This window comes from Streptococcus hillyeri (assembly GCF_003686955.1).
Classification (GTDB): domain Bacteria; phylum Bacillota; class Bacilli; order Lactobacillales; family Streptococcaceae; genus Streptococcus; species Streptococcus hillyeri.
Map to the genome: position 1 here is coordinate 115,344 of NZ_RCVM01000001.1, position 115,343 is coordinate 230,686.

A 115,343-nucleotide genomic window follows, 5' to 3' on the forward strand; every position below is an offset into this window, starting at 1 on the left:
CATCAGTTGAGAAGAGCTGGTCAATGCGCTCTCCGTCTTTTAAAATCTTAGTAGTCATACTTAACATTATAGCAAAAATTTGGTAAAATATACCATTAGATGACGTAAAGGAAAGGACAATCATACATGTTTTACGCTTACCTTCGTGGGCTAGTCATGTTTTTGCTTTGGGTAGCAAATGGCAATGCACACTTTCATAATACCGAAAAAATCCTAAGTGAAGATGAGAATTATATCTTAGTGGCACCCCATCGCACTTTTTGGGACCCTGTTTATATGGCTTTTGCGGCGAGACCTAAGAAATTTATTTTTATGGCTAAAAAAGAACTGTTCAGTAATCGGATGTTTGGCTGGTGGATTCGTATGTGCGGTGCTTTTCCGATTGACCGTGATAATCCTGGGCAAGAAGCTTTGCGCTATCCAATCAACACCTTGAAAAAAGGTGATAGAAGTCTGGTCATGTTTCCAAGTGGAAGTCGTCATTCTTCAGATGTTAAAGGCGGTGTCGCTGTGATTGCTAAAATGGCTAAGGTCAAAATCATGCCAGCTGCTTATCAAGGACCTCTGAAATTTGGTGACTTTCTAAAAGGTGAGCGCGTGGATATGAACTTTGGTAATGCCATTGATATTTCAGATATCAAAAAGATGAATGATGAAGGGATTGCAGAAGTTGCGAATCGTATTCAGTCTGAATTTGACCGCTTAGACGCTGAAAATGCTAGCTATTCTAATGGTAAGCGCGTGAACCCATTAACTTACCTCATCCGTATCCCAGCAGGCGTCATTGCTTTTGTGCTGGTTCTTCTAACCGTTATCTTTAGCTATCTCGCTAGCTTTGTTTACAAACCTTGGGAGAAAAAGAACTAAGCTACACTCAGTGAGTATCTCTTTCAAAATATAAAGGAAAATCTTCTAGTTTTAGGAGATTTTTTTATTTATTTTCGAATAATAAGGTAAGGAGGCTGTTATGCGAGACAAAAGTGTCAGTGTCATTGTTGGTTTGTTGCTGCTGGTCATTCTATCTTATCTAATAATCGCGCAGTTGGGGACGATGGTGTTGCTACCTTCTCTGACTCCAAATGTGGTATTAACTTAGGAGGGATTATGGAAACAATCATTGAAAAGGTAAGAGAACACGCTATTCTCTCTGGTGTGGGTGGAGGCTTGCTCATTTTGGTGTGTATCATTGGGTTTCTGATGTTGAAACCAAAGGAGGAAGCGCCAGCCTTTCCAGTCGTAGAAGAAGTCACACAAGTGGTCACAGAAAAGGAAGAGGAGAGTAGCTCTGCCTTTTCTCAGGAAAGTGAAAAAATCCTTGTCGATGTCAAAGGTGCTGTCGTATCTGAAGGAGTCTATGAATTGTCGCTGGGAGACCGTGTGCGTGATGCGATTGAACTGGCAGGTGGTCTGTCTCCTCAAGCTGATAAGCAGTCGGTCAATTTTGCGCAGAAACTAACTGATGAAGCTGTTGTTTATGTGGCCAAGATTGGCGAAGTTGAACACTCAGCACCTGCAGTTGCTGGGGACCCACAGGCAGCGTCTGGCAAAGTCAATATCAATAAAGCGACCGCGGCAGAATTAACAACTGTCTCTGGTATTGGTGAAAAGAGGGCTCAAGATATTATCGCTTATCGTGAAGAGCACGGGAAATTTTCTAGTCTTGATGACTTGACCAATGTTTCTGGTATTGGTGCTAAGACTCTTGAAAAGCTGAAATCGGAGCTGACCATTGATTAGGCGCCTCCCTCTTCCAGCTATCTATCTCGCCTTTCTACTGGTGTGGCTTTATTTTGCTATCGTCTCTGGTGAAAAGCTGGCGCTGTTGGGTTTGGTATGCTTATTGGTATGTTGCTTTCGGTTTTATCCTTTGAAAAAAGTGGGGCAGTTGCTCCTTATCCTAACTCTCTTTGCTTCATATATCAGTTATCAAGAATGGCTACAGACTATAAAAGCCGATAGCGCTCCGCAGACGATTCAGAGGATACAGGTACTTCCAGATACCATTTCTGTAAATGGCGATAAGCTGTCTTTTAGAGGTCATTGGGATAATCAGACCTACCAAGCCTTTTACAAACTGACTTCTGAAAAGGAGCAGCGCTTTTTCAAAACATTAACTCAGAGTGTCGTTTTGGATATAGAGGCTGAATTGACAGAACCAGAGGGACAACGAAATTTCAAAGGATTTGACTACTCGACTTATTTAAAAAGTCAGGGAATTTATCGCTTAGTACAGATTGATACGATTAAAACAGTTCATAAGGCGAAGCGGTTAAGTTTGTTTGAAATCATCAGGGGATGGCGACGAAAGGCTCTGGTGCATATCTATGACCATTTTCCGTCCCCAATGAAACATTACATGACTGGTCTTCTTTTTGGACATCTTAGTAAGGAATTTGAGGAAATGAGTGATCTCTATAGCAGTCTTGGGATTATTCATCTTTTTGCCTTATCTGGTATGCAAGTCGGCTTTTTTGCGGGCGCTTTTCGTTATCTCTTTTTATGGCTGGGACTACGAAAGGACTGGGTTGATTGGCTGACGGTTCCTTTTTCGCTAGTCTATGCAGGCATGACAGGTTTTTCAGTTTCTGTTATTCGTAGCCTAATTCAGCTTAATCTATCTAGCTTAGGATTTAGAGGGCTTGACAATTTTGCGGCTACCGTTATGGTGATGTTTCTCATCATGCCAAATTTTTTATTGACCACAGGTGGTGTTCTAAGTTTCGCCTATTCTTTTATTCTAGCCATGACAGATTTTAAGGAAATGAAGCACCCGCGCTTAGCTGAGATGCTGACCATTAATCTTGGCATTTTACCGCTATTGATGTGGTATTTTGCCAGTTTTCAACCTCTCGCCATCTTGCTGACAGCGGTAGTTTCGATTGCTTTTGATAGCTTGATTTTACCCTTGCTGAGCCTAATATTCATCTGCTCGCCCTTGGTTAGGATTGACTTTGTTAATTTTCTCTTTGTATTTTTGGAAAAAGGGCTGACGCTGATTGGACAGTTTTTTAACAGACCAGTTATTTTTGGCAGTCCTAGTTTAATTGTCTTAGTGCTCGTCTTAGTCTGTCTAGGCTTGCTGTACGATGGTCTCCGTTGTAAGAAATGGGCTATAGGACTGAGTCTCATGGTAGCTCTGCTATTTATCATCACCAAACACCCTATTGAAAATGAAGTGACGGTTGTTGATATTGGTCAGGGGGACAGTATTTTTCTACGCGATATGACTGGGAAGACTTTGCTGATTGATGTTGGTGGCAAGGCTGATTTTGCGCCTAAGGAGGCTTGGAGAAAGGGAAAAAGTGATGCCAATGCGGAGCGGACCCTAATTCCATATTTGAAAAGCCGTGGGGTTCATCAGATTGATCAGCTTTTATTGACCCATACCGACACAGACCATATTGGAGATATGGAAGTAGTTGCTAAAGCTTTTTCTATTGGAGAAATTATTGTCAGTCAGGGGAGTTTGACTGTTCCTAGTTTTGTGGAGAGACTGAAAGCCTTACATGTTCCTGTTAAGGCGATGGCTGCTGGTGATAAAATTTCCATCATGGGAAGTCAGCTACAAGTGCTTTACCCAGCTACCGTTGGAAATGGTGAAAATAATGATTCCTTGGTCTTGTATGGAAAACTCTTGGACAAACGATTTTTATTTACAGGAGACCTTGAAGAGGGGGAGCTAGACTTGATTAAAAGGTACCCAAACTTACCTGTTGATATTTTAAAAGCAGGGCACCATGGCTCAAAAGGATCATCCTATCCTGAATTTTTAAACCACATTGGAGCGGAAGTAGCGCTTGTCTCTGCTGGTAAAAATAACCGGTACAAATACCCTCATCAAGAAACCTTAGAACGATTTAAAAAAGAAAATATGACAGTCTATCGCACAGACCAACAAGGTGCCATCCGTTTCCACGGTTGGCAGAAGTGGCAAGTCGAGACAGTGAGGTGAGAAAATGCCCCCCAAAAGCATGACATCAGACCCGATGTTGTGCTTTTTTCTGTTTAGTGAAATTATCCAGTGGATCGTTTCAGCCTGCATTTAGAAATCAAAAGGAGAAGTAATTCGCTTGATAAGAATAGATTTTTGGGAGAACTACTGAGAAAGAAACTCAAGTAATTTTGTTACAGAATGTAGACAAGACTATTTCGTTCAATAGGAATAATCCTCGAGGCTCTGCAGATTTTTTTATTAAGTTCCTATTTTTACGAGCGATAGCGAGCAAAAAAAGATACTTCCGCGTGATAAAAGTGTCAGAAATCGCTAAAATTCAATATTTCTGACACTCGGAATATTTGAGACTAATTGAACACGCCTACAATGCTATGAATTTAGACTCACTTTCCTAGATACTTACGGCATCTTCGTCAAGCTCCCTAAAATTTTTTGCATTGCTTAACAGCTTTGTATCTTAAATTAGGATCAAATATTAGTCATGTTCAAATAGTCCAGTGGACTATTTGAGGTTGGAAATAAAATAGGCTACAGCCTGTGTCAAATACCCGTAGGAAGTCTGCTTGTGTCTGTTAAAACTGTCCAGTGGACAGTTTTAAGTTTGATCTTAGAAATTAGAAAGCGAGAAAAGATACAAAGGAAAGTATCAAAAAAACTTTTTCTTCAATCTAGAACAAAACGTCATTTTTGTTAAGTATTACGCGATACAACTCCAGTGATTTTGTTAGAATTGTTTAAATAATAATAGGATTGACAATATTCTGAAAATTAATTAATATGTTAGATATTAATGAGAAAAGGAGTGTTGGATGATAGAAAAATTATAAGTGATAGGGAGAAGTACATTAGGCTTTGTTTTTGATATCATTGTCAAAATTGAAGGCAGTGTTACTAGGAGAGTTCGTTCCACTCTTAAAAAAGGACGACATCAATTATTAAGGAGAAACGATGGAAAAGAGAAAACGAAAAAGAGAAGGCTTACTCCTGCTATCGTCAGCTGTGCTATTGGCTTGGACCTTGTCCAGTCAATCTGTTTATGCTTCCGAGTTTGTTCAGCCTCAGGTTGAACACACAAGTGTTGGAGTAGCAGAAGTAACAACAGTTGAGATTGGTCAACCTATTCTAGAGGAGACAAGCAGAGCAAGTGAAGATAGCCCAGCTATTTCAGGGGAGACGCTTTCTACAGAAGCAAGTATCTCAGTGGCTACCGAGGAAAAAGTAGCAGCTAGTGAACCAGTAGCTGAAGACAAGACTGACATGGATACCACAGAAACGGTTACAGACACGGTGGTGTCATTGTCGGTAGAACAACCCTTGTCAAAGGAGAGCAATGCTATTGTCAATACGCAACCTCTTTGGGATTCTAATATTAAGGGTCAGGGAATGGTTGTTGCGGTCATTGACACTGGCTTAGATGTGGACCATGATGTCTTACACATCAGTGATATGACCAAGGCGAAGTATCAGAAACCAGAAGATATTGAACGTGCCAAACAGGAAGCAGGTATTGGTTACGGGAAATGGTACAGTGATAAAGTTGTCTTTGGTTACAACTATGCAGATTCAAATGATATCTTAAAACAAAAAGATGTCGAGTCTCACGGCATGCACGTGGCTGGTATTGCAGTTGGAAATCCTACCAAATCTCATAGTAGTGGGGATTACATTTACGGTGTTGCACCAGAAGCACAGCTAATGTTCATGCGCGTGTTTTCTGATAAAACAGGTGGTGGTACTAGTCCCTTCTTATATGCGCGTGCTATTGAAGATGCCATCAAACTTGGTGCCGATACCATTAACCTGAGCCTAGGTTCTGCTAATGGTATCTTAAACGATACGGCAAAAACGATTGAAGCTGCTATCAAAAAAGCAAACGAAGCTGGGATTACCGTTGTTATCGCAGGAGGAAATGACACGGCATTTGGTGAGGGACATGCCAATCCAGACGCTGATAAACCTGACTATGGTCTAGTTGGTGACCCTTCTGCTGCTAGAGATAGTCTCTCAGTGGCTTCATATAATAACACTCATGTCACCAATGAAGTGCTAACGATTAATGGGGCAGAGACGACAGAGGTAGTATTTTCACGCCCTAACCTCGAAACGCCAGCATTTGATGCCACGAAACATTACAACTATGTCTTTGTTGGAAAAGGCACAGAGAACGATTTTGCAACTTCAGGTGATGTAACTGGAAAAATTGTTGTCATTGAGCGTGGTGATATTACATTTGGTGCTAAAGTTGAAAATGCTCAACGCCATCAAGCAGCAGGTGTCATTATTTTCAATAATACAGATGGTGACGCTCATTCCGTCCGCATGACACTGACTGAGGAAGCGACCAAAATTCCATCCCTATTTATTGATCGTAAATCAGGACAATTATTGGTTTCCAATGCAGCTGATGGCAAGTATACCATTACAGTAGATGGGAAATATCGTCTAGAAAGCAATCCCAAAGCTAATCGCATGTCAGATTTCTCAAGTTGGGGACTAACAGCGGATGGTGAATTAAAACCGGATATCACAGCTCCAGGTGGCGATATTTTTTCTTCCATTAATGATAATAAATATGGCACGATGGGCGGAACAAGTATGGCAGCCCCTCATGTTGCAGGCTTGTCTGTTTTAGTGAAGCAAGTATTGGCAGAGCGTTTCCCTAACATCAAAGGAAAAGAGTTGTCTACTCTCATTAAGCACCTATTAATGAGTACAGCTGTTCCTCATATCAATGATGAGACGAAAGCGCACACTTCTCCACGCCAACAAGGTGCAGGGATTGCCAATGTTTCAAAAGCAGCGCATTCAGATTTTTACCTTACAGGCGATGAAGGCTTGAGCAGCATTTCTTTGGGAAATGTTGGTGAAACCTTTACTTTCAATGTTACCATCCATAATTTGTCTGACCAAGAAAAGGTTGTCAAATATGTTACCGATGTTAATACTGATCAAGTGGAGAACGGTAAGGTAACCCTTAAACCTCGAAAATTGGCTGAATTTGCAGGTGAAACCATCACTGTTTCGGCTAAAGGGAGTGTGACAGTTCCTATTTCAGTGAACACAGCTCAGTTTACCAAAGAATTGACTGAGTTAATGACCAATGGTTACTATCTTGAAGGATTTGTCCGCTTTTTGAATACGGAAGATGATGGCGAATTGGTCAGTCTTCCTTATGTCGGCTTTAAAGGAAAATTCCAAGATTTAGCCATTATTGAAAAGCCTGTTTATGATTATAAACCAGGTGAAAACCCATTCTACACTGATTTGACTAAGGTTACATCTTATACACAGGAAGAGGATTCTCATTACACAGCAGTCTTAATCGGTGAAAAAGAATTTAACCATTTGACCAATTCTTACACAGACACCTTAGGTTTAACAGCTGGTGCCTTTAAAGATGAGAACGGGAACTATGTCATTCGTCGTGATGCTGATGGAAATCCTATTATTGCCATTTCACCAAATGGTGACGGTAACCGAGATGCTCTTGCTTTCCGTGGAACCTTTTTAAGAAATTATAAAGAGCTCCGCATTGCCATTTACAAAGCCGAAGATACAGCATTTGAAACGCCATTGTGGATTAGTGATAAGGCGTCAGGCGATAAAAACTACTATAGTAGCAACCCATCTAATCCTAAGTCAACACTTATTGATACCAGTGAGTGGGCCGGTAGAGATTCAGAAGGGAAATTGTTACCTGATGGTAAATACAAATATGTGGTTGAACACTATTCTGTTGTACCGGGGGCACAAAAACAACGCCTAGTATTTGATGTGGTCTTGGATACCTCAACACCAGTTGTTGTGACTGGTGTTTATGATGAAGCAACACGTCGCTTTAAACCTCGTGCAACTAAGGAAGAGGGAGTGGGTGTTTATCGTGAACAAATGTATTATGTGTTAGATAAATTTTATATTGGAGATGAAGCCTTTGATGATTCATTCTTCATCACAGATCCAACTCGTAAAGAATACATCAAGAAAAATGCTGACGGAACTTACACGATACCAGAAAAAGATTTATATGATAGACCAATTTCTGATGAAAACATTTGGTTTATGGTAGAAGATTTTGCTGGAAATACCATGCGTACAAACCTTGCAGAATTTAAAATGATTGGTAATACTTCTGGCGTGGTTAACGTTAGACTGATGGATAATAAACTGAATATGTCCCTAGACATGCTAGGCTACCGTTACAGCATTAAAGATGAAGCTGGAAATGTTGTGACAGATAGCACATCTGTCGGAAGAAATCTACACATTTTACCATTTGGAACCTATACAGTTGAACTCATTTTATTTGATGAAGAATATGCTAAATTATTGGATAATGAAACGGTCAAAACGATTGTGGTTGATGAAAACCATACCGAACTTGCTGTTGATTTTGCCACTAAATTAGTGTTGTACAGTACTTTAACTGTTGACTTTGATACAGAATTACCAGCTGGTGTGCAGGTTTATGCTATTGATTCAAATGGCAACCGTACGGTGCTAACCAAAGGACGCTACATCACGGATGTTTTTGAAAAACGTCTGGTGTACAATGAAAAATACACCATTGTTGTCGAAACGCCTAAAGGCTACTTTGTCGCTGGAGAAGATATGACCGCAGATATGGTAGAAAATCATGTGGTGAAAGTCTTGTCGCTTTGGGCTAAAGGGGATATTGAGCAGGATGGTAAAGCTCTAGAATTAGAAACTAAGCCAGAAATCGATCTTACAGCAGACCCTGACCAAGATGGCTTCACAACTGAGGAAGAATTGAAAGGTCAAAGCGATCCATTTGATGGGACTTCGGTACCAGAAGTGAGTGAAACAGGTGCCGGAGTCACAGCTGATGCCAAACCCGAAATCGATCTTACAGCAGACCCTGACCAAGATGGCTTCACAACTGAGGAAGAATTGAAAGGTCAAAGCGATCCATTTGATGGGACTTCGGTACCAGAAGTGAGTGAAACAGGTGCCGGAGTCACAGCTGACGCCAAACCCGAAATTGACCTTGCATCAGACACCGACCAAGATGGTTTCACAACCGAGGAAGAATTAAAAGGTCAAAGCGATCCATTTGATACGACTTCAGTGCCATTTATTTGGGAGACAGGAACAGGGGTTACGGCTTCTGAGAAACCAATCATTAGTTTTGAAACTGAGAAAAAAGGTCACCTAGAATATCAGCCATTATCAGTGTCAAATACAAAAGATGAGGCGCCTGCTGATGTCGAAACAGTGTCACATACCCCAATGAGTGAGAAATCTTTAAATCAATTTTCTAAATCATTGACTAAAGAAGCGTTACCAAAAACAGGTCAAACCGACTCATTCTTGACAATCTTATGTGGAACAATGGTTATCATCTCAGCTATGGTAGTTATTAAACTTAAGTCAAAAAATGACTAATCTTTAGAAAATATCATCATTTAAAAAACGAGTAAATCCAATAAGGACTACTCGTTTTTTTTTTATTTAAATGAGTATTAATATAAATAACTATAGCAGGGTCAATAACTAACATGATATTGGAAAAATGACAGTCAAAATGTATAAAATAATCAGTCCTACCTCAAATTCTTTTGTGCGTTTGTCTGGTAAAAATAATTATGCTATTGATTTGTTTGTTCGCTTTTTGTATAATGTAACCGTATTAACTATTTGGAGGAAATAAAATGTTCGGAAAAAGAGCGATTCGAGATAATGCCCAACGCTTTTCGATTAAAAAGTACAGCATTGGTGTTGTCTCTGTCCTTTTAGGATTAGCTTTCCTAGGCGGAACAGTTGTTCAAGCAGAGGAGTCAGCCAATTTAGGAAGCCAGCTTGTACAGCCTAGTGATAACACCTCTCTACAAGGTTTGGAAGAAGCTCAACCTGTTTCTGTGGTGCCAGATTCTAATGCGGTATCAGATAGTATTTCTACAGAGGTAGCTCCAGAAACGCTCACTACCCCAGCCCCTGTTGCAGAAGCAGAAGTTAGTCAATCATCAGTTGTTAGCGTAGAAGACTATCAAAAAATGACAGCTAACAAGCAAGAGGTTACTGTCGAGGGCTATATTACAGGGTCTTTAAAATTAGGAAATGCCTATGGCAGTGAGTACTCCAACCTAGCTCTTGGTGCAACCAAAGACGCAGCAGCTAAAGATACGATTCCTGTTCAATTAGTCGGTAAGTCAGATGTTAGAAAAGCCTATAATGTCAAGGATAACCCTCAGTACATCGGTAAGAAGGCAAGAGTAACAGGAATTTCAGAAAACTATTTTAATAAAATTGGTATAAAATCTACGAGCAAGATTGAAATTATTGAAGATGATAGTATTTCTGAGGAAACAAAACCTGTTGAAACCCCAGCACCACTAGAACCAGCGAGTCCAGACCTTACCCCAATTGCTCATTTGAGAACATCTGAACAGGGGAAAGAATATAGCTTTGCAGGAAAAGTTATCAGTCCTATCAATGCTTGGGGCGGTCAAGGCTTTTACGTTCAAGATAAGTCTGGCGCAGGCATTTATGTTTATCCGAAAAAAGACTTATCCTTAAAACAAGGTGATGTTGTTGAACTAAGCGGAAAATTATCGCAATACGGCAGCGAGTTACAAGTTGTTGACATCACAGCAAGTAAAAAAATTGCAGACGACATTAACACGCCACTGACTACCTTAACCATTCCCACATTGAGTGCTGACAAACAGTCTACGCTAGTCAAATTAGAGAATGTCAAAGTTGGAACGATTTCAAGTGATTCCTTTGATAATGCGACTTTTGATGTCACTGATAAGGATGGTAATGTTGTGTCTATCCGTCTTGACAGTCGTTCTGGCATTACAGCAACTACTCTAAAAGAAAAAATCACTACCAATGATGAGATTAATGTCACAGGCATTTTATCTAGTTTTAAAGAAGCTAATCAAGTAAAACCTTTCTCTCTTGGACATTTTGAAATTGTGAAAAAAGCAGAAGCAATTCCAGCTGTTGAAGCAAGAGTTTCTGATATTCAGGGGGAAGGCCATGTCTCTCCACTGGTAGGCAAAGCAGTCACTGTTAAAGATGTCGTTGTTACCTATGTTGAAAAAGATAATAAATTCTATGTGCAGGATTTAGTCTCTGATGATAACGTGAAAACTTCTGATGCTATCGCTGTCTTTTTGCCAAAACACAAGGTCAAAGTTGGTGATAAATTGGAAATTACTGGTGAAGTTGAAGAATATTTAGGAGACGGCTATTCAGATAAATCCGAAACAGACCTTACCGTTACTCAAATCAAAGCTAAAAAAGCAACAGTTGTAGGGACAGCAGAAGTGCCAAAATCAGTTGTTTTGGGAGTAGATCGTGTGGCTCCGACAAAGGTCATTGATGACGATGCCTTCAAAGACTTTGATCCAGAAAATGATGCCCTTGATTTCTGGGAATCGCTAGAAGGACAGTTGGTTACAGTCAAAGGAGCAAGAGTCTTAGGCCCACAAAGATATGGTGAAATCTATGTCGTACCAGGAAATGACACCACTAAGAAAAATAATTCTGGTGGTATCACCTTGCAAAGTGATAGCTATAATCCACAAAAAATTGCCCTTCTGACTACCAATCGAAAATTTGTTGCTAAGGCAGGAGATTACTTCGGTAAAGACATTACAGGATCAATTTCTTACTCGTACACTAACTATAAATTATTAGTTGATAATAAGGCCTTGGATTCTCATCAAGATGGCGGATTGAAACCTGAAGTTAGTCGCATTGTTAAAGACCCTGAAAAATTAATGATTGCTTCTTACAATATTGAAAACTTCTCTGCCAATAAAAAAGGCACCAAAGATGAAAAAGTAGCAAGGATTGCAAAATCGTTTGTCTCTGACTTGCATTCACCAGACATTATTACTTTAATTGAAGTTCAAGATAATAACGGAGAAACCAATGACGGTACGACAGATGCGACGAAATCTGCACAACGTTTGATTGATGCCATTGCGGCTTTAGGCGGCCCAGCTTACAAGTACATTGACTTTGCACCTGAAAATAATGCCGATGGTGGGGCACCTGGTGGTAACATTAGAACAGGGTTCTTGTACAATTCTGAAAGAGTTAAATTATCTGATAAACCAGTAGCCCAGCCAAATGAATCAGCAACTTGGGAAAATGGGGAGCTGAAATACAGTGTCGCAAGACTCAACCCAACAAGTCCTGTATGGGAAGGCACACGAAAAGTTCCAGTAGCTGAATTTGAATTTAATGGTGAAAAAGTTGTTCTGCTAGGGCTTCACTTAAATTCTAAACGTGGTGATATGGGCGTCTTTGGCAAGATTCAACCACCACAGTTCAAGTCAGAAGCCAAACGTCATCAGATGGCAGAAGACATTAAAGCATTTGTCGAAACTGGGTTTTCTCAAAATGAACGAGCGAATATCGTTATCCTAGGTGATTATAACGATTATGAGTTCACTAAGACTCTGTCTATCATTGAATCAGCAGGACTAAGAAATCTCGTCAAAAATCATGAAGAATCAGATAGATATTCTTACTTCCATCAAGGAAATAATCAAACTTTGGACCAAGCTATGATTTCAGGCCACCTAGCTGATAATTATGAGTTTGATATGGTTCATGTGAATGCTGCCTTTATGGAAGAACATGGCAGAGCTTCGGATCATGACCCATTATTGCTACAAATTGACATCAGAAAAGTCAATGAAGTGCCAAAAGATTTTCCAACAGTGGATAAGAAACCTGAATTGACATTGCCATTATCTTTGACACCTAAAAACGAGAAAGCTAATACTCCTCGTACGCAAACAGAGGTGAAACCATCACCAGTTACGAAAGAAGGGCAACAAACAGCAAGTGGAGCGAAACAAGATATCTTTAACGATTCAAAAGCAGAAAGCCTACCAGCGACATCAGATTCTGACACTCAATTGATAACAGTCATGGGTGGAGGACTTATCTTGTTGAGCAGTCTTGCAATTGCAAGCCATAAACGTAAAGAATACTAAGCAGTTTCTAAGAAACACTATTTGTGTATCTGATGGTAGCATAACTAAAGAGACCAAATTCTAAATCAAGAATAAGGTCTCTTTTTTATGTTTGTGAGAGATTAATTGTTTAGATCTGTCAACATTTGAGTTGTGGCTTTGGACTTTTATTGGTCTGCACCTGCTTTTTCCAATAGAAAATGAGGAATAAAAAGACTTGCTATGATACTAGCCAAACCAAACCAAGTGATAATAGCCATGATCCACGTTCCAGGAGAAAAAATAAATTGCCCAAAGAGGATAGCCAAAACACCACCCCAAAACGTTAGAGCGTGCATAGTATTATCTTTAATAATAACGATATCACTATTTGAGACAGAAATTCTAGATTTTTTACTGCCACGAACGGTGAGCAAACTTTCAGAAGTAGGAAGACTCAAGTCAACCTCCTCATTTTCCATAATACGAGCAACAGTTTTCCCATTCAGTTTCAGGTAAATAGGAGCAAAGGCGCGAATATACTTCGTACGACGTTTAATGGTAATAGACATGATAAACCTTTCGAGATTACTTTTCCTTATTATAGCGTGAAACGAAAAGGAGGGCAAGGAAGAGGGTGACGTCGTGAGGAGGCATGAGAAATTTAGTGCGTAAATTTTTAGAAGAATTCTTCATTGTATACTTTGCGGAGTACGCTATTTTTGCTTTTTATATGTTACAATGAGGGATAACGAAACAGGAAGTACTTAACAGGATAATAGATGATTATTTGCTTTGTACGAGGTGACTGATGAACACACATTTAAAGAAATATTTAGAAATCTATGAAAAATTTCCTTTAAATGCTTATTTTTCCAAAGAGCAAAGGAAAGTTCGTCACAAGATGATGACTAGTTGGGAAAAGGAAGCAGTAGACGAGTATCCAAGTTTAGACGAGCTGATGGATTTTGTGACTCAGTATAAAAACAACATTCACATTACGCCACAGTTTTTTCAAAAATTTCAATCTGTGTGGAGAGAAGATTTTAACCATGGCTATCAGTTTTCTGAATTTTTATTGGAAATGGATTTAGAGGAATTGATATGGAAATTTGACCTTTCATCTATGCATTTGGCAAATCAAGTCTTAAAACGTCATCAAAATCATGTCAAAGCCTTAAAACTTAAATTAAAATTGTTAGTCCGTTACCACGATTTTTGCTTACACGAACTTCCTTGGGGAGTATTAGCAGAAGGAAATAGAGAAGAAGAATTAAACTCAGTAACAGAGATGGAAGAAACGGCTAAGAAACTCAATTTTCAAGCTAAAAACTTTGAAATATTATGCCATAATTGTAAACGGTATTATCCACTCTGGTTTGAATATTTAGAAGAAAAAACTAAATGTGGCTTTAAAGAGTTTTTAGAGCTAAAAGGTGTAGATACCGAGAGTATTTATCTACCTTACATAATGATTTAGAAATGTTAACCTTTGGGATGAATAGTAGGAATAAAAAGTGATTTTTATCCGCAAATGTTTCTTTTTCGAGAGCTTGCCTGAGGTGCGCTTTTTTAACTTTTTATATGTTATAATGGAAGTTAGAAAGCGGATGCGAAATTGGCATTCCTAGAATAGAAATTGGTGATATTGTATGATTAAATTGATAGCAACAGATTTAGACGGTACTTTTTTGACGAAGCAGCATACTTATGATAAGGCTTTATTTGCAAGGGTTTTAGATAAGTGTGAAGAGCAGGGAATATTATTTACGGTGGCTAGCGGTCGTCCGATGCTGAGTGTGCAAAGGTTATTTGCAGATGTTTTGGATAGGATTGCGATTATTGCTGAGAACGGTGGTGTTGTTTCCTACAAGGGTAAAGTGATTTCAGAGCACCTGATGACTTCCGAACAGTACCTGTCTATGGCTGGTCAGCTAGAAGTCCTTGATGACTGTAAGGGCTACTTATTATCAGGGCGTGTAGGGGCATATGCGCCACTAACAATTGATGATGTTTATTTTAATCATGTTTCCAATTATTATGAAAACACTCAGAAAGTACACTTAGCTGAGGTGACAGACGATATTTATAAGCTAACGGCTCAATTTTCGGATGAGTTTATTGCGGAACATAGCAGAGCTTTAACGGAGGCTAATCCTGGTTTGGCGGCTGTTGTCACAGGATTTGGTGGGATGGATATTATCTTAGAAGGCATTACAAAAGCTACTGGACTGTCAGCCTTATGTGAGCGTTTAGAATATACCCCTTCTGATGTGATTGCATTTGGAGATAATTTTAACGACGCAGAGATGTTGTCGTTTGCAGGCACAGCTATTGCTACCGCCAATGCGCGTGAAGGGATTAAAGAAATGGCTGATCAAGTAATTGGTTCTTGTGAAGATGGAGCCGTATTGACTTATTTAGAAGGAATGTTAAAAAATGACTGAGATTAAATTACTAGCCTTAGATATGGATGGCACCCTTTTTACAACTGAAAAAACCATCACTGAGGAAAATAAACAAGCTTTGAAAAAGGCACAAGAAATGGGGGTCCAGGTTGTGATTACCACAGGTCGTCCTTTAAAAGCGATTTCTTATGTTTTAGATGAGCTGAATCTTAACAATGCAGAAAATTATAGCATCACCTTTAATGGTGGACTCGTTCAGCGTAATAATGGAGAGATTTTGGATGCCAGTGCTCTATCTTTTGATGAGTTAGACATCATCTATTCAACTTTGGAACCCCTCAGTTTACCGATGGATGTCATTAGTGATGGGACAGTATATAGCATTCCTAGTCATGGAGTGCATTCCCAATATTATCAGGCAAATCCGATGCTTACCTTTGTGGAGTTGGACACGCTTAATGACTTACCAAGAGATATTAGTTATAATAAAGTAGTCGTTGTGACAGAGGCTGACTTTTTAGATACTCAGATTCCTAAAATTCCTTCAGAGTTGCATAAGGCTTTTGAGATTTTTAAATCACGTGAGATTATTCTTGAAATTATGCCTAAAGGTATTCATAAAGCAGTTGGGCTTGAGATTTTGACAAAGCATTTAGGGTTAAAGGCGGAGCAGGTGATGGCAGTGGGGGATGAAGAAAACGATGTCACCATGCTAAAATGGGCTGGTTTAGGCGTTGCTATGGCGAATGGCTCTGCTATTGCTAAAGAAAGTGCTAAGGCGGTCACAACGAAAACGAATGACCAATCAGGAGTCGCTGAAGCGGTCGAAAAATATATCGTGAATGGAGAATGACATGGGCTTATTTGATAAGTTATTTGGAAACAAAGAAGAAAAAGCTGTCGAGGAAGTGGCAGAGGTAGCGAGTGAAGAAGTTGTCAATGCTGATAATGACCAGCAAGATGAATTAGTAATTGAGGAAACATCAGAAGAAGTCTCTGAAGAAAACATTGAAGTATCAGCTGAGCAAACGCAAGCCGTTGATAATGCCTTTTCATCAGTCATGGCAGATTATTACGCCAAAAAAGCCGCTGCCAAAGCCGCAGCTGAAAAGGGTGAAGAAATTCATTTTGAAGCTATAGAAACGAGACAAGTAGAGCGTGAACCAGAGCCAGTTATAGAAGTTCCAGCTGTTGAAACAACAGAGGAAAAATATAATCGCAGTTTAGAGAAAACACGTACTGGTTTTGGTGCTCGTCTCAATGCCTTTTTGGCAAATTTCCGTCGTGTGGATGAAGACTTTTTTGAAGAATTAGAAGAATTATTGATTTTATCCGATGTTGGGGTTAGCGTTGCAACAAACCTAACTGAGGAGCTCCGCTATGAAGCGAAGTTAGAAAAAGCTAAGAAACCAGAAGAACTCCGTCGTGTCATCATCGAAAAATTGGTGGATATTTACGAAAAAGACGGTAACTTTAACGAGAAAATCAATTTCCAAGATGGTTTGACAGTCATGCTCTTTGTTGGGGTTAATGGCGTCGGCAAGACAACTTCTATTGGTAAACTTGCCCATAAATATAAGTCCGAAGGAAAAAAGGTGATGCTTGTAGCAGCCGATACCTTCCGTGCAGGTGCCGTTGCCCAGCTTGTTGAGTGGGGTCGCCGTGTGGATGTCCCAGTTGTCGTTGGTCCAGAAAAAGCTGATCCTGCCTCAGTTGTTTTTGACGGTATGGAAAAAGCTGTCGCAGAAGGAGTAGATGTCCTCTTGATTGACACTGCTGGTCGCCTACAAAACAAAGATAACCTCATGGCAGAGCTTGAAAAAATTGGTCGTATCATTAAACGTGTTATCCCAGAAGCGCCACATGAAACCCTATTGGCTCTAGATGCTTCAACTGGTCAAAACGCCCTTAGCCAGGCCAAGGAATTTTCAAAAATCACACCATTGACAGGACTTGTCTTAACTAAAATTGACGGAACTGCAAAAGGTGGTGTTGTTCTTGCCATCCGTGAAGAATTAGACATTCCAGTGAAACTCATCGGCTTTGGTGAGAAAATTGATGACATCGGACAATTCAACTCAGAAGACTTTATGACAGGACTTCTAGCAGAAATTCTATAAGAACTAGAAAAAGATTGCTTCGGCAGTCTTTTTTGGCTAAAACAATGAATTTTATAGGAAACAAGAGCTTTGTAACAACTGAAAACATTTACATAAAGATTAGAACAGTCATTTTTTAAAAATTGTGATACAATAGTTAGGTTAAAAATAAGAGTAAGAGGATTTTATGACAAACTTAAGAAATGATATCCGTAACGTAGCCATTATTGCCCACGTTGACCACGGAAAAACAACCCTCGTAGATGAGCTTTTGAAGCAATCACAAACACTTGATGAGCGTAAAGAGCTTGAAGAGCGTGCGATGGACTCAAACGATATTGAGAAAGAGCGCGGTATTACAATCCTTGCCAAAAACACAGCCGTTGCTTATAACGATACTCGTATCAATATCATGGATACCCCAGGACACGCGGACTTCGGTGGTGAAGTTGAACGTATCATGAAAATGGTTGATGGTGTTGTCCTTGTTGTTGACGCTTACGAAGGAACAATGCCACAGACTCGTTTTGTGTTGAAAAAAGCCCTTGAGCAAAACTTGACACCAATCGTTGTTGTTAACAAAATTGATAAACCATCAGCTCGTCCAGCAGAAGTTGTTGATGAAGTGTTGGAACTTTTCATCGAGCTTGGTGCGGATGATGATCAGCTTGAATTCCCAGTAGTGTATGCGTCAGCGATTAATGGAACATCATCACTTTCAGATAACCCAGCTGATCAAGAAAAAACAATGGCACCAATCTTTGATACTATTATTGAGCACATTCCAGCGCCAGTTGACAATTCAGATGAGCCACTTCAATTCCAAGTTTCCCTTCTTGACTACAATGAGTTCGTAGGACGTATCGGTATTGGACGTGTCTTCCGTGGAACGGTCAAAGTTGGTGACCAAGTTACCCTTTCAAAACTTGACGGGACAACTAAAAACTTCCGTGTGACAAAACTTTTCGGTTTCTTTGGTCTTGAGCGTAAAGAAATTCAAGAAGCTAAAGCTGGTGATTTGATTGCTGTTTCTGGTATGGAAGATATCTTCGTTGGAGAAACTGTAACACCAACAGATGCAATCGAGCCACTTCCAGTTCTTCGTATTGATGAACCAACGCTTCAAATGACTTTCTTGGCAAATAACTCACCATTTGCAGGTCGTGAAGGTAAGCACGTGACATCACGTAAAGTTGAAGAGCGTCTCATGGCTGAGCTTCAAACAGACGTTTCTCTCCGTGTTGAAAACACAGAGTCACCAGATAAATGGATCGTATCAGGTCGTGGTGAGCTTCACTTGTCAATTCTTATCGAAACAATGCGTCGTGAAGGCTACGAGCTTCAAGTATCAAAACCAGAAGTTATCATCAAAGAGATTGATGGCGTGAAATGTGAACCATTTGAGCGTGTTCAAATCGATACACCAGAAGAATACCAAGGTTCAATCATCCAGGCCCTTTCAGAGCGTAAAGGTGATATGCTTGATATGCAAATGGTTGGTAATGGACAAACTCGTCTTATCTTCTTGATCCCAGCGCGTGGTTTGATTGGATTCTCGACAGAGTTCTTGTCAATGACACGTGGTTATGGTATCATGAACCACACCTTTGACCAGTACCTTCCATACATTGATGCTGAAATCGGTGGACGTCACCGCGGAGCTTTGGTTTCAATTGACCAAGGTAAAGCAACGACTTACTCAATCATGCGTATCGAAGAACGTGGTACAATCTTTGTCAACCCAGGTACAGAAGTATATGAGGGAATGATCATCGGTGAGAATGCCCGTGAAAATGACTTGACTGTTAACATCACAACTGCAAAACAAATGACTAACGTTCGTTCAGCAACAAAAGACCAAACAGCAGTGATTAAAACACCACGTATCTTGACACTTGAAGAATCTATCGAGTTTCTTGACTACGATGAGTACATGGAAGTAACCCCTGAGTCAATTCGTCTTCGTAAACAAATTCTTAATAAAAACGAACGCGAAAAAGCCAATAAAAAGAAAAAACAAGCTGAATAGTAGCTCTCAGAGTTATAGGTACCAGCTAGAAAGGAATGACAACGAGTTTTCAAGAGCGTCAGTTGTAGCGCTATTAAAGGGGAATGATGGTGATTATTGCTAGGCAGAGATAACTCGTTTAACCTTTGTTATGTTTTATCTGATTATTGCGATATTAATTGTACTTTATTACTTTTTCCGAGCACCTAAAACCATTAAAAATACGCTGAGTATTATCTTAGTCGTTGGTTTAATCGCTCTGTTGCTAGTTTTAGCAAGCATGACCTTTATGAAAATTCTACAATCCCCACCAGAACTTTTCATAGGAATTGGCATGCTAGTGCTAGCCCATCGAACCTTAAAGGATATTAATAATCTTTCAGAAAAATAAAGGCTTTTGTAACTTAGTAGGAGTTCTTACGACAATTATAGAGCCATAAAAAGGCGCTCTTCCGAAAGGATGGGCGCTTTTTAAAATCTCAAGATGATATTAAAAAAAGCCGTGCAGAAATAGCACGACTTGGCGTAATCTAAAAACTTATACTCATTCAAAATCAAAATTAGATTTTTATAGCCTTTATTTTGATGGGTTAGTGAAAGTAAGGGGGTAAACCGTTTCTTTCACCACAGTGGACAGTTCCCATAATATCTACTTTGTCATCTTGGACACTGTAGCCGTATAAGTAGAAAGCGATAATTCTCAACTCTCCTAGTAGCTAAAGCTATAAATCCACAGTTTTGTTGGAGTGCCAGCCGCATGAGAAGACTTTAGAGAAAAGAAAATATTTTTGTATCCATCTAATTTTGATTTTTATAGAGTATTATTTGATAAACATGGCATCACCGAATGAGAAGAAGCGGTACTTTTCATCAACAGCATGTTTATAGGCTTCTAGGACAAATTCTCGTCCTGCGAAGGCAGAAACTAGCATGACAAGTGTTGATTTTGGAAGGTGGAAGTTTGTTGAGAAGGCATCAACAACTTTAAAGTCATAACCTGGTTTAATAAAGATTTTTGTCCATCCTGAATCCGCTTGGACTTTCCCATCGAATTTTTGTCCGATGGTTTCAAGTGTTCGAATGGAAGTGGTTCCAACAGCAACGATACGACCGCCAGCAGCTTTCACTTGATTGATAGTGTCGGCTGCTTCTTGACTGAGGCTATAAAATTCAGAGTGCATGTCATGTTCATCGACATTGTCGACCGAAACTGGTCGGAAGGTTCCTAGCCCAACATGAAGTGTAAGGTAGACTAATTTAACGCCTTTGGCTTGTATTTTTTCTAAAAGCTCGGTTGTAAAGTGGAGACCAGCAGTCGGTGCAGCAGCGGAGCCATTTTCCTTAGCGTAAACCGTCTGGTAACGGTCACGGTCATCTAATTTTTCATGGATATAGGGTGGCAGTGGCATTTCACCTAGACTTTCAAGGATTTCAAGAAAAATCCCTTCATAATGGAATTCAACAATACGCCCACCGTGCTCAAGTTCTTCAACGATAGTAGCGGTCAAACGGCCATCACCAAAACTAATTTTTGCACCCGTTTTAAGGCGTTTAGCAGGTTTAGCTAAAACTTCCCACTGGTCACCTTGGGTGTTTTTAAGTAGTAAAAGTTCCACTTGACCATGAGTATCTGGCTTTTCACCGTATAGGCGAGCTGGGAGGACACGTGTGTTGTTCATCACGAGAGCATCACCAGGGTTAAGTTGGTCAATGATGTGGTCAAAATGACTATCGACCATTGTTTTTTGTTCTCGGTCTAAAACCAAAAGACGAGAACTATCACGTTTTTCAAGAGGTGTCTGAGCAATCAATTCCTCTGGTAAGTAAAAATCAAAATCATTAGTGTTCATAAATTCTCCAATATCAATTCAAAAGATGCCTTTCTATTATACCACGTTGCTAAAAATAATGAAAAGAACTTCTTTGGGTTGACAGTTATAGGTTAATATATTAAAATAAAAACAAGAGTAATTGGTATATACCAAAAAGGGGGAAACAATGGATATTTTTATCGTTAAAACTCAAGAAGAAGGCGGAGCACTTGCTTTTGACTTATTAAAGAAAGCAGTTGATGAAGGCGCAAAGACCTTAGGACTTGCGACGGGCTCAACTCCTTTGGCATTTTATAAGCAAATCAGAGAATCTGACCTTGATTTTTCAGAGATGACCTCAATCAATTTGGATGAATATGTTGGGCTTGATGCTCAAAGTAAGCAGTCCTATCATTATTTTATGGTGGAGGAACTCTTTAATCATAAACCCTTCAAGGCACACCATGTTCCTAACGGGATGGCAACAGACTTGGAGGAGGCGACTAAAGATTACGATCGTTTGATTGAAGAGCATCCTATTGATTTTCAAATTTTAGGAATTGGGCGTAATGGTCACATCGGTTTCAATGAACCAGGCACTGCTTTTACCATCAAGACTCATGTCGTAGATCTTGATGCTTCCACCATTGAAGCTAATGCTCGCTTTTTTGAAGATGAAAGCCAAGTGCCTCGCCAAGCGATTTCAATGGGGATTGCCTCTATTATGTCTGCCAAAAAAATTGTGTTGATGGCCTATGGTTCTGAAAAAGCTGACGCTATTTACAAAATGGTTCACGGGACTGTTACGGAGGACGTACCAGCTAGTGTTCTCCAAAATCATGACAATGTTGTTCTCATTATTGACGAAGCAGCAGCAGAAAAACTAGGTTAGAACTGTTTCGAAAATAATATGGCAAAATGCTTAGGGACAAAGGTCTGATTCCTAAGCGTTTTAATTTATAGACAAATAAAAAACTAGCTTCTTGTGAAACTAGCGTTTGAGTAAATCAATTAGAAAATAGAAAATCGCTGTAAGGATGCTTCCCATCACCATAGCGATAGGAAATGCGAGAAGAGGAGTAACGCTGGCTGTCAGCAACGTCAAGCAAGAGAATACAGTACAGATGGTAAAAGAAACGATTCGTCCGAAGAAGACTAAGTCCTTGAACTTCGTTGCATTTGGATTAATAGCATCGTATGTTTTGAATTTTGGCTCAGTTTTTTTACTGATTGAGACGACCTTATCAGATTGGTCCTGATGCTTTAATGGTGCAGCCATTGTGACTCCTTTCTATTGTGATACTCTTTTGTGCAAATGACAGTAATATTATCATACCATAAAATAGTATCATACTTTGTTACAAAAAGGTTACAAGTGTGACAAGTGTTCATTTGTAGCGGTTTTGTTGAGATAATATGTCCTTTTTAGCTGGGTGACAAGGGCTAAAAACCGTTTTAGTGTTTTGTATAAAAATTCCTAGGCAAATGACTTGTTTTTTGCTAGAATATTATGGTATGGAAAAAATTATTATTACTGCTACGGCAGAGAGTTTAGAGCAGGCCCAAGCTCTTTTGGAGCTAGGTGTTGACCGGATTTATATCGGAGAGATGGCTTATGGCCTTCGTTTGCCAAAAAATCTCTCTTTGGCTGAAATGCGAAAGATTGCGCAGCTTGTCCATGAGAAAGGAAAAGAGCTAACTGTCGCGGTGAATGCTTTAATGCACCAAGCGATGATGGATGCTCTTCCTGAGTACCTAGATTTTCTTGAGGAAATTGGAGCCGACTATATTACTGTTGGTGATGCGGGCGTCTTTTACATTTGTAAACGTGATAATCGTCCGTTTAAAACGATTTATGACGCTTCAACCATGGTGACGTCAAGCCGTCAAATCAATTTCTGGGGCAAAACAGCTGGCGCTTCTGAGGCGGTTCTGGCACGTGAAATTCCAGCAGCAGAGCTTTTTGTGATGGGAGAAAAATTAGAAATTCCAGGAGAAGTTCTCGTTTACGGTGCTAGCATTATCCACCATTCGAAGCGACCGCTTTTGCATAATTACTATAATTTCATCAAGACTGAGGAACGTGTGACTAAGGAGCGTGATTTATTTTTAGCAGAGCCTGGGGATGCGGATTCCCACTACTCAGTCTATGAAGATAATCATGGAACGCATATCTTTGCCAATAATGACCTTGATATGATGACGAAGCTCTTAGAACTTCACGAACATGGTTTTAATCATTGGAAGTTAGATGGTGTTTATTGTCCAGGTGACAATTTTGTTAACATCGCTGAGTACTTTGTCAAAGCGCGTGATTTGATTGCTGCGGGAGAGTTTTCTCAGGATCAAGCCTATGTTTTTGATGAAGCCATTCGTAAATTACACCCTGCGAACCGTGGTCTTAGCACAGGTTTCTATGACTACGAACCGGATCGTGTCAAATAAGATACAATACCATATTCCGAGAGTGAGTTTTTCTATTTCAGGGCTCGGAATGGTCTCTTACTACTCATCACTTTTATCTTGTAAATAGAAGGAAATGTAAACTATGTCAAATGTAAAACGTCGTCCAGAGGTTCTAGCACCTGCTGGGACATTGGAAAAATTGAAAGTCGCTGTTGATTACGGTGCAGATGCTGTTTTTGTTGGGGGACAAGCCTACGGACTACGTAGTCGTGCAGGAAATTTCTCAATGGAAGAAATGCGTGAAGGAATTGACTACGCCCATGCACGCGGTGCCAAGGTCTATGTTGCTGCTAACATGGTAACGCATGAGGGAAATGAAGAAGGAGCGGGAGCTTGGTTCCGTGAGCTTCGCGACATGGGACTTGACGCTGTTATCGTTTCAGACCCAGCTCTTATTGAAATCTGTGCAACTGAATCACCTGGTCTTGAAATCCACTTGTCAACTCAAGCCTCTGCAACCAATGTGGAGACCTTCCATTTTTGGAAAGAATACGGCTTGACACGTGTGGTGTTGGCGCGTGAAGTTTCTATGGAAGAATTGGCAGAAATTCGTCGTCGTACTGACCTTGAAATTGAAGCCTTTGTGCATGGTGCCATGTGTATTTCATACTCAGGTCGTTGTACGCTTTCAAACCACATGTCTGACCGTGATGCCAACCGTGGTGGCTGTTCACAATCTTGCCGCTGGAAATACGACCTTTACGATATGCCATTTGGTAGAGAGCGCAAGAGTATCCAAGGAGAAGTACCAGAAGCCTTTTCAATGTCAGCGGTTGATATGTCAATGATTGACCACATTCCAGATATGATTGAAAACGGTGTTGACAGTCTGAAAATTGAAGGGCGTATGAAATCTATTCACTATGTGTCAACGGTTGCTAACTGTTATAAAGCTGCTGTGGATGCTTATATGGAAAGCCCAGAGAAATTTGAAGCAATCAAACAAGACCTTGTTGACGAAATGTGGAAGGTTGCCCAACGTGAGTTGGCGACAGGTTTCTACTACGGTACTCCTAGCGAAAATGAGCAATTGTTTGGTGCTCGCCGTAAAATTCCACAATATAAATTTGTTGGAGAAGTTGTTGCCTTTAACGAAAGCAATATGACAGCAACGATTCGTCAACGTAACGTTATCATGGAAGGTGACCGTGTTGAGTTTTATGGACCAGGTTTCCGTCATTTTGAATGCTTTATCGAAGATTTGCATGATGATAAAGGAAACAAGATTGACCGTGCGCCAAATCCAATGGAATTGTTGACGATTACAGTTCCGCAAGCTGTTAAACCAGGTGATATGATTCGAGCCTGCAAAGAAGGTCTTATTAACCTTTACCAAGAAGATGGGACTTCAAAGACAGTACGTGCTTAAAAATGCGTTTTAAGATATAAAAAAACTGGCTGAGGAATCAGTCAGTTTTATGCTGTGCTTTGGTAATGTTTTTGGGAACTAGGGTTAGCTTTTGAAGGTCTTCCATTGCAATGATGGTAGAAACCTTGTTAGCTCCATTTTTCAAAATGAGTTTGTCATTGATAGGATCATATTTGCTAACATGACCTGTAAAGCTTTTATCTTGGTAAATGGCATGAAGCGCTAGCTTTTCTTTTTGGGCTTTAACAATGATATGTGCCAGCTGATTTTTTCTAAGATTGATATTGGAAGGTTTGGGACTTGGTTCGATAAATTCTTTGACTTGAAACAAGATTTTTTTGACAATATTTTCCATAGCATTTTCCTCGAAATCTTGATACAATTATTATATCAGAAAATAGTAAAAAAATTTTTAAAAAAGGTTAATTATTTTTTGGCATTACGAATAGTAATGTAGGAAGAGATGAGTTATCTTATTTCCCAAATAACAATTGAAAGGAAGGTTTGGTTCTCGTTGAACCAAACTAGGATGATGTTTTTTATGAAAATGTTGTCCCATGGTATTAAAAATGGCAGATTTTACGTTTGAAATCGAAGAAAAACTTTTGGTGCTTTCAACAGCTGAAAATGGTTGGACAAAAGAGCTTAATCGCGTTAGCTTTAATGGTGCTGAAGCTAAGTGGGATCTCCGTTCTTGGAGCCCTGACCACACGAAGATGGGGAAAGGCATTACGCTAACAAATGAAGAGTTTAAAACCATTTTGGATGCTTTCAGAAGATAAGTTCTGAAATAATAGCAGAGCAGTATCAAAAAATCGTAGCGATAGACTTTATACTCAACCAAAATCAAAAACGAGCAGTCCAATGGTGGATTTGCTCGTTTTCTTTTTAGGATGGCAATGTCAAATTGGTATTTTGAAAATGATGTTACCAATCTTTTATTTCTTAGTTGGAATTGAAATTTCGATGAGACGTGGTGTATGGATGGTATTGATTTGATCCATACGGCAAATGTCCTGGTCGATTTTTCGACGCATGAAAAAGTCTCTGATTTGTTCAATTTCTTTATCTTGTATAGCACGATGCTTATTGGTGATAAGAAGTTCGTAGTGGCGAGGTGCCTGAGTAAAAATCACATCGGTATTTCCTGCCGAATAGACCTCTACTAAGGTCGCATCGGTATTACGAAGTTGGTTAACAACCAGTTCTGCATGGCTATTTGTTGTGTTAATCAATCTCATAAGCAACCTCCTGATGGCTCTATTATAGCACTATTTTTCTTAAAATAGTGTTTTTTTGTGTCTTTTTTGCCATTCTTGAACGCCCCATTTGTGGCTACCGCGTTTGAGTTTTTCGATGGCTTCGTCAATTGGGAACCAAGAAAGGTGATTAAAGTCTTCCAAGGGTTTTCCAGCGACTTCAAAATGGGTCACTTCGTAGATATAAGCTGGATTGTAGTAGTGGGTGTCGCGGTGGCGTGAGTAAAAATACTCATCTGCTTGTCCGTAGTATTCTCCCACTTCAGCTGTAAATCCAAGTTCTTCAATCAATTCACGTTCAAGGGCAGTCAAATGATTTTCTCCTTCTTCAATTTCTCCACCTGGAAGGAACCAAGCGCCATTTGGTGCCTGAACAAGGATAATATTGTCATGGGTATTATCTGGGATAACAGCATAAACTCCGTAGCGGTTTTGATAGGTAACACCGTCAATCTTGTTGCCAAATGTTGGATTTGTCATGGTAAATCTCCTAGTTTTTCAATTATTATACTAAAAAGATTTTAGGTTGTCATAAGGAAAAGTCTAAAAAATTGTCATATAGATTCTGTATGTGAAATATGCTATAATGAATGATATTTTTTAGGAGGAGTCGGTTTATGGGCGCAATTGTCAATGCCATCTGTATCGTTGTAGGGGCAGGTTTAGGTTTAGTGATTCAAAAGGGATTATCCCAACGTTTTCATGATATTTTGATGAAGGGAATGAGCCTTTGTGTTGTCGTTATCGGAATTCAAGGAGCTATTGAGGCAAGTAATACCATGTTGCTTATTTTAGCATTGTTGTTCGGTGCCCTACTTGGTGAGGCGCTCAACATTGAAAAAGCCATGGAAGACCTCTCTTATAAATTGGAGAAAACGCTGGTAAAAAATCCGAAAGAGTCTCAGTTTGCGCAAGGATTTCTGTCTGCGATTATGATTTTCTGCGTGGGAGCTATGGCGATCGTGGGAAGCCTCCAAAGTGGCTTACTTGGTGATCACAGCATGCTCTACAGCAAGGGGATCATCGACGGGATTATTGCTGTTCTACTCGCTTCTACCAACGGTGTAGGTGTCCTCTTTTCAGCAATAGCGGTGCTGCTATACGAGGTTACTATGACCTTATTAGCAGGCGTTTTAGGAACTTACTTGAGTGAGGACGTTATCTCTGCTATGTCATCTACAGGTTCTGTTCTCCTCATTGCGCTAGGATTTAATATGCTAGACATCACCAAGTTCAAAGTGATGAACTATATTCCTGCGGTCTTTTTACCCATCCTCCTCTTACCAATCCTTAAGTGGTTAGGGTTATTCTAACTATCATTGAAAAGTTGAGTTTGCTCAGCTTTTTCTTTTTGTCCAATGCCTGACAAATGTCATATCATGTCATGACAAAATGGGCTAAAAAGCTCTGCTATTTTTCAGTAGAATAACAGTATCAAAAGAAAGGACTATTACAATGAAAAGAAAAATGTGTTTTGCTCTTGTGATGATGATTTTAGGAACATTGGTTGAATATTATACTCACTTTTTTACGGATTATGCGAGTGTGTTTTACGGTATGATTGGAATAACGTGGGGATTATTTGGGGGCTTAGGTATCCTAGATAGAGATAGTGGGAGAAAACATCATGATTAAGAGGATAACAGTCAGACAACTCTGTCAAGTGATGAAGTGCAATCTGATTTTAGGACTCATCATCCTTACAATCGCTGGCGCTCTCATCAGTCTGATGGTTAAGGCATCTGGAGTACGTCCTTCGCAACCTCTGATCTGGGGAATGGGAACGATTTGGTTTTTACTATTTTTACGCTATGGTTTAGGGTCTATGATTGTTAGTCACGAAAAGAAAGGAAGTGATCAGGTATGACCAAGGTTATTGAAGTGAGCAATCTTAGTAAGACGATTAAAGGCAAGTCTGTTTTGACAGATCTTCGTTTTACGCTTTATCAGGGAGACTGTGTGGCTCTGATTGGCCCAAATGGTGCTGGGAAAACAACGCTCATGTCTTGTTTGTTGGGGGATTATCGGACAAAGGCTGGTCAGGTGACGGTATTAGGTTTAGCTCCAACGGATAACATATTGAAAGAAAAGATTGCTGTTCTCTTTCAGGACAATGTTATCGAAAGTGATTTGAAAGTTAAAGAAATCCTTGCCTTTCAACGGGCGATTTATCCAAATCCCTTATCTGAGGAAGCTATTGATGATTTACTTGGTTTTAGTCCTGCTCAAAAAGAACAGTTTGCGGATAAATTGTCTGGCGGGCAAAGACGCCTGCTGTCTTTTGTCAAAATCTTAATTGGGCAACCAGACATCATTATTTTGGATGAGCCGACAGCTGGTATGGATACTAGCACTCGTAAACGTTTCTGGGAAATTGTTGGAGAGTTGAAAAAGGCTGGCAAGACTATCCTCTATTCGTCCCATTATATTGAAGAAGTGGAGCATACCGCTGAGCGGATTTTATTGTTGAATCAAGGAAAATTGATTCGTGACACGACTCCTTATGACTTGCAGCGGGAGGATCAGGAAAAATGCTTTAGTTTTCCTGAGAGCTATTTAGCTAGCCTGACGGATTGTCCTTTTTACGATGTTGCTATCAAAGCAGGGCGTGCAACCGTGATGACCAAGGCACCGGAGCAGGTTTTACAAGCCTTATTGAAGGGCAACTGCCCTGTTTCTGCCATTGAAATGACGAATAGAAGTTTACTAACAACCTTATTTATGAAAGCAGGTAATGACGATGACACGATTGACAGCTTTGCTTAAACGGGAGTGGCTTTTAGCCATCCGCTCTTGGAAGTCTCTGATATTGACCCTGGGAATGCCTGTTGGCTTCTTCCTTCTTTTTTCGGCAACCAATGATGTTTCAGACTTGCCGGTGGCTGTTCAAAATCAGATTTTTAAACAGGTCTTAATGATGATGACCATTTCATCTGTTTTAAGCCTTGTGTTTTACAATCTCCCCTATTTACTCCAAGAAGATCGGATGAGAAATCGGCTGAAAGCTATTTTGCACACGCCTGTGACCTATTGGGAATATTATCTGGTGAAAACCTTGCGACTGCTTTTTTTTCTTTGGGATTTCAATTAGTGTGGTATTTACTGTAGGTTATGTGGTGAAGGATATTCAGATGTCGCTGGTTGAATGGGTGATGTCTATTGTGCTTATCTTACTGGGGACATTTTTAATGTTGCCGCTAGGTATTCTACTAGGGCAAATCAAGTCCAGTGAAACCTTGTCCCTCTTTTCAAATCTTTGCTACATGGGGTTGGCTATTTTAGGTGGTTTATGGTATCCGATGGAATCATTTCCAGCTTGGTTACAAAAAGTGACGAAACTGACCCCAACCCACCATTTTCTTAATCTCTTAGTGTCTTATTACGATAAAGACTTTTCTTGGCGCTCACTTGCAATTCTTACTGGTTATGGGATAATACTGTTAGGAATAATCGCCTTGATTAAGAAGAGACAGGATGTGTATTAGATGTTTTACCCTTTTCAGAAAAATTTTCTTCCGTACTATGTCGGATTAGTTTTTGTTAGCTTTCCTCTCTTGGGCTTGAAATATTTTGGCTATCCCATGTGGACGTCACCGTTGACGTTTTTATTTGTTGTGGCGTATATGGGACTCGTTCATCTAAAGCCGAGACATCGCTTCTTAGAAGAAGTCTTCTGGCATTACCTTTTGTTTTATATTGTCCTGATGTCCTCTGTTGTTAACGGCAACATGATGTGGTTCTTTTTCTTTCCTTCTAATCTTTTGGTTTGGCGGTTTGAAAAAGGCTGGCGCTCCTATCGTGGGTATTCCTTATTAGTTGCTATTTTGATAATGATTGGAGTTTTCATCACCTATTCTCCAACCATGACGGATAAGGTGGCAATTGTTTTAGTCACCCTCTTTATTTTAGGAATGACAACGTTTCAAATGCAGACCAGAGAGGAAGAAGCGTTAAAAGACCTTCTTTATCGTCAGAGCCAAGAAAACCAAGTTCTGGTTGCGGAAAATGAACGCAATCGCATTGGCCGTGATTTGCATGACACCTTGGGTCACACCTTTGCCATGATGAGCCTGAAAACGGAGCTGGCGCTCAAACAATTGGATAAGGACAATATAGAAGCTGTGCGAAAAGAATTGGAAGAGATCAATCAAATTAGCCGCACAAGTATGCAGGAGGTGAGAACCCTTATCAATCATCTCAAATACCGTAGTTTGGAAGAAGAATTGCTCGCTTTACAAGAATTACTAACCATGTCTCATATTGAGGTTAGCCTGGATAATCAATTAGAAGGGGAAGTTCTTCTCCCTATGGTGTCATCCAGTTTAGTCATGATTTTAAGAGAATTGGTGACCAATATTATCAAACATGCTGAGGCTAGCCAGTGCCAGATTTGTTTAAAGCGTGACAACGGAATTGTAGTGCTGGTTTCTGACAATGGCAAAGGTTTTTCAAGTCTAACGGGAACAGAATTACACTCTGTCAGGGAACGTTTAACCTTAGTCTCTGGGGAGATGGAGATTGTCTCACCCAAAGCGCCTACCTTGATTCACATTCGTTTAGAAGAAGGAGTTAACGCATGAGAATACTATTAGCTGAAGACCAATCCATGCTCCGAGATGCGCTGTGCCAACTGTTACTTATGGAAGAAGATGTTGAGGCTGTTTTACCAGCTAAAGATGGAGCAGAAGCGCTAGCCATGTTACAAAAAGAAACTGTCGATGTGGCTATCCTTGATGTGGAGATGCCTGTGAAGTCTGGGCTTGATGTCCTTGAGTGGATTAAAGCTAATAGCGCTACCAAGGTCATTATCGTGACGACCTTTAAACGGGCGGGCTATTTCCAACGAGCAGTGAAAGCGGGTGTGGATGCTTATGTTCTAAAGGAGCGCTCCATTTCAGAGTTGATGGCAACCATTCATAAGGTGCTTGCGGGTGGGAAGGAATATTCGCCTGAACTTATGGAGACGATCGTTCAAGAAGAACAGCTGCTTAGTGCGCGTGAACGTGACGTCCTCAAACTGCTGGCCAAAGGCTTGTCAAACAAAGAAATCGCTAGCCAGCTTTATCTCTCTGACGGTACGGTGAGAAACTATGTCACATCACTAATGACAAAACTCGGTGCCAATAACCGCACAGAAGCCGTCCTCATCGCAACGGAGAAGAATTGGCTGTGACTGTTTAGATACGATAAAAACCCGACTAAGGTCAGCTCTGGTTTAGAAGAGCTGAACTTTGGTCGGGTTTTTGTGTATGAGAAAATAGAGGAATTTGTATTAAAGTGACAGTTGATACAGTAATTAGCGATAGTAGGGAGTGTTGTTGAGATTTTAAATATGTGATGGCGATGAAACGTTGGTAACGATAAAATAATGATTTCTTAGTATATGGTTTTTCATTTTATAAACATTTAGTGTTTTTATTAGTATTATCTTCGACTAGCACTTATTCTAATACGATGTGTCTTAGGAAATGAAACAGAATATACAGAATTCAATTCCTTTGTAGAAAAAAGCAACAATCGAACATTGTTAAGTTATCAGCTGAATCTTACTGAACATCTTGTGCCAGTTTTTAGTGTTTTTATAATAAGTAATTTTGAGAGTATTTTCTTCTTTAGGTGTTTTTTTCCAAAAAATGAAAATCCATTGTAAAAAGAAAACGTTTTAGTTATGATTGAAACAAACCTAGGTAAAAACATTAGGAGGTACTCATTTTGAGTAACAATAGAGAAACTGCAAAGCAGATTATTCAAATCATTGGTGAAGAAAATATTACATTTATGACACATTGTGCAACTCGTCTGAGATTAAATGTTACCAATGAAAGTACAGTTGACTTAAATGCTCTTGATCAAGTTGAAGGAGTCATTAAAGCACAAGTAAAAAATGGACAACTTCAAGTTATTATTGGAGCAAAAGTAGCTCAAGTTTTCGAAGAAGCTTCAAAACTAGTGAAACTTTCAGATGATCAAATTGAAAGTACTGAGGTCAAGAAAAATATCATTTCTCAACTTATTGAAGTTATTTCAGGATGTTTTGGACCAGTTATACCAGTTCTCATTGGCTGTGGTATGGTAAAATCTGTGGCAGCTATTTTAACGACATTTAAATTAGTAGAACCGACCAGTGGAACTTACCAAGTTATTGCCCTAATCGGGGATTTATTATTCTATTTCTTCCCATTCTTTTTGGCAGTGAGTGCGGCTAAGAAATTTAAAACTCATGAATTTTTAGCAATTGCTCTAGCGGGTGCATTGATGTATCCCACAATTCAAAATGGTGCGTTAAATGCTGCAGAGAGTGGCATTACAAGTCTATCATTTCTTGGTTTACCAGTGCTCTTTGTAAACTATAAGTCAACTATCATTCCTATTATTTTAAGTGTTTGGATGATGTCTTATGTGCACAAGTGGGTCAATAAAATTATTCCAGATACTTTTAAAGTTTTATTTGTTCCAATGATTGTACTATTTATCATGGTACCACTGGAGTTGATAGCAATTGGTCCTTTTGGTAGCTATATTGGTCAAGGAGTTGCTAAAGTAGTTAGCTACCTCTACACTACTAATGGTGTCATTGGAGCATTCCTATTTGGTACTTTCCGTCCATTACTAATTATTTTTGGTATGCATTATGCCATTACTCCAATCAACGCCCAATTGATTGCTGAATATGGATACTCTGTTATTTCTCCAGCTAATTTGACAGGTAACCTAGCTCAAGCTGGTGCGACATTGGCAACATTCTTACTACTTAAGAAAAAGACAGAAAAAACGGAAGCGTTGACAGCTGGTGCAACAGCACTCTTTGGTGTTACTGAGCCAGCTATGTTTGGATTTAACTTGAAATATAAAAAACCAATGATCTGTGCAATGGTTGCTGGTGGTATTGGTGCCGCCTACATTAACTTTTGGGGCGGTGGAGCGACTGCAGTTATTTTACCTGGTCTCCTAGCTCTGCCTACTTATATTGCTGATAACTACATTCATATTATTATTGGTATCTCAATCAGTATTGCGACAGCATTCATTGGTACACTTGTTTTAGGAATTGGTGAAAAAGAAGCGACTAAAGAAGATGTTATTGAAATCCATACAGATAAACTTGACGTTCTTCCATTTGCAAAAGGTTCAGTCCTTCCATTGGAAAAAGTGAATGATGCTGTTTTCTCAACTGGTGTCATGGGGAATGGATTTGCTATTGAACCCTCAGAAGGTAAAGTAGTTGCCCCATTTAATGGCAAGGTATCAATGGTATTTGAAACCAAACATGCTATCGGGATTCGTTCTGATAATGGTGTCGAAGTGCTGATTCATATTGGATTAGATACAGTTAATTTGAAAGGTAAGCACTTCAACGTTTATATTCAAGAAGGTGATACTATTGAAAAAGGACAATTATTAGTTGAACTTGATCTTGAAAAACTGAAAGAACTTGGTTACGATACGATTATTCCATTTATTGTAACAAATGGTGCTGAGTTCTCTAAAGTTACACCAAATATTAGTAATGAAATGGTTACAATTGATTTGGTATAAAAGGAGCAGTTATGACATTTCCTAAAAATTTTCTTTGGGGAGGTGCAGTAGCGGCAAATCAGGCAGAGGGCGCTTATTTAGAAAATAAACGCTCTCTATCTGTTATGGATGTAGTGCCTCTCGGAAATCAAAGATGTGCAATCAAGCAAGGATTTATAGATTATCGAACAGTTGATACTGAATCAGCGTACTACCCAAGTAGAACTGGAATCAAATTTTATGAGAAGTACGAAGATGATATTAAGTTATTGGCTGAGTTAGGTATTAAATGCTTTAGAATGAGTATTTCATGGACTCGACTATTTCCAACTGGCATTGAAGCTTCTCCAAATCAAGAAGGTTTAGACTTTTATAGGAAAGTATTCGAGTTATGTCAATCGTATCACATAGAGCCATTAGTAACTATTAGTCATTTTGATATCCCACTTTATTTGGTCGATAACCTTGGTGGTTGGAGAAATCGAGAAATGATTGCTCATTATACAAAATATGCCAGGGTACTATTTGAAACTTATAAAGACTTAGTTCAGTATTGGATAACCTTTAATGAAGTCAACGTCATTCTCCATAATTCCTTCTCTGGAGGTGGGCTAGAATTGATGGGGAAGGAAAATATTTCTCAAATTCGCTATCAAGCTGCACACAACCAATTACTAGCAAGTAGTGAAGCTATAAGAATAGCTCATGAGATAAATCCTAATAATAAAGTTGGCTGTATGCTAGCTGCTGGTGATTATTATCCCTATTCATGTCATCCACAAGATGTGATGATGGCACTTGATAAAAATAGAGAAAGCTATTTCTTTATTGATATCCAATGCCGCGGTAAATATCCTAATTATGCCAAACGAAAATTTGAAGAATTAGGAGTTAAACTCGACATCCACGAAAATGATGCTAAAATTTTGTCAGATAATACTGCGGACTTCGTAGCATTAAGCTACTATACCTCTCGTTGTATTTCACATAATAAACAAGATGAAACAGCTTCTAATTTAATGACATCAGTGAGAAACCCATATATCAAAAGTAGTGATTGGGGATGGCAAATTGATCCTCTTGGTTTACGGATTACCCTGAATACGCTCTATGATCGTTATCAAAAGCCACTATTCATTGTTGAAAATGGATTAGGTGCTAAAGATGCATTAGTTGATGGTTTTGTGCAAGATGATTATAGGATTGATTATTTATCCCAACATATCGACATGGTTGAAGAAGCTATCAAAGACGGTGTTGAAATAATAGGCTATCTCGTATGGGGAGTCATTGATTTAGTTGCTGCATCGACTGGTGAGATGGACAAACGTTACGGTCTGATTTATGTAGATGCAAATAATAAGGGAGAAGGTTCTTTTAAACGATACAAGAAAGCTTCTTTTGAATGGTATAAGAATTTAATCAGTCAAAAATAACTTTTTCCAGAATTTGGAAAAAGCTTCTAAAGTCAAATGTAAAATGATACACTAAAGAAAAAATGAAAGTAGGTAAAGTATGGTAAAAGTAGCAGTATTAGTTGCTCCTGGATTTGAAGAAGGAGAGACATTAACGATTGCAGATATTGTTCGTCGTGCAAATATTGAATGTGATCTAGTTGGAACAGAAGAAAACGTAACTGGTGCACATGATATTACTTTGAAGTGTGACAAAGTGATTGATGATACGCTTTCATCAGAGTATGATATGGTTGTGTTACCGGGAGGAAGACCAGGGGCTGATAACCTTAGAGATAATGAGTTGGTTATTAAAGCAGTTCGAGAAATGGATGAAAATGGTAAATGGGTGGCTGCAATGTGTGCGGCACCGATTGCTCTTGAAAAAGCCGGTATTTTAGAAGGTCGCGACTTTACAGGATACATCGGTTATGGAGAAGTTATCAAAACTGGTAACTTTAAAGAAGATATTGTTGTTGTTGATCGAAACCTTGTAACGAGTCGAGGTCCAGCGACTGCCTATGCGTTTGCCTATGCACTTGTTGATGTACTTGGTGGTGATTCGATTGCAGTTAAAAAACGCATGGTTTATACAAATTCATTTGACGTAGAGGAGGATAAAATTTATGGCTAAAGTAGCAGTATTGATGGCAGAAGGTTATGAAGAAGGGGAAACTCTTACCATTGTTGATATTTTGCGTCGAGCAGAAATTGAAACAGCTACTTTCTCTTTTGGGGAAGAATTTGTAAAAGGAATGCACAACATGTACATTAAAGCTGATAAAGTTTTCAGTGAAGAGGTCTATGATTATGATGTTGTTGTATTACCTGGTGGAAGACCAGGTGGTGCAAATTTATTGGCAAATTCTGATGTTATCAAATTGGTTCAGAAGTTCAATGAAACAGAAGGTAAGTATATTGCCGCCATGTGTTCGGGAACAGTTGTCCTTTCAGAAGCTAAGGTTATTGACGGTAAAAATGTAACAGGCTATACTGGATATGAAGAAAAATTAATTGGTGGGAATTTTAAACACGATGTTGTTGTATTCGACCAAAATATTATCACTAGTCAAGGACCAGCTACTCCATATCCATTCGCTTATAAAATAGTGGAAGTACTTGGTAAAGATACTTCAACTATGAGAGAACGTATGCTATATCATTTTGCTGGTGGTCGTTAGAAAAGGAATAAAATGATTTACGGAAAAATACCTGTTGTATTTTTAGGATTACTAGCTAGCGAGAAGAGTGGTTCCACAAATAGTATTATTGCTTCTTACATACTGGACAACTTAGATGATATGAAGAATATTGGCATTCAACAATTTGCTGAAGAATGTAATGTGTCTAGCTCATCTATTTCTCGTTTTTGTAGAGATATAGGACTAGATAGTTTTTCAGAATTAAAAATGCTCTTGACCCAAGCAAATTTAAAAAAAGGTCCGGAAGCGAGTAATGGAGATTTTGCTGAGAGAAAACGTGCTTATACTGGACAAACAATTGATGGTATTCAGCAGGTTTCAGATTCTCTTTCTGAAAATCTCATCAATGAATTAGTTCGAGATATCTATGACTATAAGGAGGTTGCTGCATTTGGTTTAATGAAAGCAGAAACTGCTGCGGTGATTTTGCAAAGTGACTTACTTATGTATGGAAAAAAGATATTTACTAATATATCATTTAAAGAGCAGATTGATTATTTACTAGAAGCAGATGAAAATAAATTAGTGATATTATTCTCATTTACTGGTTCATTTTTTGATTACACATCGCTTAAACCATTTTTAAAGAAGGCAAGGCATCCTAAAATTTGGATGATAACTGGTGGAAATGTTTGTGCTCCAACTTTTGTGCATAAGTGCATTAGGTTTTCTTCAAAGCAAACTCATTTTGAACATCCCAGTCAGCTTGATTTTGTAGCGACTATCATTGCTCAAGAGTATAATCATCAACTTAACAGATAGTTGTTTTAAATAAAACGAACCCCTAGTAGTCTCAATTGAGATTATTAGGGGTTCGTTTTTAGCCATATTTAGTCTTCAATCACTGTTTCAGCGACTTCAACTTTTTTACCAGATTTAATGATAATATTACCATTTGAACTCATTACAGCTTTGAATTCTTTTTCAGTTGGGTTTTCGAGATAGAAGTCTGTGATGGCATCTTCGATGTGATCTTGAATGGTGCGACGCAGCGGACGTGCCCCCATCTTAGGATCGTAGCCAAGGTCAACCAGTTTTTCTTTGACCTTATCTGTTACAGAAAGGCTGAGACCGTTGTGGCTGAGGCGTTCATTGACACTATCAAGCATGAGGTCAACGATAGAAAGGAGGTTTTCTTTGCTGAGGGCAGAGAATTCGATGATACCGTCAAAGCGATTCATGAATTCTGGGCTGAAGAAGTCTCCAAGTTGTCCAAGAACGGAATTGGTACGGCCTTCTCGAGCAGCACCAAAGCCAACAGAAGCTTCGACTTTACCAGTACCAGCATTTGAGGTCATGATGATAATGGTATCCTTGAAGCTCACCGTACGTCCTTGACCATCTGTGAGGCGACCATCATCAAGGACTTGTAAGAACATGTGCATGACATCTGGGTGAGCTTTTTCAACTTCGTCAAGAAGGATAAGTGAATAAGGGTTACGGCGCACTTTTTCAGTGAGTTGTCCAGCTTCTTCATAACCGACATATCCTGGAGGGGCTCCTACGAGTTTCGCAACGGCATGTTTTTCCATGTATTCAGACATATCAAAGCGAATCATGCTGTCTGCAGAGCCAAAGAGCTCAATTGCTAATTGCTTAGAAAGTTCTGTTTTACCAACCCCAGTTGGTCCGACAAAGAGGAAGCTACCGATTGGACGGTTTGGTGAACCGAGACCAACACGGTTACGGCGAATGGCTTTGGCAATCTTATCAACGGCATCGTCTTGACCGATAACGTGTGATTTCAAATCACTAGCAAGATTGATGAGCTGGCTTTGTTCTTTCTCCTTCAAATCACCGACAGGGATATTGGTTTTTTGCTCAATAATAGCCTCAATGTGTTTTTCAGTGATGACTGGCATATCTTGGTCGGTAATGGTTTGCTGCTGCATTTCTTTGTATTTAGCAATTTGATCACGGAAGTAGGCTGCTTTTTCAAAGTCTTCATCGCGTGTTGCTTGAGCTTTGAGGTTTTCAGCTTCCACAAGACGTTTGTCAATATCTTTAGGATCAACAAAGTTGAGGGTTAAATTCATTTTTGAACCAGCTTCGTCCAAGAGGTCAATTGCCTTATCAGGCAAGAAGCGGTCTTGAATGTAGCGGTTTGATAATTCAGCTGCAGCAACGATAGCATCATCGGTATATTTGACGTGATGGTAGTCCTGATATTTTGGTTGGATACCACGCAAGATGGTGATGGTTTCTTCAACAGAAGGTTCGTCAACTTTGACAGGTTGCATACGGCGTTCAAGTGCAGCATCTTTTTCGATGATACGGTACTCGTTGAGTGTAGTAGCACCAACCATTTGCAATTCCCCGCGAGCAAGGGCTGGTTTCAAGATGTTGCCAGCGTCCATATTGCCATCACCAGCAGAACCAGCACCAACGATTTCATGAATTTCATCGATGAAGAGAATGACATCCTTACGACTGCGGATTTCCTCCATCAATTTTTGCATGCGTTCTTCAAATTGCCCACGGATACCAGTCCCTTGAACGAGGCTAACGACATCAAGGCGAATCACTTGTTTACCTTGAAGTTTTTGTGGCACGTTACCGTCCACGATTTTCTGAGCAAGGCCTTCGACAACGGCTGTTTTACCGACCCCTGGCTCACCGATAAGGACAGGGTTGTTTTTGGTACGACGGTTTAGAATTTCGATCACACGGACAATTTCTTCGTCACGTCCAATAACAGGATCAATGTCTCCGTTTCGTGCAATGTCAGTCACATTCACACCGAATTCCTCAAGAAGGCCTTTTGGCTGCTGAGGCGCTTGTTGGCGTGCACCTTGAGGGCGATTAGGATTCCCACCGCCATTACCTGCTCCGCCATTGCCACCAAAACGTCCAGATTGAGTTTTTGGCGCATTTGGCAAATCAGGATTGAAGGCGCGGAAGTTATTGAGGTCACCAAAGAAATCTTCTAAGAAGGGATTTAGTGAACCTCCGTGTAGGAACATATCAGGTTCCCCAGAACCAGATTTCATGATTTGATAACAATGTTGGCAGAGGTCAACCTTTTTTTGTTGGCCATTAACATTAGTATAGAGATGAATGCTAGATTCATTAAGGTTACAATTTTGACATAGCATAATGAAGTACCAAGTTGAATAGTTTTAGAATCAACTATTCACTTTCCTTTCGTTTGGAAATAAGGAACCAAACTTTGATTAAAGGTCAAATTTGGTCAATGTTTATGATTTCATTATAGCACTCTAAACAAACAATGCAAGTAAAAAGTACGAAAAATTAGCAGTCTTTGATAGAGAGTGCTAAAACTATTATTTTTCCGTTTGAAGCTACTCTGATTCCTTTAGAAAGATCAACAAATTATTACATTTTCTATGAAATTCATTATCTTTTCTTGTTTATTTGTCCGTGTTTATGATAAAATAAGAGAGACGATAAATAGAAATAGGAGTTATTATATATTATGGAATCACATTTGGTAAGAATTATTAATCGCCTTGAAATGATGGCGGCTGATGGAGGCACTTTGAAGCGTAATTTTGAGCGTGACGGTGTCGTTGTAGCAGAAGTATCATTTGCTAACGATCCTGAAAATGGTCCAGTTTTCACATTACGTGATGTTGCGGCGCGTGAGTCTTATACGTTTGATAGCATTGACTTGATTGCGATGGAAATCTACGATTTACTGTACTAATTAACGACGAAACTCTCCTGAATGGGGAGTTTTTTGGTATTGATATCTCAAAAGTATTTTTGTGATGGGAAGGATTAGTATTATCTTGAACTTAGAAATGGGAGAGCGAAGAAAGTCAAGATTATGAAAAATTGGCTTCTGTCCACTCTCAGCCCTATCTTAGAAACTATAGCTAGGCGCGGCAAACAGAAAAGAAGTCCTGTAGAGAATGTTAACGGTGCCTTTAACAGCTCTTTTTCTAACCTCAAAAACTCTTCTAGGATTTTTTGAGCACCTCATATCCTCTCAGGTTAAGTGTTGAAAAACAAGAGCTATGACTAGCCCCAAATGATTTGATAGTATTCTTAATTTTTGCATAATATAGAAATATTTATTAATTTAAGCGAAATTAAATGTAAAATTAAGGTAAAATTTATTGAATTAATATTCAATTTTTGATAAACTATAAAATGTTCATTTTCTAGAATGATTTAGAAAGTAATTTAGGTTTAAAGAAAGGAAATAACGTTTTCGTAGAAGATAGTGCAGATGTTTAGTGATTAAACCTTGTCACTGTTTTCTGGGAAAACGTGGTATGTGTATGGATTTTTCATTTTTGGCTAAATATTGGTCTTATTTTAATTATGGGGCTGTTGTCACAATTATTATTTCAGCCTGTGTGGTTTTCTTTGGGTCGATCATCGGTGTGTTGATTGCTCTTGCGAAGCGTAGCAACATCAAGGTCTTGGATTGGATTGTGTCTTTCTATGTCTGGATTTTCCGTGGGACGCCGATGGTGGTTCAGATTTCCCTTGCTTTTGCCGTGATGCATTTTGGCAACCTGCCAATCATCCCCTTCGGCGTTTTAGACATGGATTTGTCCCGCTTGGTTCCAGGTATCTTGGTCATTTCACTCAATAGCGGAGCTTATATCTCTGAGTCCATCAGGGCAGGGATTGAGTCTGTTTCAAAAGGTCAGCTTGAGGCAGCTTACTCGCTGGGCATCAAACCTTTAAATGCCTATCGTTATGTCATTATGCCACAGGCTCTTAAAAATATCTTACCAGCGCTCGGAAATGAATTTATTACGATCATCAAGGATAGTTCACTCTTGCAAACGATTGGTGTCATGGAGCTTTGGAACGGTGCACAGTCTGTTGAAACAGCGACCTATTTACCATTTGAACCAAAATTATTTGCTGCCTTTTATTATTTGATTTTGACAACAATCTTGTCAGCAATTCTTAAAAAATATGAAAACTCTTTGAATGGAGGAAAGTAACGTGACAGAAAGTATTATTTCGATTAGAGACTTGCATAAATACTTTGGCAAAAATGAGGTCTTAAAAGGCATTGACCTTGATATTGAGCAAGGAGAAGTTGTTGTGATTATTGGACCTTCTGGTTCAGGGAAATCAACCTTTTTGCGCACCATGAATTTACTTGAAGTACCGACCAAAGGGGCGGTAACCTTTGAAGGTGTTGACATTACAGATAAGAAAAATGATATTTTCAAAATGCGTGAAAAAATGGGAATGGTTTTCCAACAATTTAACCTCTTTCCAAATATGACCGTTCTTGAGAACATCATTTTGTCCCCAGTTAAGACAAAAAAAATCAGTAAAGATGTGGCTGAGCAAAAGGCCTACGACCTTCTTGATAAAGTTGGGCTCCGTGATAAGGCTGACGCGATGCCAGCTAGTCTTTCTGGTGGTCAACAGCAACGTATTGCTATTGCACGTGGTTTGGCAATGGATCCAGATGTTTTATTATTTGATGAACCGACCTCTGCGCTTGATCCTGAAATGGTTGGTGAAGTGCTGACAGTTATGCAGGACTTGGCAAAATCAGGGATGACAATGGTTATCGTCACTCATGAAATGGGCTTTGCCCGTGAAGTTGCAGATCGTGTCATTTTCATGGATGGTGGTGTTATTGTAGAACAAGGAAGTCCTGAAGACATTTTTGGAAATCCTCAAGAGGCTCGTACTAAAGATTTTTTGAGCAAGGTATTGTAAGATTATTTATGTGATGACTATATGGCTTCAAGCTAGATTTCTTAGAGCAAAACTAAGAAATTACTAACTATAAGCCATTAAGACAAAGGGCTGAGTTGCAGACAGCTCAAAAGGTCCAAGTGAACTTTTGAGAATCTAGAAATGGGGAAAGCAGACTTTCTCTCAAAAAGTATGGCAAGCTGAAAGTGACGATGTATTACAGTTGATACAATTGACAATACATTGGTGAGTAACGATTTTACGCCCTATTATAAAAACCTCGCAAATCGCGAGGTTTTTTGGTATTAATTTTTTGTTTTCTTCTTATCTATTAAGAATAGGGAGAAGAGGGAGAGGACAGATATGATGGAAATGAATGTGCCAGTTGTCAGCCCCTGTGCTTTAAAGATAAGTTTAATTTTGTGCTCTCCTTGTGTGATTGGGAAGGAAAGGAGACTTCCCCAAGCTTCGGTTGTCTTGACTTCTTTACCATCAACAGTGACTGTCCAGCCCGGATTGTACGGAATGCTGGTCATCATCAATGTACTATCGTCTGTAATGGTGACTGAACCATCAATTTGAGTATTGGTCATTTTATCAACAGTCATACTCTGTGCTAGACGATTTGTCATCACTTGTTGGATAGCCTCGGTATCTGCTCTAACCAAGGAATAATTGGTTAGGTTAATTTCATCTTCAGATGACGTTGAAATCTCAAAAGTGATTTGTTTACCGGCTTCTTGGTGGGCAATTTGCCAGAGTTGAACTTGGTCAAACATTTGAGTGTAGTTGTACCATTGTCCATTGAGCATGATGTTCATTTTGCCCATTGATTTACGAAGAGAGTAAGGCGCTTGGAAGTAATAGGTCCAATTTGTCTGTGGCACAAAGGCAAATGAGATTTTTCCAGGTTTATTTTTATCCAAGCGGCGATAAATCTTTTGCCCATTACTGCTGTCAAGTTCAAGGTTGTCTAGCTTAATGTCATTGAAAGCGGCATGAACAAAGAAATCATAATCTTGCCCTGACATTGATTTGAGGATAATATTTTGATTTGAGACAGGATTGTTAGTCCCAAATTTGATATTATGTGTCACGTCATTTGTTCCGTAAGCTAGGCTAATCACATTCGGATTTTCATAGTACAGGAAGGTATCGTCTTCCTTGATAAGGTTGTAATAGCTTGCAATGTCTTTACGGGCAGATGTTTTACTAAAGAAATGTGATTTAGGATGTTGTTGAACATCTTCATTGGTGTAAGGTTTTCTGGCGACATGGTAGCGAACACCGAAGATGGTGTCAGTCAGAATTGTCCCATTGGTATAGAAAGTTGAAGCATTTCCTCCCATATCGCCCATAGAAGCCATCAAATTGATGGTAGAGCGTTCAAGGCTGGAAGAAAAATTGCTGAGACTGTTGTAGGAACCAAGAACTGGATCGTTTTTTGAGTAGAAAAAGTCTGTTCCAATGCGATAAAAGGGTTGATCTGACAATTCTTCAACGGTATTTCCCAAAGTATCCAATTTAACAGCTAAATCGCTAAACTTATAGGCGTCGGTATAGCCAATTCTTGATTGAGAAATATAGGCGTTTAGTCCAAGCTCAAAAATAGTGATACTAGCTAAGACGAGGCGGCCGATACTTTTGGGTTTATAGGTGTAAAATAGCAGAGCTGACAACCAGGTTAAACCAGTTAAGGTGACTTGTGTCAGTAAATAACCTTGTCTGATAAGGAAGAAACTCCCTACTGTAAATCCAGCACCAAATAAGATGTGAAGAGATTTTTGCCAGAAGTGTGCTTTGCTATTGAACCAATAAGCACAAGAAATAAGGAGAAAGAGTAAGCTAAAGAGTGCTAGCACTGTAAGTGTATTTTTTCCAACCCAGTCGGTCAGAGCAGGTAGTTGCTTATCCTCAAGAAAGGAGAAATCGTGTGTAGCAACATAATAGAGGCTAGCGCTGGCTAGTCCCGCACCAATCAAGGTATCATACCATTTTACTCTGTGACTATTTTTAAGAACCTGATAAGCCAGCAAGACCATGAAAAATGAGAAAATCCAAGAAAAACGATAGAAGAATCCCGCAGGATTTTGCCCCATGTGCCAGATTTTACTGGTAAATTCATGAACAAATGACAGGAAGAAGATGGTTGTGATAAAGCTAAAACCAATTTTCCGTGTCCAATGCACCTGAGCATAACGGAAGAAATAGATGAATCCGAGGAGTGCTAGAGCCCCAACATAAATATTTGGCAAATTAGGTCCAGCTGGCCAAGACTCATTGTCAAAGGCGCCGATGGTTAGTTTGGCTAGAATATCAAGTGGGTTGATTTGTAGCTTCCATTCAAAGAGCATGGGAGCATTGTAAGCTCCTTTACTGCGTAAGAGATTTAGGATAATCGGATAAAGGGTGACAAAGGTTGATGTCGCTGCAAGGACAGAGTAACCAACAACTTTGAAGAGAGGAAAGAAAAACTGCTTTGCTTTTTCTTTGATAGTACCCTGCTCTGCCCATTTTGGTAACATATAAGCAATAGCATAAAGTGCGACAAAAAGGCAAATCATGTAGCCCATATAAAATTGCAAAAGCATTGTAAGAGCAAGGGTTATTGCATATTTAAAGGGTTTGCCACCATCTAACGTTTCTTCCAAATATAGAATAACCAGTGGAAGCATAATCATAGCATCATAAAAGATGGGATTCATCTGATAGGAGACTAGCATACCAGAGAGAGCATAAGAAGCTGCCATGAGAGGCACCAACCAGGTCTGCCCCTGAAGTGCTTGATAGCGTTTGATAAGCAAGTGACTAAAGGTTAGTCCCATGAAGCCGTAGCGTAAGGCAATGGTAATAACGACTGCCCATTTGAATTGACTGAGTGGTAGTAAAATGTAAAAGATGTTAAAGGGACTCATTAGGTAATAACCTAAAACCCCAATCATTTCACCACCAATGGATTTTTCAAAAGAATAGAGAAAGGCAGACCAGTCACCTGTGAGAACCGTTTCTTTAAGATAAGCATAAAATCCGATATATTGCTGACCAAAATCAACAGCCATCAGGCTTTTATTGCCAAAGGGAAAGGCGCCGTTGGCTGCCCAAACAAGGAGCATGATAAGGATGGGCAGACTGAAACTTGCTAGGTAGGTCAGTCCTTTTTGATGTTTGTTTAGGAATTCATTCATTTATCCTTGTCCCTCCTGATTTGCTCTGTCAATATTTGATTTGTTAACGATATAATGAGGACGGCGCTTGACTTCATAATAAATTTTACCAATGTATTCCCCTAAAATTCCGATGGAAATGAGCTGGACACCGCCAAAAAGAATAATGGCTGCAATGGTGGTAAAATAACCACTCACACTAGATTCAGGGTGCAACAGTTGTTTAGCTAATTCCCAAAAAAGGTAGATAAGGGCAAGGCTGGTGGAAGCAGCACCGAGTTGGACACAGAAGCGCAAGGGTTTATCATTAAAGGAGATAATACCCTGCATGGCATAATTGAGCGATTTTCTAAAGCCAAATTTACTTTTACCAGCTTCTCGAACATGATTTGGGTAAGGGATGACTTTTTCTTTGAAGCCAATCCATTCGTAAAGTCCCTTATTAAAGCGATTATATTCAGGGAGTGAGGTAAAGATGTCAACTGCTTTACGGCTGAGTAAGCGAAACTCTGATTTTCCATCCTGTAGTTTGACATCCATGAGATGGTTGGAGAGGCTATAAAAGGCGCGTGCAAATAAAGTTGAGGCAAAGGCCTCTCCAGAACGGTCACGTTGGCCACTGACAATATCATAGCCTTCGTCATAAGCTTTGACAAACTCTGGGATGAGACTAGGTGGGTGCTGGAGGTCACCATCCATGACAAGTACTGCATCACCTGTTGCATAGCGAAAACCAGCTAAAATACCGCCTTCGCGCCCAAAATTACGGCTAAAGCTAACATAGCGAACATGTGTATCCTGCTCCGCCATTTTTTCCATCAATAAAAGCGTCGTATCTGTCGAACCATCATCAATGTAGAGAAGTTCATAGTCTGTGATTTGATGTGGTATCATACCATCTAGAACTTTTTTGACTTCAGAATGAGTCTTTTCAATCATTTTTTCTTCATTTAGAAAGGTAATAAGTACGGTTAATTTCAAAAGTAGAGCTTCCTTTCACGTGTATCACTATTATTTTATCATAAATACATTCTAAACCCTTAAATGAACTGTTTTCCGAACATAATGATATAATGAAGAGAAGGGAGTTTATCATGATAAAACCGATTATTACAGATACTTTTTTTCTTGCGCAGCCATCTTTAGAAGCAACAAAGGATGATTTGCCGTTAGGACAAGATTTGCGCGATACCCTTGCTTTTCACCGTGAGGCTTGTGTGGGCATGGCAGCAAACATGATTGGCGTTAAAAAGCGTGCCATTATTATCAGTATGGGCTTTGTGGACTTGGTGATGTTTAATCCTGTGCTTTTGGAAAAAGCTGGCGCTTATAAGACAGAGGAGTCCTGCTTATCCTTAACTGGCAGCCGCCAGACAACGCGTTACAAAGAGATCACCATTAGCTACCGCGATGAAAAATGGATGGCGAAAACGCTGACGTTGAGAGACTTACCAGCCCAAATTGTACAGCACGAATTAGACCATTTAGAAGGTGTTGTGATTTAACAGCTTGTAATGGAGGAACATGGGGTAAATGAGTATATAGAAAAACTAGTTTCCATGAAGAAACAGGGGAAGAAGAGTTAAAGACACAGGATAATAAGTTGATGTGTTTTTTAATTTTATAGGCAATTGTCAAGTAAAGTCAATTAGTTTTTATTTAGTATTTTTGTTAGCACTTCTCCTAATGTGGTGTGGGGCGCTCAAAAGGTCTGGGAGACCTTTTGAGGTGGGAAATGAAGCTGACGAAGTCAGTGTCAGAACCTCCCCTCCAACGGAGTTCCATTCCTTCTTGGCAAGCCTAGGTCTCATTCGCTCCCAGGTTTCTAAGCTCAGGCTGAAACTGTCCACTGGACAATTTCACCCCCACACACTAAAACTTATTAGTTTTAGTGTGATCACCACTGCGGAAAGTGCTAGTTGTGGCGACTTCGTCGCTCGTAATGATTGCAGAAAATACTAGCAATAAAATATTATAAAACAACCATATATTGAAGAGGAATTCATTGTGACTGAGACATTTTATCTTAAACGAGTTTACTATTTTAAAGCTAAAACACTATACCACCAGAAAGTCGATATAGAAAAAATGATACAATAATACTAATATTGAGTGAAATAAATTAGAATTTAGCTAAATATGAGAGATGATTTAAGATGATAAGTTTAGAATTGATGTCCAAAGAAAATAGTATTGATATCTATTTTTTTGAAAAAGAGAATCAAAAGTATTTTGAGCAGAATTTGCTTCCTAGACCGATTAATTATTTTGATTTATTGAGTTTTAAAGAAATGACAAATGAATTGTTGGTGGAACAAGATAATCACGAAGTTTATATGCACCTTATAAGAGATTTTCAAGGTGTTATTGTTGGAAGAATCAATTTAATTGTTGATGGTAATGATAAAAAAACAGCTGAACTTAGATATAGAATTGGAGAACATTATACTAATTTAGGTTATGCAAGTGAAGCAGTTAAAATTGTTTTAGATAGAGCATTCAATAGTTATGGTTTAAATAAAATTATTGCTGGAACAGCAATAGATAATATTGCCTCTAAGAGAGTGCTTGAGAAGAATGGGTTTATATTTAGTAAAATTATAGAAAATGATTTGCAAATTAATAATAAATGGATTCATACAGAAGTATTTGAGATAACGAATTTGTAGCGTATTACTATGTTGAGGCATGGGACTTATTCTATTGTGAAAAATCATCAAAAATTTGATGAGAACCCTATCTAATGAAGTGTCCGAATCGTAAGAATGGGATTTTTTTGTTATAATAAGTCAGTATCAAATTAGAAAGATTGAGGTATTAGTGATTGTCTCAAGCAACATATATTAACGTTATTGGAGCAGGTCTTGCTGGCTCAGAAGCTGCTTATCAAATTGCCAAGCGTGGTATTCCTGTCAAGCTCTATGAAATGCGTGGGGTCAAACCAACGCCACAACATAAAACAACAAACTTTGCAGAATTGGTCTGCTCAAACTCTTTCCGTGGGGATAGTTTAACCAATGCGGTTGGGCTCTTGAAAGAAGAAATACGTCGCTTAGATTCAATCATCATGCGTAATGGTGAAGAGCACCGTGTTCCAGCTGGTGGTGCGATGGCGGTGGATCGTGAGGGCTATGCTGAAGCTGTTACAGCGGAAATTGAAAATAACCCTCTGATTGAAGTCATTCGTGGAGAGATTACAGAAATTCCTAATGATGCCATCACAGTCATTGCGACAGGTCCGTTGACTTCAGATGCCCTAGCTGAAAAAATCCATGAATTAAATGGTGGTGATGGTTTCTATTTTTACGATGCCGCAGCACCAATTATTGATAAAGCAACGATTGACATGACAAAGGTTTACCTTAAGTCACGTTATGATAAAGGCGAAGCAGCTTACCTTAACTGTCCGATGACCAAGGAAGAATTTATGGCCTTTCATGAGGCTTTGGTTAATGCAGAAGAAGCTCCGCTTAATTCCTTTGAAAAAGAAAAATACTTTGAAGGTTGTATGCCAATCGAAGTGATGGCTAAACGTGGGATTAAAACCATGCTTTATGGGCCTATGAAACCAGTTGGTTTGGAATACCCAGAAGATTATGAAGGCCCTCGTGACGGTGACTTTAAAACGCCGTACGCAGTCGTTCAACTCCGTCAGGACAATGCAGCCGGTAGCCTTTATAATATCGTTGGTTTCCAAACTCATCTTAAGTGGGGAGAACAAAAACGTGTTTTCCAAATGATTCCAGGTCTTGAAAATGCAGAATTTGTTCGTTATGGTGTCATGCACCGCAACTCTTATATGGATTCGCCAAATCTTTTGACACAAACCTTCCAATCACGCACCAACCCGAATCTCTTCTTTGCGGGGCAAATGACAGGTGTAGAGGGCTATGTGGAGTCAGCAGCTTCTGGCTTAGTCGCTGGAATCAATGCTGCGCGTTTGTTCAAAGGTGAAGAAGAAGTCGTTTTCCCACGCACAACTGCTATCGGAAGTTTGCCATATTATGTGACGCACACAGAGAGCAAACATTTCCAACCGATGAACGTTAACTTTGGTATCATCAAAGAACTTGAAGGACCACGTATTCGTGATAAGAAAGAACGTTACGAAGCGATTGCTGAGCGTGCTTTAGCAGATTTGGAAAGTTATTTGGCTGCATTATAGGATAAGAAAACTCGAGTTGATAAGTCAGCTCGTTTTTTTGTTACCTAATATTTTTATTAAAGCTAACAGGGTAATTTCTAAATAAGATAGAAATAAATAGAGAGTGCCAATACAAAATAAGAACAATAATGGTAATATTAAAAACTCTTAAAATGATTTTAGATGAATATTTTTTGTTCATTTAGGTACTTTTTGAACAATCAGTTTTCCATTATGAAAAGTGCTAGAAGATTGCTGTGATTATTTAAAAATGGAATAATGACAAGACTTTTTGAAATTTCTTTTTCGTTTACCTTCCCATAGTTATGGTTATAAAAATAACAAATATAAGTTTTAAAAGATGTTTTATTCTTAAAATACAAAAAAATATACAATAAATAAACTTTTGTGAATTTACAGAAAAGTGTTGATTTTTCAAAAAATATTTGTTTTAATAATGTGTATGACGGGTTTGTCAATAAAAAATCATTTAGGAGTAGTAGATTTATGGAAAAAAGACAACGTTTTTCACTACGGAAATATAAAATTGGTGCGGTATCTGTTCTTTTAGGTGCAGTTTTTTTGTTTTCTGGTGTAAGTGCGGCAGCAGATACGCAAGGAGCCTCTGCTGAAACAACCAGTGTACCAGCAGTAGTTACTGAGTCATCTGAGGATTCTCTTGTTAGTATTACGGAAGTTTCAAATACTCCAGTTAGAGATGAGGCTACTCAGGATGTAGCAATTGAAGCTCCAGTAGTTTCCACCAATGAAGAGACAGATATAGTTGTTGCGGACACAGCTCCAAGCGCTCCAGTAAAACCTTCAGTGGCAGACCAAGAAGTAGAAAGTGTATCTAAAACAGTTTCAAACCAGCCAGAAACACCAAAAGAGATAGACTCATCAGAGTTGGATGCCAAGGCGGTTTCAGAAAGTGTGAGGAAAATTGGTGAGGAGACACCACAAAATAATGACAGTAATACCATTATTACAGTGCCAAAAGTCTGGGATACAGGTTATAAAGGTGAGGGAATGGTTGTTGCAATCATTGACTCAGGGCTTGATGTCGATCATGATGTCCTTCGGATTACTGACCCAACTAAGGCTAAATACCAATCTAAAGAACAATTAGAAGCAGCTAAAAAAGCAGCAGGTATTGATTATGGTCAATGGTATAATGATAAGGTTATTTTTGGTTATAACTACGTTGATGTCAATACGGTTTTGAAAGAAAAAACAAAGGATTCGCATGGGATGCATGTGACAGGTATTGCAGCGGGTAACCCAAGCAAACAAGATAATGGTGAATTTATCTATGGAGTCGCACCTGAGGCACAGGTCATGTTTATGCGCGTCTTTTCTGACTTACATTCACAGACAGGACCAGCTCTTTATGTTAAAGCAATCAATGATGCGGTTGCTTTAGGGGCAGACAGTATTAACCTTAGTCTTGGAGCGCCAAATGGATCTATGGCGGATACTGAAGAAAGTCTTATCGCAGCTATTGAACGTGCTCGCCAAGCAGGTATCTCAGTTGTTATAGCAGCTGGAAATGATGGGGCATTTGGTTCAGGACATGCCAATCCGCTGGCTACCAATCCAGATTATGGTTTAGTTGATAACCCATCAACGGCCAAACATGCGATATCAGTAGCTTCTTATAATAACACAACCCTTATGAATAAAGTGGTTAGTATCATTGGTCTTGAAAATGATGAGAAACTTAACCATGGGCTGTCTACTTATACAAAACCAGATCTTGGTCCTATTGATTTTGAACAAGGGAAAGCTTACGACTACGCTTATATTGGTTTAGGAACAAAAGAAGAGTTATCAGGTGAATTTGCCAATGTAGATTTGAATGGAAAATTGGCTCTGATCAAACGCGGTTCTATTACGTTTACAGAAAAAATTGCTAATGCTCAGGCCCGTGGAGCGATTGGTGTGGTTGTGTTTAACCATACAGCTGGTGAGAATAATTTAAACATGTCTTTGGAGGCAGAAGGAAAAGGCATACCATCTATTTTCATTCCATTTGAGTTTGGTGAAGCGCTTCGTTCTAATCAATATAAAATTCAATTTAACAATGCTAAAGATAAATCGGATAATCCACAAGCTGAATTGATGTCAGACTTTACAAGTTGGGGCTTGTCAGCTGATGGTGAATTAAAACCAGATTTATCAGCACCAGGTGGCTCTATCTATTCTTCTGTTAATGATGGCGATTATGATATGATGAGCGGTACCAGCATGGCTACCCCTCATGTGGCAGGAGCAGTAACTCTTGTTAAACAGTATTTGCTTAAAACTTATCCAGATAAATCACCGTCTGAAATTGAAGCCCTTGTTAAACATCTTATGATGAGTACGGCTAAAGCACATTTGAATGAAGAAACAAATGCCTACACCTCACCACGCCAACAAGGAGCAGGGATTTTGGACACTGCTGCTGCTATTTCAACAGGCTTGTACTTGACTGGAAGTGATAACTATGGAAGTATTTCACTAGGAAATGTTGGAGATGTTGTAGACTTCAAGGTAACACTTCATAATATTACTAATGAGGATAAGACGCTCCGCTATGTTACTAACGTCAATACAGATACTGTGAAAGAGGGACATATTACCTTACTTCCTAGAGAACTAGAAACCCTTGTAGGTGAGACGGTAACGGTTAAAGCAAATTCTTCAACGACGGTAAACGTTGCAATTGATGCGACTGCTTATCGTGAGGAACTTTTAAAAGAAATGCCAAATGGTTATTATTTGGAAGGATTTGTTCGTTTCCTTGATGTTGCTGATAGTGGAGAAGTGGTCAGCATTCCCTATGTTGGTTTTAGAGGAGAATTCCAAAATCTTGATGTCGTCGAAACACCGATTTATGATTTAGTTGTTGATGGAAAAGGTGGCTTTTACTTCGTTGCGGATAGCGACAAAGTTGTTCCGACAGATGAAAATTATACTTCGCTTGTTACTGGGGAAACAGAACATATTTATGCGACATCTGAAACCAGTGATATGGTAATCAAGGCCTTAGGAACTTTCAAGGATGATAATGGTAAGTTTGTCCTTACGCTAGATACTAATGGCAAACCTCACTTGGCTATTTCGCCAAATAAAGATGGCAATCAAGAATCTCTTGCCTTTAAAGGTGTATTTCTACGAAACTACAATGATTTAGTAGCAAATGTGTATGCTGCTGATGATACAGAACGTTTGACTCCATTATGGACAAGTGAGGCTGTCTCTGGTAATAAAAACTTCTTTAGCGGTAATCCTAAACACCCTAAATCAAGCATTGTTTACTCTTCTGAATGGGATGGTACAGACAATTCAGGGGCAGACTTAGCTGATGGACGTTATGTTTATGTTTTAACTTATACGTCAGCAGTCGTAGGTGCTGAACCGCAAACCATGAGTTTTGATGTGATTGTTGACCGTCAAAAACCTGTTGTTACAACAGCAAAATATGATGAAGCCAATAAGACGTTTACGCCACGTGCAGCAGTAGATGCTGGAGAATCAGGTGTTTTCCGTGATAGGGTATTCTACCTTAAAACAGATGAACATGGTTTGAAAAACTGGATTGATGTCTCAGAAACTGGGAAAGTTACCATTGGTGATAATAAGGTTTATGTCGCTAAAAATGCAGATGGTTCCTTTACATTACCACTTGATCAAGCCGATATTGCAGATTTCTATTATACCGTTGAAGATTATGCAGGAAATGTGAGCTGGGCTAAAGTTCAAGATTTAATCAAAGTGGGGAATGATAGTGGTATTGTCACTGTGAACATTCTTGACAAGGATACTAACTCTGAAGCCTATGTAAACTTTTCATACTCAGTCAAAGATGCTAACGGAAAAACAGTTGCTGATATTGCTCGTTATGGTGATAATGCTAATAAACTGATTTTACCATTCGGTACTTACACATTTGATTTGTTCCTTTATGATAAAGATTGGTCTACATTGGCAGGTGAAACAACAGTTACTGTTAATATCTCAGAAGAGAAAAGCTTGGCTGATGTGAATTTCTATGTCAATAGCCTATCAAAATCTCAAGTTTTGATTGATATTGATAAAGCATTGCCAGATGGAACAACTGTAACCTTAATCAATGGAGCAGGTGGACGAACAGAATTGCCAAATGCTAAGTATTCACCTACTGATTACGGACGTCTTGTGACGACAGGTGAATACGATATTGAGATTGCTCTTCCTGAGGGCTATGAGTTCTTGGAGGAATTGAAAGTAACAGTCGTAGATGGTGTGAGAACTGTTAAAACATTAACTCTAATCAATAAAAATCCATTAAAAGAAGCGGTAGACTCACAAGGAGATGTTTCAAAATTGCCGGTTTACTACAATGCAAGTTTAGAAACGATTCAATCTTATGAGGCAGCATTGGCTAAGGCACAAGAAGCTTTAGAAGGAAAACTTCCTCAATCAGATATTGATGCAATTCAAGAGGAGCTTGTGAAAGCTCGAGCAGCCCTTGATGGTAAAGAGACTGATTTTGCAACACTTCAATCAGAAGTAGAGCAACAAACGACAGTAGAAGCAACAGTCGCCTACAGTAATGGTAGTGAAGAAACTCAATCAGCCTACGCTGCAGCTGTTCGTGCAGCACAATTAGTCTTGGCAAATCCAAAAGCTAGCCAAAAAGAAGTAGACGAAGCACTTGCAGCTCTAGTATCAGCGAAAAACGAATTGGATGGTAAAGAGACTGATAAAGTTGCGCTTAGAAATCGTATTTCAAAAGCTACTGTCTTACAAAAAACATCAGCGAAATATCAAAATGCAAATGATAAGGTCAAAGCAGATTATGACACAGCCTTAGCAACAGCAGAGCTTATAATGGCAGATGAGAGTGCGACACAAGCAGAAGTTGATGCAGCTCTTGAAGCCTTAATAGCTTCTGAAGTAGCCCTTGATGGTGTAGAATCAGCACCAACGACTATTGTAGCTTCAGGTACAATAACGACAGGTATTTCAGATGTTAAACCATTAGCACCACCGACCCCTCTGGTAATAGGAAGTGAAAAATCTGCTGTACCAGAAGTCGTTTCAGCAACTGTGACACGAAAGGATACCTCTCAAAAACCAATTGTCGTAGCAGTAGCAGAGAAATCACTCCCTGCTACTGGTGAAAATGATTCAAACCTCTACCTTCTCTTTGCAAGCTTAAACCTAATGTTAGGATTTGTTTTATTGGCTAAGAAAGAGAAAGAATAGATTAAAGTATTAATGTTTTTCAACGTTAATGCAATCTTCAAATAAAAAAAGCTTAAAATCACAGCTTTGTAAGCCTGTTGATTTTAAGCTTTTTATTGTGTCATAATGTTTAATAGAGTGATAGGGAAGGCATTCAAACCTTGCTTCCTTCGCTAGCGAATATTATTACTGGTCAGGATTTCGAGATCTTTTGTGATAATAAGACCTTCGATACCAGGGGTGTGATTGATGATTTGGAGAGTGGTGGCAGTTGGAAGTCCAAAAAGTCTAGTTGTCCAAATTTCACAATCTAAGGATGATTTGGCAACGATGGTAAGGCTTGCCATGTCAGTTTCGATAGGGTAACCTGTTTTTCGATCAAAAATGTGATGGTAATGCTTGTCTCCAATTGTCAGAACACGCTCATAGACACCAGATGTCACGACCGAAGCGTTTTGAATCGGAAGGATAGTGGCCTGATTTCCTCTTGGCTTATCAGGGTGCTGGATGCCGACATACCATAAGTGATTGTCACGGTTCGGATTTGGTCCGTGGACAAGTAGGTTGCCTCCTAGGTTGACCATAGCAGAGCTGGCACCTGCTTTTACCAGATAATCCATAACTTTATCTGCGATATAACCTTTAGCTAGGGCACCAAGGTCGATTTTCATGCCCTTTTTGGCAAGAAAGACGGTCTGTTTTTCGGGATTGAGAATGATTTGTTTAGGGTCTGTTAAAGCTAATTTGTCAGAAATATCTGACGCTGAAGGCAATTTAGCATCAGAAAAACCAATTCGCCAAGTTTGCACGAGTGGTCCGATAGCGATGTTCAGATTACTTTGGTCTGCGCAGCTATGTTTTTTACCGATAGCAATCAGTTCAAACAGTTCTGGGTGAACTGAGACAGGCTCAATGCCAGCTTTGCTATTGACCAGAGAAAGCTCGGAAGTGACATCGTTGGCGGAAAAACGGTTGTTGTAGAGGTGAAGCAAGTTCTCAGCTTCGTCGAGGAGATGGCTACTATTTGGGGCGACAACAAGAAGGTCGATGGTTGTGCCCATGAGTTTGAGTTGACGAGTATTTTGCATAGTAAAACCTGAAAAAACTAAGCAAATGTGCTTAGTTTTTCTTTTTCATCTCTCCGTGCGGGTAGTAAGTGCCCTCAGGCATGTCGTTAATAAAGACATGAATAGCTTCCTTAGGAGCTTTAGCGATACGAGAAACGACCTCAGTCACTTCGCGGGCCAATTCAATTTTTTGCTCTTCTGTACGACCTTCAAATAAATCAATTTTTACAAATGGCATAATATTCTCCTTGTGTTTTTTCTTGCTATTATTTTATCACAAAATTAAAGATCCTGCTTCACTTAGATGAAATTGAAGTAGGATTTAACTGTCTTTATCGTTAACAAAACAAATGACTTCATTTGGAGTGCATGCCAAAATGGTACAGAGTTTTTCCAAAGTCAATAGAGTAATATTTTTGTTCTTTTTAAGGCTATCTAGTGTTTTATTATCAATGCCTGATTTGAGAAGTTTGTATTGGGAAATCCCTTTCTTCTCCATTGTCTTCCAGAGTGGTTCAAAACTTATAATGGCTATCAACTCCTTTGAATACAATTATAAGTTTAAAAATTTGTTTATCATATTGTGTATATATCCACAATGTGATATAGTAATGTTAATAATTAAGAATGGAGACGACCAAAATGGCAATATTTAAAGGTAAAACAGTAAATGAAGCTACTGAACAAGCGTTAAAAGAATTACAAGTTGATAAACAGAATGTTGATATCAATGTACTTCAGGAACCTAGTAAAGGAATATTTGGTGTTTTTGAGAAAGAGGCTGAAATTGAAGTAATCGTTTTAAGCGATGATGAAATTATGAGACGGGCTAAGAAGAAAAAAAGAGAGAAATTATTGTATATTGCTGGTTGTTCAGGCTTAGCTCTAATAACTATTCTAGGAATATTTTTTGCTCCACAAAATGATGAGTCAACAGAAACTGATATTAAAACGCCAGCAAGTTCTAAAGATTTAGTGGGCGAAAACTATAAAACAGTTGTAAGTAAATTAGAAGCTGCAGGATTTTCAAACGTAAAAACTCAAAAGTTAGATGATTTGATTGTTGGGTTGCTTACCAAAGATGGAGAAGTAGAGACGGTATTGATTGGTAGTGATGATGACTTTGCTAAAGGTGAACGTTTTGATAAAGATATTAAAATTATTGTAAGTTACCATACGTTTGCCGAAAAAGAAACAACAACTGTAACGAGCTCGGAGATGGTAACTCAAACACCAAGAACGACTGAAATCGTAGAGCAAACTAAGAAAGACCAGGTACTGACTTTAGAAAATAATGCAGAATTTGCAGCTATTTTAAATTCGGATAATGGGGAATTAGCAAAACAATTTTCTGAAAAATATATGGGATTAATGGTAGAATTTGATGGTCATATTATGAATATCATGCCTCATGACAACTATAAAACAAGGTACGATATTTTGATTTTTGGTGGAGATTACAGTGGTACTGATTCGACCAGCTATCATGGTGTAAATTTACAATTTTTTGATGTGGCAACGGTCGCTGAGGCGTTTGATAGTCTTGATGGCTTGTCAGTTGGTCAAAATTTGCACATTAAGGCAAGAGTGATAGAATATAATGAAGTTTCAGGGGTGTTAAGATTAGAACCAGTGCTAGTTACTGCACGGTAAAGTCACTATCGTTATTCCAAGAAAATAAAACCTCAAACAGCTTAATGTTTCTTATTTTAAGTTGTTTTTATCCAGTAAATAATTGCTTTTACCTTTACATTATTTTATACTGAATACAATAATTAAAATGGAGTTTGCCTATGAAACGCTTTATTTGTGCTCTTTTTATTGCGGTATTTTCTTTTGCATCAGTTATTTATCTTTTTTCAGAAAGTGTTTGGTCAGGTCCTATCTTATTGACAATATCATTTTTTGCTATTATTTACAGCTTAGTGGGTCTGTCTAAACGTAGTAAAGTTTTTAAAGAGGTCATATCATTTTTTGTTGAACTCTTACTTTCTTGGCCATAATCTTATCGTAATAACAAGCTTTTTCGGCTTGTTTTTTCTATTTGGATTGTTGTGTCCTCGTCTCTCTGTGATATAATACTCCTATGACTAAACTAATTGTAATTGCTGGGCCGACAGCAGTTGGAAAGACGGCTCTTGGGATTAAACTGGCGCAAAACTTTAATGGAGAGATTATTTCAGGCGATAGCCAGCAGGTTTATCGTGACCTTAATATTGGTACGGCTAAGGCTAGTTTGGAGGAGCAAGCTGCTGCTGTTCACCATTTGATTGATGTTCGTGATGTGACAGAGACTTACTCGGCCTTTGATTTTGTGGCGGAGGCTAGGGCTGCGATTGAGGATATTTCTAGCCGTGGCAAACTCCCTATCATTGTTGGCGGTACAGGTCTTTATCTTCAAAGCCTTCTTGAGGGCTATCATTTGGGCGGAGAGGTTGACCAAGAGGCCGTTCTGGCTTATCGTACGGAGCTTGATGCTTTTTCTGATGAGGTTTTATTTGGGAAAATAGCAAAGCTGGGGCTTGAGATTCCTCAGTTAAACCGCAGGCGTGCTATTCGTGCGCTTGAATTAGCACGATTTACAGATCACCTCGAAAACCAAGAAACAGACTATGATGCCCTGCTTTTATGCCTAACAGATGACAGACAAGTCCTCTATGACCGTATCAATGGGCGTGTGGATAAGATGGTAGAGCAAGGGCTTTTGGATGAGGCTAGGTGGCTCTATGATAATTATCCGAATGCTCAAGCTGCGCGTGGTATTGGGTATAAGGAGCTTTTTCCCTATTTTGCAGATGAGCAATCACTGGACGAAGCGGTTGACAAGCTCAAGCAAAACACACGTCGCTTTGCGAAACGTCAGTTGACCTGGTTCAGAAACCGTATGGAGATGACCTTTTGTGAAGTTGGATCTAGTGATTTTGAGGCGAAGGTTAAGCAGCAGATTTCTGAATTTTTAAAAGGGGAAAAATGAGGTTGATGAAAAAAGTTTTGCTGATGTTGTTTGTACTGAGCATTTTGGGATATGCTGGCTTTTCATATTATCTAGCAAGCTCGATTGTTACACCCAAGGTATTGACTTTGTCTGAGGAACGTCAATGGATTGAGGAATACGATTTAGTCGGTGATTTTGATGCTTACAATAAGGAAGAGTTTACTGTTACAAGCTTCACGCTCAACTCATCAAATCAGATAATCTAACTTCTAGCAAATATGTGATTATCACACACGGCTTTCGTTCCAATCGAAATGGAGCTATCAAGTATGTGGATAGTTACCACAAGTTAGGCTACCATGTGATTATTTATGATGTGCGTGGTCATGGTGAAAACCAACCAACGCCAGTTAGTCTTGGTAGATTAGAATCAGAAGATTTGCTTGCTTTGATACACTACACCTATCAAACCTTTGGTGAGACGATTAGTCTGGGGTTGCATGGTGAATCTATGGGGAGTGCGATTTCCTTATCTGTTCTTGATAAACACCCTAAGTTAGATTTTGTAGTAGCGGACTGTGGGTTTACGAATTTATATGACCTGATAGAAGGAGCTTATGGGGATAATCACCTTGGTTTTCTCGTTTATGGTGTGAATGCTGTCACAAAATGGGGATTTGGGATTAACATGAAAGAGACCAGTCCGATTGAGGCGATAAAAACGAATCAGGTGCCCATCTTATTTATCCATGGTGAAAAAGATAATTTTATCAAACCGGAAAATAGTCAAAAACTTTTCGAAGCGAATGCTTCCAAGGATCAACTGGTCATTGTTCCAAAGGCAGAGCATGCTAGTTCACGAGAAATTTTAGGAAAAGAAGCCTACACAAAACTCATCGAAAATTTCATTAATGGCTTGAAATGAAAACGTCATTTTCATTAGGAAAGGGTGGTTACTTTGACCGCCTTTTTATCTTTTTTATGGTAAAATAGTAGCAATGGTCATTTTGAAGTTAATACTCATCCAAAATCAAAATTAGCATTTTAGAGCCTCTAATACTTTTGATGGACTACCGAACGAAGTGAGGCTAAAATGTTTCTTTCGCTATAGTGGTATTCTTAGCAGTGAAATTGTCCAGTGGATGGTTTCAGCCTGAGCTTAGAAATTAAAAAGCGAGGGGAATTGGCTCGATATGAACGGCTTTTTGGGAGAACTACAGAAATTGAGAATCAATTTCGTAGTAGTTCCCCCGCAAGGATGATTAGGGTGGACACTGTCGAGTAGTCGACAAGTACATCCAATCATCTACTACGAAAAGTAGGCTCAAATCTAGCAATGAAACTCCGTAGGAGGTTTTGACACTGACTTCGTCAGTTATATTTCCCACCTCCAAAGGTCTCCCAGACCTTTGGAGCGTCCGCACTTTTAAGAAAGAAACAAAAAGTAATTTTTGATTTTTGTTAAGTATAAAATGACAAAAAGTCTGAATAAGATTAGAAGCTGAGTGATCATTTTTCTTGAAAAGGAGAAGTGTATCAGGTATTAATTTAGGAGGTCTGCCATGATTGAGACAAAAAAAGAGCAGGAGCGTGTCATTTTAGTAGGTGTTGAATTGCAGGACACGCCACATTTTGACATGTCAATGGCAGAGCTAGCTAGTCTTGCTAAGACGGCTGGTGCCGAAGTGGTGTCCAGTTACACCCAAAAAAGAGAACGTTATGACAGTAAGTCCTTTGTTGGTTCAGGAAAATTGGCTGAAATTAAAGACATTGTCGAAGCCGATGAAATTGACACTGTGATTGTCAACAATCGTTTAACGCCTCGGCAAAACGCCAATTTGGAGACAGAACTCGGTGTCAAAGTCATTGACCGTATGCAGTTGATTTTAGATATTTTTGCCATGCGTGCAAGAAGTCACGAGGGCCAGGTGAGAGTCAACTAGAATTGAACCGTCGTTCCATTAGAAATCAGATTTCGGATATTGAACGTCAATTAAAAATTGTTGAGAAAAATCGCCAGACCATACGCGACAAACGAAGCCAGTCTGAGGTCTTTAAAATTGGTCTTATCGGCTATACCAATGCAGGGAAATCAACGATTATGAATGTCTTAACAGATAATCGTCAGTACGAAGCCGATGAATTGTTTGCGACTTTGGATGCGACAACCAAGCAGATTTATCTTCAAAATCAATTTCAGGCAACCTTGACGGATACTGTTGGGTTTATTCAAGACTTGCCGACGGAATTGGTAGCAGCTTTTAAGTCAACTTTGGAAGAAAGTCGCCATGTGGATTTACTCCTTCATGTGATTGATGCGTCAGATCCAGATCACGAAGAACATGAAAAGGTTGTTTTGGATCTCCTCAAGGATTTGGACATGCTAGATATTCCGCGTTTAGCCATTTACAATAAAATGGACAAGGCTGAAAATTTAACAGCAACAGCCTTCCCAAATGTTCGTATTTCTGCACGTGAAGAAGGGGCAAGAGAAAGTTTACGCCGTCTCATTATTGACGAGATTCGTGATGTTTTTGAACCCTTTAACATCAAAGTTAGCCAAGATAAGCTTTATAAACTTTATGAGCTTAATCGCCTTGCTTTGTTAGACCGCTATGATTTTGATGAACCGATTGAGGAAATCACAGGTCATATTGCGAGCCATAATCGTTGGAAGTTAGAAGAATTTTATGATTGATTATATATCACTTGCCCTCACTTATGGGGGCTTTACCGTGTTGGATAAGGTTTATTTGGAAAATAAGCTGGCGCAACTATCAGAAGATGATAAATTAACTTTTATTACGCCACCACCTAGTGTTATCAACGCTTATTTTGCAGAGCTTTATCAAAAAGAAAGTCCAGAAGCAGCCACAAATTATTTTTTCAAGATGAGCCAGGAACTTAAACTGTACCAGGCAAATCCCTCTTTTTTAGAAGAAAAACCCTTTGTCAGATTAAATTTATCAGGCAAATCTTATGGGTTTGCCTATGAAAGTGATGAGGAAATCGCTCTTGTTTTTTCAGAACAAGATGAGCCAGTGAGCTCTGCTATTTTGTTTGAATTAGCACAGATTTTTCCACATTATAAGATTTACCTACAAGATAGCCTGATTAAGATGGCTAAAATGGCATTTTCAAATGAGGAATTAGAAGATTTAACCCCTGAAACGGCACTGCTAAGCCAAGTCACAAGACTTTCAGGAGACGTCATCAAAGTCCAATCTTTCAACCAAGAAGAATGTGCAGAGCTTGCGTCAGCTTTTGAGGGAGAAAAATACTACCACTACCAACAAAGAGAATTTGTCATCTACATTGCTGAAAAGTAAATTAGCAAGCCATCCTAGGGATAAAATATGAGAACCTGACGTGACAGATACTTAGATGAACTGAAAAAGAATAGAATGTATGAGAAAAGAGTGTGAGCAAACTTCAAATCGTTACATGACATGATGTCCCGATGCTTAGCTCTATAACTCGTTATTCCGTTTAAAATGTCTATAGAAGTTTTTGAAAGTAAGAGAGATTTTCTAATTTTAACGAGCGATAGCGAGTAAATCAACGATACTTCCGCCGTGATGAAAGTGTCAGAAATGACTCGAAGTAATATTTCTGGCACTCGGAATATTTGAGACCTAATTGAACACGCCTACAATGCTATGAATTTAGACTCACTTTCCTAGATGCTTACGGCATCTTCGTCAAGCTCCATAAAATTCTTTGCATTGCTTAACAGCTTTGTATCTTAAATTAGGCTCAAATATTAGTCATGCTCAAATAGTCCAGTGGGCTATTTGAGGTTGGAAATAAAGTAGGCTACAGCCTGTGTCAAATACCCGTAGGAAGTCTGCTTGTGTCCGACATCACTTAAGGAAGTGAGAGTGGGACAGAAGTCATGATTTCGAAGAAATTGACTTCGTCGTCCCACCTCCGCACAGTTGATTAGGATGGCCGCTAACGATTGCGTAGCAAGGGTTTAGGACCTCCAATCAACCACTGCGTCAATCTGTTATTACCATTAAAAATAGAAGGTTGAAATATTTATGTCCCAACCTCAAGAGTGAAAACAGAATAACGACAATAAAAGAATGAAAAGAAAGGATGTCGTAGGTTTGCCCTACGATTAGTATGATAAGATGGAATTACAGTTCTTAGGAACAGGGGCAGGTCAGCCTGCAAAACAGCGTAATGTGTCAAGTTTAGTGTTGAAATTATTGGATGAGATTAACGAAATTTGGATGTTTGACTGTGGTGAAGGGACTCAGCGCCAGATTTTGGAAACAACGATTAAGCCTCGTAAGGTTAAGAAAATTTTTATCACGCATTTGCATGGAGACCATGTTTTGGGGTTGCCAGGATTCCTTGCCAGCCGTGCTTTTCAAGCTAGTGAAGAGCAGACGGATTTGGATATTTATGGTCCGCTAGGTATTCGTCAATTTGTCTTGACCAGTCTCAAAGTAACAGGGTCACGTCTGCCTTACCGTATTAATTTTTACGAATTTGATCGACAGAATTTGGGTAAAATACTGGAAACAGACAAGTTTATTGTTTATGCTGATCAGTTAGATCATAGCATTTTTTGTATGGGTTATCGTGTCATGCAGAAAGATTTGGAAGGAACTCTTGATGCGGAAGCTCTAAAAGCGGCAGGTGTTCCTTTTGGTCCCCTTTTTGGTAAAGTTAAAAATGGTGAAGATATTACCTTAGAAGACGGAACAAAAATCATTGCAAAGGATTATATTTCAGAGCCTAAAAAAGGGAAAATCATCACTATTTTAGGAGATACAAGACAAACGGATGCCAGTGTCCGTCTCGCACTTGGAGCAGATGTTTTGGTGCATGAATCCACTTATGGAAAAGGGGATGAGAAAATTGCTCGAAGCCATGGGCATTCAACCAACATGCAAGCAGCAGAGGTGGCAAAAGCAGCGTCAGCCAAACGTCTTTTACTCAACCATGTTTCGGCACGTTTTCTTGGCCGTGATTGTAGGCAGATGGAGCGCGATGCGTCAGCCATTTTCAAAAATGTCCATGTTGTGAAAGATTTTGAGGAGATTGAGATTTGAGAATTATTGTGATTACGGGGGCTTCTGGGGGAATAGCAGAGCAGTTAATCAAGCAAGTACCGCAAGAGGATATGATTCTTCTCATCGGTCGGAGTGAGGAGCGCCTAGCAGAGCTTTACAAGAACCGCCAAAACAAACGTTGTATCGGTCTTGATATTACGGATGATAGTGCTGTTGAGCGCTTGATTTCTAAGATTTATCAAGAATTTGGTCGGATTGATATTCTCATCAATAATGCTGGTTATGCGACTTACAAGGATTTTGAACAGTTTTCGATGACTGAAATCCGTGACATGTTTGATGTCAATACCTTTGCTAGTATGAATTTTTGCCGTCTCGTTGGTGGTAAGATGAAGGAAGCTAAATCAGGTCACATTATCAACATTGTCTCTATGTCAGGTTATATGGCTACGGGGCAATCGTCTATCTATTCAGCGAGCAAATTTGCCATGATTGGCTATTCAGATACCCTTCGTTTAGAATTGGCTCCTTATGGTGTATTTGTCACGACTGTTAATCCAGGTCCTGTTGCGACAAAATTCTTTGACCAAGCAGACCCAAGCGGTGCTTATCTTGATAGTGTCAAAGCTTTTACCTTGCAGCCTGAGGTGGTTGCGACTAAGATTGTTAACATTCTAGGAAAGAAAAAGCGTCAGTTGAACATGCCGCTTGCCTTAAATGCCGCTCATAAAGCCTACACGCTGTTTCCAACTATTGCTGATTTTTTAGCAGGGACCGTGTTTAATTTGAAAGGAAAGTAAGATGCGTAAAAATGTAACGGTGGGACTCTTAGTAGCGTCCGTTGGCTTAACAGCCTTGTTGTCTATTGCCAATATCCAATCTGTGACAGTCAATTATTTATTTGGAACGTTTAAGTTGCCTTTGATTTTACTGATTTTGCTTTCAGTTGGTTTAGGAATGTTCATTCAATTTCTGCTCGGCTTTTTCAAAAACATGAGCTTACGCCAAGAAATTAAAAATCTGAAGCTAAATCACAAAGGGCAAGAAGAAACAGTTTTGGAAGCAAGAAAAGAATCTGATGAAAAATAGGATTACTATGGATATTTTATTACACGAAATTAGAGTTTTTGAAAATTATGATGTAAAATTGGCAGAAGAAGGTCATATTGTTATTGATACTAAGGTAGTAGATGGTTCTCTAAACTATTATGGTAATGCTCATGGTGGTTATCTATTTACGCTCTGTGACCAAATTTCTGGTTTGGTTTCTCGCTCACTTGGTGTCAATGCGGTGACACTACAGTCAAATATTAATTACTTGCGAGCAGGTCATCTTGGAGATACTTTAACAGTAGAAGGACGTTGTGTGCACAATGGTCGTACCACAAAAATAGTTGACACTGTGATTACCAATGAAAAGGGAGACGTTATCACTAAAGCAAGTTTTACCATGTTTGTCACAGGAAAACCAGCAGGTGATGCGTAATGTTATGGATAATCCTGTTAAAATAAATCTACAAAAAAAGTATGAAAAGCTTACAGATAAACAGAGGTGTCTATTGGAGTTTTATGGTGATTTACCCAAAGAAGAAAAATACTTCATTCCAATTAAACGAAGACGCCAACCAAATGTGCAAGTAGGCGATATTTTTGCAGTATAACTGCCAGATAAGAAATTTTGCTATGGTAAAGTTATTGCTCCAGCCGCCAAATTACCTCGGATTCAGGAAGGATTTTTTTCTGTCATGATGAGTAATATTGTGACAAACACACTAGATGAAGTAACATTTGAACTGAATGAATCAAGTATTTTATTACCTCCATGGATTGTAAACGAAACATTTTGGCGGAATGGTACATTTTTTACCATTAGTCGAAAACCTCTAACAAACAAAGAAAAGGACCTCAAGATTGGTTATGTCGTATTTGATGCGAAAAAGCACTTGAGAGGTGAAAGAGGTTGGGACTTATATGATATCAATGGTAATTTAATTGAGAAAGCGGATTATTATACTTTTTCTGGTTATACAACAATACATGGCATGGAATTTGATTTATATCGTGAAAAGATATGTGGAACTATATAAAAAGTAGGAAAGGGTTGTTCGATAAGCAGAAACTTATTTGAATGAGTGATTTTGGTAATACGCCAAAGTCTTTTATAACTTAAACTATGATTACATCAAAATACGATTGGAAAATAAATGAACAAGTGCCTGATGAGGGCTTTTTAAAAGTTGCTAAGAAAGCTGGTCTGACGAAAACAGCTGCTGGTATTGCTTTTGAGCGAGGTATTGATAATGAGGAGAAGTTATCTGATTTTTTAGGAGCTGACCTGTCACATTTGCATGACCCTTACCTGCTTAATGACATGGAGAAGGCGGTGGAGCGGATTCGGTCTGCGATTGAAACTGGTGAACAAATTCTCATCTATGGTGACTATGATGCTGACGGCATGACCAGCGCAAGCATTGTCAAAGAAACTCTAGAGATGATGGGAGCAGAAGTTCAAGTCTATCTGCCGAACCGCTTTACCGATGGTTACGGTCCAAATCTTAGTGTTTACAAGTATTTTATCGAGCAACAAGGGATTTCTCTAATTGTGACGGTAGATAATGGCGTAGCGGGACACGAGGCGATTGCTTATGCACAAGGTCAGGGAGTTGACGTTATCGTTACCGATCACCACAGCATGCCAGCAGAGCTTCCAGAAGCCTTTGCTATTGTTCATCCTGAACATCCAGAAGCAGATTATCCTTTTAAACATTTAGCAGGTTGTGGTGTGGCTTTCAAATTAGCTACGGCGCTTCTTGAGAGTATTCCCACAGAGTTATTAGATTTAGTTGCCATTGGGACGATTGCTGATATGGTCAGTCTGACCGATGAAAATCGTATCATGGTTAAGGTGGGACTTGCTATGATGAAACAAACGGAACGTATTGGTCTTTTAGAATTATTGAAAGTCTCTGATGTTGACCTTGAGACGATAAATGAAGATACAGTTGGTTTTACCATTGCACCGCAGTTAAACGCTCTGGGGCGTCTAGATGATCCAAATCCAGCGATTGACTTGTTGACAGGATTTGATGATGAAGAAGCGCAAGCCATTGCCCTCATGATTAAAGACAAAAATGAGGAACGTAAAGCGTTAGTTCAACGGATTTTTGATGAGGCAGTTACCATGATTGATCCTGAAAAGCCTGTTCAAGTGCTGGCTAAGGAAGGTTGGCACCCAGGTGTACTGGGAATTGTTGCAGGTCGGATTTTGGAACAAATCAGTCAGACTGTTGTAGTTCTCAATATTGAAAATGGTTCAGCCAAAGGTTCAGCCCGCAGCCTTGAAAGTCTGGATATTTTTGTAGCGCTTGATGACCATCGTGATATCTTTACAGCTTTTGGTGGCCATAGCGGAGCTGCTGGAATGACTCTTCCTGAGGAAAATCTTGAGAGACTGTCCGAAATTCTTTGTAACTATGTGGTTGACAATCAGATAGACACTTCTGTCAAAAATAATTTAACGGTTGATGAAGAACTTGATTTGTCTGATTTAAGTCTAGAAACCCTTAAATCATTGGACAAACTAGCCCCATTTGGAATGGACAATAAAAAGCCTGTTTTTTGGCTCAAAGATTTCAAGGTCACTCAGGCTCGTACCATGGGACAAAATAATGCCCATCTCAAGTTAAAAGTCAGTCAAAATGGCGCTGATTATGATGTGGTCGCCTTTCACCAAGGAGCCCTTGTTCAAGAATTTCAGCAAGCGCAGGATTTAGAACTTGCGGTGACTCTATCTGTCAACGTTTGGAACGGTGCAACGACCTTACAACTGATGTTAGTCGATGCGCGTGTTAATGGGATTCAGCTCTTTGACATTCGTGCTAAGTCGGCTCAGTTGCCAGCTGGTGTTCCTGATATTTTTTCTGTTGAAAATAGCAGAGCAGTTGTAGTGACTGACCTCCCAAACGCAGAAGAGCTAAAACGTGTTTTTGAGCATAAAGACTTTGAAGCCATTTATTTTAAAAATACCATTAAAGAACCTTATTACCTGACAGGATTTGGAACGCGAGAGCAATACGCTAAGCTCTACAAAACGATTTACCAGTTTCCTGAATTTGATGTGCGTTACAAGCTCAAGGAGCTCAGCCATTTCCTAAAAATCGAAAGCATTTTACTGGTCAAAATGATTCAAATCTTTGATGAGTTAGGCTTTGTCACAATTACAGATGGTGTGATGACGGTCAATAAAGATGCGCAAAAACGTGAGATTGCTGACAGTCAGATTTACCAAGAATTAAAAGCAACGGTGAAATACCAAGAACTCATGGCACTTGGAACTCCGCAGGAAATTTACGACTGGCTAAAATCAGAAAACTAATTCTAAGCAATCATTAAAAGCACGACATCCGGTCGTGTTTTTTGATATAATAATGGTAAATCAACGATGTGAGGGGAACATGAAAAACGTATTAAAATCAGATAACTGGATTACTTTCTTTTTCCTAGTGTTATACGGTGGTGGAGTTGTGGTAAATGTTAAGAGCAGTAATTTACTAATGGCAAGCCTCTGGGCAGTCTTATTTTTAATCAATCTTGGAATGCTCTTGTACCGTATTTATGGGAAGAAGGATAAGAATAATGGCAGATGAGCGTGTCCAACAGCTGAGTGCGCGTTTCCCAAAAGATGTGTCAGAACATTACCAACAAATGATTCCAGCCTATCAGAAAGGGTATGCTGACTATGTCTTTCAAACGGATCAGGAAGCTACACAAAATCGGCGGATTAAACAACTGACGAAAAACTTTCGTAGCTATGCGACAAAACCGTATCACTACCTCCAACCGTTATCATCAGAGGATGCCTTACAAATTGCTACAAACTGGCAATTATCTTCAGAGATGCAAGCAAGTCTGCTCAACCCCAAACCCAATCAATCTTCTTTTCAAGTGATTAAAAATGGTCTCTTTTTCGCCTATTGTTGCGTTGAAGAGCAAAATGGCACGCTAGTTTTGGCATTTGCTATAGCGCCACAGTATAGAGGCAATGGACATGGCAGAGCTTGTTATCAAGCTATTGAAGACTACATTAAGACGTCCTTTACAGATAAACAAATCAGTCTAAATCTATCACCAGAAGAAGCTGATAATATAAGTTTTTTAGAATCACTAGGGTTTCAAAACGTTAGTAATCAAGATGGCTATCATTTGATGACAAAACCCTTAGTAAAGGAGTGACAAAACATGAACTCTAATTACCTACATGGTTTAGTGATAAATTGGGACCAGGTAGCAGGAGAATCTTATTTATCTAAAATCCCTGCCTTAGCTAGTGTTTCTGAACTATCGTTCTCAAGCCCGGTAACCTTTTTCGTCGGTGAAAATGGCTCTGGAAAATCAACGTTACTTGAAGCGATTGCAGTAGCAGATGGGTTCAATGCGGAAGGTGGCAGTCGCAATTACCGTTTTTCAACCTATGATAGTCACTCAGAACTCCATGAGGCTGTACGGTTGAAACGTGGCGTCAAAAAATCATCTTGGGGCTATTTTTTGCGGGCAGAGAGTTTTTATAATGTGGCAACCATGGAAGAAACGTATTTCGGCTCTCAATCCCAACATTATCACAAGCAGTCGCACGGTGAAAGTTTTCTTAGTCTCTTGGAAAATCAATCGTCAGATAATGGCTTTTACCTTTTGGATGAGCCAGAAGCAGCCCTATCACCGCAACGCCAGCTAACACTTTTGTACCATTTTCATGAGCAAGTGAAAAAAGGTGCCCAGTTCATTATTGCGACCCATTCGCCCATTTTACTTGGGTTTCCAGAGGCAAGTATTCTCTCCTTTGATGATGGACAAGTTCAGGAAGTGGCCTATGAAGAGTGTCCAGCCTATCAAATCACCAAACTTTTTCTTGAAGACCGTGAAAGGGTACTCCATAATTTACTAAAGTAATGAGTGTGCAGAATTTTATTGTCCCATAATAAGCAAACTATCCGTATTATCTTTTAGAAAAATGGGTTACAATCTGTTATAATAGTGTCATGTTAAAAAAACCAACATCCGCTTATGTGCACATTCCCTTTTGCACACAGATTTGTTACTATTGTGATTTTTCAAAAGTATTTATCAAAAATCAGCCTGTGGATGCCTATCTACAGGCTCTTATTCGTGAAATTGAGTTAGCTGATACGGGCAAACTGCGGACCCTTTACATCGGTGGGGGAACCCCAACAGCAATCACCGCTGAACAGCTAGACTATTTGCTGACGCATTTGGAAAAGGTTTTGGACTTGTCGCAAGTAGAAGAGTACACCATTGAAGCTAACCCTGGAGATTTGTCTCCTGAAAAAATAGCAGTGCTTCAAAAATCACGAGTCAATCGTGTGTCACTAGGGGTTCAGACTTTCAACGATAAACACTTGAAACGCATTGGACGTAGCCACAATGAAGCACAGATTTATGACAATATTGCTGCTTTAAAACAAGCTGGATTCGACAATATTTCCATTGATCTGATTTATGCCCTACCTGGTCAGACCATGGAAGACGTTCGTGAAAATGTTGCGAAAGCACTCGCCTTAGACATTCCTCACCTCAGCCTTTACAGTCTCATCTTAGAGCATCATACGGTCTTTATGAATAAAATGCGGCGCGGTAAACTCAATCTGCCAACAGAAGATTTAGAAGCTGAAATGTTTGATTACATCATCGCAGAGCTGGAAAAAAATGGCTTTGAGCATTATGAGATTTCTAACTTCACCAAACCAACTATGGAAAGTCGCCACAACCTCATGTATTGGGATAATGATGAGTATTATGGTTTTGGTGCAGGTGCTTCTGGCTACGTTGATGGCGTGCGCTATCGTAATCGAGGGCCAATTCAGCACTACCTTAAAGCTATCGCAGAAGAGGGGCATGCCAGATTATCTGAGGAAGTTTTGACCAAACGTGAGATGATGGAAGAAGAGTTTTTCTTGGGTCTTCGAAAAAAATCTGGCGTTTCCATCCCACGTTTCGAAGAAAAATTCCAAGAGAGTTTTGAAGGATTATACGGCGAAGCTGTTAAAGAATTATTAGCAGATGGTCTTGTCCAAATAACGGATGGTCGCCTCAGAATGACCAAAAAAGGTCTCTTCTTAGGCGATACGGTGGCTGAGAAATTTATTTTAGACTAAAGCATTAGTTGGCAAAGTGACAAAAGGTAATGTTGCACTATTTACAAGTTAGAAAAAGGAGATACAATGGGACACATTTATAAAGAAGATTTTTTAATTCCATTTGACATGGTCGATGTCAATCACAATATAAAGTTGCCAAAACTCTTGTCTTACTGCCTGTTTGTATCAGGGAAACAGTCTCATTTACTAGGGCGAAGCGATGAGTATGTGCTTGAACAGTTTGGTTTGGTATGGATTATCACAGATTACGAAGTTACCATTCACCGTCTCCCACAATTTACCGAGACAATTACGATTGAGACAGAAGCCATCAGCTACAATAAATTTTTCTGTTACCGCGTTTTCAGAGTTTATGATGCTGCTGGTGAGCTGTTGCTTGATATTTTGACTTACTTTGCTTTGATGGATGCCAACACGCGAAAGGTTTCCCCTGTCTTGCCTGAGATTGTTGACGTTTACGGCTCTGCCTTTGTCAAAAAAATCCAAAGAGCGCCTAAGATGTTACCTTTGGAAAATGCAGAGCAGACGACCTATCATGTCCGTTATTTTGATATTGATATGAATGGTCATGTCAATAATAGCATCTATCTTGACTGGATGTATGATGTGTTGGGCTATGAGTTTTTGAGTCAGCATCGGCCTGCAAAATTGCAACTCAAATACAGCCGAGAAGTGTCTCCTGGTGGTGACATTTCATCAAACGTGGTTAAGGATGGCTTGACGACTTACCACGATATTACCTCAGAAGGCCAAATCAATGCTCAGGCTGTCATTGAGTGGCTTCCCTTGGAAGAGAAATAGGGCAATAGGATGACTGAAAACAACAATTATTTAGACTGGGCAGTTCGATTACAATCCCTAGCCCAAGCAGGACTTGCATATAGTGATAACGTGTTTGACCGAGAACGCTTTGAGGAAATCAGAGACATTGCGGCAAGCATGCTGGTGGAACCGTCAGGTTTACCAAAGGAAGTCGTCAAAGACCTTTTTGCCTCTGATTCGGGATACCAGACCCCTAAAATTGACACCCGCGCAGCTATTTTTCAAAATGATAAAATTCTCTTAGTTCAAGAAAATGACGGGCGATGGAGTTTACCAGGTGGTTGGTGTGACGTTGATCAGTCGGTGATGGAAAATACGATGAAGGAAGCTTTTGAGGAAGCTGGCGCATTAGTGAAGCCGATTCGTCTGGTAGCAGTATTGGACAAGGCTAAAAATAATCCTGCAACAACTGCCGTTCGCGTGATTAAGCACTTTGTCCTTTGTCGCTATATCTGCGGTGACTTCGTGCCAAATAATGAGACACTAGATGCCAAATATTTTGCCTTAGCTGACCTACCAAAGTTGGTTGAAACAAAAGCCACAGCAGCCCAAATCGCCCTCTGTTTTGAAGCAAGTAAGGCTGAGCACTGGGAAACGGTATTTGACTAAGATGACGAAACGCATTAAAAAGAACAAGCAAAAAATAGCCAGAGCAACCATTATTGGTTGGGCGGATGCTTCTACAGAAATCTATGTAATTGGTAAGAAGGAGCAAGAATGTCCAGAGAGGAACGAGTGATTCTGACTAATATGTGCATGATCAGAGATGGTGATAAGATATTGGTTATAGATAAGAAATCTGATAGCTGGCCAGGGATTTGTTTTCCAGGAGGCCATATTGAACCAAATGAGTCTTTTGTTACTTCAACAGTCCGTGAAGTGTATGAAGAGACGGGTTTAGTCGTTTCTGAACTTAAACTGTGTGGACATCAGCAGTTTACCATGCCAGAAGGTTATCGTTATATTGTTTTCTTGTACAAAACGGATACTTTTACTGGACAACTTAAGTCCTCTGAGGAAGGCGATGTTTTCTGGATAAAACGGTCAGAATTAGAACAGTATCAGTTGGCAGATGGTTTCGATGTGATGTTATCCATCTTTGAAAATGACGCATTTTCTGAGAATTATTATTATTTAGAAAATAACAACTGGAAATGGAAAAATTTATAAAGGAGCTAAGATGACATACAAGGGTTATTTAATTGATTTAGACGGAACAATTTATAAAGGGAGTGACCGCATTCCTGCTGGGGAGCAATTTATCCGTGACTTGCAGGCGCGTGAGATTCGCTACATGCTGGTGACCAATAATACCACGCGCACGCCAGAGCAGGTACAAGCCATGCTCCGTGATAAGTTTGAGATTGAGACGCCGCTGGAAACGGTTTATACGGCGACGCTGGCGACGGTTGATTACATGAAAGATGCCAATCTGGGTAATACTGTCTATATCATTGGCGAAGAAGGACTAAAATCAGCCATTTATGAAGCTGGTTTTGTAGAAGATACTGAAAATCCAGCCTTTGTTGTGGTTGGTCTGGACTGGTCAGTTGATTATGAAAAATTTGTGACGGCAACCCTTGCTATACAAAAAGGGGCGCATTTTATCGGTACCAATCCTGACCTCAATATCCCAACTGAGCGTGGGCTTTTACCGGGAGCAGGTTCGCTAATCGCTCTACTTGAAGCAGCGACCCGTGTCAAACCAGCTATTATTGGAAAACCAGAAGCCATCATTATGGACAAGGCATTAGCTCGTCTTGGTGTTGACAAAGCAGAAGCCATTATGGTCGGTGATAATTATCTAACAGACATCATGGCTGGCATCCAAAACGGCATTGATACCCTCCTAGTCTTGACAGGGTTTACGGCCAAAGAAGACGTGCCTACCTTACCGATCGCACCGACACATGTCTTAGAAAGCCTAGCGGAATGGTCATTTGATGAAAACTAGACTCTACGCTTATCTGACCGTCCTTTGGCTTTTGGCAATGGCAGTGCTGGGCACCATTTACGGAGCCTGGCTCCTCTATCCCTTGGAAGTTGATTGGCTGAAACTGACGAATCAAGTCATCATCACTAAAGCAGAGCTGTTGCATAATTTTAATGTTCTTATGGTTTATCTGACCAGTCCCTTTTCACAGGTGCTAGACATGCCAGATTTTCCATCATCAGCGAGTGGGCTCAAACACTTTGCAGATGTGAAACTGCTTTTTCATCTGACACAAGTGATTGCAATTTTAACGACCCTACCTGCTCTGCTATTTTTCAAAAGTAAAGACAACATTTTCCATCAAAAAGTCTTTCTAGGGGCGGCTTTTGTGCCAGTAGTTGTCGGTCTGATGGGAGTGATGATTGGGTTTGAGAATTTCTTTACACTGTTTCATCAGGTTCTGTTCCCAGGGGATAGCTCTTGGCTTTTCAATCCAGCGACTGACCCTATCATCTGGGTTCTACCAGAAACCTTCTTTTTGCATTGCTTTATCCTCTTTTTTGCGCTGTATGAAAGCCTAATGTTAGGACTATTTTTCTGGTGTCGGAAAATCAATAGTTTGTGACCTTGAGTTAGGGTTATGTTAATTCAGTCAACATTTGTCTCTAATTTGTAACATTAAGTGTCTTGTTTGTTTGAGAAAGGTGTTTTATAATACCAATATAGACAATAAGGAGAAAAAGATGCATTTTAACAATAAAGCTCGTAAAGTGAGTAAGAAAGACCCTGTATCAGTAATCATGGCGTTGACATTAAGTGTTTTAGCGGTGTGTCTTTTCGCTTTTGGTAAAAGTCTTACAAAAATTGCAGAGGCAAATGAATATAGTGTTGTTGACTACAGGCAGCAATTTATCAATTCTATTGCAGGTTCAGCTCAAGAATTAGCAAATGCTAATGATTTATACCCATCTGTTATGATTGCGCAAGCTATTCATGAAAGTAACTATGGGTTATCAGGATTAGGAGCTTTCCCATATCACAATCTTTTTGGAATAAAAGGAAGTTACCAAGGTCAAGCTGTCCAAATGGAGACTTGGGAAGATGATGGTGCTGGAAATGCTTATACGATTTTGTCTTATTTCCGTAGCTATCCAAGTTATCATGAATCCTTGCAGGATTATGTTGGTGTTGTCAGACAAGATTACTTTAGTGGAGCGTGGCGTTCAAATACATTGAGCTATGCAGATGCAACGCAAGCCCTAACAGGAACTTATGCGACCGATACAAGTTATGCAAACAAGCTGAATGCTATTATTGAACTGCACAATCTGACACAATATGATACCATGCAAACCTCAAATGGTGAAAGTAGTATGGTTGCTGGTGACTTAGTTTGGAATAACTATCGTCGTCAGTACACCACTCAAGAAACCCTTGATATCGATCATGCTTGGGCGATTCACATTGGTCAAGCGCAATAAAACATAACATAAATCCTAAAAGAGAGTGTGAAGTCACTCTCTTTTTTAGATTAGAAATTCAGTTAGCTCACTTTTGTTAAGTATAAAAAGAGAAATGTGACCTTTTATGATGATTTTTATTGTACCTATTAGTAGTGATCTAACATAATCTTTCCATGTACCGTTTTAGCCGTAGTCAATGTATGATAAGTTGGATAATTTCTTTCAGTCGTTGATATCAGAGCAACAATAGTTAGTCCTCCAAAACGAGTCACCAGATCATGACTTAATGCAATCGCTGGTCGTCTATTCTTCTGTTCATGCCCAATATTGGGATTGAAATCCACATAAAAAATATCACCTTGAGAAATTACCATTGCATCTCATTCCCTTCTGCCCGACCCCAATTAACTTCATTGTGACGAACACCATCATCTTCCCAACCTGCAAATAGCTCCTGTATTGTCCTTGGCTTTTGAATTTCAGGAGTTAGAATGATTGATTTATCTTTTACAGATACAGCAAATTTTTGATTATCATCACCATTTAATAATTTTAAAATACTTGATGGAACTCTTGTTGCTTTCGAGTTTCCTCACTGTGCTAATGTGGTATATTCTTGTACTACTGATGGCATAATGTGCTCCTCCTATTTCATAGGATATCCTTTGTAGATACTTCTGTCAAGAAATTATGATAATCACTCTATTGCTTTAGATTTGAAGGCTAGAGGTGTCACCAAAGTCGAGGAAGCAATATCTAAACAGGAGTTGAAAGATATACTGGATAAGTATAAGCTACTTTTCGATTTAGCCTAGTTGCCTAGTCTAATTTTGTCAAAAAACGAAAAAAAATCTTTACAAAAAAATGAAATTATGCTAGACTGATAACATATTTATGAAAGGAGAATATAACAATGAACAACGTATTCACACAAAAAGTTAATAAAGCTCTCCTTTCTAGTCAGTCTCGTTAGTTTATTTTTTGTTGTAAAAAAAAACTAAAGGCCTATGGGAGGAGTTTGTCCATAGGTCTTTTTGTGTGTCTTGAAATCAATACCAAGAAAGAAAAATGATGTAGGTGGAGAAAATGTAGTAGATAGACTTTTTAGGTTAGAAAAAATAGTTAGTTTATATAAAGAAAAATATTTTGGGAGAAAATATGTTTAAGTTAGTTGGAAAATATATTAAAGACCACAAGTGGCTTTATGTCTTAGTAGGTCTTGTCTTGATTATTTACGATGCCAGTCTGGTGGTTCCAACTCAGATTATTCAACGATTGATTGATTTGATGACGACAGGAAGTCTGACAAAAAGTAATCTTTGGTTGAATATCGGGATTCTGGTTGGAGCCACAGTGGTAAGTTATGTGACAGCCTTCTTTTGGAGTTTGAAAATCTTTCAGCAGGCCAGTCGATTTAAGTTTGATTTGCAGCAAAATGCCTTTAAAAAATTAGTTTCCATGCGGACGCCATTTTACGAAAAATTCCGATCAGGCGATATGATGACTCGTTTCTCTTCTGATGTGGAGATGTTACAAGATTTGGTGGGCTATGGTTTAATGACGGTCTTGTATGCCGGTGGGATGCTACTCTTTATCATTCCAGTCATGTTTGCCATGTCTTGGCAGATTACTTTTGCTGCCCTCTTACCAGTCATTATCTTATCATCAGCCATTTATTTTATCAGTAGGAAAACAGATAGCCTTTTTGATGATAATCGTGAGGCGGTGGCAAATCTGAGTAATGAGGTGGTGGAGGCCATCGAGGGTGTTCGTGTCATGCGTGCTTACAGTCGTAAGGATTTGCAGGCGACCCGTTTTCGTCAGAAAACACAGGATTTGGTTGACCGAGAAAATCGCTTGGTGCGCGTCACGGCACTTTACAACCCTATCTATACCCTCATGTTTGGAGCAACGACTTTGGTTACCCTGCTTTTAGGAACAACATTTGTTGCAGATGGCAGTATGACGGTTGGTCAAGTGTTAGCCATGCAGCTTTATACGGTCTCATTGACAGAACCGATTTCCATGCTTTCAGAGCTTGTTTTGGTTTACCAGACAGGACGGACCTCTTTCGAGAAATTACAGGGCTTGATTGAGACCAGTGATGATATGGAAGCTGATGGTGAGTTAGAAGCGCAAGCCTTTGAAGTGGCTCACTTTAAAGATTACAGTTTTACCTATCCTCAGGCAACACATGCTAGCCTTAACAGCGTCAGCTTTTCCCTTAAAAAAGGACAGACGCTTGGTATTGTCGGCAAGACTGGGTCAGGTAAGACGACTCTGGTGCGCCAGTTTCTCCGTCAATACCCTGTTGGTTCTGGTGGTTTTGGGTTAAATGGCAGAGCAATCACTGAGTACGCTCGGAAAAGTGTAGAGGGGCTGATTGGCTATGTGCCACAGGAACACATCCTCTTTTCACGGTCTGTTGGTGAAAACATTGCTATGGGGAAACCGAATGCTGATGAGAATGCCATTCATCAGGCTATTGAAACAGCAGCCTTTACAGAGGATTTGGAGCGTATGTCAAATGGCCTAGCCACAACCATTGGTGAACGTGGGGTGTCTATATCAGGTGGTCAGAAGCAACGGATTTCCCTAGCGCGTGCCTTTATCAAGGACCCAGAACTCTTGATTTTAGATGATTCATTATCAGCTGTTGATGCGAGAACGGAGAAAAAAATCATTCAAAATATCCAGAAAGAGCGTGCTGGTAAGACTAATATTATCGTTACCCACCGATTATCTGCGGTACAACATGCTGACTGGGTGTTGGTTCTGGAAGATGGTCGTATTGTCGAAGAGGGGACCCCAGATGACCTTATTCAATTAGGTGGCTGGTATTTTGAACAATACCAACGTCAGCAAGCACAAGGGATAGAAGAGGAGGTGTAAAATGAAGACGATATTAAACTTAATGAAGCAATTAACCGTTGTGAAAGGTCTTTTTGCACTTGGTGTTGTTATGCTTTTGCTAGCAACAGCGGTCAGTCAATTATCACCCCTAGTTTTGCAACAAGTCATTGATAGTAGTTTAACAGTTCTTGACCAAGGTAAGGTTATCAACCAAGCGCTTTTTATGAAGTATATGGCCCTCTATGCTGGTCTTACAGTATTGTCGTTATTTCTTTACTATTTTGACCGATACATTTTTAGTCGCTGTGCCTTTTTAGTGACGGCTCACTTGCGTAATCAAGCTTTTGATAAAATGCAGCGGCTACCGATTTCTTATTTCGATGATAAGCCTGCTGGGAAAATCGCGACACGGATTGTCAATGATACCGAAACGCTACGCAATCAATTCTATAGCAATCTGTTGACCATGATTTTTCTCAATATCATTCGGATTATTGCCATCTACGTGATTTTAATTCGATTGGATGTGACGATTGGTCTTTACATGCTTATTTTAATTCCTCTTTTTTATGGGTTACAGGTGTTGTATGGGCGAGCGACTAATAAACCGATGAAGGATTTCTATGATGCCCGAAGTGAGGTCAATACTCAGGTCAACGAAACGATGAACGGAGCGAGTCTCATTCAACTTTACCACCAGGAAGAAAAGGTTTTGGAAGATTTTAACAAGACTTCTGGGAAAATGTTGGCGGCAGATAATCGCATGCATCTGGTCAATTCAACAGCGTCCTGGACACTGACAGAATTTGCCAAGTACATGGTGATTTCAGGTGTTCTAACAGTGGTTGGCTATCAATTTTTAGGTGGAAATCTAGGAGTCACCCCTGGTCGTCTCTTTGTCTATATCAACTATATTACGACATTATTTGATTTGTTGGGAATGTTGGTGAGACAGCTACCCAACATCCATCGTTCACTGGAGACAGGACGCCGTGTCCTTGATTTATTGGAAGAACAAGAAGAAGCAGATGGTGACGCTCAGCTATTTGTCCAAGAGGGGGACGTCGTCTTTGACCATGTAACCTTTGCTTATGAGGAAGGAAAAGCGGTGCTTCGTGATATTGCCATTCATGCTAAGGCGGGTGAGACAGTTGCCTTGGTTGGGCATACAGGTTCAGGAAAATCGTCTATCATGAATCTCCTCTATCGTTTTTATGACCCACAAGAAGGAAAGGTTCTGATTGACGGACAGGATATTCGTCATTTTTCACGTGAAAGTCTCAGGAGCTATATGGGAATTGTGTTGCAGGATCCGTATCTTTTCACAGGAACCATTGCTAGTAATGTGTCCATGGAAAATAAAGGGTTATCTGATGAAGCGATTTTAGCCAGTCTTGAAAAGGTTGGAGCAAAAGACATGGTGGAGCGATTAGATAAAGGTATCCACGAGCCAGTAGTTGAAAAAGGCTCTGCCTTCTCATCAGGAGAGCGTCAGTTGATTGCTTTTGCTAGAACCTTGATTACGGACCCTAAAATTTTAATTTTAGACGAAGCAACCTCGCACATTGATACCGAGACAGAAGAAGTCATTCAACGTGCAATGGATATCGTTAAAGAAGGACGGACAACCTTTATTATCGCCCACCGGCTTTCAACCATTCAAAATGCAGACCAAATTCTTGTCTTGGATGCAGGTCAGATTATTGAACGTGGAACCCATGCCGAGCTCTTGGCACTAGGTGGCCGTTATGCTGAAATGCATAAAATCCAGCAAAGAGTATCAGTTTAATCCATTTATTATAGAAGCAGATTCCACCAATGGGGTCTGTTTTTTTGATTGTTATAAAATTATAATTTTGATTTTTAACGAGTAATATTCTAAACTGAAGTGCTATGTCAATAAACCTAATCCTATATGAAAAGAGTATAATGCAAGTAGAAAGAGGTGAGTGAGAATGTTATCTCAAAATAGGGTATCTTTATTTCAAACTATTTTACAAATCATCTATTTAGTTGCGGTTATTTACTATTTATTTAACGGGGACATTCTTTTTGATTTTGTTATTATCGCTACTGGGATAGGAGCATTTTTCTCGCCTATCACTTACTTTGTACTTATCGGGGTCGGAGTTTTTACAGATTATAACATAAAGCCTAATACCATTTAATTTGATTTATGAATACAAGCACCTATTTGAGGTGTTTTTATTTTGTGATCAAAATTTAGAAATAAAAAACTCATGGCACACCTTTGGGTGAAATGCGGATTGATTTAGAGCCGGATAGTTGCAGTTTTACAGTTAGCAGGAGGACTAAAAGCTGAGGCTAAGGTATTAGATGAGATTTAAAAAAAGGTAACAACATGCTCTTATTATCAAATGAGCAAAAAACATTACTTAAAACCATGACGATGCAAGGAGAAGTTATTGAAAAGTTAAATACTAATTTTGATAAGATAGAACTGTGCTCTAAGTAAAAGCTATCAAGTGGCGATAATGCTATAATAACGTGTCACTATATTTAGAATTAAAAGCGGAAAGTTTCTATTTATGGACAAATTTGCTATAATAGTCGCAGATATGAGAACAAACCTAAAAGAAAGGTCAATGTAACCAATGAAAAAAATTCTTATTGTTGATGATGAAAAACCAATTTCAGACATCATTAAATTTAATTTATCGAAGGAAGGCTATGAAGTCGTTATGGCTTTCGATGGACGAGAAGCCCTTGCGCAATTTGCAGCGGAGGATCCTGACTTAATTATTTTGGATTTGATGTTGCCAGAGCTAGATGGACTTGAAGTTGCCAAAGAAGTGCGTAAAACAAGTCATATTCCTATTATCATGCTTTCTGCAAAAGATAGCGAGTTTGACAAGGTCATTGGATTGGAAATTGGTGCAGATGATTATGTGACCAAGCCCTTTTCAAATCGTGAATTGTTAGCACGTGTGAAAGCTCACTTGCGTCGTACAGAAAACATTGAACTTGCTCTTGCTGATGAAAATGCTTCGGAAAAATCGAGTCTTTTGAAAATTGGTGAGCTAGAAATTTTACCAGATGCTTATGTGGCACATAAGCGTGGTCAAGAACTGGAGTTGACTCACCGGGAGTTCGAATTATTATTCCACTTGGCGACTCATATTGGGCAAGTGATGACGCGTGAACATCTCCTAGAGACAGTTTGGGGCTACGATTACTTTGGAGATGTGCGTACTGTTGACGTAACCGTGCGACGTCTGCGTGAAAAAATTGAGGATATTCCTAGTCGTCCAGAGTACATCTTAACCCGCCGTGGTGTTGGCTATTATATGAAAGCATATGACTAATTTAACAGATAATTTAGGAATTTTTGAGAGTTTTCTTTTACTCCTTTTGGGAATAACGGCGACATATCTCTTGTACGGTGCCTATCGTGATTATAGGCAGGCAAAGATTATTCGTCAGTTGACTGAAAATGTTTACGCCCTGATTGATGGGGAGTATTCAGATATTTTGGACGTTGCAGCTGATTCGGATTTAGAAGATCTTGCCAATAGTCTCAGTGATTTGTCTGAGGTGGTTCGCTTGACTCACGGTAATTTATCACAGGAAAGAGACCGTCTTTCTAGCCTTTTAGCTTATATGACTGATGGGGTTTTAGCGACTGACCGTGGTGGTAAAATTGTCACGATTAATGAAACTGCTCAAAAACAGCTTAATTTAACTGCTGAGCAAGCCTTGAAGATGACCATCCTAGATATTCTTGGGAGTGATAATCCTTATTCTTACCATGATTTGGTTGTTAAAACACCGAATATTTTGATTAATCGCCGAAATGAATTTGGGGAATTCATGACGTTACGTTTTCGTTTTGCCTTAAACCGTCGAGAGTCTGGTTTTATTTCGGGATTAGTTGTGGTGTTGCACGATGTTACAGAACAAGAAAAAGAAGAGCGTGAACGTCGTCTTTTTGTATCAAATGTTAGTCACGAGTTGCGCACGCCATTAACTTCGGTAAAATCGTATTTAGAGGCTCTTGATGAAGGGGCTCTAAAAGATGATGTTGCTCCGCAATTTATCAAAGTATCCTTAGACGAGACTAACCGTATGATGCGTATGATTACTGACCTTCTTAACCTTTCTAGAATTGATAATGGTGCGGTGCAGTTAGAAGTAGAAATGACAAATTTTACAGCTTTTATGACGTCAATTTTGAATCGCTTTGATAAAGTTAAAAGTCAGCATACAACATCTGATAAGAATTTTGAGATTGTTCGTGACTATCCCTTGACATCTGTTTGGATGGAGATTGATAATGACAAAATGACACAGGTTATTGAAAATATTTTAAATAATGCAATCAAGTATTCACCTGATGGTGGGCAGATTAAGGTGAGTATGAAAACCACGGATAGTCAGTTAATTGTTTCTATTACAGACCAAGGATTAGGCATTCCTAAAAAGGATTTGCCGTTGATTTTTGACCGCTTTTATCGCGTTGATAAAGCCAGAAGTCGTGCTCAAGGTGGAACAGGTTTAGGTCTATCAATTGCTAAAGAAATTGTGAAACAACACCAAGGTTTCATTTGGGCTAAAAGTGAGGAAGGTAAGGGGTCAACCTTTACAATTGTTTTGCCTTATGACAAAGAAGTTCTAGAATTGGATGAATGGGAGGATTACGAAGACAATGGTGATGGAAAAGGGGTTTAAGTATAGTATCCTTGCTTCAGGTTCTAGCGGGAATTCCTTTTACTTAGAAACCCCAAAGAAACGTATTTTAGTCGATGCTGGTCTCTCTGGTAAGAAAATTGTGAGTTTACTTGATGAAATTGACCGAAAACCAGAGGATTTAGACGCTATTTTAGTAACACATGAGCATAAAGATCATATCCACGGTGTCGGTGTTTTAGCCCGTAAATATAATTTAGACGTTTATGCTAATAGTAAGACTTGGCAGGCCATGGACAAGATGCTAGGTAAACTGGATGTGAGTCAAAAGCATATTTTTGAGACAGGAAAGGTGCTTACATTTGACGATATAGATATCGAGAGTTTTGCTGTTAGTCACGATGCTGTAGCTCCGCAATTTTACCGTTTCATGAAAGATGACAAGAGTTTTGTCATGTTGACAGATACGGGTTATGTTTCCGATCGGATGTCAGGGATTATTGAAAATGCTGACGCCTATCTCATTGAAGCCAACCATGATATTGAAATATTGAGAGCAGGCTCATATCCTTGGTCAACAAAGCAGCGCATCTTATCAGATTATGGGCATTTATCAAATGAAGCTGGAGCACAGGCCATGATTGATAGTCTGGGTAACAGAACGCAAAAAATTTATCTGGGGCATTTATCTAAAGAAAATAACATCAAAGAATTAGCTCACCTGACTGTTAAAAATAATCTTGCACAGGCAGATATTGATGTTGAACGTACGGTTAAAATTTTAGATACTTCTCCAGATACTGCAACTCCGTTGACTCAGATTTAGATTTTTTGCACGATATAACTAATTGAGGATTGGATATTTTAGATTCCATCCTCTTTTACTTAGAAAAGCGTAAAAACAAAATGACCTCTGGATAACTATATTTAAACTATTTTTGGTATAATTGTTAAAGTATACAAATGTGATTATTGAGTGATTAACTTCCAAACGTATCATTATTTGTTTTTAAGAAGATAGTATGATAAAAGTAAAACTTGATAGGGATAACAACTGACGATAGTGTCACTATAGATTTGAAAGAAAGGAAGAGCGTTGACAGATTATTTATCGGTCACTAATTTGACCAAATATCTTAAAATGAAGATTGACCGTGACCCTTATTTGGAGCGAGTCTACTTGACAGGTCAGGTCTCTAACTTTCGTAGACGACCAAATCACCAGTATTTTTCCCTCAAGGATGAGGGTGCAGTTATTCAAGCGACCATGTGGGGCGGTATTTACAAAAAACTTGGCTTTGACCTTGAAGAAGGCATGAAAGTCAATGTTATTGGTCGCATTGAACTTTATCCGCCAAGCGGCTCTTACTCCATTATTATTGAAAAGGCAGAGCCGGATGGTGTTGGTGCTTTAGCTGTTCAATTTGAGCAACTCAAGAAAAAATTATCTGAAGCTGGCTATTTTGATGATCGCCATAAACAAGCTCTGCCACAATTTGTCAAAAAAATTGGTGTCATTACCAGTCCAAGTGGTGCTGTGATCCGAGATATCATTACGACAGTAAGCAGACGGTTTCCAGGTGTTGAGATTTTACTTTTTCCAACCAAGGTTCAAGGGGAGGGAAGTGCTCATGAAGTGGCAACAAATATTGCTAAGGCAAATGAACGAAGTGACCTTGATTTGCTGATTGTTGGTCGTGGTGGTGGCTCTATTGAAGATCTCTGGTCTTTCAATGAAGAGATCGTCGTTCAAGCGATTTTTGAGTCCAGATTGCCAGTGATATCTTCTGTGGGCCACGAGACTGATACGACTTTGGCAGACTTTGTCGCCGATCGCAGAGCAGCTACTCCAACAGCAGCAGCCGAGCTAGCAACCCCTGTAACAAAATCGGATATTGTGTCATGGCTTGCAGAGCGACAAAATAGGGCTTATCAAGCGACACTACGGCGTATTCAATTTAATCAGGAGCGTGTGTTAAAACTGTCAAACTCTGTTATTTTCAGACAGCCAGAACGTCTTTATGACGGCTATGTGCAGAAATTGGATAAATTAACGACGAGATTAGTCACAAAAACTGAAAATCAATTGAACCAAGCTCAGCAGAAATCAGCTTTGATAAACCAGCGTTTATTGGCGGTGGACTTGAAAGGTAGACTCACCAGTTATTATGAGCGCTTGGCCGTTCAGGAACGACTTCTCAAGTCTCACATGACCAACCAGTACGATAGCAAGTTATCTCGATTTGAAAAGGCACAAGATGCGCTTTTGTCACTGGATACCAATAGAATTATTGCGCGTGGCTATGCAATGGTTCAAAAAAATCATCAGATAGTTGCGAGTAGTAAGGAAGTTAGTAAAGGTGATACCCTTAATGTTCTCATGAAAGATGGGCAGCTGGAAGTTGAGGTTGTTGATATTGTCTAAGATTCATTTAGAAAGATATGACATCAATAGCCATGGAGACCTATCGGATTATCAGCTTTGTGATACGACCTTTACAGCTCATCCAAGAGAGGCAATTGAAGACTGTTTAATGGAGTCGTCACGTCAACCTGTTATCGTGCTTAATGAAAATCAGATCGTGGGTTATTTTACCTTGCATTTTGAGGGTGGTCCGGAAACTTACGGATATGACAGCACTAAGCGAGTGCTTTTAAGAGCGTTGTCCATTGATGATAGATACCGTCGTAAGGGTTACAGCAGTCAGGCCATGTTACTGATTTTCGATTTTATTGAAGATGTTTTAGGTAGGGTGTGTGACAGTCTTATATTAGCCGTCAATGTAGCTAATATCCCAGCTCAAGCGATGTATGAGCAGTTAGGATTTAAACGATTGCGGGAAGATTTTCCAGGTCGATTTGGAAACTTAATCATTATGGAAAAGGATAATGATTAAGGATTTCGATAGAATTATTAGAAAGGAAATGTCAGTTTAGTATTCTAAACTGACTGTGGGTAGGTTTTTCAATGATGAAATACCATATGTGCTTAATGCGATGTGTTATGGATTTCATTTTATTGACGATATCCGAAATTGTAAATAATGCCAAGCAAGAAAAAAACATTTGAAGAAAATTTACAAGAATTAGAAGCTATTGTGGCCAAGCTAGAAAATGGTGATGTCGCCTTGGAAGAGGCTATCGCCGAGTTTCAAAAAGGAATGGTCTTGTCAAAGGATTTACAACAGACGCTTGCTCAGGCTGAAAAAACCTTGGTCAAGGTCATGCAGGCTGATGGTTCAGAAAAGGAATTTGATGCCTAATGGATAAGTTGCAAGGCATAGATCAGGCGATTTATCGCTATTACCGTAGTCGAAAGGTTATTTCAGAAGAGTTGATTGCCAGTATTCTTTACTCGATTGATTCTGGCGGGAAGAGAATTCGTCCCTTAATCATGCTAGAAATCCTAGAAGGTTTTGGAGTTAAGTTAAATGACAGTCATTTTGATGTGGCGGCAGCTGTTGAGATGATTCACACGGGTTCCCTCATCCATGATGACCTACCAGCTATGGATAATGACGATTACCGTCGAGGTAGACTAACCAATCATAAAAAGTTTAATGAAGCGACAGCTATCTTGGCAGGCGATTCTCTTTTTTTGGATCCCTTTGGTTTGATTGCGGAGACAAATTTATCTGCTGAGATTAAGATTCAATTGGTTTCGGAGTTGTCCTATAGTTCAGGAACCTTTGGTATGGTTGGTGGGCAAATGCTAGATATGTTAGGTGAGGAGGCGCAGCTTTCTTTAGAAGACCTACAAACGATTCATGCTAATAAAACGGGAAAATTATTGGCTTTTCCTTTTGTAGCAGCTGGGATAATAGCAGAGCAGTCAAGCGTTGTTGTGACTGATTTACAGACAGCGGGTGAGTTAATTGGTCTTGCTTTTCAAGTCCGTGATGACATTTTAGACGTGACGGCGACGTTTGAGGAAATCGGTAAGACACCGCAAAAAGACTTGTTGGCTGAAAAATCTACCTACCCAGCCCTTCTAGGTTTAGAAAAATCTTATGCGATTTTAAATGAGAGTCTGGAGAAAGCGCAAGCCATTTTCCAAAAACTCCAAGAAAATCAAGGATTTAATCCACAAAATATCCAAGAAATAATAGAAAGGTTGCGACTTCATGCCTAAGGAAAGAGTAGATGTCCTAGCGCACAAACAAGGACTTTTTGAGACGCGAGAACAGGCCAAGCGTGGTGTTATGGCAGGTCTTGTGGTCAATGTCATCAATGGTGAGCGCTATGATAAACCCGGTGAAAAAATTGATGATAGCACTGAGTTAAAACTCAAAGGTGAAAAGCTCAAGTATGTCAGTCGGGGCGGTTTGAAACTTGAGAAGGCGCTTGACGTTTTTGGTATTTCAGTTGAAGGTGCAACAACCATTGATATTGGTGCGTCGACAGGTGGTTTTACGGATGTCATGCTTCAAAGCGGTGCGAAATTGGTTTACGCAGTAGATGTTGGTACCAATCAATTGGTCTGGAAATTGCGTAATGATGAGCGCGTGCGTTCTATGGAGCAATACAATTTCCGTTATGCTGAATTGTCTGATTTCACAGAAGGGCAACCGACTTTTGCGTCAATAGATGTCAGTTTCATATCATTGAATTTGATTTTACCGGCTCTTCATAAAGTATTAGCAGAAGGTGGTCAAGTGGTTGCTCTTATTAAACCTCAATTTGAAGCAGGACGTGAACAAATTGGTAAAAATGGGATTATCAAGGATCAGACGGTTCACGAAAAAGTTTTAGGAACAGTGACACATTTTGCCGTTAATTACGGATTTACTGTTAAAGGCCTTGATTTTTCACCGATCCAAGGTGGTCATGGCAATATTGAATTTTTAGCCCATTTGGAAAAAGCTGCTGACGCAAACAATCTTGTTAGCTCAGCCATTTCTCAAGTGGTTATACAAGCACATGATGCTTTTAAAGCATCCCTATAAATGAAGAAAGGAATATTTAGTCAAAAACACTGACTAAATCAGAGCTAAGTGCATTGAAAATGGTGATAGATTTATAAAACTCATCTTTTTCTCTGGCTATAAAGCTCTGCAAATGATACTTATGAAAAAAAATGAACGTTTAGAATTAATTAAAAAAATTATTTTATCGAATGAAATTGAAACACAGCATGAATTGTTATCTTTTTTAGAAAAAGAAGGTTTGACACCGACTCAAGCTACCATTTCACGTGATATGAATGAAATTGGTATCGTCAAAGTACCATCAAAATCAGGACGTTACGTTTATGGATTATCAACGAGCAAGGCAGCAGTCATTGTTCCTCAACCGTTAAACTTATCTGCTATTATTTTAGAAATTTCACGTTTGAAAAACATGCTCAATATTGAGGTTGTTCCAGGTAATAGCCGTTTATTGAAACGCCATATTTTAAATGAATTTTCAGATCAAATTTTTAGCTTGGTTGCTGATGATGATAGCCTTCTTCTCGTTGCTCCAACGGATGCTACGGCAGAAGCTCTTCAAAAACGTATTAGCAGCTGGACTTAATCAAATAAGGAGTGGCTATGTTATTAGAAATTGCCATCAGAAACTTTGCCATCATTGAAGAAATTTCGCTCAATTTTGAGAAGGGAATGACCGTGCTGACTGGTGAGACAGGGGCAGGGAAATCCATCATTATTGATGCCATGAATCTGATGTTAGGTTCTCGTGCTAGCACAGAAGTCATCCGTTATGGAGCGCCAAAAGCAGAGATAGAAGGTCTCTTTTCAGTGGACCAAAATACTGCACTAACACAACTCTTAGAAGATAATGGGATTGAAGTGACCGATGAACTCATTATCCGCCGTGAGATTTTGCAAAATGGCCGTAGCATTAGCCGTATCAATGGTTCCTTAGTTAATTTGACGACACTTAAGGCTGTTGGGCAACATTTGGTGGACATTCATGGTCAACATGACCAAGAAGAATTGATGAAACCAGCCTTACATGGTCACTTGCTAGATGCTTTTGGCGATGATGAGTTTGTGGCGCTCAAAAAATCCTACCAAGAGATTTTTGATCGCTATAAAACTTTGCGTAAGGCAGTTGTGACTAAACAAAAAAATGAGCAGGAGCACAAGGCGCGCATTGAGATGTTAGAGTTTCAATTGGCTGAACTTGAAGCTGCCAATCTTGTCTCTGGCGAGGATCAAGCGCTCAATCAAGAACGCGATAAACTGCTCAATCATAAAAACATTGCAGACACATTGACCAATGCCTTTGTCATGTTAGATAATGATGACTTTTCCAGCCTGTCTAACGTCCGTTCAGCAATGAATGATTTGATGAGTTTGGAAGAATTTGACTTGGAATACAAGGAGCTTTCTAGCAGTCTTTCGGAAGCCTATTACGTTATGGAAGAAGTGACTAAGCGTCTTGGAACCATTATTGATGATTTGGATTTTGATGCCGGTCGCTTACAGGCAATTGAACAACGTTTAGATGTGATATACAGCATCACTAGAAAATACGGTGGCTCAGTTGATGATGTCTTAGATTATTTGGCTAATATTAGTTCAGAGTATAGTCTTTTAACTGGTCAAGGGCAATCTTCAGATGACATGGAACGTGAACTTAAGGTGCTAGAAAAAGAGTTGGTCTCAACAGCGGCACAATTGAGCCAAGAAAGACATACTCTAGCAGTTGCTCTCCAAGATGAAATCAAGTCAGAACTTAAAGACCTTTATATGGAAAAAGCGGAGTTTCAGGTCCAATTTATCAAAAGTAAATTTAATCGCGAAGGAAATGAAACTGTCGAATTTTACATTTCAACAAATCCTGGTGAAGGGTTCAAGCCTTTGGTTAAGGTTGCGTCTGGTGGAGAATTATCTCGTCTCATGCTAGCCATAAAATCAGCCTTTTCAAGAAGAGAAGATAAGACAAGTATTGTATTTGATGAAGTAGACACAGGGGTGTCAGGTCGTGTTGCGCAGGCTATTGCCCAAAAAATTCATAAAATTGGTCGCCACGGTCAAGTTTTGGCGATTTCCCATCTCCCACAGGTGATTGCTATCGCTGATTATCAGTTCTTTATTGAAAAGCAGAGCGATGATACCAAGACTGTTTCAACAGTGCGTCTACTGACGCCAGAAGAACGTGTTGAAGAAATCGCTAAAATGTTAGCAGGAGATGATGTGACAGAAACTGCTCGCATTCAAGCAAGAGAATTATTAAAACTTTAGAAAACTAAAAGAGGTTGAATTGTTTAGACCTCTTTTATCAATTTTCTGAGCAATTTTGCTATAATATTACCATTAAGATTAAAAAGGATAACGTGTACAAGTGTTCTAAAACTCAAGAACTAAGGTTACTGTCAGCTCAATGAATGTAAGATTTCGTGACCTAGTTAGTTTCTGATTGTGATAGCATATAAGAACATTTAAAATCACACGTTTTTGGTATGATATATTATGATTAAAATTTTGACAGATTCGTCGGTTACTATTGAGCCAGAGTTAATCAAGGAATTAGATATTACTGTTGTTCCCTTATCTGTCATGGTGGATGGAACACTTTATTCTGATGCTGAACTCAAAGAGGTCAGTAAATTTCGCTCTCTAATGAGAGGTAGCAAAGAACTTCCTAAAACCAGCCAGCCGCCAGTTGGTCTATTTTCTGAGACTTACGAGTCATTGGTTAAAGGCGGGGCAGACCATATTATTGCCATTCACCTCACTCATTCCCTATCGGGGACCTTAGAAGCTTCACGCCAAGGAGCAAACATCGCAGAAGCTCCAGTGACGATCGTGGATTCAACCTTCACTGACCAAGCTATGAAATTCCAAGTTGTTGAAGCAGCTAAGTTAGCCAAGGCAGGGGCGGACCTAGAGACGGTATTAGCTCGTATTGAAGAAGTACGAACGAAGTCTGAGCTCTTTATTGGAGTTTCAACCTTAGAAAATTTGGTTAAAGGTGGTCGTATAGGACGTGTGACAGGGAGGCTGAGTTCATTACTCAATATTAAGGTCATTATGGAACTTAAAAATCATGAGCTCACTCCAATCGTTAAAGGGCGTGGGACAAAGACTTTTACCAAATGGCTAGAAAACTGGAAATCACAGATTGCTTCTCGAAAAATCGCTGAAATTGGGATCTCGTACTCGGGGACGATTGATTTGGCACAATCCCTAAAAGAAGAACTTTTAGAGGTCGTTGATGCCTCAAAAATTTCGGTTCTAGAAACAGGTTCAATCATCCAAACGCATACAGGGGAAGGGGCATTTGCCGTCATGGTGCGCTATGAATAAAAGACGATTGTTGTTGGGAGTTATAGGTTTTCTATTATCTTACCTCTTTTTCTTGGCTCTCTTTAATGTAATCGTCCCAAAATCAGACAGTAAGTTAACCAAAAAAGATTTTCTATCCCAAAAAGTTGAAACCTTTTCTTATGTCGCTATTGGTGACTCACTTACTGAAGGAGTAGGAGATACAACAGGTCAGGGTGGCTTTATTCCTTTACTAGGAAATAATCTAAATGCAACATATGGTTATGAAATTAATAGCCAAAATTACGGCGTTGCTGGAAATACAAGTAACCAGATTTTAAAACGCATGAAAGACGATGAAGACATCAAAGAAAGTTTGGAAAAAGCTGATTTAATGACCTTGACAGTTGGTGGTAACGACGTCATGGCTGTCATTCGAAAGAATTTAGCTGATTTAGATGTAGACACCTTTAAAAAACCAGCTAAGGATTACCAAAAACGTCTGAGAAAGATTATTGAATTAGCTAGAGAGGATAATAAGAATCTCCCAATCTATATTTTAGGTATTTATAATCCCTTTTATCTGAATTTTCCTGAAGTGACAGAAATGCAAACTGTCGTGGAAAATTGGAATAAGGCTACTCAAAAGGTGACAAAAGAATACCAAAATGTTTATTTTGTTCCTATTAATGATCTCCTTTATAAAGGAATTAATGGTGAAGAAGGTATTGTTCAAACATCTGGAAAACAGACAACTGTTATCAACGATGCCCTTTTTGCTGATGATCTTTTTCATCCCAATAATACAGGTTACCAGCTAATGGCAGATGCCGTGACGGAGGAAATTCGTGAAACAAAGAAAAAATGGAAATAAGAGACGCATTAATGGTTGGAAGTGGGCGTTTATTTTGCTTCTATCAGCACAGTTTGCCCTATTTTCGGTGATTGCTAGTCGTTTAATCGAAATTCGTGAGCCAGTAACAGAGTCAGTTTCGACTAAGTCAAAAGATAAGAGTATTAGCATCGGAACAATCACGACTACTAAAGAGCAGCTAAATGCCACACTGGCTTCATATCTATCTGATTTAAAGGCTAAAAATTTGACCTTTGAATTTTATGCTAGCTCAACCACCATGCTTTTTGAGGGAGCTTATACTTTCTTGGGATATGAAGTGCCACTCTATATTTATTTTGAACCTTATGTTTCAGAAAATGGAGCAGTGCAGTTGAAATTGACTTCTTTCTCTGCTGGAACCCTATCATTGCCAGAAGGTGAGGTCCTAAAATACCTCAAGAAAGCCTATAAATTCCCTGAATTGGTAACGGTTGATACTGAAAATTCTCTCATCACAATTGATGTGACAAAAATCAAAAATTCTCAAGACATTTATGTCAAAGCTAAAAAAATTGATTTGAAAAATGACGTCATCACTTTCGAAATTTACAAGAAAAATGGAAAATAAGCACTTCAAAACTTGAAAAGAGCTTACATTTATGCTATAATTTACGATTGTAAGGGTTATCAATCGATAACTCAGAAATTCAAAAAAACAAAGGAGAAACCACATGGCTTCTAAAGAATTCCACATTGTTGCAGAAACAGGTATCCACGCACGTCCAGCGACTTTACTTGTTCAAACAGCTAGCAAATTTGCATCAGATATCACTTTGGATTACAAAGGTAAATCAGTAAACCTTAAATCAATCATGGGTGTTATGTCACTTGGTGTTGGTCAAGGTGCTGACGTAACTATCTCTGCAGAAGGTGCTGATGAAGCAGAAGCACTTGCAGCAATCGAAGAAACAATGACAAAAGAGGGATTGGCTTAAGATTATGACAGAAATGCTTAAAGGAATCGCAGCATCTGACGGTGTTGCCGTTGCTAAAGCATATCTACTGGTTCAACCAGACTTGTCATTCGAGACAATCACAGTTGAAGACACAACTGCGGAAGAAGCTCGTCTAGATGCTGCTCTAGCGGCGTCGCAAGACGAGCTTTCTGTTATCCGTGAGAAAGCAGTAGGTACGCTCGGAGAAGAGGCGGCAGCAGTTTTTGATGCCCACCTCATGGTATTGGCTGACCCAGAAATGATTAGCCAAATTAAAGAAACAATTCGTGCTAAACAAACCAACGCTGAAACTGGTTTGAAAGAAGTGACTGATATGTTCATCACTATCTTTGAAGGCATGGAAGATAACCCATACATGCAAGAGCGTGCAGCTGATATCCGTGATGTAGCAAAACGTGTTCTTGCCCACCTTCTTGGTGTAAAACTTCCAAACCCAGCAACTATCAGTGAAGAGTCTATCGTGATTGCTCACGATTTGACACCATCTGATACTGCTCAATTGGACAAAAAATTTGTAAAAGCCTTTGTCACAAACATTGGTGGACGTACAAGTCACTCAGCTATCATGGCACGTACGCTTGAAATTGCTGCTGTACTTGGTACAAATAACATTACAGAAATTGTTAAAGATGGAGACCTTCTAGCCGTTAATGGTATTACTGGTGAAGTTGTTATCAACCCATCAGAAGAAGTTATTGCAGAATTCAAAGAAGCTGGTGAAGCTTATGCTAAGCAAAAAGCTGAGTGGGCACTTCTTAAAGATGCACAAACAGTGACTGCTGATGGTAAACACTTTGAATTGGCAGCTAACATTGGTACTCCAAAAGATGTTGAGGGTGTTAATGATAACGGTGCTGAGGCAGTAGGTCTTTACCGTACAGAATTCCTTTACATGGATTCACAAGACTTCCCAACAGAAGATGAGCAATATGAAGCTTATAAAGCTGTTCTTGAAGGTATGAATGGTAAACCTGTCGTTGTCCGTACAATGGACATCGGTGGTGATAAAGAACTTCCATACTTTGACATGCCACACGAAATGAACCCATTCCTTGGTTTCCGTGCGCTTCGTATCTCTATCTCTGAGACTGGTGATGCGATGTTCCGTACACAAATTCGCGCCCTTCTCCGTGCTTCAGTTCATGGTCAACTTCGCATCATGTTCCCAATGGTTGCACTTCTTACAGAATTCCGTGCAGCTAAGAAAGTCTTCGATGAAGAAAAAGCGAACTTGTTGGCGGAAGGTGTAGCTGTTGCGGATGATATCCAAGTTGGTATCATGATTGAAATCCCAGCAGCAGCAATGCTCGCTGACCAATTTGCGAAAGAAGTAGACTTCTTCTCAATTGGTACAAACGACCTTATCCAATACACAATGGCTGCAGACCGTATGAACGAACAAGTATCATACCTCTACCAACCATATAACCCATCAATCCTTCGTTTGATTAACAACGTTATCAAAGCAGCACACGCAGAAGGTAAATGGGCTGGTATGTGTGGTGAGATGGCAGGTGACCAACAAGCTGTTCCGCTTCTTGTCGGAATGGGACTTGATGAGTTCTCTATGTCAGCCACATCAGTTCTTCGTACACGTAGCTTGATGAAGAAACTTGACACTGCTAAGATGGAAGAGTACGCAAACCGTGCCCTTACAGAATGTTCAACAGCAGAAGAAGTTCTTGAATTGGCTAAAGAGTATGTTAATTTTGACTAATATTGGTTAATTTAAGTATTTAAACACGACTTCGGTCGTGTTTTTTGTTTATGTGACTTTAAGTCCGTTTCGCTCCGTAGGTGCGAAACAAATAAACCACCCGCTATGCGGGTGCGCATCGTTGGTTATACCAAAAAAACTCCAAACGCGATACAATAAAGGTGTTCAAGCCTGAAGTAAAGCGAAAGGAGCAATATATGGCACAAAAGGCACATAGTTTATCACACACAAAGTGGATGTGTAAATACCACATTGTGTTTACACCTAAGTATAGACGAAAAGTAATCTATAATCAATATCGAAGCAGTCTAGGCGAAATATTTCGACGTTTATGTAGTTATAAAGGAGTCGAAATAATAGAAGGACATTTAATGCCAGATCAAGTTCATATGCTAGTTAGTATTCCCCCAAGAATCAGCGTTTCAAGTTTCATGGGCTACTTAAAAGGTAAAAGTGCTCTGATGATGTTTGACAAACACGCTAATCTCAAATACAAGTTTGGGAATCGCCATTTTTGGGCAGAGGGTTATTATGTGAGCACAGTTGGACTGAATGAAGCGACTATTAAAAAATATATCCAAGAACAAGAAAAACATGATATTGCTCTGGATAAATTGAGCGTAAAAGAATACGAAGATCCCTTTAGGGATGATGGCAAGTAATACCAGCGCCTCTTTAAGAGGCAAGTGACGAGTCAAAAGCGATTAGGCTTGAACAAAGTGAAAGCCAGCGTCTTTAGGCGCTGGCTGGTGATGTGGGCTTATAGCCCCTGTTCAAACCACCCGTTTGACGGGTGGTCATGATTTTTGGTTTATTGACTACTGTAGTGAGCCTCTTGATAAATAATTGTTTTCTATTGTATAAGTATTGACTTATTTGATCTAAAAGAATATACTGTTATTTAATAAACGTTTATTTATTTTTTAGATAATGAGGATTTATTTATGATGAAGATTCTTAAAAATAAGCTATTCATGTGGACTTATTTAGCTGATACTCTCTCGAATTTTGGTGATGTTGTGTATTATTTGGCTTTGATGGATTATGTCTTGCAATTGCCGAATGCCCCTCTTGCGATTTCTTTGGTGACAGTATCAGAGACATTACCCTATCTGACCATGCTTATCATGGCAGTTTGGGCTGACCAGACGAAGGACAAAGTCAATCGTATTTTAGGGACACAGTTTTTCCGTGTTAGTCTTTATGTTGTCATGGGATTGGTGATGGGCTTTTCTCCCGCTTTATGGATTGTTGGGGTGGCTATCCTCATCAATATCTTGTCTGACTTATCTGGTCAATATGAAAATGCTCTGTACACGCCAATCAGTTTACGTGTGATTCCTCGTGAAGATAGGGAAACACTGATTGCCTTTCGTCAGGGATCAAGGTATGCTTTACAACTTGTTTTTCAGTCTCTTGGAGCTCTCCTAGTGACACTTTTAGGTTATCAGCAATTAGCCTTCTTAAATGCTGGTACATTTTTCCTAAGTTTTGTCATCATGTGTGGACTGCGGCCATTTTTACAGAACCTCTTAGAAAAAAATCCGATTCAAATGCCAGAAGAGGCACATGAAGATAATATAGGTCAAATCAGAAAGTTGCTGAATGCTTTAAAGAATGCTGTGCAGACCTTGAAAGAAAGTTCAAGTTTACTGAGATTGTCTCTTATCTGCTTGACAGGCTTGAATGCCATTAGTGCAGCACAAACGCCTCTTATCCTTTTTATCATGAGTCAGAACAAAGACTTTGTGTTGGGAAGTTCAGCAATGACGTTGGCTCTTTTGTCATCAGTTGCTATTATAGGAGTGGTGACAGGGAGCGTGTTGACAAGGACACTTTTTAAAGAGACATCACTACATTTCCTACTGATAGCAAGTGCAGGAGTAACAACATTATGTTTCTTGGGCTTGTTTGGTGAGCAGATTGTTCTGGTGTTAGTCTTTCAATTGATTAGTCGTATCATGAATGGGGTGATGATGCCAAAGCTTCAGACAATGGTATTCAACTCTATTCCAGAACACCAGCTAGCAACTGTTGGGGCAGGGATTGATACGATGGTGACGTTGGGGATGGTGTTCACTCCTATATTACTTTCTGGTATGATATTGGTCCTACCAGCACGTTTCATCTCCGTTCTTTTTGTCTTGCTTTCCACGCTACTTTTGGGGTATACTTTTAAAGAAGCAAAGAAAATATGAGGTATGCTTATGGAGATGGATTATCAACCTTATCGCAGTGAGATTTTTGAGTATTTTTTACTACCAACTTTTCTTCATGAACGTTCCGAGTCGCAATGGGAATTTAGTCAAAAAGAAAAACAGATTCTAGGTGAAACCTTTCAAGTATTAGAAGATTTGTATCAGCTGTTTCTTCCCTTTAAAGAGGAAATGTTAACCTACTATCTTATGGGTGATGGGATAAGTTTGTTAGGTTCTTGTTACCTCTATTTATTAGACAAGGGGTATGACCCGCAAACAGTAGAAGAAGCACATGAGTTGATATTACAGTTGAGTGCTGATGAGGTAGAGCATTGTCTGCGAACTCTTGTACTGGGAGAGAGTGTGGAACAGTATGCGAATCAAACACTGATAAACCTTTTGCTAGATAGTTCTGCTAGCTCAGATTTGAAATGGAATTTTCTCGCTTTTTCACAAGATTTACTTGGCAATTTGAAGAAATTGATTGAACTCTCTCGCCGCTTAATTCCTCTTTACCAGCCTTTTATGGACAAGGGACAATCTCAAAAAGAGCAGTTTTTGAATCAGATGTCACTGGAAACATTCCTAGAAAAAGAGATGGAAGAGCAGAGCGACAAGGTAGAGGTATTTTTGTTAAATGCCTGGTTGATTCGTCTTTATCAACTGACGCTTCCTCACCTGAAAAATTATTCTAGTATTATTACTCTTTCTTGCCAAATAGACCAGATTTTACAAGTGCGTGAGGCCATGGATGATGATCAGTTGAGTACGATTCTAAAAGTTCTGAGTGATTTGAGTCGCTACAAAGTCTTGGTTGAATTAACAAAACCTTTGGCGAAAACAAAAGATATTGCCAAGAAGTTAGGGATTACAGGGCCAGGGGTATCCTTTCATACACAGAAGTTACTCAATGCGAACCTCTTGAAAGCTAACCGTGACGATAAAGCGGTTCGCTATGATGCGAATAAAGACTTATTGCGTGAACTTGTCGAAAAAATACAAGAAGATTTTGACTTGTAAAAAAATAGAAGTAGGAAGTGGAAGAAAAAAGGCATAAGACCAGTGATAAAACTGATTTTATGCCTTTTTGTGTTAAGTGATTATTTTTTTAATCGCATAGTTTGCTAATCATTATGGTCAAAATGATTTTATATTAAATATGCTTACTCCCCTCCCTAATAGATAGTGGCGCTAGTTGATTTTGGTAGTCTTTAATAAATTGTCGAACCCAGTTGGGGTTAGTCTTTGAGTAGTCTCTAAGTGCCCATCCGATAGCTTTATTGATAAAAAATTCATTGCTACCAAGGTTATTGACTATAATTTGCTTGAGGAGAGTGGTGTCTGTCTTATCTTTTTTTCCTAATTGGTGGTCAATGGCAATGCGGCGTAGCCAAAAGTTATCAGCTAGGGAAAAGTCTATCATGAGTTTAGGAATTCTAGCGTCAGCAATATTTCCAAAAATGCGGTCAAAATGATCAATCGTGTCCCACCATTCTTTGCTTGAGGCATAGGCGATGAGTTTTGATACATCTTCATAAGTTAAGACTTTTTGTAAGCCCTTGAGATAATCACAAACAAAGTAATGAAGTTCACGATGGGACTCAGCCCAAGCTAAATCAAGAAGATTCCAGTCAATTTGCTTTGCCTTTTTATCAGTGGCAATGAGCTCATGATAAATTTTACGCCGTTCAGGTGTTGGAATACCATAAAAAGTAAACTGATGACGCATATAGGCTGACATTTTTTGCGCTTTTTCAGGATTAGCTGATTGTTCAAAAGTTTGTTTAAGGTTTAAAAATCGATTTGTCATAGGTTTATTTTACACTAAAAATTTTAGGATACCAATTCTAAGATTTTGAGAAAGGTTTGGTATAATGAGAATATGGTATTATCAAAAAAACGTGCAAGACATGTTCTTGAAGAAATTATCGCTCTTTTCCCCGACGCTAAACCAAGCCTTGATTTTAAAAATCATTTTGAGTTAGTCATTGCTGTACTCTTATCAGCTCAGACGACAGATAAGGCTGTTAATCAAGTAACACCTGCTCTGTTTGAAGCTTTTCCGACGCCAGAGGCAATGGCAGTAGCTTCTGAAAGTGAGCTGGCTAAGTACATTTCACGCTTAGGACTCTATCGCAATAAGGCAAAGTTTATGAAAAAATGTGCTCAGCAACTTGTTGATGATTTTGGTGGTGTGGTCCCACAAACACGTAAAGAATTAGAGAGCTTGGCTGGTGTTGGTCGTAAAACAGCTAATGTTGTGATGTCAGTGGGATTTGGCATTCCTGCCTTTGCTGTTGATACGCATGTAGAACGCATCTGCAAACATCACGATCTTGTCAAAAAATCAGCGACGCCTCGTGAAGTCGAGGACTATGTTTGTTCTGTCTTACCACCAGAAAAATGGTTGGCTGCGCATCAAGCAATGATTTACTTTGGACGTGCCATTTGTCATCCCAAAAATCCAGAGTGTGATCAGTATCCACAACTCTATAACTTTCCAAAATAGTTAAAAGTGAGAGAGCCGAAACTTTCTCACTTTTCATTTTTAGGTGTGTGTAGCGTGTAGCGTTTCTTACTCTTCTCCAAAGAGTCTAGTCGCTTTAACGGCACGTATCCAGCCCTTATAGAGTTTTTGACTGTCGTCTTGGGAGATTTGAGGTTTGAAGACTTGTCCATGCGAGAAAAGGGTTTGTAATTCGTTGGTGTCTTTCCAGAACCCAACCGCTAAGCCTGCTAAGAAAGCTGCGCCTAGAGCTGTTGTTTCTAGGTTTTGCGCACGCTCAATATGAGTTTGTAGGATATCTGCTTGGAATTGTAAGAGGTAATTATTTCTCGCTGCACCGCCATCAACTCGGAGCGTTGGAATGGAGATACCTGTATCAAGTGTCATAGTGTCTACAACGTCTCTTGTTTGATAGGCAAGAGATTGTATGGTAGCTTTGATGAGGTCATCAGAATTGGTCCCTCTGGTTAATCCAAAGATAGCACCTCTAGCCTTGCTGTCCCAATATGGAGCGCCAAGTCCTGTAAAGGCAGGAACAACGTACACCTCATTGAGACTGGTAGAGCGGTAAGCGGCTGTCTCGGATTCTGGAGCGGATGGCAAAATCTTAATTTGGTCGCGCAGCCATTGGAGGGCAGAGCCCGATACAAAGACAGAGCCTTCTAAGGCATAAGTTACTTGTCCATTGATAGCATAGCCGATAGTTGTGAGCAGATTATGTTGAGAAAGAACAGGTTGATTACCAGTATTCATCACAATGAATGAACCTGTGCCGTAGGTGTTTTTGACCATACCTTCTTCAAGAGCTAGTTGGCCAAAGAGTGCAGCTTGTTGGTCGCCTGCCATTCCAGAAATAGGAATGTGGTGGTCTGAGAAAATAAAATGCTCTGCGTAGCCATAGATTTCTGAATTGCTCTTAACCTCTGGTAACAGTTTTTTTGGAATGTTTAAGAGTTCTAAAATGTCCTTGTCCCAAGTGAGGTCGTGAATATTAAAAAGCATGGTACGACTGGCATTGGCATAGTCAGTCACATGAACTTTCCCATTGGTCAATTTCCATAAAAGCCAAGTATCAATGGTACCAAATAATAATTCCCCAGCTTCCGCACGCTCTTGAGCATGGGGGACATGGTCAAGTAGCCAACGAACTTTTGTGGCAGAGAAGTAAGCATCAATGATGAGACCTGTTTTTTGATGAAACATGTCAGAATAACCATCGGCAATGAGCTGATCGGCAAGTTCACTGGTTTGGCGAGACTGCCAGACAATTGCTTTATGAATAGGTTCACCTGTTTTTTTATCCCAGATGACAGTGGTCTCACGTTGATTGGTAATTCCGATACCAGCTATCTCTGATGGAGAGATTTTTGAGGCAATGAGAGCATCAGCTATTGTGGACAGTACAGCATCCCAAATTTCATTGGCATCGTGTTCTACCCAACCAGGTTCTGGGAAATACTGCGGAAATTCGCTCTGACCTTCGCCAATCTTTTGACCATTATGGTCGAAAATAATAGCACGGGTACTTGTTGTCCCCTCATCAATAGCAAGAATATATGATGACATAAAAACTCCTTAATCATTACAATGTCGATAACAATAGTATGAAATCGTTTTCTATATTATAAGATAAAAAGTTAATTTTAGCAAAATAGAAAATTATCGAGGTACTATTTGCTTTGAGTACAACATTTTTGTTTTTTCACTGTCCACTATAAGGGGAGTGTATCAATTGCGTCTCCTTTTACGTTTAGCTATAAGTCACCCACCAATAACTAAAAAAGTCAGAAGTGGTACTGCACTCTGACTAAAGGTTGTTTTTAGGCTTTGATAAATGGCATGTTTTTACTTAAGACTTTGAGGATAGCAATAACCAGTACAAGACTAATCAAGCGATCAAGATAGTCTGTCCCAGCCTGTACTAAAATAACGCTTGTTGTCATATCAAGACCTAGGCCTGCTAAAAATTGAACAACCAACGAAGATCCGCTTGATGTAATTCCTTTAAAAAGGATAACCGTAATAATAGAAGCAGTGACTGTTCCTGGCAATGAGACGAGGAAACTTTTCCAAATCAGGTGATGCATCTTGTCTTGATTTTTGATGAGAAATCCAGCCATTAGAGCAACAATAATAGCTACTGGAGCAAAATAAAGAGAAAAAATATCAGTGGTCATCCAGTTAATTAAGGCACTGATGGTAGCTGTTCCAACACCAAGCCATGGTCCAAAGGCAACAGCCATTAAAAGTGTTCCGATAGTATCTAAGTAGATTGGAAGTTTTAAAAAGAGGGCAATATTAGCACCAACAATATTCAAGGCAATCGCCATTGCCATAAAGGTGAGCAGGTGAGTTTTAGATAATTTAGACATCGTTTTTCCTAACTATTAAATGAATTTTTTGACGAGTTCTTCATCAATTTGTGCATGAAATAGTGTGGTTAGGAAATCTTTCCAGAATGAATAAGTGTTAACAGTTGTTAAAATGTGGGCATTACTTGGTTTACCATAAAAGTTATGGCTATCAATGACAGTTTGTCCTAATGCAATCCCTTCTGTTGAGATATCGGTATATGCCGAAAATCCAGCACAGATATCAGGATTGATAAAATAGGCAACAGCTAGTGGATCATTGATCACACAGCCAATAATCGTCTCGTATTCCCAATGAAAATCAAAGTAAAAACGTGTGATTTGTTGGATAAAGTCAGCTGTTTCTTGATTGAGGTGTCGAGTGTACTCTAAAAGATTTGGTGTTAGAACGATTTCTCGTGTGACATCTAGACCAACCATTTCAATGGATTTACCAAGTTTTTCAAATACCTCTTGAGCAGCATGTGGGTCACACCAATAATTGTACTCAGCAACAGGTGAGCAGTTACCGTTTGACTTAAAGTTACCGCCCATGCTGACAAATCGCTGACAATGTTTACCGAGACTTGGATTGTTTTGTAGCGCCTTTGCAATATTAGTCAAGGGTCCAAGAGCTATGATACTAACATCGGTTGGTTTTTGGAAAAAGTCGGCTAAGAAATCAACAGCTGAAGTAGGTTGAGCTGCGGTATCTGTTTGGCGAGTAAAATGTGTCTCACCAAGACCATCTATACCGTGCGTATCTTGTGCAGACACAAAGTCTCGTTTTAGAGGATTCTCCAAACCAGCATAGACAGGAATATCAAGGCGATTGAGTTTTTCCAAGATTAGCAGGGCATTATGAACACCAAGTGAAGTTGGAACGTTGCCAGGTGTGATGGTAATGGCAATGACATCAAGTGAAGGATGCTGAATCGCATACATGAGTGCCAAGGCATCATCAATACCAGGATCACAGTCGATGATAATTTTTTGCTTTTTCATAAGTTTATCTCCTTTCTGTCAAAATAAAAAGAACAAAAGGCCAACAAGATATCTTGTTTGGTTCTTTTGCTCCAGAAAAAGTAATCAATGATTAAAAAGAACAGCGGTCTGTTCTTAACAATTTAGGTCACTTAGTTTTTTATTCTGGGAAGTTTTCGAACCAGTCCAAGGAAAAATCCTTGTTTTTATGCACCTAAATAGTTTACTATTTTAAAGGTTGGATGTAAAGAGCTTCTTTGTTGTGAGATGAAAATCGTAGAAACCATTAAGATGCTTCAATTTGAAGAAAGCCTTTGAATTACAGTTCAATCTCCATCACAATAGGGGTATGGTCTTGACGTGCACCTGAATCAATCATATCTGATTTTGTCACCTTGTCTGCGATACGATTTGAAGTGAGCCAGTAATCAATTCTCCAGCCTGTGTTGTTGATTTTTGAGGTTTTGCTGCGTTGTGCCCACCAAGTATAGGCGCTTGGGACATCTCCGTTAAGATGACGGAAGGTGTCTGTAAAGCCTTTTGCCAATAGATTGGTAAATCCGTGGCGTTCTTCATCAGTAAAGCCAGGTGACTGACGATTGCTTGCTGGGTTTGCCAAGTCAATTTCCTTATGAGCGACATTGTAGTCACCAGTGGCTAAGACAGGTTTTTGTTTGTCTAATTCTGCCAAGTATTCTGCGTATTTTTCGTCCCAGATTTGACGGTCTTCTAAGCGTTTTAAGCCGTCGCCAGCATTTGGGGTGTAGACTTGCGTGACAAAAAAGTTGTCAAATTCTAGTGTAATGATGCGGCCTTCGCAATCCATTGTGGTAGGGGCACCAATTTCTGGGAAAGTGATTGTAGGCTCAAGAGTTTTTTTATAAAGAAACATGGTACCAGCGTAGCCTTTGCGCGCAGGCTCAACGGATGAACGCCAAGCGTTATCATAATCAGGAAAATATTGGGCCAAGATTTCTAAGTGTTTCTTAGTCGGTCCAGCAGCAGAGAGTTTCGTCTCTTGAATGGCAATAATGTCAGCATTTTCAGAGACAAGGGTATTAAGTACCGCGCGTGATAACTCGCTACGTGGTGAAGTGCCAGTCAAGGCTGCGTTGAGGGAATCAATATTCCAAGAAATCAGTTTCATTTAAAGGTTCTCTTTCTAGTTTTCTTTTTTACATTTTATCAAAAATGAGCCATATGTGCGACTTTAGGGATTTGAGATTTTGGGGAGGGGTGTTGTATCGTCAAAATCAAGGTAAACGCTTTACTTGTACTAGAGATATGATATAATGAAATCAAAGTTATAGGAGGTGTTACCATGAAAAGGGTATTTCAATCGACGGTTTGGATTTTATGGGGCGTGATTTTACTGGGAAGTTACTGGATTTATCTTCCGCCCATTAATCCGATGAGTTCAGAGTTTTGGTACTTTATGATTTGGGCGTTAGTGTTGTTGGCGGGAGCGTTTTTCTTGCTGAGTATTGTTGATACGGTTTCAGCTGGGAAAAAGGTGATGCAGGCTAATCGCGTTGGTCGTCATGGTGTGGCGCGTGATGTTACTATTGATTTTAAACGTTATCTAAAGCCTTTGGGATTTTCGTTAACATTAGCGACGGTCATTTTTCTTTTGATGACAGTCCTAAGTTTCTTTAACTCACGTATTTTTAGGGCAAAAAGCTACGCTAATATCATTACGGTGACTGAAAAAGATTTTATCGAAGATTTTCCAGAAACGGATATTACCAAATTAGCCTTGCTTGACCGCCCATCTGCTGAAAAAATTGGGGATACTTACCTAGGGACCATTGATAAAGTGTCTCAATTCGGTATCTCAGATGATTACCGTCAAATCACAATCGGTGAGCAACCCTATCGTGTGTCTCCGCTTGAATATAAAAGCTTTTGGAAATGGCTGAGCAATCACAATGAAGGTATCGGTTATTATGTCAAAGTTAATCAAACAATAGGTAAGGCGGAATTGGCAAAACTTGATCATGGAATGAAGTATTCTGACTCTGAATATTTCCTTAATGACACGATGCGCCACTTGCGCTTGCGCTATCCATTTACGATTTTTGGAGATCCATCTTTTGAAGTTGATGATGAAGGAAATCCTTATTATGTAGCCACTATTTATGAGCCTAAATTCATGCTTAGTGCTAACGATCCAAAAGGTGTTGTGCTACTAAATGCCGTGACAGGTGAAACCAAGGAATATGGACTGGCAGATATTCCTAAATGGGTTGACCGTGTCTTTTCAGCTAATAATGTGATTACCCGTGTAGATGATTACTATACTTATCAAAAAGGTTTTTGGAATACAGTCTTTAGTCAGACAGGTGTTAAAGAAACGACGGATATTTATAACTACATCAGTATCGGTAGTGACATCTATCTTTACACAGGGATTACTTCAGCGACAGCCGATTCTTCAAATCTAGGCTTCATCTTAGTTAACATGCGCACACGAGAAGTGGTTAACTACAAACTTGCTTCAGCAACTGAATCAGCGGCTCAAGAGTCAGCAGAAGGTGAAGTTCAAGAAAAAAATTACAGTGCAACAGCTCCTTCTTTAGTTAAGCTAAATGGCAAAGCTTTTTATCTAGTATCACTAAAAGATGATGCTGGACTTGTGAAATCCTATGCCCTTGTGGATGCCGAAGATTATCAACAAGTAACCGTTAATAATGATATTGCTAGCCTTATCGCTCAATTTACTGATGCCGATACAGGAGCTCTATCAGGTGTTGGAACAGACGGTAGCACCACTAAGAAAAATAGCATTTCAGGAACGGTAGAAGCCTTGGCGGTTCAAACCATTAACGGAACCACCATTTACTACTTACAATTTGGCGAAACCATTTATAAGGTTAAAGCGAGCACAAGCACCCCAGATGATTTGCCGTTTATTAAGGTGGGAGACCAGTTTGCAGGAGATTTAGCTAAAGATAATTACCTGACAAATTTCACGCTAACACCAGCAGAATAATCTCATAAACCTGAGTGTTTCAAATAGACACTCGGGTTTATTTTATGCTTATAGAAATGAAAGTTCTACCTTTTTTTGAAAAATTATACAATATATGGTGTTTTGTGATATAATAATGCGAAAGTATTATCTTATATGAGAGTATTTATTCAAGAATCTCATAAAGAGCAAGTTATTTCAGCCATCCAGAGACTAGTTGCTTTTCCGTCCGTATGCAATGAAGGTGAGAATGGAACGCCGTTTGGTCAGTCGATATCTGATGTACTGACAGATACTTTAACCCTTTGTAGCGAATTAGGGTTTAAAACTTATCGAGACCCAGACGGTTATTACGGCTACGCTGAGGTTGGAGAAGGTAGCGACTTACTAGCTATTCTTTGCCACTTAGATGTGGTTCCTGCTGGTGATTTATCGAAATGGGACAGTCATCCTTTTGAAGCTGTTATCAGAGATGGTAATCTCTATGGTCGCGGTGTTCAAGATGATAAAGGCCCGTCAATGGCGGCACTCTTTGCGGTCAAAGCTCTGATGGACTGTGGTGAAAAATTGACGAAACGGATTCGTTTTATCTTTGGGACAGATGAGGAGACCCTATGGCGTTGCCTCCGTTATTATACCGAAAAGGAAGAGGTTGCAACGATGGGATTTGCACCAGATTCAACCTTTCCTGTGACTTATGCTGAGAAGGGGCTTTTACAAGCCAGGCTCCTTGGTCCAGGTAGTGAGCTCCTTGCTCTCGAAGCTGGTGATGCCTACAATGTTGTCCCAGCCAAAGCTACTTATCAAGGTCCTTTGTCAAAAGCCCTAGCCCAGCAATTACGTTCTCTAGATTTTGCCTTTGAAGAAAAAGCTGACGCTATCACAGTATTAGGATTAGCTAAGCACACTAAGGATGCACCATCTGGTATCAATGCCATTGTCAGATTGGCCAAAGGCTTGCATGTATTAGTTGAGCATCCCGCTTTAGCCTTTATCTTTAAAGGAGTTGGGGAAGACGCAACTGGTGAAAAGTTGTTAGGAAAAATTTGGGATCAAGAATCAGGCAACCTGTCTTTCAACATTGCAGGAGTGACCATCACCGAAGACAGCTCTGAAATCCGCTTAGACTTAAGAATTCCAGTTCTGGCAGATGTGAAAAAAGTGATGTCAGATTTAAACGATGCTGCTCAACAGTACGGCTTAACCTATGTTGAACACGATTATTTGCCACCGCTTTATGTTCCCAAGGATAGCGACTTAGTTACGACTCTTATGTCCGTTTACCAAGATAAAACTGGTGACATGACGCCTGCCAAATCATCAGGAGGAGCAACGTTTGCCAGAACCATGCCAAATTGTGTTGCCTATGGCGCGTGTTTCCCAGACTCTGACAAGACCGAACACCAAGAAAATGAGTACCTAGCTTTATCAGATATCTACAAGGCCATGGACATCTACGCAGAAGCAGTGTATCGTTTAGCTTGTGAGAAGTAAGCCAAGATATGACTTCACTATAAGGAGGTAGAGATGTCTTTTGTTAAGAAAATTATTGATGATTACTTAGAGGGTAACCGAGGCACTCTATCTTATTTTGATAAAGAGGGAAATGTTCATGCTATTAGGACATATGCTGACAAGAGTCATTATCCGTCCTATGAAGATTATTATCTGGCTATGGGTGTTCGGATTAATAAAGAAGTGCAGAATAAGTATACTAGAAAACTAAGATTTTGGGCCTTTTGGGAAGCCATACAAATGCCTGCCATTTTATTTTCTCTTCTAATCGGTGTCGTTTCCATCATTCTAGCTTTTATCACTAGGGGAGAAGGATGGCCTGAGGGAATTGTTTCCTCTGCCACTCTTTTTGGTATGGGACCTATGTTTGGTTACATGTCTTATAATTGGTTTTTCAAATCATGGGTGATAACAAGTTTTGAAAATGCCTATAATAAAGAACTCGCTAAGAAAAAATCAACAATAGCCCTTCAGAAAGTTAAACGTGAAAAGAACTGGGTGCATATTGTTACGGTTGTTGCCTTGCTAGCTTTGGGCTATTTTGATAGTTGGATTTCCGTGGCTAAAATTTTGATAATTGCCTTTTCTTCGATGGCATTTGGTATGATTGAAGGGCTGCTATTTATTGGTCTAGGACAACTCTTTTCACCACTGTTTTCAAAAAAAGCGGAGCTTAAACTAAAACAAGAGCAACAATTGGAACTCTCTCCTGAGCTTATGAAGCAGGTCAAAAAATGGTTTAGGGTTATTCATCAAGATTTTCACACAGAAAAATATGCGATCGCTTTTGACCGTTTTGGCGCTTCTCAGAAGACCCGTGAAGAATTTCATCAAGAGATTCAGAATTTCTTGAGTGAGCAAAAACTGACGGCATTCCATCTCGTTTCTTTTGAGGAAACAGAACTTTCTGTTTTAGAGATTACAGATCATCAGTTTGAAGTTGATTTGTTTCTTTACGATACGGTTGCTCAAGAATTTCCAGAATTTTATCTCATTTGCAAAGTGAACTACCAAGGAAATCAGCTAAAGAGTATTGAATTGGTAGAAGTTGGTTATTAAATCAACAGAAGTGTATGATTATTGAAAATAGAGATAATATTTTGTAACATCAGTGCAAGTTTATTCGCTATAAGTTATTGACAGTGAATGGAAAAAATGATAGTATAAATCATGTAGTTGGAGGATTACCCAAGTCCGGCTGAAGGGAACGGTCTTGAAAACCGTCAGGCGTGTAAAAGCGTGCGTGGGTTCGAATCCCACATCCTCCTTACTTTATGAGATATCAAAAGAGAATGAGATTACTTGTTCTCTTTTTTTGTTGTCCATTTCTGGATTAGAAATTTTATGGTATAATAAACTGTTACATCAAAAAGGTTTCATTAGCCTTGAAAGGATTTAGAAAATGACAGAAAATAACTCATTTTACATTACCACGCCGATTTATTACCCATCTGGGAAATTGCACATCGGTAACGCTACGACAACTATCGCCTGTGATGTTTTAGCACGTTACAAGCGCATGATGAACAAAGATGTTTTTTATTTGACTGGTCTTGATGAGCATGGTCAAAAGATTCAAACAAAAGCTGAAGAAGCAGGATTATCGCCCCAGGAATATGTGGACGGTATGGCTGTTGGGGTTAAAGCGCTGTGGGAACTTTTGGGTATTAGCTATAACCAATTTATCCGCACAACTGACGATTATCATGAGACTGTAGTTGCTGCTGTTTTTGAAAAATTGCTGGCGCAAGGTGACATTTACCTTGGTGAGTACTCAGGTTGGTATTCTGTATCAGATGAAGAGTTTTTCACCGAAAGTCAATTAGCAGAAGTTTTCCGTGATGAGGCTGGCAATGTGATTGGCGGTATTGCACCATCTGGACATGAAGTTGAGTTAGTTACAGAGGAATCGTATTTCTTTAAACTTAGCAAGTACCAAAAACATTTGGAAGCCTTCTTTAAGGCTCACCCAGATTTTATTAGTCCAAATTCTCGCATGAATGAAATGTTGAAAAACTTCATTGAGCCTGGTTTGGAAGATTTGGCGGTTTCTCGGACAACCTTTACTTGGGGGGTACAAGTCCCATCAAATCCAAAACACGTGGTTTACGTTTGGATTGATGCCCTCTTGAACTATGCGACAGCTCTTGGTTATGGACAAACTGATACGGCGAATTTTGACAAGTTCTGGCTAGGTAATACTGTCACAAAATCTTGGACAGATGAAACTGATAAAACTTGGGAATTTCAGGTGGCATCAGAAGTTAATCATATGATTGCGAAAGACATCTTGCGTTTCCACAGCATTTACTGGCCGATTATCTTGATGGCGCTTGATTTGCCATTGCCAAATCGCTTGATTGCCCACGGTTGGTTTGTCATACAAGATGGTAAAATGTCTAAGTCTAAAGGGAATGTCGTTTACCCTGAAATGTTGGTAGAGCGTTTCGGACTTGATCCACTTCGCTATTACCTCATGCGTAGCCTCCCAGTTGGTTCAGATGGAACATTCACCCCAGAAGATTATGTAGGTCGTATCAACTATGAATTGGCGAATGACCTTGGAAACTTGCTCAACCGTACAGTAGCTATGATTAACAAATACTTTGGTGGTGATATCCCTGCCTTTGCACAAGCAACTGATTTTGATGCTGATTTGGCAGCAGTGGTTGCTGAAAACTTGGGAGCCTACCATAAAAACATGGATGCGGTTGATTACCCACGCGCTCTAGAAGCCGTTTGGAATATCATTTCTCGTACCAACAAGTACATTGACGAGACAGCTCCTTGGGTTCTTGCTAAAGATGAAGCTGACCGTGAGAAATTGGCAGCAGTTATGGCACATTTAGCAGCTAGTCTGCGCGTGGTGGCTCACCTGATTCAACCATTCATGATGGAAACATCAAATGCCATAATGGCACAATTGGGACTTGGCTCTGCCTTTGACCTTAAAAATCTTGAATTGTCAGGACTTCCAACAGGTATCAAGGTGGTTGAAAAAGGTACCCCAATCTTCCCACGTCTTGACATGGAAGAGGAAATTGCCTACATCAAGGAACAAATGACAGCAGGCAAACCAGCTACTGAAAAAGAATGGAACCCAGAAGAGGTTGAATTGAAATCTTCTAAGGATGAGATTAAATTTGAAACCTTCGATGCAGTAGAAATCCGTGTCGCAGAAGTCAAGGAAGTCTCTAAGGTAGAAGGTTCTGATAAACTTCTCTGCTTCCGCTTAGACGCAGGCGATGGAGAAGACCGCCAAATCTTGTCGGGTATTGCCAAATTCTATCCAAATGAACAAGAATTGGTCGGCAAAAAACTCCAAATCGTTGCCAACCTCAAACCACGTAAAATGATGAAAAAATACATCAGCCAAGGCATGATTCTCTCAGCAGAACATGACGGCAAACTAACAGTCTTAACAGTAGCCCCAAGTGTACCAAATGGAAGCGTGATTGGGTAAAATAATTCAAAACAGCCTCGCAACTTGCGAAGCTGTTTTTGTCTTGTTTAACTAATTGAGTGTCAATCAATATTTCATCTGTGAGGCGATATAGAAGAAGATGATTATCACGATTGTTGGCAAAAGGAGTCCAATAATATTTAAACAGATTTCAAAAAGATAATTAGACTGAGATTTTCGATGTTCCCTAATAGCAAGGATTAGTCCAATAAAGCTACAGAAAAAGCCTTCAAGGAGATGTCCTGTTTGTTTTTCAAGGAAAAGGGCTAGTATTCCTAGCATTAAGGGGATGAAATTTCTTTTCTTTTTCAGCAATTTAAACACTCCTTATCTTTTAGAGTAATGTTATGAGCTGTCGTAATAACCAGATGAAGATTAAACTGGAAACCACTCCTACCAAGCTGAGAAGTAGTAGAAATGGCTCTTTGGAATACATAAAAACTTTCAGAAATAGATAAATAGAGACCAAAGTGACAATAATATAAATGGCATAAATGATAATAAGTGACCAGGTTAGCAGTTGTCGTAATCTTGGCTTTGTTGTTCCACCATTTAGGACAAAGCTACTAGCCCAAAACGAGAGTGGGATAATAAGAGCTAGAAAAAGGTTCATGACTCTCTCCTTAAAACACACGGTAAACATAGGGATTATCAGGTTGATTGACCTGGTTTTCGTTTTCAATATGGAGAACTGGCAAGGTTTGTTCTAGTTGTTGGTTATATTCTAATTTCAGATGACCTGTGACAGTCACCCAAGAGTTGTCTTGGTAAGTTTGTGTGCCACCAGTGGTCAGCAGACCATAAACTCCAGAATCGGCAATGCAGTGGATGATCCCAAAACGGAAAAGAAATTGATGTCCCTCGTGCTCAGGTTCATTGTAGACAAAGCCTGTGAAGCGGATGCTTTTCCCTAAAAAGGCATCAGGGTAGAGGTAAATCAGCTCCATGACCTCCATGTAGTTGTCGGTCGTAATCTCGACTTGATTACTCTCTGAATATTTGGCTAGCGCCTTCTGCATTTCTTTTTGGTAGCCTGTCGCTGTGAAATAAAGGCTGGTGTCAGGTTTGAGGTATTGCACCTCTGAACCTTCTTGTTCAGCAACCTCGAGGTTTGAGCCAGCCGCCAAAGGAAAGTTATAGCCCTTGGCAGATACAGTAGTTGCGTCGAGGGTTACGGTAGGAACAAGCAGGGCAACGAAAATGGGAAACATCAAAATGATCGGGCTGGTTAGCACCGCTATTTTCCCAGACAAATGGCTGTGCATCTTAAGGTTTTTCACCCAAATCACCAGTTGAACGATAGCAAGAATCAGCGAGAGTGCCATAGAAATGTAGGCTAGATAAGTATAGTGAGTATTGATATATTGGTCCAGCTTTCCAGACAGGTAGAGATACATGGACATCTCAAAATAGCCAGCTAAAATCAAAAAACGAATCATCACATCACCCCCAATATTAAGCAGTAAATCACAACCATCAGACTAGATGTACCGACAAAAAAGAAAATGAATGACGGTTTAAAGGACTTGGCCATCATGAGCAAGTTTTTGATATCCACCATGGGACCAATCAATAAAAAGGCCATGACAGGTGCGATGCCAAAACTTGAAAGCAGAGAAGCACCGATAAAGGCATCTGCTTCGCTACAAAGTGATAGGATAAAGGCCATGAGCATGAGGATTAGAATGCCAAGGAGCGGTGTCGTACTGATGGAAGTCAAAATTCGTGTTGGGAGGTAAATCTGCATGGCAGAAGCCACCAAGGTTCCCAAAATCAAGTAGCGTCCGACATCAAAAAAGTCATCAATAGCATGAGCCAAGGCATAGAAAATCTTTTGCCAGAAAGTTTTATCTGAATAGTCATGAAAATGGTTAGGCTGCGCAGTTGGTTTTAAAATGTCATCATCAACCACAAAGGCTAAGAGAGTGCCCAAAATGAAGGCAATGAGAATGGCTCCTACAAGTCTTAAGGTGACAAAGCGCCAGCTATTTCCAAAAGCAGAATAAGTGGCAAAAAGAACAACAGGATTAATGATAGGAGCTGTTGCCAAAAAGGGAACGGCAGTGTAGCTCGGCACTTTTTTCTCTAAAAAGCGGTTGATAATGGGAACAATGCCGCACTCACAGGAAGGAAAAACAAAACCAATCAAACTTCCGAAAAGAATACGGAGGAACTTGTTTTTTGGCAGAAAACGTTCCACAACCGTGTGAGTAACAAAGACCTCAATAAAACCTGAGAGGATGGCACCAATCAGAACGAAAGGCAGGGCTTCTATGATAATGGAAAGAAAGACTGCCATCCATTGGAGGACATGGTTGGGTAAAAAATCTAGCATTAGTCACCTTTTTCCTTAGAGAGCAGGGCAACAATAAGTCCTAGTAACATACCGATACCAGGGCCATAACTCAATCCCAGTAAAGGTTTTCCAAACATTTCTCCAAAAATTAGTCCGATACTAGTACCTAAACTAAGTCCCAATGAAATACCTATTGCCAGTTGATTATCAGTGTTTTTATTATTGTTTTTTGCCACTTGATTTTCCTTTCCATTTTTCATAGGCATAGCCAGATAATCCTATAATCAAAACGACAACGACAAATCGCTGCCAACCTTGTTGGAAAAAACTAGCCACAAGAGCAGCAATAAGACCTACAAGGACATAAAAAAATGTATCACGTTTATTTTTTGTCATGTGCTTTCTCATTGTCTTGAGGTTTCGGGAAAGTTACCTTTTCAAGGTCAGGGAGTTTTGCGAATGATTCGAGGACTTTTTCTAAGTCGTCTTGTTTTTTATAAGTAATAGCCATAACAGGTCTCCTTTTTGATTTTTTACCATTATATCACGAATGGTGAAAGACTTAAAATTGAAAAGTAAGTTGTGAGGATGGTTTTCCGTTGACAAACAGATTACAATGTTGTATAGTTACTTATATAAGTAACTAACTAATTAACTAAAAAACAATAGAGAGGAGAAAAGGTGAAATTTAATTATGATAGCGATATATCCCTATTTCAGCAAGTAGCTCAGCAGTTAGAGGAGTCTATTTTTCAGGGAATTTATGCCGAAGGTGATCAGGTTCCGTCCACGACAGAAATTTCAGCCGCCTATCAAATTAATCCAGCGACGGTTCTTAAAGGAATGAATCTCTTGGTTGCGGAAGGCGTTCTTGAAAAACGTCGAGGCACAGGGACTTTTGTGACAAGCGGTGCGCTAGCCATTTTACAGAAAAAAAGAAGGACGTACTTCAGTGAGCGACAAGTTCATGAGCTAGTTCACATGGCTAAGGGGCTTGGTTTGGAAAAAGCTGAGCTACTAAAACTGATTGAGGAGGTGTATGACAAATGACATTGAAGATTTCAAATCTTTCAAAACGCTTTATGGGTAAGGGAGTGGTGTCTGGTGTATCTTTTGAACTCAAAGAAGAAACGATTTATGGTTTCCTTGGGAGAAATGGAGCTGGGAAAACCACAACGTTAAAAATGATTGCTAATCAGTTAACAGAAACCGCTGGGCAGATTTTCCTTGATGGTGTTGACCCTAGAAAAGATAGTCAGCAACAAAAGCGCATTTATCTGATGTCGACAGAACATTGGTTGCCTGCTAATAACTCTTTTATTGGGATTGTAAAGCTCTTGAAAGACCTCAATCCAGATTTTGATGATGAGTTTGCCATGGAACTTTGTCAGTTATTTGGTTTAGATGGTTCTAAAAAATTGATTAAATTGTCAACGGGTTATCAGTCGGTAGCAAAATTAATCGTAGCGCTTTCTGTTTCAGCAGATTATGTCTTTCTAGATGAACCTGTGCTAGGACTTGATGCTGCCCAACGCAAAAAAGTCAATCAAGCTTTACTTATGGCCTATGACAACCGTCCTCGAACGCTTGTCATTTCAAGTCACCTAATCGAGGAAGTCGCACCGCTTTTGGAAGAAGTCATTATCATTGACCGTGGACAGATTAAGGTTCAGGATACTGTTGAGCATCTGCTCACAAAGGGCTACACCTTAACAGGACCTAAGCACTTGGTCACTGAATTGTCACTTGGAAAGACCATTCTTGAAACGAGCACTCTTGGAAAAACCAAGCAGGTAGTGATTTTAGGAGATAGACCTTCTCAACTGCCTTCTGAGGTTGAGATGACTTCTCTCAATTTACAGGATTACTTGATTTATCTGACACAGGAGGTTTAAGATGTTTAAGAAATGTTACCTTTATCAATTAAAACCACTCATTTACTTTCTTCCGATAATGTTGGGGAGTCTATCTCTCCATAGAGGTATAATTAATGTCAATCTAGGACAGGTGCAATACCATGTCCATCCACTGATGTATCTTATTAGTTTATTGTCGGGAATGGCTGGGGTAGCTGTAAATTTTCGTCTATTTACTCAGTTAGGTGTTAGTCGTAAAGACTTTTATCTTAGTTTAGTGGCGCGACAAGTGACTTTTGCATTTAGTTATTTTGTATTGCTAGTGACGTTAGTACCAGTCATTGATAAGATGTATCCGAGCAATGTCATTCTGACGCTTTTTGATACAGATGGTAATTTGTCAAATGTAGAATTAGTTAGGGGATACCTTTCCATTTTCTTGGCTCACTTGATTTTTGGTCTCTTGGGTACACATATTGCTCTTTTGTTTAATAAAGTAACTGCTAATGGACGTGGCTTACTTCTCGGAGGTATTCTCGTCATGGTTTGGGGCTTTAGCGTTTTTTGGGACATGGGTGGTGGTGAATCCTTTATCTGGCTTCTTGAGACAGCCCTACAACTCACTCAAGGTGGCCTCATTACGATTCTTTTAGCCCTGCTTTGGTTTAGTATTTATAATCATAACAGTAAAGAATACTATAAATGAGGCTAAGCTCTGCAATAGCGGGGGCAGACTGTAGACAAAATCAATTTTATCAAGCAGAATAAATAATAGAAGCTTTGCAAGTTAAAATGATTTTCCTATTTCTCGCGAGCGATAGCGAGCCAACGAAGGATACTTCCGCCGTGATGAAAG

At 39.4% G+C, this 115,343-nt stretch carries 110 protein-coding genes, 1 tRNA gene, 1 pseudogene and 1 riboswitch (1 of these 113 only partly in view); of the genes and pseudogenes, 88 read left to right on the plus strand and 24 right to left on the minus strand.

What is annotated here, in order from left to right; all coding sequences use genetic code 11:
• Window positions 1-58, minus strand: the 5' portion of a protein-coding gene (locus tag EAF07_RS00495; RefSeq protein WP_121834537.1) for a GIY-YIG nuclease family protein. It extends 962 nt beyond the left edge of the window; the window shows 58 of its 1,020 coding nt (coding positions 1-58); its start codon is at window positions 56-58; the stop codon falls past the left edge of the window.
• Between the two features lie 68 nt (window positions 59-126).
• Here EAF07_RS00495 and EAF07_RS00500 point away from each other — a divergent pair, with 68 nt between their 5' ends.
• The 5 genes from EAF07_RS00500 to EAF07_RS00520 all read left to right on the plus strand — a co-directional run bounded on the left by EAF07_RS00500 (window position 127) and on the right by EAF07_RS00520 (window position 12,933).
• Window positions 127-867: a lysophospholipid acyltransferase family protein gene (locus EAF07_RS00500; protein WP_121834344.1), complete on the plus strand. Its 741-nt coding sequence runs from the start codon at window positions 127-129 to the stop codon at window positions 865-867.
• Window positions 868-1,104: 237 nt separating this feature from the next.
• Window positions 1,105-1,737, plus strand: a complete 633-nt coding sequence (locus tag EAF07_RS00505; RefSeq protein ID WP_121834345.1) for a helix-hairpin-helix domain-containing protein — start codon at window positions 1,105-1,107, stop codon at window positions 1,735-1,737.
• Window positions 1,730-3,952 (plus strand): DNA internalization-related competence protein ComEC/Rec2, encoded by a 2,223-nt coding sequence (locus tag EAF07_RS00510; protein ID WP_121834346.1) that lies wholly within the window; start codon window positions 1,730-1,732, stop codon window positions 3,950-3,952. Before EAF07_RS00505 ends, EAF07_RS00510 begins: the two co-directional genes overlap by 8 nt.
• 951 nt (window positions 3,953-4,903) lie before the next feature.
• Window positions 4,904-9,358, plus strand: coding sequence for a S8 family serine peptidase (locus EAF07_RS00515; RefSeq protein ID WP_121834347.1), 4,455 nt, complete (start codon window positions 4,904-4,906; stop codon window positions 9,356-9,358).
• Between the two features lie 266 nt (window positions 9,359-9,624).
• Window positions 9,625-12,933 carry a DUF6359 domain-containing protein gene (locus EAF07_RS00520; RefSeq protein ID WP_121834348.1) on the plus strand — a complete coding sequence of 1,103 codons (3,309 nt, stop codon included), beginning with the start codon at window positions 9,625-9,627 and terminating at the stop codon, window positions 12,931-12,933.
• 146 nt (window positions 12,934-13,079) lie between these two features.
• Here EAF07_RS00520 and EAF07_RS00525 read toward each other — a convergent pair whose 3' ends face one another.
• On the minus strand, window positions 13,080-13,463 hold the full coding sequence (locus EAF07_RS00525) for a hypothetical protein (protein ID WP_121834349.1): 384 nt from the start codon (window positions 13,461-13,463) through the stop codon (window positions 13,080-13,082).
• Between the two features lie 239 nt (window positions 13,464-13,702).
• On the opposite strand from EAF07_RS00525, the gene EAF07_RS00530 reads away from it, so the two are divergent.
• The 6 genes from EAF07_RS00530 (at window position 13,703) to EAF07_RS00555 (ending at window position 19,797) form a co-directional block, all read left to right on the plus strand.
• Window positions 13,703-14,371, plus strand: coding sequence for a hypothetical protein (locus EAF07_RS00530; RefSeq protein WP_121834350.1), 669 nt, complete (start codon window positions 13,703-13,705; stop codon window positions 14,369-14,371).
• A 175-nt stretch (window positions 14,372-14,546) separates the two neighbouring features.
• Window positions 14,547-15,338 (plus strand): Cof-type HAD-IIB family hydrolase, encoded by a 792-nt coding sequence (locus EAF07_RS00535; protein ID WP_121834538.1) that lies wholly within the window; start codon window positions 14,547-14,549, stop codon window positions 15,336-15,338.
• Window positions 15,331-16,152, plus strand: coding sequence for a Cof-type HAD-IIB family hydrolase (locus tag EAF07_RS00540; RefSeq protein WP_121834351.1), 822 nt, complete (start codon window positions 15,331-15,333; stop codon window positions 16,150-16,152). Before EAF07_RS00535 ends, EAF07_RS00540 begins: the two co-directional genes overlap by 8 nt.
• A 1-nt stretch (window position 16,153) precedes the next feature.
• Entirely contained in the window at window positions 16,154-17,419 is a 1,266-nt protein-coding gene (ftsY, locus tag EAF07_RS00545; RefSeq protein WP_121834352.1) for a signal recognition particle-docking protein FtsY, read from the plus strand.
• A gap of 166 nt (window positions 17,420-17,585) precedes the next feature.
• On the plus strand, window positions 17,586-19,427 hold the full coding sequence (typA, locus tag EAF07_RS00550; protein ID WP_121834353.1) for a translational GTPase TypA: 1,842 nt from the start codon (window positions 17,586-17,588) through the stop codon (window positions 19,425-19,427).
• A 130-nt stretch (window positions 19,428-19,557) separates the two neighbouring features.
• Window positions 19,558-19,797, plus strand: coding sequence for a DUF3165 family protein (locus EAF07_RS00555; protein ID WP_121834354.1), 240 nt, complete (start codon window positions 19,558-19,560; stop codon window positions 19,795-19,797).
• Window positions 19,798-20,227: 430 nt separating this feature from the next.
• Here the strand turns inward: EAF07_RS00555 and queA are convergent, their stop codons facing one another.
• Complete coding sequence (queA, locus tag EAF07_RS00560; RefSeq protein ID WP_121834355.1) at window positions 20,228-21,256, minus strand: tRNA preQ1(34) S-adenosylmethionine ribosyltransferase-isomerase QueA; 1,029 nt, start codon at window positions 21,254-21,256, stop codon at window positions 20,228-20,230.
• A gap of 148 nt (window positions 21,257-21,404) precedes the next feature.
• Between queA and nagB the strand changes: the two genes are divergently transcribed.
• Complete coding sequence (gene nagB, locus EAF07_RS00565) at window positions 21,405-22,109, plus strand: glucosamine-6-phosphate deaminase (RefSeq protein ID WP_121834356.1); 705 nt, start codon at window positions 21,405-21,407, stop codon at window positions 22,107-22,109.
• 99 nt (window positions 22,110-22,208) lie between these two features.
• Here nagB and EAF07_RS00570 read toward each other — a convergent pair whose 3' ends face one another.
• Entirely contained in the window at window positions 22,209-22,496 is a 288-nt protein-coding gene (locus tag EAF07_RS00570) for a DUF3270 family protein (protein ID WP_121834357.1), read from the minus strand.
• A gap of 236 nt (window positions 22,497-22,732) precedes the next feature.
• On the opposite strand from EAF07_RS00570, the gene EAF07_RS00575 reads away from it, so the two are divergent.
• Window positions 22,733-23,662: a peptidase U32 family protein gene (locus EAF07_RS00575; protein WP_121834539.1), complete on the plus strand. Its 930-nt coding sequence runs from the start codon at window positions 22,733-22,735 to the stop codon at window positions 23,660-23,662.
• 103 nt (window positions 23,663-23,765) lie between these two features.
• Entirely contained in the window at window positions 23,766-25,052 is a 1,287-nt protein-coding gene (locus EAF07_RS00580) for a peptidase U32 family protein (RefSeq protein ID WP_121834358.1), read from the plus strand.
• 37 nt (window positions 25,053-25,089) lie between these two features.
• On the opposite strand, the gene EAF07_RS00585 is transcribed toward EAF07_RS00580, so the two are convergent.
• On the minus strand, window positions 25,090-25,407 hold the full coding sequence (locus tag EAF07_RS00585; RefSeq protein ID WP_121834359.1) for a hypothetical protein: 318 nt from the start codon (window positions 25,405-25,407) through the stop codon (window positions 25,090-25,092).
• A 214-nt stretch (window positions 25,408-25,621) separates the two neighbouring features.
• On the opposite strand from EAF07_RS00585, the gene EAF07_RS00590 reads away from it, so the two are divergent.
• Complete coding sequence (locus EAF07_RS00590) at window positions 25,622-25,834, plus strand: YdbC family protein (RefSeq protein ID WP_121834360.1); 213 nt, start codon at window positions 25,622-25,624, stop codon at window positions 25,832-25,834.
• 156 nt (window positions 25,835-25,990) lie between these two features.
• Here EAF07_RS00590 and EAF07_RS00595 read toward each other — a convergent pair whose 3' ends face one another.
• Both EAF07_RS00595 and EAF07_RS00600 read right to left on the minus strand, forming a co-directional pair.
• Complete coding sequence (locus EAF07_RS00595) at window positions 25,991-26,293, minus strand: DUF1827 family protein (protein WP_121834361.1); 303 nt, start codon at window positions 26,291-26,293, stop codon at window positions 25,991-25,993.
• Window positions 26,294-26,332: 39 nt separating this feature from the next.
• Window positions 26,333-26,791: an NUDIX hydrolase gene (locus EAF07_RS00600; RefSeq protein ID WP_121834362.1), complete on the minus strand. Its 459-nt coding sequence runs from the start codon at window positions 26,789-26,791 to the stop codon at window positions 26,333-26,335.
• Window positions 26,792-26,928: 137 nt separating this feature from the next.
• Here EAF07_RS00600 and EAF07_RS00605 point away from each other — a divergent pair, with 137 nt between their 5' ends.
• The 13 genes from EAF07_RS00605 to EAF07_RS00665 all read left to right on the plus strand — a co-directional run bounded on the left by EAF07_RS00605 (window position 26,929) and on the right by EAF07_RS00665 (window position 37,244).
• Window positions 26,929-27,624 carry a DUF554 domain-containing protein gene (locus EAF07_RS00605; protein ID WP_121834363.1) on the plus strand — a complete coding sequence of 232 codons (696 nt, stop codon included), beginning with the start codon at window positions 26,929-26,931 and terminating at the stop codon, window positions 27,622-27,624.
• 142 nt (window positions 27,625-27,766) lie between these two features.
• Window positions 27,767-27,946, plus strand: coding sequence for a hypothetical protein (locus EAF07_RS00610; RefSeq protein WP_121834364.1), 180 nt, complete (start codon window positions 27,767-27,769; stop codon window positions 27,944-27,946).
• A complete protein-coding gene (locus EAF07_RS00615) occupies window positions 27,939-28,178 on the plus strand; it encodes a hypothetical protein (protein WP_121834365.1) in 240 nt (79 codons plus the stop codon). Before EAF07_RS00610 ends, EAF07_RS00615 begins: the two co-directional genes overlap by 8 nt.
• Window positions 28,175-29,077 carry an ABC transporter ATP-binding protein gene (locus EAF07_RS00620; RefSeq protein WP_121834366.1) on the plus strand — a complete coding sequence of 301 codons (903 nt, stop codon included), beginning with the start codon at window positions 28,175-28,177 and terminating at the stop codon, window positions 29,075-29,077. Before EAF07_RS00615 ends, EAF07_RS00620 begins: the two co-directional genes overlap by 4 nt.
• Window positions 29,052-29,402 (plus strand): hypothetical protein, encoded by a 351-nt coding sequence (locus tag EAF07_RS00625; RefSeq protein ID WP_121834367.1) that lies wholly within the window; start codon window positions 29,052-29,054, stop codon window positions 29,400-29,402. The genes EAF07_RS00620 and EAF07_RS00625 overlap by 26 nt, the downstream gene beginning before the upstream one ends.
• Window position 29,403: 1 nt before the next feature.
• Window positions 29,404-29,796, plus strand: coding sequence for an ABC transporter permease (locus EAF07_RS00630; protein WP_183121625.1), 393 nt, complete (start codon window positions 29,404-29,406; stop codon window positions 29,794-29,796).
• The gene (locus tag EAF07_RS00635) at window positions 29,797-30,891 is read left to right on the plus strand and encodes a sensor histidine kinase (protein WP_121834369.1); all 1,095 of its coding nucleotides are present in this window, start codon (window positions 29,797-29,799) and stop codon (window positions 30,889-30,891) included. It abuts the gene before it with no gap.
• A complete protein-coding gene (locus tag EAF07_RS00640) occupies window positions 30,888-31,484 on the plus strand; it encodes a response regulator transcription factor (protein ID WP_121834370.1) in 597 nt (198 codons plus the stop codon). Before EAF07_RS00635 ends, EAF07_RS00640 begins: the two co-directional genes overlap by 4 nt.
• A 539-nt stretch (window positions 31,485-32,023) precedes the next feature.
• A complete protein-coding gene (locus EAF07_RS00645) occupies window positions 32,024-33,847 on the plus strand; it encodes a beta-glucoside-specific PTS transporter subunit IIABC (protein ID WP_121834371.1) in 1,824 nt (607 codons plus the stop codon).
• Between the two features lie 11 nt (window positions 33,848-33,858).
• Window positions 33,859-35,262: a 6-phospho-beta-glucosidase gene (ascB, locus tag EAF07_RS00650; RefSeq protein WP_121834372.1), complete on the plus strand. Its 1,404-nt coding sequence runs from the start codon at window positions 33,859-33,861 to the stop codon at window positions 35,260-35,262.
• Between the two features lie 79 nt (window positions 35,263-35,341).
• Window positions 35,342-35,914: a DJ-1 family glyoxalase III gene (locus tag EAF07_RS00655; RefSeq protein ID WP_121834373.1), complete on the plus strand. Its 573-nt coding sequence runs from the start codon at window positions 35,342-35,344 to the stop codon at window positions 35,912-35,914.
• Window positions 35,907-36,461: a DJ-1 family glyoxalase III gene (locus tag EAF07_RS00660; protein ID WP_121834374.1), complete on the plus strand. Its 555-nt coding sequence runs from the start codon at window positions 35,907-35,909 to the stop codon at window positions 36,459-36,461. Before EAF07_RS00655 ends, EAF07_RS00660 begins: the two co-directional genes overlap by 8 nt.
• A gap of 12 nt (window positions 36,462-36,473) precedes the next feature.
• The gene (locus EAF07_RS00665) at window positions 36,474-37,244 is read left to right on the plus strand and encodes a MurR/RpiR family transcriptional regulator (protein WP_121834375.1); all 771 of its coding nucleotides are present in this window, start codon (window positions 36,474-36,476) and stop codon (window positions 37,242-37,244) included.
• Between the two features lie 68 nt (window positions 37,245-37,312).
• Here the strand turns inward: EAF07_RS00665 and EAF07_RS00670 are convergent, their stop codons facing one another.
• Window positions 37,313-39,577, minus strand: coding sequence for an ATP-dependent Clp protease ATP-binding subunit (locus EAF07_RS00670; protein ID WP_121834376.1), 2,265 nt, complete (start codon window positions 39,575-39,577; stop codon window positions 37,313-37,315).
• Window positions 39,578-39,918: 341 nt separating this feature from the next.
• Here EAF07_RS00670 and EAF07_RS00675 point away from each other — a divergent pair, with 341 nt between their 5' ends.
• The 3 genes from EAF07_RS00675 to EAF07_RS00685 all read left to right on the plus strand — a co-directional run bounded on the left by EAF07_RS00675 (window position 39,919) and on the right by EAF07_RS00685 (window position 42,146).
• Entirely contained in the window at window positions 39,919-40,149 is a 231-nt protein-coding gene (locus tag EAF07_RS00675) for a DUF1797 family protein (protein WP_121834377.1), read from the plus strand.
• 580 nt (window positions 40,150-40,729) lie between these two features.
• A complete protein-coding gene (locus EAF07_RS00680; protein ID WP_121834378.1) occupies window positions 40,730-41,410 on the plus strand; it encodes an amino acid ABC transporter permease in 681 nt (226 codons plus the stop codon).
• Window position 41,411: 1 nt separating this feature from the next.
• Complete coding sequence (locus EAF07_RS00685) at window positions 41,412-42,146, plus strand: amino acid ABC transporter ATP-binding protein (protein WP_121834379.1); 735 nt, start codon at window positions 41,412-41,414, stop codon at window positions 42,144-42,146.
• A 284-nt stretch (window positions 42,147-42,430) separates the two neighbouring features.
• Here the strand turns inward: EAF07_RS00685 and pgfM1 are convergent, their stop codons facing one another.
• Window positions 42,431-45,310: a glycosyltransferase PgfM1 gene (pgfM1, locus tag EAF07_RS00690; RefSeq protein WP_121834380.1), complete on the minus strand. Its 2,880-nt coding sequence runs from the start codon at window positions 45,308-45,310 to the stop codon at window positions 42,431-42,433.
• Window positions 45,311-46,270 carry a glycosyltransferase PgfS gene (gene pgfS, locus EAF07_RS00695; protein WP_121834381.1) on the minus strand — a complete coding sequence of 320 codons (960 nt, stop codon included), beginning with the start codon at window positions 46,268-46,270 and terminating at the stop codon, window positions 45,311-45,313.
• Window positions 46,271-46,383: 113 nt separating this feature from the next.
• Between pgfS and EAF07_RS00700 the strand changes: the two genes are divergently transcribed.
• The 4 genes from EAF07_RS00700 (at window position 46,384) to EAF07_RS00715 (ending at window position 54,668) form a co-directional block, all read left to right on the plus strand.
• A complete protein-coding gene (locus EAF07_RS00700) occupies window positions 46,384-46,794 on the plus strand; it encodes a peptide deformylase (RefSeq protein ID WP_121834382.1) in 411 nt (136 codons plus the stop codon).
• 651 nt (window positions 46,795-47,445) lie between these two features.
• Window positions 47,446-47,958, plus strand: a complete 513-nt coding sequence (locus EAF07_RS00705) for a GNAT family N-acetyltransferase (protein ID WP_121834383.1) — start codon at window positions 47,446-47,448, stop codon at window positions 47,956-47,958.
• 155 nt (window positions 47,959-48,113) lie between these two features.
• The gene (gene trmFO / locus EAF07_RS00710; RefSeq protein WP_121834384.1) at window positions 48,114-49,454 is read left to right on the plus strand and encodes a methylenetetrahydrofolate--tRNA-(uracil(54)-C(5))-methyltransferase (FADH(2)-oxidizing) TrmFO; all 1,341 of its coding nucleotides are present in this window, start codon (window positions 48,114-48,116) and stop codon (window positions 49,452-49,454) included.
• Between the two features lie 486 nt (window positions 49,455-49,940).
• Window positions 49,941-54,668: a S8 family serine peptidase gene (locus tag EAF07_RS00715; RefSeq protein ID WP_121834385.1), complete on the plus strand. Its 4,728-nt coding sequence runs from the start codon at window positions 49,941-49,943 to the stop codon at window positions 54,666-54,668.
• 152 nt (window positions 54,669-54,820) lie between these two features.
• Here the strand turns inward: EAF07_RS00715 and EAF07_RS00720 are convergent, their stop codons facing one another.
• The 3 genes from EAF07_RS00720 to EAF07_RS00730 all read right to left on the minus strand — a co-directional run bounded on the left by EAF07_RS00720 (window position 54,821) and on the right by EAF07_RS00730 (window position 56,213).
• Entirely contained in the window at window positions 54,821-55,735 is a 915-nt protein-coding gene (locus EAF07_RS00720; protein ID WP_121834386.1) for an FAD:protein FMN transferase, read from the minus strand.
• A 31-nt stretch (window positions 55,736-55,766) separates the two neighbouring features.
• Window positions 55,767-55,952, minus strand: coding sequence for a 4-oxalocrotonate tautomerase (locus EAF07_RS00725; protein WP_018364737.1), 186 nt, complete (start codon window positions 55,950-55,952; stop codon window positions 55,767-55,769).
• Window positions 55,953-56,036: 84 nt separating this feature from the next.
• On the minus strand, window positions 56,037-56,213 hold the full coding sequence (locus EAF07_RS00730; protein WP_183121626.1) for a helix-turn-helix domain-containing protein: 177 nt from the start codon (window positions 56,211-56,213) through the stop codon (window positions 56,037-56,039).
• A 143-nt stretch (window positions 56,214-56,356) separates the two neighbouring features.
• Here EAF07_RS00730 and EAF07_RS00735 point away from each other — a divergent pair, with 143 nt between their 5' ends.
• The 24 genes and pseudogenes from EAF07_RS00735 to EAF07_RS00840 all read left to right on the plus strand — a co-directional run bounded on the left by EAF07_RS00735 (window position 56,357) and on the right by EAF07_RS00840 (window position 75,084).
• Window positions 56,357-57,367 carry a DUF4839 domain-containing protein gene (locus EAF07_RS00735; RefSeq protein WP_183121627.1) on the plus strand — a complete coding sequence of 337 codons (1,011 nt, stop codon included), beginning with the start codon at window positions 56,357-56,359 and terminating at the stop codon, window positions 57,365-57,367.
• Between the two features lie 140 nt (window positions 57,368-57,507).
• Window positions 57,508-57,717, plus strand: a complete 210-nt coding sequence (locus EAF07_RS00740) for a hypothetical protein (RefSeq protein ID WP_121834388.1) — start codon at window positions 57,508-57,510, stop codon at window positions 57,715-57,717.
• A gap of 83 nt (window positions 57,718-57,800) precedes the next feature.
• On the plus strand, window positions 57,801-58,688 hold the full coding sequence (gene miaA / locus EAF07_RS00745; RefSeq protein WP_121834389.1) for a tRNA (adenosine(37)-N6)-dimethylallyltransferase MiaA: 888 nt from the start codon (window positions 57,801-57,803) through the stop codon (window positions 58,686-58,688).
• A 5-nt stretch (window positions 58,689-58,693) separates the two neighbouring features.
• On the plus strand, window positions 58,694-58,915 hold the full coding sequence (locus EAF07_RS10705) for a hypothetical protein (RefSeq protein ID WP_245962660.1): 222 nt from the start codon (window positions 58,694-58,696) through the stop codon (window positions 58,913-58,915).
• Between the two features lie 14 nt (window positions 58,916-58,929).
• A complete protein-coding gene (locus tag EAF07_RS00750) occupies window positions 58,930-59,574 on the plus strand; it encodes an alpha/beta hydrolase (protein ID WP_245962661.1) in 645 nt (214 codons plus the stop codon).
• Between the two features lie 637 nt (window positions 59,575-60,211).
• Window positions 60,212-61,347: pseudogene (gene hflX, locus EAF07_RS00755) on the plus strand (GTPase HflX).
• Window positions 61,340-61,978 carry a cystathionine beta-lyase gene (locus EAF07_RS00760; protein WP_121834390.1) on the plus strand — a complete coding sequence of 213 codons (639 nt, stop codon included), beginning with the start codon at window positions 61,340-61,342 and terminating at the stop codon, window positions 61,976-61,978. Before hflX ends, EAF07_RS00760 begins: the two are co-directional and overlap by 8 nt.
• Window positions 61,979-62,785: 807 nt before the next feature.
• Complete coding sequence (gene rnz, locus EAF07_RS00765; protein ID WP_121834391.1) at window positions 62,786-63,715, plus strand: ribonuclease Z; 930 nt, start codon at window positions 62,786-62,788, stop codon at window positions 63,713-63,715.
• Window positions 63,712-64,476, plus strand: coding sequence for an SDR family NAD(P)-dependent oxidoreductase (locus EAF07_RS00770; RefSeq protein WP_121834392.1), 765 nt, complete (start codon window positions 63,712-63,714; stop codon window positions 64,474-64,476). Before rnz ends, EAF07_RS00770 begins: the two co-directional genes overlap by 4 nt.
• Window position 64,477: 1 nt before the next feature.
• On the plus strand, window positions 64,478-64,765 hold the full coding sequence (locus tag EAF07_RS00775; RefSeq protein WP_121834393.1) for a lipopolysaccharide assembly protein LapA domain-containing protein: 288 nt from the start codon (window positions 64,478-64,480) through the stop codon (window positions 64,763-64,765).
• A gap of 7 nt (window positions 64,766-64,772) precedes the next feature.
• Window positions 64,773-65,162 (plus strand): PaaI family thioesterase, encoded by a 390-nt coding sequence (locus tag EAF07_RS00780; RefSeq protein WP_121834541.1) that lies wholly within the window; start codon window positions 64,773-64,775, stop codon window positions 65,160-65,162.
• 4 nt (window positions 65,163-65,166) lie between these two features.
• Window positions 65,167-65,337: a hypothetical protein gene (locus EAF07_RS10560; RefSeq protein WP_220702218.1), complete on the plus strand. Its 171-nt coding sequence runs from the start codon at window positions 65,167-65,169 to the stop codon at window positions 65,335-65,337.
• A complete protein-coding gene (locus EAF07_RS00790) occupies window positions 65,338-65,763 on the plus strand; it encodes an Imm26 family immunity protein (protein ID WP_121834395.1) in 426 nt (141 codons plus the stop codon).
• A gap of 86 nt (window positions 65,764-65,849) precedes the next feature.
• Window positions 65,850-68,051, plus strand: coding sequence for a single-stranded-DNA-specific exonuclease RecJ (gene recJ / locus EAF07_RS00795; RefSeq protein ID WP_121834396.1), 2,202 nt, complete (start codon window positions 65,850-65,852; stop codon window positions 68,049-68,051).
• Between the two features lie 79 nt (window positions 68,052-68,130).
• Complete coding sequence (locus EAF07_RS10530) at window positions 68,131-68,322, plus strand: hypothetical protein (protein WP_142925580.1); 192 nt, start codon at window positions 68,131-68,133, stop codon at window positions 68,320-68,322.
• Entirely contained in the window at window positions 68,312-68,908 is a 597-nt protein-coding gene (locus tag EAF07_RS00800; protein WP_183121629.1) for a GNAT family N-acetyltransferase, read from the plus strand. The genes EAF07_RS10530 and EAF07_RS00800 overlap by 11 nt, the downstream gene beginning before the upstream one ends.
• A gap of 6 nt (window positions 68,909-68,914) precedes the next feature.
• Window positions 68,915-69,622, plus strand: a complete 708-nt coding sequence (locus tag EAF07_RS00805; protein ID WP_121834398.1) for an AAA family ATPase — start codon at window positions 68,915-68,917, stop codon at window positions 69,620-69,622.
• An 89-nt stretch (window positions 69,623-69,711) separates the two neighbouring features.
• A complete protein-coding gene (gene hemW / locus EAF07_RS00810) occupies window positions 69,712-70,845 on the plus strand; it encodes a radical SAM family heme chaperone HemW (RefSeq protein ID WP_121834399.1) in 1,134 nt (377 codons plus the stop codon).
• Between the two features lie 66 nt (window positions 70,846-70,911).
• Entirely contained in the window at window positions 70,912-71,649 is a 738-nt protein-coding gene (locus tag EAF07_RS00815) for an acyl-ACP thioesterase domain-containing protein (protein ID WP_121834400.1), read from the plus strand.
• A gap of 9 nt (window positions 71,650-71,658) precedes the next feature.
• Window positions 71,659-72,279 carry an NUDIX hydrolase N-terminal domain-containing protein gene (locus EAF07_RS00820; RefSeq protein ID WP_121834401.1) on the plus strand — a complete coding sequence of 207 codons (621 nt, stop codon included), beginning with the start codon at window positions 71,659-71,661 and terminating at the stop codon, window positions 72,277-72,279.
• 108 nt (window positions 72,280-72,387) lie between these two features.
• A complete protein-coding gene (locus EAF07_RS00825; protein WP_121834402.1) occupies window positions 72,388-72,840 on the plus strand; it encodes an 8-oxo-dGTP diphosphatase in 453 nt (150 codons plus the stop codon).
• Window positions 72,841-72,850: 10 nt separating this feature from the next.
• Window positions 72,851-73,624: a TIGR01457 family HAD-type hydrolase gene (locus tag EAF07_RS00830; protein ID WP_121834403.1), complete on the plus strand. Its 774-nt coding sequence runs from the start codon at window positions 72,851-72,853 to the stop codon at window positions 73,622-73,624.
• A complete protein-coding gene (locus EAF07_RS00835) occupies window positions 73,614-74,228 on the plus strand; it encodes a TIGR01906 family membrane protein (RefSeq protein WP_121834404.1) in 615 nt (204 codons plus the stop codon). Before EAF07_RS00830 ends, EAF07_RS00835 begins: the two co-directional genes overlap by 11 nt.
• 118 nt (window positions 74,229-74,346) lie before the next feature.
• The gene (locus tag EAF07_RS00840) at window positions 74,347-75,084 is read left to right on the plus strand and encodes a glucosaminidase domain-containing protein (RefSeq protein ID WP_245962662.1); all 738 of its coding nucleotides are present in this window, start codon (window positions 74,347-74,349) and stop codon (window positions 75,082-75,084) included.
• Between the two features lie 128 nt (window positions 75,085-75,212).
• On the opposite strand, the gene EAF07_RS00845 is transcribed toward EAF07_RS00840, so the two are convergent.
• Window positions 75,213-75,440, minus strand: coding sequence for a type II toxin-antitoxin system PemK/MazF family toxin (locus EAF07_RS00845; RefSeq protein ID WP_121834405.1), 228 nt, complete (start codon window positions 75,438-75,440; stop codon window positions 75,213-75,215).
• Window positions 75,441-76,224: 784 nt separating this feature from the next.
• On the opposite strand from EAF07_RS00845, the gene EAF07_RS00855 reads away from it, so the two are divergent.
• The 20 genes from EAF07_RS00855 to EAF07_RS00960 all read left to right on the plus strand — a co-directional run bounded on the left by EAF07_RS00855 (window position 76,225) and on the right by EAF07_RS00960 (window position 97,565).
• Window positions 76,225-77,958, plus strand: a complete 1,734-nt coding sequence (locus tag EAF07_RS00855; protein WP_121834406.1) for an ABC transporter ATP-binding protein — start codon at window positions 76,225-76,227, stop codon at window positions 77,956-77,958.
• A 1-nt stretch (window position 77,959) separates the two neighbouring features.
• On the plus strand, window positions 77,960-79,708 hold the full coding sequence (locus tag EAF07_RS00860; protein ID WP_121834407.1) for an ABC transporter ATP-binding protein: 1,749 nt from the start codon (window positions 77,960-77,962) through the stop codon (window positions 79,706-79,708).
• An 826-nt stretch (window positions 79,709-80,534) separates the two neighbouring features.
• Window positions 80,535-81,245 carry a response regulator YycF gene (gene yycF / locus EAF07_RS00870; protein WP_121834409.1) on the plus strand — a complete coding sequence of 237 codons (711 nt, stop codon included), beginning with the start codon at window positions 80,535-80,537 and terminating at the stop codon, window positions 81,243-81,245.
• Entirely contained in the window at window positions 81,238-82,608 is a 1,371-nt protein-coding gene (vicK, locus tag EAF07_RS00875; protein ID WP_121834410.1) for a cell wall metabolism sensor histidine kinase VicK, read from the plus strand. Before yycF ends, vicK begins: the two co-directional genes overlap by 8 nt.
• Complete coding sequence (locus EAF07_RS00880; protein ID WP_245962669.1) at window positions 82,589-83,392, plus strand: MBL fold metallo-hydrolase; 804 nt, start codon at window positions 82,589-82,591, stop codon at window positions 83,390-83,392. Before vicK ends, EAF07_RS00880 begins: the two co-directional genes overlap by 20 nt.
• A 270-nt stretch (window positions 83,393-83,662) precedes the next feature.
• Window positions 83,663-84,991, plus strand: a complete 1,329-nt coding sequence (gene xseA, locus EAF07_RS00885; RefSeq protein WP_121834411.1) for an exodeoxyribonuclease VII large subunit — start codon at window positions 83,663-83,665, stop codon at window positions 84,989-84,991.
• Window positions 84,984-85,463, plus strand: coding sequence for a GNAT family N-acetyltransferase (locus EAF07_RS00890; RefSeq protein ID WP_183121631.1), 480 nt, complete (start codon window positions 84,984-84,986; stop codon window positions 85,461-85,463). Before xseA ends, EAF07_RS00890 begins: the two co-directional genes overlap by 8 nt.
• A gap of 147 nt (window positions 85,464-85,610) precedes the next feature.
• The gene (locus EAF07_RS00895) at window positions 85,611-85,829 is read left to right on the plus strand and encodes an exodeoxyribonuclease VII small subunit (protein ID WP_121834413.1); all 219 of its coding nucleotides are present in this window, start codon (window positions 85,611-85,613) and stop codon (window positions 85,827-85,829) included.
• Window positions 85,829-86,698, plus strand: a complete 870-nt coding sequence (locus EAF07_RS00900) for a polyprenyl synthetase family protein (RefSeq protein ID WP_121834414.1) — start codon at window positions 85,829-85,831, stop codon at window positions 86,696-86,698. The genes EAF07_RS00895 and EAF07_RS00900 overlap by 1 nt, the downstream gene beginning before the upstream one ends.
• Window positions 86,691-87,512 (plus strand): TlyA family RNA methyltransferase, encoded by an 822-nt coding sequence (locus EAF07_RS00905; protein WP_121834415.1) that lies wholly within the window; start codon window positions 86,691-86,693, stop codon window positions 87,510-87,512. The genes EAF07_RS00900 and EAF07_RS00905 overlap by 8 nt, the downstream gene beginning before the upstream one ends.
• Before the next feature lie 121 nt (window positions 87,513-87,633).
• A complete protein-coding gene (locus EAF07_RS00910; protein ID WP_121834416.1) occupies window positions 87,634-88,080 on the plus strand; it encodes an arginine repressor in 447 nt (148 codons plus the stop codon).
• 17 nt (window positions 88,081-88,097) lie between these two features.
• Complete coding sequence (gene recN / locus EAF07_RS00915; protein ID WP_121834417.1) at window positions 88,098-89,756, plus strand: DNA repair protein RecN; 1,659 nt, start codon at window positions 88,098-88,100, stop codon at window positions 89,754-89,756.
• A gap of 228 nt (window positions 89,757-89,984) precedes the next feature.
• On the plus strand, window positions 89,985-90,821 hold the full coding sequence (locus EAF07_RS00920) for a DegV family protein (protein WP_121834418.1): 837 nt from the start codon (window positions 89,985-89,987) through the stop codon (window positions 90,819-90,821).
• Window positions 90,814-91,653, plus strand: a complete 840-nt coding sequence (locus EAF07_RS00925; protein WP_121834419.1) for an SGNH/GDSL hydrolase family protein — start codon at window positions 90,814-90,816, stop codon at window positions 91,651-91,653. The genes EAF07_RS00920 and EAF07_RS00925 overlap by 8 nt, the downstream gene beginning before the upstream one ends.
• Window positions 91,628-92,242 (plus strand): YpmS family protein, encoded by a 615-nt coding sequence (locus EAF07_RS00930; protein WP_121834420.1) that lies wholly within the window; start codon window positions 91,628-91,630, stop codon window positions 92,240-92,242. The genes EAF07_RS00925 and EAF07_RS00930 overlap by 26 nt, the downstream gene beginning before the upstream one ends.
• A 103-nt stretch (window positions 92,243-92,345) precedes the next feature.
• Window positions 92,346-92,609 (plus strand): phosphocarrier protein HPr, encoded by a 264-nt coding sequence (locus EAF07_RS00935; protein WP_027973255.1) that lies wholly within the window; start codon window positions 92,346-92,348, stop codon window positions 92,607-92,609.
• A 4-nt stretch (window positions 92,610-92,613) separates the two neighbouring features.
• Window positions 92,614-94,347 (plus strand): phosphoenolpyruvate--protein phosphotransferase, encoded by a 1,734-nt coding sequence (gene ptsP / locus EAF07_RS00940; protein WP_121834421.1) that lies wholly within the window; start codon window positions 92,614-92,616, stop codon window positions 94,345-94,347.
• 197 nt (window positions 94,348-94,544) lie between these two features.
• Window positions 94,545-95,009 carry an IS200/IS605 family transposase gene (tnpA, locus tag EAF07_RS00945; protein WP_121834422.1) on the plus strand — a complete coding sequence of 155 codons (465 nt, stop codon included), beginning with the start codon at window positions 94,545-94,547 and terminating at the stop codon, window positions 95,007-95,009.
• A 282-nt stretch (window positions 95,010-95,291) separates the two neighbouring features.
• Entirely contained in the window at window positions 95,292-96,545 is a 1,254-nt protein-coding gene (locus EAF07_RS00955; protein WP_121834423.1) for an MFS transporter, read from the plus strand.
• A 9-nt stretch (window positions 96,546-96,554) separates the two neighbouring features.
• On the plus strand, window positions 96,555-97,565 hold the full coding sequence (locus EAF07_RS00960) for an ArsR/SmtB family transcription factor (RefSeq protein WP_142925581.1): 1,011 nt from the start codon (window positions 96,555-96,557) through the stop codon (window positions 97,563-97,565).
• Between the two features lie 133 nt (window positions 97,566-97,698).
• Here the strand turns inward: EAF07_RS00960 and EAF07_RS00965 are convergent, their stop codons facing one another.
• Window positions 97,699-98,355: a DNA alkylation repair protein gene (locus tag EAF07_RS00965; protein WP_121834425.1), complete on the minus strand. Its 657-nt coding sequence runs from the start codon at window positions 98,353-98,355 to the stop codon at window positions 97,699-97,701.
• 72 nt (window positions 98,356-98,427) lie between these two features.
• Here EAF07_RS00965 and nth point away from each other — a divergent pair, with 72 nt between their 5' ends.
• The gene (gene nth / locus EAF07_RS00970; RefSeq protein WP_121834426.1) at window positions 98,428-99,054 is read left to right on the plus strand and encodes an endonuclease III; all 627 of its coding nucleotides are present in this window, start codon (window positions 98,428-98,430) and stop codon (window positions 99,052-99,054) included.
• A gap of 66 nt (window positions 99,055-99,120) precedes the next feature.
• Here nth and glpK read toward each other — a convergent pair whose 3' ends face one another.
• The 4 genes from glpK to EAF07_RS00990 all read right to left on the minus strand — a co-directional run bounded on the left by glpK (window position 99,121) and on the right by EAF07_RS00990 (window position 103,533).
• The gene (gene glpK / locus EAF07_RS00975) at window positions 99,121-100,617 is read right to left on the minus strand and encodes a glycerol kinase GlpK (RefSeq protein WP_121834427.1); all 1,497 of its coding nucleotides are present in this window, start codon (window positions 100,615-100,617) and stop codon (window positions 99,121-99,123) included.
• A 254-nt stretch (window positions 100,618-100,871) separates the two neighbouring features.
• Window positions 100,872-101,423, minus strand: coding sequence for an ECF transporter S component (locus EAF07_RS00980; RefSeq protein WP_121834428.1), 552 nt, complete (start codon window positions 101,421-101,423; stop codon window positions 100,872-100,874).
• A gap of 15 nt (window positions 101,424-101,438) precedes the next feature.
• On the minus strand, window positions 101,439-102,407 hold the full coding sequence (locus EAF07_RS00985; protein ID WP_121834429.1) for a nucleoside hydrolase: 969 nt from the start codon (window positions 102,405-102,407) through the stop codon (window positions 101,439-101,441).
• Window positions 102,408-102,532: 125 nt separating this feature from the next.
• Window positions 102,533-102,577, minus strand: a riboswitch (PreQ1 riboswitch).
• Window positions 102,578-102,705: 128 nt separating this feature from the next.
• The gene (locus tag EAF07_RS00990; RefSeq protein WP_121834430.1) at window positions 102,706-103,533 is read right to left on the minus strand and encodes an exodeoxyribonuclease III; all 828 of its coding nucleotides are present in this window, start codon (window positions 103,531-103,533) and stop codon (window positions 102,706-102,708) included.
• A gap of 174 nt (window positions 103,534-103,707) precedes the next feature.
• Between EAF07_RS00990 and EAF07_RS00995 the strand changes: the two genes are divergently transcribed.
• From EAF07_RS00995 to metG, 5 genes are all read left to right on the plus strand, one after another.
• Entirely contained in the window at window positions 103,708-105,378 is a 1,671-nt protein-coding gene (locus EAF07_RS00995) for a hypothetical protein (protein WP_121834431.1), read from the plus strand.
• Window positions 105,379-105,513: 135 nt separating this feature from the next.
• Window positions 105,514-106,851: a M20 family metallopeptidase gene (locus EAF07_RS01000; RefSeq protein WP_121834432.1), complete on the plus strand. Its 1,338-nt coding sequence runs from the start codon at window positions 105,514-105,516 to the stop codon at window positions 106,849-106,851.
• 33 nt (window positions 106,852-106,884) lie between these two features.
• The gene (locus EAF07_RS01005; protein ID WP_121834433.1) at window positions 106,885-107,931 is read left to right on the plus strand and encodes a hypothetical protein; all 1,047 of its coding nucleotides are present in this window, start codon (window positions 106,885-106,887) and stop codon (window positions 107,929-107,931) included.
• 119 nt (window positions 107,932-108,050) lie between these two features.
• Window positions 108,051-108,140: transfer RNA gene (locus EAF07_RS01010), tRNA-Ser, on the plus strand.
• Window positions 108,141-108,274: 134 nt separating this feature from the next.
• The gene (gene metG, locus EAF07_RS01015) at window positions 108,275-110,335 is read left to right on the plus strand and encodes a methionine--tRNA ligase (protein WP_121834434.1); all 2,061 of its coding nucleotides are present in this window, start codon (window positions 108,275-108,277) and stop codon (window positions 110,333-110,335) included.
• Between the two features lie 623 nt (window positions 110,336-110,958).
• Here metG and EAF07_RS01030 read toward each other — a convergent pair.
• From EAF07_RS01030 to EAF07_RS10855, 5 genes are read right to left on the minus strand one after another with little or no spacing between them, the layout of a single operon-like run.
• Window positions 110,959-111,774 carry a TIGR03943 family putative permease subunit gene (locus EAF07_RS01030; RefSeq protein ID WP_121834437.1) on the minus strand — a complete coding sequence of 272 codons (816 nt, stop codon included), beginning with the start codon at window positions 111,772-111,774 and terminating at the stop codon, window positions 110,959-110,961.
• Entirely contained in the window at window positions 111,774-112,670 is an 897-nt protein-coding gene (locus tag EAF07_RS01035; RefSeq protein WP_121834438.1) for a permease, read from the minus strand. Before EAF07_RS01035 ends, EAF07_RS01030 begins: the two co-directional genes overlap by 1 nt.
• Window positions 112,670-112,867 (minus strand): hypothetical protein, encoded by a 198-nt coding sequence (locus EAF07_RS01040; protein ID WP_220702219.1) that lies wholly within the window; start codon window positions 112,865-112,867, stop codon window positions 112,670-112,672. Before EAF07_RS01040 ends, EAF07_RS01035 begins: the two co-directional genes overlap by 1 nt.
• On the minus strand, window positions 112,851-113,027 hold the full coding sequence (locus tag EAF07_RS10570; protein ID WP_183121632.1) for a hypothetical protein: 177 nt from the start codon (window positions 113,025-113,027) through the stop codon (window positions 112,851-112,853). The genes EAF07_RS01040 and EAF07_RS10570 overlap by 17 nt, the downstream gene beginning before the upstream one ends.
• Window positions 113,014-113,142 carry an SPJ_0845 family protein gene (locus EAF07_RS10855; RefSeq protein WP_281272435.1) on the minus strand — a complete coding sequence of 43 codons (129 nt, stop codon included), beginning with the start codon at window positions 113,140-113,142 and terminating at the stop codon, window positions 113,014-113,016. Before EAF07_RS10855 ends, EAF07_RS10570 begins: the two co-directional genes overlap by 14 nt.
• Before the next feature lie 170 nt (window positions 113,143-113,312).
• On the opposite strand from EAF07_RS10855, the gene EAF07_RS01045 reads away from it, so the two are divergent.
• The 3 genes from EAF07_RS01045 to EAF07_RS01055 are packed head-to-tail and all read left to right on the plus strand — an operon-like array spanning window position 113,313 to window position 115,193.
• Complete coding sequence (locus tag EAF07_RS01045; protein ID WP_121834440.1) at window positions 113,313-113,681, plus strand: GntR family transcriptional regulator; 369 nt, start codon at window positions 113,313-113,315, stop codon at window positions 113,679-113,681.
• Complete coding sequence (locus EAF07_RS01050; RefSeq protein ID WP_121834441.1) at window positions 113,678-114,526, plus strand: ATP-binding cassette domain-containing protein; 849 nt, start codon at window positions 113,678-113,680, stop codon at window positions 114,524-114,526. Before EAF07_RS01045 ends, EAF07_RS01050 begins: the two co-directional genes overlap by 4 nt.
• Before the next feature lies 1 nt (window position 114,527).
• The gene (locus EAF07_RS01055) at window positions 114,528-115,193 is read left to right on the plus strand and encodes a hypothetical protein (RefSeq protein WP_121834442.1); all 666 of its coding nucleotides are present in this window, start codon (window positions 114,528-114,530) and stop codon (window positions 115,191-115,193) included.
• The last annotated feature ends 150 nt before the right edge of the window (window positions 115,194-115,343 follow it).

What these genes read in the sequence shown, in the direction of transcription:
- pgfM1 (WP_121834380.1), bottom strand. Translation starts at nt 45,310, where the DNA reads ATGAATGAATTCCTAAACAAACATCAAAAAGGACTGACCTACCTAGCA.
- EAF07_RS00540 (WP_121834351.1), top strand. Translation starts at nt 15,331, where the DNA reads ATGACTGAGATTAAATTACTAGCCTTAGATATGGATGGCACCCTTTTT.
- EAF07_RS00910 (WP_121834416.1), top strand. Translation starts at nt 87,634, where the DNA reads ATGAAAAAAAATGAACGTTTAGAATTAATTAAAAAAATTATTTTATCG.
- EAF07_RS00505 (WP_121834345.1), top strand. Translation starts at nt 1,105, where the DNA reads ATGGAAACAATCATTGAAAAGGTAAGAGAACACGCTATTCTCTCTGGT.
- EAF07_RS00990 (WP_121834430.1), bottom strand. Translation starts at nt 103,533, where the DNA reads ATGAAACTGATTTCTTGGAATATTGATTCCCTCAACGCAGCCTTGACT.
- EAF07_RS00730 (WP_183121626.1), bottom strand. Translation starts at nt 56,213, where the DNA reads ATGGAGAAGAAAGGGATTTCCCAATACAAACTTCTCAAATCAGGCATT.
- EAF07_RS00780 (WP_121834541.1), top strand. Translation starts at nt 64,773, where the DNA reads ATGGATATTTTATTACACGAAATTAGAGTTTTTGAAAATTATGATGTA.
- EAF07_RS00595 (WP_121834361.1), bottom strand. Translation starts at nt 26,293, where the DNA reads ATGAGATTGATTAACACAACAAATAGCCATGCAGAACTGGTTGTTAAC.
- EAF07_RS01055 (WP_121834442.1), top strand. Translation starts at nt 114,528, where the DNA reads ATGTTTAAGAAATGTTACCTTTATCAATTAAAACCACTCATTTACTTT.
- EAF07_RS00825 (WP_121834402.1), top strand. Translation starts at nt 72,388, where the DNA reads ATGTCCAGAGAGGAACGAGTGATTCTGACTAATATGTGCATGATCAGA.
- EAF07_RS00590 (WP_121834360.1), top strand. Translation starts at nt 25,622, where the DNA reads ATGGCAGATTTTACGTTTGAAATCGAAGAAAAACTTTTGGTGCTTTCA.
- EAF07_RS00920 (WP_121834418.1), top strand. Translation starts at nt 89,985, where the DNA reads ATGATTAAAATTTTGACAGATTCGTCGGTTACTATTGAGCCAGAGTTA.
- EAF07_RS01000 (WP_121834432.1), top strand. Translation starts at nt 105,514, where the DNA reads ATGAGAGTATTTATTCAAGAATCTCATAAAGAGCAAGTTATTTCAGCC.
- recJ (WP_121834396.1), top strand. Translation starts at nt 65,850, where the DNA reads ATGATTACATCAAAATACGATTGGAAAATAAATGAACAAGTGCCTGAT.
- EAF07_RS00935 (WP_027973255.1), top strand. Translation starts at nt 92,346, where the DNA reads ATGGCTTCTAAAGAATTCCACATTGTTGCAGAAACAGGTATCCACGCA.
- EAF07_RS10570 (WP_183121632.1), bottom strand. Translation starts at nt 113,027, where the DNA reads ATGACAAAAAATAAACGTGATACATTTTTTTATGTCCTTGTAGGTCTT.
- EAF07_RS00760 (WP_121834390.1), top strand. Translation starts at nt 61,340, where the DNA reads ATGATTGATTATATATCACTTGCCCTCACTTATGGGGGCTTTACCGTG.
- recN (WP_121834417.1), top strand. Translation starts at nt 88,098, where the DNA reads ATGTTATTAGAAATTGCCATCAGAAACTTTGCCATCATTGAAGAAATT.
- EAF07_RS00700 (WP_121834382.1), top strand. Translation starts at nt 46,384, where the DNA reads ATGATAAAACCGATTATTACAGATACTTTTTTTCTTGCGCAGCCATCT.
- EAF07_RS00840 (WP_245962662.1), top strand. Translation starts at nt 74,347, where the DNA reads ATGCATTTTAACAATAAAGCTCGTAAAGTGAGTAAGAAAGACCCTGTA.
- EAF07_RS00860 (WP_121834407.1), top strand. Translation starts at nt 77,960, where the DNA reads ATGAAGACGATATTAAACTTAATGAAGCAATTAACCGTTGTGAAAGGT.
- hemW (WP_121834399.1), top strand. Translation starts at nt 69,712, where the DNA reads ATGTTAAAAAAACCAACATCCGCTTATGTGCACATTCCCTTTTGCACA.
- queA (WP_121834355.1), bottom strand. Translation starts at nt 21,256, where the DNA reads ATGAACACTAATGATTTTGATTTTTACTTACCAGAGGAATTGATTGCT.
- EAF07_RS00805 (WP_121834398.1), top strand. Translation starts at nt 68,915, where the DNA reads ATGAACTCTAATTACCTACATGGTTTAGTGATAAATTGGGACCAGGTA.
- EAF07_RS00835 (WP_121834404.1), top strand. Translation starts at nt 73,614, where the DNA reads ATGAAAACTAGACTCTACGCTTATCTGACCGTCCTTTGGCTTTTGGCA.
- EAF07_RS00530 (WP_121834350.1), top strand. Translation starts at nt 13,703, where the DNA reads ATGAACACACATTTAAAGAAATATTTAGAAATCTATGAAAAATTTCCT.
- EAF07_RS00615 (WP_121834365.1), top strand. Translation starts at nt 27,939, where the DNA reads ATGATTAAGAGGATAACAGTCAGACAACTCTGTCAAGTGATGAAGTGC.
- EAF07_RS10705 (WP_245962660.1), top strand. Translation starts at nt 58,694, where the DNA reads ATGAAAAAAGTTTTGCTGATGTTGTTTGTACTGAGCATTTTGGGATAT.
- ptsP (WP_121834421.1), top strand. Translation starts at nt 92,614, where the DNA reads ATGACAGAAATGCTTAAAGGAATCGCAGCATCTGACGGTGTTGCCGTT.
- EAF07_RS01035 (WP_121834438.1), bottom strand. Translation starts at nt 112,670, where the DNA reads ATGCTAGATTTTTTACCCAACCATGTCCTCCAATGGATGGCAGTCTTT.
- EAF07_RS00665 (WP_121834375.1), top strand. Translation starts at nt 36,474, where the DNA reads ATGATTTACGGAAAAATACCTGTTGTATTTTTAGGATTACTAGCTAGC.
- nth (WP_121834426.1), top strand. Translation starts at nt 98,428, where the DNA reads ATGGTATTATCAAAAAAACGTGCAAGACATGTTCTTGAAGAAATTATC.
- EAF07_RS00905 (WP_121834415.1), top strand. Translation starts at nt 86,691, where the DNA reads ATGCCTAAGGAAAGAGTAGATGTCCTAGCGCACAAACAAGGACTTTTT.
- EAF07_RS00605 (WP_121834363.1), top strand. Translation starts at nt 26,929, where the DNA reads ATGGGCGCAATTGTCAATGCCATCTGTATCGTTGTAGGGGCAGGTTTA.
- EAF07_RS00900 (WP_121834414.1), top strand. Translation starts at nt 85,829, where the DNA reads ATGGATAAGTTGCAAGGCATAGATCAGGCGATTTATCGCTATTACCGT.
- EAF07_RS00635 (WP_121834369.1), top strand. Translation starts at nt 29,797, where the DNA reads ATGTTTTACCCTTTTCAGAAAAATTTTCTTCCGTACTATGTCGGATTA.
- EAF07_RS00820 (WP_121834401.1), top strand. Translation starts at nt 71,659, where the DNA reads ATGACTGAAAACAACAATTATTTAGACTGGGCAGTTCGATTACAATCC.
- EAF07_RS00515 (WP_121834347.1), top strand. Translation starts at nt 4,904, where the DNA reads ATGGAAAAGAGAAAACGAAAAAGAGAAGGCTTACTCCTGCTATCGTCA.
- EAF07_RS00960 (WP_142925581.1), top strand. Translation starts at nt 96,555, where the DNA reads ATGGAGATGGATTATCAACCTTATCGCAGTGAGATTTTTGAGTATTTT.
- EAF07_RS00680 (WP_121834378.1), top strand. Translation starts at nt 40,730, where the DNA reads ATGGATTTTTCATTTTTGGCTAAATATTGGTCTTATTTTAATTATGGG.
- EAF07_RS00800 (WP_183121629.1), top strand. Translation starts at nt 68,312, where the DNA reads ATGGCAGATGAGCGTGTCCAACAGCTGAGTGCGCGTTTCCCAAAAGAT.
- EAF07_RS00720 (WP_121834386.1), bottom strand. Translation starts at nt 55,735, where the DNA reads ATGCAAAATACTCGTCAACTCAAACTCATGGGCACAACCATCGACCTT.
- rnz (WP_121834391.1), top strand. Translation starts at nt 62,786, where the DNA reads ATGGAATTACAGTTCTTAGGAACAGGGGCAGGTCAGCCTGCAAAACAG.
- EAF07_RS00520 (WP_121834348.1), top strand. Translation starts at nt 9,625, where the DNA reads ATGTTCGGAAAAAGAGCGATTCGAGATAATGCCCAACGCTTTTCGATT.
- EAF07_RS00575 (WP_121834539.1), top strand. Translation starts at nt 22,733, where the DNA reads ATGGAAAAAATTATTATTACTGCTACGGCAGAGAGTTTAGAGCAGGCC.
- EAF07_RS00660 (WP_121834374.1), top strand. Translation starts at nt 35,907, where the DNA reads ATGGCTAAAGTAGCAGTATTGATGGCAGAAGGTTATGAAGAAGGGGAA.
- EAF07_RS00775 (WP_121834393.1), top strand. Translation starts at nt 64,478, where the DNA reads ATGCGTAAAAATGTAACGGTGGGACTCTTAGTAGCGTCCGTTGGCTTA.
- EAF07_RS10560 (WP_220702218.1), top strand. Translation starts at nt 65,167, where the DNA reads ATGGATAATCCTGTTAAAATAAATCTACAAAAAAAGTATGAAAAGCTT.
- EAF07_RS00955 (WP_121834423.1), top strand. Translation starts at nt 95,292, where the DNA reads ATGATGAAGATTCTTAAAAATAAGCTATTCATGTGGACTTATTTAGCT.
- EAF07_RS00725 (WP_018364737.1), bottom strand. Translation starts at nt 55,952, where the DNA reads ATGCCATTTGTAAAAATTGATTTATTTGAAGGTCGTACAGAAGAGCAA.
- ascB (WP_121834372.1), top strand. Translation starts at nt 33,859, where the DNA reads ATGACATTTCCTAAAAATTTTCTTTGGGGAGGTGCAGTAGCGGCAAAT.
- EAF07_RS00965 (WP_121834425.1), bottom strand. Translation starts at nt 98,355, where the DNA reads ATGACAAATCGATTTTTAAACCTTAAACAAACTTTTGAACAATCAGCT.
- EAF07_RS00705 (WP_121834383.1), top strand. Translation starts at nt 47,446, where the DNA reads ATGATAAGTTTAGAATTGATGTCCAAAGAAAATAGTATTGATATCTAT.
- EAF07_RS01005 (WP_121834433.1), top strand. Translation starts at nt 106,885, where the DNA reads ATGTCTTTTGTTAAGAAAATTATTGATGATTACTTAGAGGGTAACCGA.
- EAF07_RS00855 (WP_121834406.1), top strand. Translation starts at nt 76,225, where the DNA reads ATGTTTAAGTTAGTTGGAAAATATATTAAAGACCACAAGTGGCTTTAT.
- vicK (WP_121834410.1), top strand. Translation starts at nt 81,238, where the DNA reads ATGACTAATTTAACAGATAATTTAGGAATTTTTGAGAGTTTTCTTTTA.
- EAF07_RS00895 (WP_121834413.1), top strand. Translation starts at nt 85,611, where the DNA reads ATGCCAAGCAAGAAAAAAACATTTGAAGAAAATTTACAAGAATTAGAA.
- EAF07_RS00715 (WP_121834385.1), top strand. Translation starts at nt 49,941, where the DNA reads ATGGAAAAAAGACAACGTTTTTCACTACGGAAATATAAAATTGGTGCG.
- EAF07_RS00655 (WP_121834373.1), top strand. Translation starts at nt 35,342, where the DNA reads ATGGTAAAAGTAGCAGTATTAGTTGCTCCTGGATTTGAAGAAGGAGAG.
- yycF (WP_121834409.1), top strand. Translation starts at nt 80,535, where the DNA reads ATGAAAAAAATTCTTATTGTTGATGATGAAAAACCAATTTCAGACATC.
- EAF07_RS10530 (WP_142925580.1), top strand. Translation starts at nt 68,131, where the DNA reads ATGAAAAACGTATTAAAATCAGATAACTGGATTACTTTCTTTTTCCTA.
- metG (WP_121834434.1), top strand. Translation starts at nt 108,275, where the DNA reads ATGACAGAAAATAACTCATTTTACATTACCACGCCGATTTATTACCCA.
- EAF07_RS00740 (WP_121834388.1), top strand. Translation starts at nt 57,508, where the DNA reads ATGAAACGCTTTATTTGTGCTCTTTTTATTGCGGTATTTTCTTTTGCA.
- EAF07_RS00830 (WP_121834403.1), top strand. Translation starts at nt 72,851, where the DNA reads ATGACATACAAGGGTTATTTAATTGATTTAGACGGAACAATTTATAAA.
- glpK (WP_121834427.1), bottom strand. Translation starts at nt 100,617, where the DNA reads ATGTCATCATATATTCTTGCTATTGATGAGGGGACAACAAGTACCCGT.
- EAF07_RS00570 (WP_121834357.1), bottom strand. Translation starts at nt 22,496, where the DNA reads ATGGCTGCACCATTAAAGCATCAGGACCAATCTGATAAGGTCGTCTCA.
- EAF07_RS00620 (WP_121834366.1), top strand. Translation starts at nt 28,175, where the DNA reads ATGACCAAGGTTATTGAAGTGAGCAATCTTAGTAAGACGATTAAAGGC.
- ftsY (WP_121834352.1), top strand. Translation starts at nt 16,154, where the DNA reads ATGGGCTTATTTGATAAGTTATTTGGAAACAAAGAAGAAAAAGCTGTC.
- EAF07_RS00625 (WP_121834367.1), top strand. Translation starts at nt 29,052, where the DNA reads ATGACACGATTGACAGCTTTGCTTAAACGGGAGTGGCTTTTAGCCATC.
- EAF07_RS01050 (WP_121834441.1), top strand. Translation starts at nt 113,678, where the DNA reads ATGACATTGAAGATTTCAAATCTTTCAAAACGCTTTATGGGTAAGGGA.
- miaA (WP_121834389.1), top strand. Translation starts at nt 57,801, where the DNA reads ATGACTAAACTAATTGTAATTGCTGGGCCGACAGCAGTTGGAAAGACG.
- EAF07_RS00980 (WP_121834428.1), bottom strand. Translation starts at nt 101,423, where the DNA reads ATGTCTAAATTATCTAAAACTCACCTGCTCACCTTTATGGCAATGGCG.
- EAF07_RS00525 (WP_121834349.1), bottom strand. Translation starts at nt 13,463, where the DNA reads ATGTCTATTACCATTAAACGTCGTACGAAGTATATTCGCGCCTTTGCT.
- EAF07_RS00815 (WP_121834400.1), top strand. Translation starts at nt 70,912, where the DNA reads ATGGGACACATTTATAAAGAAGATTTTTTAATTCCATTTGACATGGTC.
- tnpA (WP_121834422.1), top strand. Translation starts at nt 94,545, where the DNA reads ATGGCACAAAAGGCACATAGTTTATCACACACAAAGTGGATGTGTAAA.
- EAF07_RS00985 (WP_121834429.1), bottom strand. Translation starts at nt 102,407, where the DNA reads ATGAAAAAGCAAAAAATTATCATCGACTGTGATCCTGGTATTGATGAT.
- EAF07_RS00640 (WP_121834370.1), top strand. Translation starts at nt 30,888, where the DNA reads ATGAGAATACTATTAGCTGAAGACCAATCCATGCTCCGAGATGCGCTG.
- EAF07_RS00585 (WP_121834359.1), bottom strand. Translation starts at nt 25,407, where the DNA reads ATGGAAAATATTGTCAAAAAAATCTTGTTTCAAGTCAAAGAATTTATC.
- EAF07_RS00670 (WP_121834376.1), bottom strand. Translation starts at nt 39,577, where the DNA reads ATGCTATGTCAAAATTGTAACCTTAATGAATCTAGCATTCATCTCTAT.
- EAF07_RS10855 (WP_281272435.1), bottom strand. Translation starts at nt 113,142, where the DNA reads ATGGCTATTACTTATAAAAAACAAGACGACTTAGAAAAAGTCCTCGAA.
- EAF07_RS00610 (WP_121834364.1), top strand. Translation starts at nt 27,767, where the DNA reads ATGAAAAGAAAAATGTGTTTTGCTCTTGTGATGATGATTTTAGGAACA.
- EAF07_RS00845 (WP_121834405.1), bottom strand. Translation starts at nt 75,440, where the DNA reads ATGGTAATTTCTCAAGGTGATATTTTTTATGTGGATTTCAATCCCAAT.
- EAF07_RS00995 (WP_121834431.1), top strand. Translation starts at nt 103,708, where the DNA reads ATGAAAAGGGTATTTCAATCGACGGTTTGGATTTTATGGGGCGTGATT.
- EAF07_RS00925 (WP_121834419.1), top strand. Translation starts at nt 90,814, where the DNA reads ATGAATAAAAGACGATTGTTGTTGGGAGTTATAGGTTTTCTATTATCT.
- typA (WP_121834353.1), top strand. Translation starts at nt 17,586, where the DNA reads ATGACAAACTTAAGAAATGATATCCGTAACGTAGCCATTATTGCCCAC.
- EAF07_RS01030 (WP_121834437.1), bottom strand. Translation starts at nt 111,774, where the DNA reads ATGATTCGTTTTTTGATTTTAGCTGGCTATTTTGAGATGTCCATGTAT.
- EAF07_RS00600 (WP_121834362.1), bottom strand. Translation starts at nt 26,791, where the DNA reads ATGACAAATCCAACATTTGGCAACAAGATTGACGGTGTTACCTATCAA.
- nagB (WP_121834356.1), top strand. Translation starts at nt 21,405, where the DNA reads ATGGATATTTTTATCGTTAAAACTCAAGAAGAAGGCGGAGCACTTGCT.
- EAF07_RS00735 (WP_183121627.1), top strand. Translation starts at nt 56,357, where the DNA reads ATGGCAATATTTAAAGGTAAAACAGTAAATGAAGCTACTGAACAAGCG.
- EAF07_RS00555 (WP_121834354.1), top strand. Translation starts at nt 19,558, where the DNA reads ATGTTTTATCTGATTATTGCGATATTAATTGTACTTTATTACTTTTTC.
- EAF07_RS00580 (WP_121834358.1), top strand. Translation starts at nt 23,766, where the DNA reads ATGTCAAATGTAAAACGTCGTCCAGAGGTTCTAGCACCTGCTGGGACA.
- EAF07_RS00675 (WP_121834377.1), top strand. Translation starts at nt 39,919, where the DNA reads ATGGAATCACATTTGGTAAGAATTATTAATCGCCTTGAAATGATGGCG.
- EAF07_RS00500 (WP_121834344.1), top strand. Translation starts at nt 127, where the DNA reads ATGTTTTACGCTTACCTTCGTGGGCTAGTCATGTTTTTGCTTTGGGTA.